Genomic DNA, 114,449 nt, shown 5'->3' with positions numbered 1-114,449 from the left:
CCCTCGCGGCAGGCGTCGCGCACGACCTGCAGGCCGAGGCGATCCCGGAGCTGACCACGATCGCGAACGAGCTCGGCATGACCTGCTTCCTCGGCGTGCTCGACGGAGACGACTGCATCACGCTCGCGAGCATCGAGCCTCGCCATGCGATCGCGAGCGTCGCTCAGCGGCCGGGGGCGAGGCACTCCGTGACCGTCGGCGCACCGGGCAAGGCGATCCTCACGCAGCTCCCGCTCTCCCAGTGGCCGGATGGCCCGCGAGCAAAACTGCGCGCAGACGTCGACGAGGCACGCACGCGCGGATATGCCACGAGCCACGACGAGGTCATCCCCACCGTGCAGTCGGTCGCAGTGCCGCTCGTTCTCCGCGGTCAACGCCCTGCGGCGATCGCCGTGGTGCACGTCGCGACCGATCTCGACGACGCCGAGATCGCCGACCGCCTCCGCCGCTCGGCATCCGCGATCCGCGACGCACTCGAGGGCTGAGCACCGGGAAGCGAGAACGCACGCCCGCGGGATGCGAGCGTGCGTTCTCCGTGTCTCCGCGCGATGCGCAGAAGGTCAGGCCCTGGCGACGCCGTAGATCGGACTCACGGACTGCTCCTCCTCGTGGTCCGGCCCCAGCGGGATTCCGGAGCGGTCGCGCAGCAGCAGTGTGGCGATCAGGCCGAGCACCGTCATGCCCGCGAGATACCAGGTGACCGCCTGGGTCGAACCGGTCGCCTGCACGATCGCGGTCGCGATGGTGGGCGCGAACGCACCGCCGGCGATCGCGCCGATCGCGTAAGAGATCGAGACGCCGGAGAAGCGGATGCTGGCGGGGAAGAGCTCGGTGTAAAGAGCAGCCTGCGGGCCGTAGGTGAAGCCGAGGCCGATCGTGAGGATCGCGAGACCCGCGAAGAGCAGGCCGATCTCACCCGTGTTGACCAGCGGGAACAGCGTGAAGACGCCGACGAGCTGCAGGATCCAGCCGATGACGTAGGTGGTGCGCCGCCCGATGCGGTCAGACAGCCAGCCGGCGATCAGCGTCGTGATGAGCCACGTCACCGCAGAACCGGCTACGGCCCACAGCACGGGTCCGCGTTCGAGGCCGATCGGGCCCTCGGGGTTGGTCGCGTATCCCTGGATGTACCCGCCCGTGGTCATGTAGCCGACGGCGTTGTTGCCCGCGAACACGAACGCCGCGATGATCACGAGCAGCAGGTGCTTGCGGAACAGCTGCACGATCGGCATCTTCGCCTTCTCCTTGCGCGCGGCGAGCTCGGTGAAGACGGGGCTCTCCTCGACCTTGCGGCGCACGTAGTAGCCGACGAGGATCAGGACGACGCTGAGCAGGAACGGAATGCGCCAGCCCCAGATCGCGAACTGGTCGCCGGGCGCGATCGCCGTCATGAGCGCCATGACACCCGACGCGAGCAGCAGACCGAGCGGCACGCCGATCTGCGGGGACGCACCGAAGATCCCTCGCTTGGTGCGCGGCGCGTGCTCGACGGCCATCAGCACCGCACCGCCCCATTCGCCACCGGCCGAGATGCCCTGGATGATACGCAGCAGCACCAGCAGGATCGGTGCGGTGATGCCGATCGCGTCGTACGTCGGCAGGATTCCGATGAGCGCGGTCGCCGCCCCCATCAGGATCAGCGTCCACATGAGCACGGTCTTGCGTCCGAGCTTGTCGCCGAAGTGTCCGGCGAGGAAGGCCCCGAGCGGGCGGAAGAGGAAGCTGACGCCGACCGTCGCGAAAGCGATGATGGCGCTGTTCGCACCCAACGGCTCGAAGAACAGCTGCCCGAAGACCAGGCCGACGGCCGTGGCGTAGATGAAGAAGTCGTACCACTCGACGGTGGTTCCGACGACCGTGGCGAAGACGACACGGCGCCTGTCTGCCGAGGTCGCGATGGTTCCGGTGGGAGTGAAACCCACTTGTGACTGCCCGCTCATAGGGGTGTCTCCTTTGATTGTGACTGCATTGTCACGGCTCGCTCGCGAGTGATTCGAGTTGCTTGCCGAGGGGTGACACGATGATATATGATTTCGAATACGACGCACAAGGCGTCGACGAAAGCGCGAGGAGGCGCACCGTGACGGCATCCATCACCCGCCCCGGAAAGATCATCGCGATCCACCTGAGCTACGCCTCACGTGCGGATCAGCGAGGGCGCAGGCCCGCAGCCCCCTCCTACTTCTTCAAGCCGTCGAGCTCCGTCGGCGTCTCCGGCGGCACCGTCGAACGCCCCGCCGGCACCGAGCTGCTCGCGTTCGAGGGCGAGATCGCCCTCGTGATCGGCACCGCAGCGCGGAACGTCTCCCTCGAAGACGCCTGGGCTCATGTCGGATGGGTCACCGCGTCGAACGACCTCGGGCTCTACGACCTGCGCGCCAACGACAAGGGCTCCAACGTCCGTTCCAAGGGCGGCGACGGGTACACCCCGCTCGGACCCGAGCTCATCGACGCGCACACCGTCGACCCCTCAGCTCTTCGCGTCCGCGCCTGGGTCAACGGCGAGCTGCGCCAGGACGACACGACCGACGGGCTGATCTTCCCGCTCGCGCAGCTCGTCGCCGACCTCTCGCAGCACTTCACGCTCGAGCCCGGCGATGTCATCCTGACCGGCACTCCCGCGGGATCATCGGTGATCGTCCCCGGTGACGTGGTCGAGATCGAGGTCGATGCGCCGGATGCCGAGGGCTCCCCCTCGTCCGGACGCCTGGTGACCACCGTCACCCAGGGCGAAGTTCCCTTCGATCGTGACCTCGGGTCGCTCCCCGCCGTCGACGACCTGCAGCGCACCGAAGCCTGGGGATCCCGCGAAGAGGCCGGCCTTCCGCCGGAGTCGACCGAGCCGGGACTCTCCCCCGAACTGCGCGCGAAGCTGATGGAGGCGCCGACTGCCGGCCTCTCGGCCCAGCTGCGAAAGAGGGGGCATCACTCGTGCTTCATCGACGGCGTTGCGGCGAACATCCCTGGCAGCAAGATCGTCGGCACCGCGAAGACGCTGCGATTCGTCCCGTTCCGTGAGGACCTCTTCAAGACCCACGGCGGAGGCTACAACGCGCAGAAGCGCGCCTTCGACTCGGTCGACGAGGGCGAGATCATCGTGATCGAGGCCAGGGGCGACGCGACGACCGGAACGCTCGGCGACATCCTCGCTCTGCGCGCTCGCGCCCGTGGCGCCGCCGGCGTCGTGACCGACGGCGGCGTGCGCGACTTCGACGCGGTCGCCGAGATCGGACTACCGGTCTTCTCGCAGGGTGCGCACCCCTCTGTCCTCGGACGCAAGCACGTGCCATGGGATTCCGACATCACCATCTCGTGCGGCGGCGCGACCGTGCAGCCTGGCGACATCATCGTGGGCGACGGTGACGGGGCTATCGTGATCCCGCCGGCTCTCGCCGCGCAGGTCGCCGACGACACGCTCGCGCAGGAGATCGAAGACGCCTGGATCGCCGAGCAGGTCGCCGCCGGTCACCCGGTCGACGGGCTCTTCCCGCTCAACTCCGCGTGGCGCGAGAAGTACGAGGCGGCGACCGGTTCGGCATCCGACGCGGGTTCGCGGTCATGAGCACGATCGCGAACGCCAGCAAATCCGAGCAGGCGTATACCTGGATCCGCTCGCGGATCTCAGGGCACACCTTCGGACCCGGCTATCGCCTCGTGCTCGGCTCGCTCGCAGAAGAGCTCGGCATGAGCGTCGTGCCGGTGCGCGAAGCCATCCGTCGGCTCGAAGCCGAAGGCCTCGTGACGTTCGAGCGCAACGTCGGTGCCAGGGTCACGCTCGTCGACGAGAGCGAATACGCGCACACCATGCAGACGCTGGGCCTGGTCGAAGGCGCGGCGACCGCACTGTCGGCTCCCCTGCTCGACGACAGGATGCTCGACGCCGCCGAAGCCGTCAACGAGCGGATGACGCAGATGCTCGGCCACCTCGACGCCCACGCCTTCACCGAGCTCAACCGGCAGTTCCACTCGCTGCTGTTCGAACCGTGCCCCAATCCGCACCTGCTCGATCTCGTCCACCGCGGGTGGGCGCGACTCTCGGGCATCCGGGATTCCACGTTCGCCTACGTCCCCGGCAGAGCTCAGCACTCCGTCGAGGAGCACACGCAGATCCTCGAGCTGATCCGCACGGGCGCAGACGCTCTCGAGATCGAGCTCGCCGCCCGCAACCACCGCCTTCGCACGAGGGATGCCTTCCTCGATGCGCTCCACGCACGTTCTCACCACAACTCAGGAGACGAGTCATGACCGATTCCCGCATCCCCGCCGACCTCCCCGACCACATCCAGCACTACATCGATGGCGCGTTCGTCGACTCGGTCGACGGCGACACCTTCGATGTGCTCGACCCGGTGACGAACAAGACCTACACGACTGCTGCGGCGGGCAAGAAGGCCGACATCGAGCTCGCCGTCGCCGCAGCGAAGCGCGCGTTCGACGAGGGCCCGTGGCCGCGGATGCTCCCCCGCGAGCGCTCGCGCGTGCTGCACAGGATCGCCGACATCGTCGAGTCGCGCGACGCCCGTCTCGCCGAGCTCGAGTCGTACGACTCCGGACTCCCGATCACGCAGGCCCTCGGCCAGGCACGCCGCGCCGCCGAGAACTTCCGCTTCTTCGCCGACCTGATCGTCGCCCAGTCCGACGACGCCTTCAAGGTTCCCGGCAAGCAGATGAACTACGTCAACCGCAAGCCGATCGGCGTCGCAGGCCTCATCACGCCGTGGAACACGCCGTTCATGCTCGAGTCGTGGAAGCTGGGCCCCGCGCTCGCGACCGGCAACACGGTCGTGCTGAAGCCCGCCGAGTTCACGCCGCTCTCGGCGTCGCTCTGGGCCGGGATCTTCGAAGAGGCGGGGGTGCCCGCGGGCGTCTTCAACCTCGTGAACGGCCTCGGCGAGGATGCCGGAGATGCCCTCGTGAAGCACCCCGACGTGCCTCTCATCTCGTTCACCGGCGAGAGCTCGACCGGACAGCTGATCTTCGGCAACGCCGCCCCGTTCCTCAAGGGCCTCTCGATGGAGCTCGGCGGCAAGTCGCCCGCGGTCGTCTTCGCCGACGCCGATCTCGAAGCGGCGGTCGACGCCACGATCTTCGGTGTGTTCTCGCTCAACGGCGAGCGCTGCACCGCAGGGTCCCGCATCCTCGTCGAGCGCGCGATCTACGAGGAGTTCGTCGAGCGCTACGCCGCGCAGGCGAAGCGCGTCAAGGTCGGCTACCCGCACGACCCGGCGACCGAGGTCGGCGCACTCGTGCACCCCGAGCACTACGACAAGGTGATGAGCTACGTCGAGATCGGCAAGACCGAGGGCCGCCTCGTCGCGGGCGGTGGACGCCCCGAGGGGTTCGATACGGGCAACTTCGTCGCCCCGACCGTGTTCGCCGACGTCTCCCCCGACGCCCGCATCTTCCAGGAGGAGATCTTCGGTCCGGTCGTCGCGATCACGCCGTTCGACTCCGACGAGGAGGCGCTCGCGCTCGCGAACAACACGAAGTACGGCCTCGCCGCCTACATCTGGACCAACGACCTGAAGCGCGCGCACAACTTCGCTCAGTCCGTCGAGGCCGGCATGGTGTGGCTCAACAGCAACAACGTGCGGGACCTCCGCACCCCGTTCGGCGGGGTCAAGGCCTCGGGCCTCGGTCATGAGGGCGGCTACCGCTCGATCGACTTCTACACCGACCAGCAGAGCGTGCACATCACGCTCGGCGGTGCCCACAACCCGACCTTCGGCAAGAACTGAGCAAGGACGCTGCCATGACCGACAAGACTGCGAAGACGCTGACCTCATCGGGCTACTACGTGAGCCAGGAGGCTCCGATCCAGACCGACAACCCCGTCCCGACCCCCGAGAGCACGCCGCCCGACGTACTGCGCTGCGCCTACATGGAACTGGTCGTCACCGACCTGGCCGCATCGCGGGTGTTCTACGTCGATGTGCTCGGGCTGTACGTGACGGAAGAGGACGACGAGGCGATCTACCTTCGCTCGACCGAGGAGTTCATCCACCACAACCTCGTGCTGCGCAAGGGACCGATCGCCGCCGTCGCCGCCTTCTCGTACCGCGTGCGCGACGCCTCGGACCTCGACCTCGCGGTGGCGTTCTACGCAGAACTCGGCTGCGATGTGCGCCGCAACCCGGAAGGCTTCGTCAAGGGGGTCGGCGACTCCGTGCGCGTGGTCGATCCGCTCGGATTCCCGATCGAGTTCTTCCACCAGTCCGACCACGTCGAGCGGATGTCGTGGCGCTACGACCTGCACATCCCCGGCGAGCTCGTGCGTCTCGACCACTTCAACCAGGTCACCCCGGATGTGCCTCGCGCCGTCAAGTTCATGCAGGACCTGGGCTTCCGCGTCACGGAGGACATCCAGGACGACGAGGGCACCGTGTACGCCGCCTGGATGCGCCGCAAGCCCACCGTGCATGACACTGCGATGACCGGCGGCGACGGGCCCCGCATGCACCACGTGTGCTTCGCGACGCATGAGAAGCACAACATCCTCGCGATCTGCGACAAGCTCGGCGCCCTGCGCCGCTCCGACGCGATCGAGCGCGGCCCCGGCCGTCACGGCGTCTCGAACGCGTTCTACCTGTACCTGCGCGACCCCGACGGCCACCGCGTAGAGGTCTACACGCAGGACTACTACACGGGCGACCCCGACAACCCGGTCATCACGTGGGACGTGCACGACAACCAGCGTCGGGACTGGTGGGGCAACCCGGTCGTACCCTCCTGGTACACCGAGGCCTCGCTCGTTCTCGACCTCGACGGCAACCCCCAGCCCGTCATCGCCCGCACCGACAACTCCGAGATGGCCGTCACGATCGGCGCCGACGGGTTCTCGTACACCCGCCCGGATGACGACGAGGGCATGCCCGAGTACAAGCAGGGCGAGTACAAGCTCGGCCACCAGCTCTGAATCACCCACACACACGTGTCGTCTCGCTTCGCTCGCTCAACGATCGACTGCCGGTCGTTGAGCGACGAGCGAAGCACCGAGATGAAACGCACGGACACGAAGGAGACACGGATGCTGCCCGCAGACACCGTCGCGCAGATCGCCGCGGAACTCGCCGAGGCCGACCGGAACCACTCCGTGATCCCGCGCATCACCGCGCGGTATCCGGAGGCCACGGTCGAGGACTCCTATTCGATCCAGGGGGTGTGGCGCGACTCGCAGATCGCCGCGGGGCGCCGACTGGTCGGCCGCAAGATCGGCCTGACATCCAAGGCGATGCAGCAGGCCACCGGCATCACCGAGCCCGATTACGGCGTGATGTTCGACGACACCGTGTACGAATCGGGCGCCGAGATCCCGGTCGACCACTTCTCGAACGTACGGATCGAGGTCGAGCTCGCCTTCGTGCTGAAGCATCCGCTCGAGGGTCCCGACTGCACGCTCGACGACGCCCTCGCGGCGATCGACTACGCGGTGCCGGCGCTCGAGGTTCTGAACTCGCACATCGAGCTCGAGGGACGCACGATCGTCGACACGATCAGCGACAACGCCGCGTACGGTGCGATGGTTCTCGGCACGGTGCACAAGCGCCCGGACGAGATCGACCTGCGCTGGGTGCCCGGCGTGCTCTCGCGCAACGGCGAGATCGAGGAGACGGGCGTCGCCGCCGGCGTTCTCGGACACCCCGCCGCCGGCGTCGCATGGCTGGCGAACAAGTTCCACCAGCACGGCGCGCGTCTGGAAGCCGGGGAGATCATCCTGGCAGGATCGTTCACGCGCCCGATGTGGGTATCGCGCGGCGATCAGGTGCTGTGCGACTACGGACCGATGGGAACGATCGAATGCCGCTTCATCTGAGCCCCTCCTTCCGCGAGCAGCTCGCCTCCGCCGACCGTTCGCTGATCGGCATGTGGGCCTGCTCCGGCAGCCCGCTCGTGACCGAGGTGGTCGCAGGATCCGGTCTCGACTGGCTGCTGATCGACATGGAGCACTCGGCGAACACGCTCGAGTCCACGCTGCTGCAGCTGCAGGTCGTCGCCGCGTACCCGATCACCCCGGTCGTGCGCGTGCCGTCCAACGACACGGTGGCGATCAAGCAGGTCCTCGATCTCGGTGCGCAGAATCTCATCGTGCCGATGGTGTCGTCGGCCGAGGAAGCACGCGCCGCGGTCGCCGCGACGCGCTACCCGCCGGAGGGCGTGCGGGGAGTCGGCAGTGCCCTTGCACGCAGCGCCCGCTGGAACAGGGTCGACCGGTACCTCCAGGACTCGGCTCGGCACACGTCACTGACCGTGCAGATCGAGACGGCCGCGGGGGTCGAGGCCGCCGCCGAGATCGCCGCCGTCGACGGCGTGGATGCGGTGTTCGTGGGGCCCTCCGACCTCTCGGCGTCGATGGGGCTGCTGGGTCAGCAGACCCACCCCGACGTCGTCAGCGCGGTCGAGCATGTCTTCGCAGCGGTGAAAGCCGCAGGAAAGCCCGTGGGCGTCAACGCCTTCGACCCGTCAGCGGCCGATGCCTACGTCGCCGCGGGCGCGGACTTCGTCGCCGTCGGCGCCGACGTGGCGATGCTCGCGCGGGCATCCGAGGCTCTCGCCGCCCGCTTCATCCCCGCCTCCGACGACGCGACCCGCGCCAGCTACTGACACCTCCGTTCGAATCGCGCGATTGACCCTATCCCGAGTGCTTTTCGGGTCATTCGCGCGATTCGAACGGTGGCAGGATTGACGGATGCAGAGAAGCGAGGCGCCGTCATGATCCGCGCCCTCGCCGCCATGCAGGACAAGGGATTCCGTTGGTTCTTCCTCGCCCGCGCGATCACGCTGATCGCCGGGTCGATGTCGTCGATCGCCCTGGCCTTCGCGGTGCTCGAGATCGACAACGACGCGCGTTCCCTGTCGCTCGTGCTCGCAGCATTCACGATCAGCAACATCGTCTTCCTGCTGTTCGGCGGAGTGATCGCCGACCGGCTGCCGCGCGCGCTCATCATCCAGTCCTGCTACGTGATCGACATCCTCACCGTCGGGGCGATGGCGGCGCTCCTGTTCAGCGGCACCGCCACGGTTCCCCTGCTCGCGCTGCTGTCGGTCGTGAACGGAGCCTCCACCGCGTTCGTGCTGCCGGCGATGCAGGGGATCATCCCGCAGCTCACCTCCGCCGAGCACCTGCAGCAGGCGAACGCGATGCTGTCGTTCGTGCGCTCCGCGACCACCATCGGCGGCCCTATCATCGCCGGCATCGTCGTCGCGGCAGCAGGTCCCGCCTGGGCCATGGTCGTGCAGGCGATCGGCTGGATCATCGCGATCCCCGTGCTGGCGATGGTCAGACTCCCCCCTCCTGATCACGCGGGCGGAACCACGATGTTCCATGACCTCCGCGTCGGATGGCAGGAGTTCTGGGGGCGCACCTGGCTGTGGGTGATCGTGCTTGCCTTCATGGTGATGAACGCGATCCACATCGGCGCCTGGGGCGTCGTCGGTCCGTACATCGCGAAGAACGATGAGCGGCTGGGCATCTCCGGATGGGGCTGGGTGGTCAGCGCCGAAGGCGTCGGCATCCTGCTGATGACGCTCATCCTGATGTGGTTCCCGCTGAAGCGCCCGCTGCGCTACGGGATGGTCGGCATGGCCGCGTTCGCGATCCCGCTGACCGTCCTCGGCGTGCACCCGGCCGTGATCCTCCTGGCCATCGCCGCGTTCATCGCCGGCGCGGGAGCCGAGGTGTTCAGTACCGGATGGAACCTCGCGATGATGGAGAACGTGCCCGGCGACAAGCTGTCGCGCGTCTCGAGCTACGACATGCTCGGCAGCTTCGTCGTGATGCCTATCGGCACCCTTGTGTACGGCTGGCTCATCACGCACAGCGACGTCGAGACGGTCCTGATCACCTCGGGCATCCTCTACGCATCAATCGCGGTGGTGACACTGCTGGTGCCGAGCGTCTGGCGCATGGGCCGCCCTGCGGATGCGGTGTCCGCACGCCAGGAGTTGGCGGATTCATAGCAATCCGGGCGAGACTGGGGGCATGACCTTCGCCGCGCTCCAGCCGCTCGCAGACCGTGCCGCACTGTTCTCCGCCCTCCGTCAGGATGCTCTGGCCACCGCGCTCGAGAGCCTCGGCGACAACCGCTGGGATGCGGACATGTCCGCCGGAACCCTCACGTTCACGTCGAATGACGACGCCTCGCGCCAGCTCGGGACCCGCGCGCACCTCGTCGCGACGATCGCGCCAGGACCCCGTTCGCTGCTCTGGGCGTGGGCGCACCCGCAGGGAGACTCCGCCGGCGTCGCCGCGCAACTGCGCGACTACGGCACCGAGCACGGCATCGCCGAGCTGAGCCAGACCGAGCTCCCCTTCCCGGAAGACGCATCTGGCGATGCCGAGTGGATGACGCGGGCGGCCCACACGGTCGGCGCCGTGGCCGTCGAGCTCACCGGTCGTGCGCCGTACTACCTCGCACCGGTCGGTGGCGGCACGTATGCGGTGTTCCTGCTCGACGCGCCGCTCGCCCCGCTCACCGTCGCATCCGCGGCGATCGTCCTGCCCCGCATCCTGGCGGGCCTCGCGATGTCCGACGCCCGGACCGCGGTCTGGGATGCCGCTCGTCTCGCAGGGTGGAACCTCACCTGGACCGACGAGTCGTTCTCGGGCGCCACTGTCGCCGATGCGACAGGCACTGCGACGTTCCGCTTCGACGAGCAGGCACGCATCACGAACATCGAGAGCAGCCTGCACCCGCAGCCCTGAGCCCTCGCAGAGGACAGCGCGTCATCGGCCCAGCCGCTGGCGCGCTGTCTTCGTTCCCGGCCCCACCGGGGCATGCGACGTGGCCGCCGCGAGCCCGAACACCGGCATGTCGACGTACACCGCTTCGAGGTCGGCCACCGGCACCTGGTAGGTCTCGTGCCAGACGCCCACGCTGCCGCTCCCCTGCAGCGTGCGCATGAAGTCGCGCCACGGCTGCAGGTGCGGCGCATCGCGGTCGGCGGCGAAGCGCTGCAGATGCTCCGGGCTCTCCCAGTACGACAGCAGGATCGTCGTGCGACCGAACCAGCTGTGGGCACCGAGCATCCCCGCGTCCTGATGCGTCGCGAGATGCCGCAGCATCGGCGGCATCCTGCTGGCCGTGCGCATCACTCGCCCCAGCTGCCACCACCGATTCGCCCGCATCCCGATCAGGAATACCGTGACGTCCGAGCGTTCCGACGATGCGGTGAATCGACCGGGGAAGATTTGCTGGGCCATGAGCACTCCTTGGAACGTTGTTATGTAACTGCGTTATGCAACAACGTTACGGTAAGCTCGACCCCATGGCAAGACCTCCTCTGTACGACGACGCGCTGCGCGGCCGCCTCCTCGATGCGACCGCCGAAATGGTCGACGACAAGGGCCCCGAGCGGATCAGCCTGCGCGACATCGCGCAGAACGCCGGTACGTCGACCTCAGCGGTCTACGCCCTCTTCGGCGGCAAGACCGAGCTGCTCGTCGCCGTCATCGAGCACGGTTTCGCGTCGTTCGGCGACGCACAGGCGGCAGCCGAACCACAGGGGCTGCGCTCCCTCGGACTCGCGTACCGGTCGTGGGCCATGACGAACCCGGCGCTCTATCGCCTCATGTTCGGAGGCGGGGTGGCCACCGCAGACTGCCGCCCCGACGACGCGACCATGAGCACGGCGATGGCGCCCCTGGTGCGCGCACTCGCGGCACGCGTCGACGAGCCCGACGTGATGGCCGCAGCCCTCACCGTCTGGGCGCAGGTGCATGGCGCCGTGAGCCTCGAGCTCGCCGGCGTCACTCCCCCGCTCGTCCCGTGGGACTCCGTCTACGACGCGGTGGTGGATGCGGTCGAGCGGGCTTTCCCTGCCCGCTGAGCACTCCCGACTCATCAGAGAGGTGCCACGGCATCCGTGAGTGTGGAATTCTGGTCGGATGAAGAACGGAATCGTCCGGTTCGCCGCCCTCTACGTGTTCAACGTCGCGGTGCTGCTGCTCATCGGCCTGCTGTCTGCGGGGGTCTCCGTCGGGTTCCACGCGCTCTGGGCCTCGGTCATCCTGACTCTCGCGGCGCTGTTCGTGAAGCCGCTGCTCACCGGCGCGTTCCGCAAGGCGGCCGCCAAGTCCGCAGCCGACCGCACCAAGACCGGCGAGAAAGTCGTGCAGTACGTCCTGGTCTACCTCGTCGAGCTCCTCATCTGGGTGGCCGTCGTGTGGCTGAGCGGCGTCCGCGCCTCCGGCTTCTGGAGCTACGCACTTCCTCCGCTGTTCCTGCTCTTCGGCTGGATGATCTACGACCAGGTCGACGACAAGCTGCGGGCGAAGGCAGGCGAGCTCTACGACGCGGTTCAGGGCAGGGTGTCAGGCAAGAAGTCCGCTCCTGCCTCCACGGCGCCCGCCTCTCCCGTCGCACCGGCCACCGCCGAGGCGCGCGAGGAGCTCCACGACGGCCTGACTCCCGAGCAGCGCCGGATGCTCGACGAACTCGGCTGAACGCAGACGGTCCCGACCTGCAGACCTCGCCCCGGTTCGCGGACGAACCAGCGGGAGAAGTCGGCAGATCGGGACCGGATGCGCAGATCGGCACCGATGAGGGTCAGACGAGGCGTTCCGCCGCCTCGACGACGTTGGTCATGAGCAGCGCGACGGTCATCGGACCCACGCCGCCGGGGTTGGGCGAGACCCATCCCGCGACCTCGGCGACGCCGGGGTGCACGTCTCCGAAGACCAGGTTCTTGCCGGTCTCGGGGTCGGTCTCGCGAGTCACGCCCACATCGAGCACGGCAGCACCGGGCTTGACGTCCTCGGCACGGATCAGGTGCTTGACGCCCGCGGCGGCGACGATGACATCGGCCTCACGCAGGTAGCGCGGCATGTCGACCGTGCCGGTGTGCGTCAGCGTGACCGTGGCGTTGAGATCGCGGCGGGTCAACAGCAGCCCGATCGAGCGACCGATGGTCACGCCTCGCCCGACGACCACGACGTGCTTGCCCGCGAAGTCGTAGCCGTTGCGCAGCAGCAGCTCGATCACACCGCGCGGCGTGCACGGCAGCGGAGTGTGGATCGGGTTGTTGACGTTGAGCACGAGCCGGCCGAGGTTGGTCGGGTGCAGGCCGTCGGCATCCTTCGCCGGGTCGATCCGCTCGAGGATCGCATCGGTGTCGATGTGCTTCGGCAGCGGCAGCTGCACAATGTAGCCGTGGCAGTCCGGATCGGCGTTGAGCTCGTCGATCAGCGCCTCGACGTCGGCCTGCGTGGCATCGGCCGCCAGCTCGCGCTGGATCGAGTTCATCCCGATCGCCTCGGACTGACGGTGCTTCATGCCGACGTAGAGCTGGGATGCCGGGTCGGCACCCACGAGCACGGTCGCGATGCCCGGGACGATGCCCTTCGCCTTCAGCGCGGCGACCCGCTCGGTCAGCTCGGCCTTGATCGCGGCCGATGCCGCCTTGCCGTCGAGGATCTGCGCGGTCACTGCTGCAGTTCCGGGTAGAGCGGGAAGCGTGCGGCGAGCGCGTCGACGCGAGCACGGAGGGCCTCGACGTCGGCTCCGGGGAGCAGCGCGAGCGCGATCACGTCGGCAACCTCGGTGAACTCGGCATCACCGAAACCGCGGGTCGCAAGTGCCGGGGTTCCGATGCGGAGGCCCGAGGTCACCATCGGCGGACGCGGGTCGTTCGGCACCGCATTGCGGTTGACGGTGATGTGGATGTCGTGCAGGAGGTCTTCCGCCTGCTTGCCGTCGATGTCGGCGTCGCGAAGGTCGACCAGCACGAGGTGCACGTCGGTGCCGCCCGAGCGCACTCCGATGCCCGCGTCCTTCACGTCCTGCTGCGAGAGGCGCTCGGCGAGGATCGATGCGCCGCGCAGGGTGCGCTCCTGGCGCTCCTTGAACTCGGGGGTGCCCGCGAGCTTGAACGCGGTCGCCTTGGCGGCGATCACGTGCATGAGGGGTCCGCCCTGCTGCCCCGGGAAGACGGCCGTGTTGATCTTCTTCGCGAGGTCGGCGTCGTTCGTCAGGATGAATCCCGAACGGGGGCCGCCGATGGTCTTGTGCACGGTCGACGAGACGACGTGTGCATGCGGCACCGGGTTCGGGTGCAGGCCCGCGGCGACGAGGCCGGCGAAGTGCGCCATGTCGACCCAGAGCAGCGCGCCGACCTCGTCGGCGATCGCGCGGAAAGCGGCGAAGTCGAGCGTGCGGGGGTACGCCGACCAGCCGGCGATGATGACCTTCGGCTTGTGCTCGATCGCGAGGCGACGCACCTCGTCCATGTCGATCGTCGAGGTCTCGGGGTCAACGCCGTAGGCGACGATGTCGTAGAGACGGCCCGAGAAGTTGATCTTCATTCCGTGGGTCAGGTGACCGCCCTGGTCGAGGGCGAGGCCGAGCAGCGTGTCGCCGGGGCGCGCGATCGCGTGCAGCACCGCGGCGTTGGCGGATGCTCCCGAGTGCGGCTGGACGTTGGCGAACTCCGAGCCGAACAGCTCCTTCGCGCGCTGGATCGCGAGCTCTTCCGCGACGTCGACCTCTTCGCAGCCACCGTAGTAACGGCGGCCTGGGTAGCCCTCGGCGTACTTGTTCGTGAGCACGGAGCCCTGCGCCTGCAGCACCGAGACGGGGACGAAGTTCTCGGATGCGATCATCTCGAGGAACGTCTGCTGGCGCTGGAGCTCACGATCGAGGACCTGAGCGATCTCGGGGTCGACCTCGGCGAGCGGGGCGTTGAAGTAACGGTCGGTCATGACATGCTCCTCTGACAACGGATTCGAAAGGGGTATACCTATCGGCCCAGGCGCGCGGTCGAATTCCGTGGTCAGTCGCTCCCCGGTGGTAGTCCACCCAGACGCCAGTCGCGACGGTTACGAGCATAGCCGATTTCCCTGTCCTCCCGGCGCGGCGCAGGGTAGGTTTTGTTCATGGTCCTTCCCCATTCCATGCCTCTGGTCCCCCTGCCCGTTTCCGCCATCGTCGGCGATGGTCGGATGCCCCTCTCCCAGACAGCTCGAGTCGTCGGCGACTCCCCTGTCGCCGCTCACCTGATCGACGCCGTCGCTCGGCGGAGCGGTATCCGCCTCACCCGTTCCTCCGACGCGACGGGAGAGATCATCCTCCGCATCGACGCAGAGGCAGCAGCCCCGGAGGGCTACACGCTCACGGTCGCCGACTCGGTCGAGATCGTCGGAGGCGACGAGGCCGGCCTGTTCTACGGCGTGCAGACGCTGCTGCAGCTGCTCCGCGAGGACGACGACGGCTGGACTTTCCTCTGCACGGAGATCACCGACGCACCTCGATTCGCACGCCGCGGCGTGATGCTCGACGTCACACGACACTTCTTCTCGGTCGACGAGGTCAAGAAGTTCATCGACAGCACGAGCGCCCTCAAGTTCAATCACCTGCACCTGCACCTCAGCGATGACCAGGGCTGGCGCATCCACATCGACTCGTGGCCGAAGCTCACCGAGCTCGCGTCGTCCACCGCATCGCTCGGCGCCCCCGGCGGCTTCTATACGAAGGATGACTACCGCGAGATCGTCGCCTACGCCGCAGAGCACCACATGATCGTGATCCCCGAGGTCGATCTGCCCGGGCACACGCACGCCATCGGCGTCGCCTACCCCGAGCTCGTCGAGGCCCCGGTCATGAACGACAGTCTGCTCGCGGAGTCGGAGCGCCTCGGGCAGCCGCTGCCCGTCGCCGGTGAGCCCTACCTCGGGTGGGGAGTCGGGCATTCGAGCGTCCGCATCCACGAGGAGCGCACCTACGAGTTCGTGAGGGATGTCGTGCGGGAGCTGGCGGAGCTGACCCCCGGCCCGTACATCCACATCGGCGGAGACGAGTCGCTCGGCACCCCGCAGGCGGACTTCGATCTGTTCGTCGAGCGCGCCACCGCGATCGTCGTCGATGAGGGCAAGATCCCCCTCGCCTGGCACGAGGTCGGCGCCGCGAAGGACATCGCCGAGGGCACGGTCGGGCAGTACTGGGGCAAGACCACCCCGGAAGGCACGCATGCCGCAGAGGCCGCGCACTTCGTCGAGCGCGGCGGCGCGCTCATCATGTCGGCCGCCGACGTCGCCTACCTCGACATGAAGTACACCGCCGACTACCCGCTCGGACTCACCTGGGCGGCGATCATCGACGTCCGCTCCGCATACGAGTGGGAGCCCACCGAGGTGCTGAATGTCCCCGACACCGCGATCCTCGGCATCGAGGCTCCGCTGTGGAGCGAGACCACGCGCACGATCGACGAGGTCGAACGACTGGTCTTCCCGCGCGCAGCCGCACAGGCCGAGGTCGCGTGGTCCCCGCGCACCGCCCCCGAGCGCGGATGGGAGTCGTTCCGGGTGCGTCTCGGGTCGATGGCGCCACTGTGGAAGGCTGAGGCCGTCGACTTCCACCCCGCAGCAGAGATCCCCTGGAGCACACGATGACACCCGATTCCTCCGCGACCGGCTCACTCGTCGTCCACTCGGCCCGACTGGTCGACGACGGTGCGATCGTCGACGACGCCTGGGTGCGGATCGAGCACGGTCGAGTCGCGGCCCGCGGCGTCGGCGACACCTGGACTCCGGCTGAACAGGTCATCGATGCGACGGCGGTCGCCGGGGCGGGTGCCGTACTCACCCCCGGATTCATCGACATCCACGGTCACGGAGGCGCCGGCGCGTCGTTCGACGACGGCGTCGAGGCGATCCGCACGGCTCGAGCCCTGCATCGCCGGCACGGCACCACGCGTGCGGTCGTGTCGCTCGTGACCGCACCGCTCGATGACCTCGCACTGCGGGTCGGCGAGATCGCCGACCTCATGCAGACGGATGCCGACATCCTCGGATCGCACCTCGAGGGCCCGTTCCTCGACCCCGCTCACCACGGCGCCCACGAGCCGACGCTGCTCCGGGATCCCCTCGCCGCCGATGTCTCCCGCCTGCTCGAGGCGGGCCGGGGCACGATCCGACAGGTGACGATCGCTCCGGAACTCCCCGGCGGCCTCGACGCCATCCGGCTGATCGTCGATGCGGGAGCTGCAGCCGCCGTCGGCCACACGAGTGCGGATGCCGCGATGGCGGTCGCCGCCTTCGAGGCAGGTGCCTCGGTACTCACCCACGCGTTCAACGCGATGCCCGGCATCCACCATCGCGCCCCTGGGCCGGTGCTCGCCGCAGCCGCCGACCACCGTGTGGTGCTCGAGGCGATCGCCGACGACGTGCACCTCGACCCGCACGTGATCAAGCTCGTGTTCGACTCTGCGCCGGGGCGGGTCGCGCTCATCACCGACGCGATGGCAGCGGCCGGGAGCGCTGACGGCCACTACGACCTGGGCGCGGTCAGCGTGACGGTGAAGGACGGCATCGCCCGCGCCGACGACACCGGCTCGATCGCGGGTTCGACCCTCACTCAGGACGTCGCGCTGCGCAGGGCGATCGCCGCGGGCGTCGCACTGCCCGAGGCAGTACAGGCACTGACCGCGACTCCTGCCCGCGCGATCGGATACGGCGACAGGCTCGGACGTCTCGTCGACGGCTTCGCGGGAGACGCGGTACTGCTGGATGCGCAGCTGCGCGTCGTGCGCGTGTGGGTGGGCGACCGACCGTAGGCGGACGCCGCGCGCGCATCGACGCGCAGCTCTGCGTTCTCCGGTCGCGCCCCTCGTGGGTGAGGAGCCGCCGTTCCCCAGAGCGGCGGCCCCGTCACATTCCCCCCACGTCGAGAGCTGGCGGGCCGAGCGCTCCTCCCCCGAGGTGCCCGACCCACCATGCCGGTGCACTTACCCCTTGCACCAGCGCCTGAGCTCCGCCCCCCGGTGGAGCTCCATGGCTGTCTCTATGTGATGAGACGAAGTCGACCCGGATTCATTACGCGACTTCTCAGATCTTTTTTGGAGATTCTCGTCCAAGCCGACCGGATCCTCTCCTGAGCTGGGGTTTCTCCGATGAGCCTCGATCCGATGAAGATTCCTTCAAGGGGTGGCGACCCTGGGAGATTGGAGAGAGAATGGAGAAGACGCGTGATGAAAATGGGGTTCACGCGTCTCTTCATGTGGAGGCGCACTCGCGCTCCACGACAGATGGATGACAGTGGACCAGGACAGCACTTCGCACGAGGAATCGATCGCAGACGCCGATCTCGTCCTGCGCACCCGTTCGGGTGACGCGGCGGCGTTCGGAGAGCTCTGGAGGCGGCACTACCCATCGGGGATGTCCGTCGCGCGGTCGATCACGTCGTCGATCGACCCGGACGACCTCGTGCAGGAGTCGTACACCCGCATCTATCAGGCGATCATCAAGGGCGGCGGCCCGAACGGCTCGTTCCGCGCCTACCTGTTCACGAGCATCCGCAACACCGCAGCCGCCTGGGGACGGTCTCGCCGCGAGTCGGCGATCGACGAGCTCGACACCGTCGCAGACCCCGACAGCACCGAGCAGGCCGCGAACGAGGCCCTCGACCGCAGCCTCACCGCCCAGGCGTTCCGCAGCCTCCCCTCCCGCTGGCAGGAAGTGCTCTGGTACACCGAGATCGAGCAGATGAAGCCGCAAGAGGCAGGCCCTCTTCTCGGGATGAAGGCCGGCGCCGTCTCGCAGCTCGCGTTCCGCGCCCGCGAAGGCCTCCGGGAGGCCTGGATCCAGGCGCACCTGCGCAGTGCAGCAGCCGGCTCGGACTGCCAGTGGACCATCGAGCACCTCGGCGCATATTCGCGCGGCAATCTCAGCACCCGCGACCACAAGCGACTCGAACTGCACCTCGACGAGTGCGCTCGCTGCATGATCGTCGCCGCTGAAGCGAAGGACGTCTCGAAGCGGCTGGCGCTCGTGCTGCTCCCGCTCGTGCTCGGTGTGGCCGGTTCTGCCGGATACCTCGCCACCCTCCAGGGCGGCGGCACCCCGATCGTCGCACTCGCTGCGATGCCGTCGGGCATCACTCAGGGCGCAGCAGTCGCGGCAGGCGGAGGAACCGCATCCGGTGGCGTCGCCGGTGGTGCAAGCGGCTCGGCAGGTGGCTCCGCCGGCGGAGGCGCTGGTAGCACCGGAGGCGCGACCAGCGGCGGCATCTTCAGCGGAGTCGGCGCGCTCGTGGGAGCCGGATCCGCCGCGCTCGTCGTGGCAGGCGTCGTCGCCGCGGCCACGATCATCCCGGGACTCGCCGGAGCGAACCCGGCCGCGTCTCTGCCGAGCGCCGGTGACAGCGATTCGTCGTCGATCAGCTCCGATGTCGGTCCTGACGACGCGATGGCCGAAGACAAGCCCGTGACCGTCGACGACACCGAGCCCGAGAAACAGCCCGAGCTGCCGCCGGTCGAGGCACCCGTGACTCCGGAACCCGCAGAGGACACCGCTCCCGCGCTCGTGGCTCCTGCCGCTCCTGTCGAGGCGATCAAACCCGCACCGCCCGTCGAACCGGGCGCACCGGAAGAGCCGACGGAGCCCACTGACCCGACGGATCCGACTGATCCGACTGATCCGACTGATCCCACGGATCCGGCCGTTCCGACCACACCCATCGAGACGCAGGGCGCGAGCATCTGCGTGGACGACGACGGCGACGGGGCCACGCACGTCTCAGTGCCGGTCCTCGGGCAGCCGGGCGCCGACATCGAGGCGTTCCTCGGTCGCGGTGGCGGCGGAGACCGCCTGTCATTGAGCGACGCAGGCACCGGCACGGTCGACCTTCGACCGAATCTCGGTCAGATCATCCTCGGCACGACGGTCGAGATCCACTATGTGACCGACGAAGGGCCGGTTCTGCCTCACAACACGACCCTCGCAGGGCTCGGCGTGACACTCGACTCGGTACTGCTCGCGCCGTCCTGCCACGGGCAGGTCGACGAGGCCCTCGACGAGGCACCGGCCGACGAGCCGGCGCCGGTCGACCAGACGCTCGTCGCACCCGTGCAGACCGAAGTCCCCGCACCGGCCGAGACCGCCCCCGTCGAGGCACAGGCTCCTGCGGAGGCGCCTGCTGAGTCACCGGTCCCTGTCGACTCCCCCGCAACGGCGCCCGCCCCCGCGCCAGTCGAGGCGGTTGCACCCGAAGACGAGGCCCGGGTCGACGAACTCGTCGCTGTCGTTGACGAGGCCGCACCCGCGCTCTGACACTGCGTCTGCGGCGAATAGCCCTGCGTCTGCGGCGAATAGACTGGATCCATGCCCCAGGATCCCGCCTCAGTACCCGGCGTCGAGCGCCCGAACTTCACCGCACTCGACATCGTCCGCTCGATCGTCCTGGTGGTCGCCGTCGGCACTCTCGCGCTGTGGGGCTTCGCCCTGTGGTCGTTCCCGTGGAACATCATCATCGGCATCGGCGCTCCCGTCGTCGTGATCCTGGTCTGGGCGCTCTTCCTGTCGCCTCGTCCAGTGCTCCGGCTGCACCCGTTCCTCCGAGCGGCCGTCGAGCTGCTGATCTACGTCGGAGTGACGATCGCGTGGTGGCTGATGGAGCAGCCGATCATCGGCATCGCCTTCGCCGTGGTCGCCGTCGGAGCCGGCGTGGTGAGCGGCCGGCGCCGCATCGCATGAGCGCGCTCGATCAGCTGACCGCTGCTCTCGGCGAGCTCGTCGACACGACCCCGGCCACGCTCGACGACGCTCGCGCCGACAGGTCCGGACACGCCACCCCCGGCCGCCCGTTGGCGGTCGTGCACGCCGAGACCGTAGAGCATGTCCAGGCAGTGATGCGCATCGCGACCGCGACTCGTACACCCGTCGTCGTGCGCGGAGCAGGAACAGGCCTCGCCGGGGCTGCGAACGGCGGCCAGGGCGAGATCGTCCTCTCCACCCGGCGCATGACCGCGATCCACGAGATCCGCGCCGACGACCTGCTCGCGGTGGTCGAGCCGGGCATCCTCAACGCCGACCTCAACGACCTGCTCGCCGAGCACGGCCTGTGGTGGGCACCCGACCCCGCGAGCCGTGCGATCTCGACAGTGGGCGGCAACATCGCCACCGGCGCGGGCGGTCTCCTGTGCGCGAAGTACGGAGTGGTCCGCGACGCGGTGCTCGGCCTCGACCTGGTGCTCGCAGACGGACGCCTGCTGCACCTCGGCCACCGCAGCGTCAAGGGCGTGACCGGACTCGATCTCACCTCCCTCGTGATCGGCTCGGAGGGCACGCTCGGCGTCGTCGTCGGCGCCACCCTGAAGCTCCGCCGGCTCGTCGAGGGCACGACCTGCACCGTCACCGCGACCTTCCCCGACGTCCGCTCCGCCGCAGCCGCCTCTGCCGCCGTGACCGCTTCGGGCGTTCAGCCCGCGATCATGGAGCTCATGGATGCCGCGAGCCTGGCCGCCGTGGCTGCGCTGCTCGTGCTGCCCTCCCCGGCTGCCGGTAGCGCCCAGCTGACCATCCAGACGGATGGGCCGGCGGCCGTCACCGAGGCAGAGACCATCGAGGCGATCCTCTCGGCACACCACGGTGTGACGCAGGTCTCCCACGACCGTGAAGAGGGCGAGCGCCTGCTGGCCATCCGCCGAGCCATGCATCCGGCCATGTCCGCTCTCGGCACGACCCTCATCGAAGACGTGTCAGTGCCCCGCAGCGCCATGCCGGCGATGTTCGACGAGATCGCACGCATCGAGAAGGCGTACTCGATGAGCATTCCGACGGTGGCGCACGCCGGCGACGGCAATCTGCACCCCAACTTCATCTTCGAGGGCGCGGAACCTCCCGCCGAGGTGTGGGCGGCCGCAGACGAGCTGTTCCGCGCCGCGATCGCGCTCGGTGGAACGCTGACCGGCGAGCATGGGATCGGGACGCTGAAGAGCCGCTGGCTGGCCGACGAGCTCGGCGACGACCAGTGGGAGCTGCAGCGGCAGATCACCCGCGTGTTCGACCCGCTCGGCATCCTGAATCCCGGCAAGGTCTTCGCGGTCGATGCCTGACATCCACGTCAGCGCGGCAGTGATCGTCGACGCCGCTGGCCGGGTGCTGGTGGTGCGCAAACAGGGCACCACACGCTTCATGCAACCGGGTGGCAAGCCCGAACCCGGCGAGACCCCGTCGCAGACGTTGATCCGCGAGCTGCACGAGGAGCTCGGGCTGAGACTCGACGAGGGCAACCTCGAGCCGTTGGGCACGTTCGTCTCCGAGGCCGCGAACGAACCGGGTCATCGCGTCGTCGCCGAGGCGTTCTCCGTCGCCATCGCGGCAGCGGAGGTCACGGTGCAGGCGGAGCTCGCCGAGCTCCGCTGGATCACCCCGGCCGACGCCGAGACGCTGCCGCTCGCCCCGCTCAGCGTGGAGCACCTGCTCCCCCTCGCGTGGCCCTCGTCGGGGCCCTGAGGCCGAAGCCTCAGATGCCCTGCCAGGCGGGCTTGTTCGCGTAGGTGTAGCGGTAGTAGTCGGCGAGCTTCAGACGCGATGCCGCAGCCTCGTCGACCACGACCGTCGCGTGCGGGTGCAGCTGAATCGCGGAGCCGGGGAGGATGGCCGAGAGCGGCCCCTCGACGGCGTCCGCGACGGCCTGCGCCTTGCCCTCGCCGAAGGCGAGCAGCACGAGGTGACGAGCGCGCAGGATCGTGCCCAGCCCCTGCGTGATGCAGTGCATCGGCACGTCGTCGATCGAATCGAAGAAGCGTGCGTTGTCCGCACGGGTCTGCTCGGTGAGGGTCTTCACTCGCGTGCGCGAGGCGAACGACGAGCCCGGCTCGTTGAAGCCGATGTGACCGTCGGTGCCGATGCCGAGGATCTGCAGGTCGACGCCCCCGGCCGCGTCGATGGCGGTCTCGTAGTCCTCGCCGGCGTGCTGGATGGTGGCCTGAGCGCCGTTCGGCACGTGGATGCGCCGGGGGTCGAGTCCGAGCGGCTCGACGACATCGCGGGTGATCACCGAACGGTAGCTCTCGGGGTGCGCCGGGTCGAGGCCGACGTACTCATCGAGCGCGAAGCCGCGGACCTGCGACACGTCGCGACCCGCGAGCCTGGCACGCAGCGCCTGGTACACCGGAAGCGGGGTCGAGCCCGTCGCGAGTCCGAGCACGGCATCCGGGCGACCGTCGATCAGCTCGACGATCTCGGCGGCGACAAGCGCGCCTGCCGCTTCGGCGTTCTCGACGATGACGACTTCAGCCATGGGAAACAGTCTCCTTGGTGGGGGTGGATGATCCGACGAGAGCGGAGCCGAGGGCGGCAGCGGGAGAACCCGCCGGGAGCAGCTCGATCCGCTCGTCGAGGTGCAGCGAACGCATGAACGCCGAGGCCTCGGCTCCTGCCTGGAGGGCACTGCGCACGCCCGCGTACAGGCGATCGCCGAGGGAGGTGAGGCCGCCGCCGATGATCACGCGTTCGACGTCGGCCGAGAGCACGAGTGCGCGCACCGCGGCCGCGGCGCCGTGGAAGAGATCGGCGCGAAGTTCCAGGGCACGCTCGTCTCCGGCCTCCGCTGCGTCCAGGATGTCGCGCACCGGCAGTGCGCCGGGACGATCCCAGGCGCGTGCCAGCGCACCTCCGCCGCAGAAGGTCTCGATGCACCCGCGCTGGCCGCAGCCGCACAGGCGTCCGCGCGGATCGACCGAGAGATGGCCGACCTCGCCGGCCGTCCCTCGTGCTCCGCGCCAGATGGTGCCGTCGACGACGATCCCCGCGGCGACTCCCGTGCCGAGATTGAGGTAGGCCATGGATCCGTCGATGCCGCGGAGCACGGCGGCGCCGAGTGCGGCCGCCTTCACGTCGTTCTCGACCCTGACCGGGATGCCGAGTCGGCGGCCGGCGAGCCCTGCGAGGTCGAGCGATTCGACGCCGAGGTTCACGGCGTGCAGCACGCGCCCCGTGTCGGCGTCGACGAGTCCCGGGATGCCGACGCCCACCGATTCGACGGCGGAGCGTGCGAAGCCGCCCTCGGCGGCCAGCGCGTCGACGGCGTCGACGATGCTGACGACGACCGCGTCCTCGCCCCATCCCGTCGGACGACGGAGGCGCGCGAGGATGTCGCCCTCGGGCGACACCGCCACCGCGTCGATCTTGGTTCCCCCGACGTCCAGGCCCACTCGAATCCGCCGACCGGAGAGGTCGACGGCGATCGCATCCGTCATCGGATGTCGCTCCTGCTCGTCTTCGAGTCGCCCACGCGCATCACGAGACGCCCAGCTGACTGGACAGCACCATCACGGCCGCACCTCGCAGAACGATGTCGTCCTGCTGCGTGCGGCGGATGAGAGCGTCTTCGAAGACACCCTCGAGCGTGCGTGCGTGGAGGGTCTCGACGGCGGCATCGATCAGCACGCCGTCGAGCAGGTCTCCGGGCCCCGAGAGCACGACCTCCGACAGGTCGAGAGCCGCGACGATCGGGGCGATCGCGATGCCCATACGGGTGCCGGCGTCGCGGAGGATCTCGTCGCGTGATCCGGGAGAGGCGTCGATGGCCGGGCGGAGTCGTGTCTCGCTGAGCCAGGCTTCGAGGCAGCCGTCCTTGCCGCAGGCGCAGCGAGGACCGCCATCGGTGCCGACCACCACGTGACCGATCTCACCCGCGGCGAACCGGCTGCCGAGAAGCGGCTGGCTGCCCGTGATGACACCGGCACCCACTCCTCGACCGATCTTGATGAGCATGAAGTCGGCCTTGGCCTCGCCGAACGTGTACTCGGCGAGAACGGCGGCATTGGCGTCGTTGCGCACGAGCACCGGGAGATCGAGGTCGATCCCGAGCTTGGCCTCGAGCGGGAGGTTACTCCACCCGAGGTTCGGAGAGCTGAGCACGACACCGTCGGGGCGGACGACACCCGGCGAGCCGATGCCGACGCCGAGGATCGGCTGGGTCGCGGTCGCGGCCAGGGCGCGCGCGAGCTCGAGCGTGGCGGCGTAGGCGGCATCCCCGTCTGCGCTCTCGGGACGCGGAACCTCTCGGCGTTCGAGCACATCGCCGTCGAGGCTGAGCAGCGCACCCACGAAGGCGTTCGGGCCCGACAGATCGAGGCCGATGATCTGGTGCCCCACGCGATCGATGTCGATGAGGATCGGAGGCTTGCCAGGGCCGACGGTCTCGCGAACACCCATCTCGATCACGATGCCGTCGGCGATGAACTCGGCGACGAGGTCGGAGATCGTGACTCTCGTCAGTCCCGTCTCCCGCGAGAGATCCGCTCGGCTCATGGCACCCGAGTGGTAGAGCGTCTGCAGGACGAGCGCGCGATTGTGGCCGCGCGCGTGCTCCGGGAGCACCTTGGAGCGCGAGCGCAGGTGGCGCCCGGGGCCGAAGGCGTGTGCGCTCGCAGCGACGTAGTCTGACGACGTCGATGGACGAGGATCATCCGATACGGACATGTTTGTTAGTAGACCTTACGAACAAAAATTGCGCAACCCCTGCCTCGTGTAGCACAGGGAGGGTTACGGAAACGTTACATTATGCCGAGAGTGACTCGTCGGCGCTTGTGGACGGGTCGATCAGACGAGCCACGAGACCCGCCACGATCTCCTCCCGCGCCTCCCGCGTAAGTGGCTTCCCCGGCACTCCGGGCTGCCGTTGCAAGGGCGCCGGCCCGTCGAGAGGACGATACCGCACCCCCGCCTCGGCGAGCCGCCGCAGGTGGGCGGGAAGCCGACGGCCGAAGCCCTCGAAAGGAGGAGGATCGCCACCGTCCCAGAGCCGCTCCGCGATCGCCGCGAGCCGGGGGAACATCGCGAAGTCGACTCGATCCCTGGTCGGCAGATGCTCGGTCCAGACGTTGGCCTGGCCACCGGACGCGCCGTCCTCGATGCGGAGCGTGTATGCACGCTCGATCGGAAGCGGCGGTCCGACGCGGATCGGCTCCTCCGCGGACTCGGACTGGGGGTAGTCGAGGTACACCTCGAGGTCGGGACACGCGATGACCGGGATGCCGCGCCGCAGCGCCGCGCGCATCGCGACCGGACCGCGCCAGGCGAGGATCTCGACGCCGTCGGGAACGTCGCCCTCCAGCACCTCGTCCCACGCCAGCGCCGTGCGGCCACGAGCTCGCACGTGTGCGACGAAGTGCGACGTGAACCACGGTTGGACGTCGTGCGGTGTCGCAAGATCCAGCTCGCGCATCCGCTCCCCCGCAGCCGCGCTCTGCGCCCACTCGGTCACCGGCACCTCGTCACCGCCGATCCCGATCCACGGCGAATCGAACAGGTCGCACAGCGCGTCGATAGCGGCTCGACCGAACGCGAGAGCCTCCTCCGTGGGCGCGAGGGTCCGAGGATTCACGCCGAACCGCTCCCACGGCGCCGAGACCGGTTCCCCCACGTCGGTGTTGCCGAGCTCGGGGTAGGCGGCCAAGCCCGCCTGGATGTGCCCCGGCAGCTCGACCTCCGGCACGATCGTGACGAAACGCTCGGCGGCATAGGCGATCAGCTCGCGCAGCTCGGCATCCGTGTAGTACCCCTCGTGCACGCCGGGTTCGACCGTGGCGAGCGGGCCGTGTCCCCGTTGCGTCGACTCTCGGCGAGCGCCGATCTCGGTCAGCCTCGGGAATCCGGGCACCTCGAAGCGCCAGCCCTGATCATCGGTCACATGCAGGTGGAGCACGGTGAGGTGGTGGTCGGCGAGCAGGTCCACGAGCCGGCGAACGTCGTCGATCGGGCGGAAGTGCCTGGCGACATCGAGCATGACGCCGCGCCAACCGTAGGCGGGCGCGCCCTGCCACGTGCCTGCGGGGATGCGGGACTGCTCCGCACCGGGATCGCGCAGCTGCCGCAGCACCGTGACACCCCGGAAGACGCCGACAGGACTCGCGCCGCTGACCTCGATCCCCGACGCCGAGACCTTCACCCGGAAGGCCTCCTCGACGATGCGTCCGCTCGCGAACGACTCCCCTGCCAGGGACTCATCGATCAGGAGCGTGATCGCGGGATCCGATCCCTCGTTCTCCTGAAGAGCGCTCAGGCGAGCGGCGGTCGAGGCGAGCGAGGCCGGCGCGACGACCGGGGTGCGCGCCGTCCAGTGGAACGGCGGTGCGGTCGCGTCGATATCGAACGGCGCGAGGGGAACCGTGGACCTGTGTGCGGGCGGCGGCATGCGCAGAGCACGACCCGGCGTCGCTCCCGTGACCGAATCTCCGGTGACCACCGGCACGCCGGCGACGAGCACTTCGGCTATCCCGAGCGGGCCGCCGTGCGGCGACTCGAAGGTCGCCCCGGCCGCGATGGTCTCCGGGTCGAACAGCACCAGATCGGCTGTCGCCCCTTCGCGGATGATCCCCCGCGGCGCATCGCCCCGGTCGAGGCCCAGACGCGAAGCCGGTGTGCCGGACAGGTGGCGGACCGCCTCTTCGAGGGTGAGCACTCCGAGCTCTCGCACGTAGTGCCCGAGGTAGCGGGGGAAGGTGCCTCGACCTCGAGGATGAGGCCGCGCGCCGATCAGGATCCCGTCGCTGCCGCCGCTGTGGCGGGGGTGACGCATGATGGCTCTGACGTTGTCCTCGTCGCCGATGTGCATCAGGATGCCGGTCGCCCCGGCATCCGCGAGGATCGTGTCGAGCACCACGTCCACGGCACGCCGTCCCGACGACGAAGCGATCTCGGAGACAGTGCGTCCCACCAGGTCCGAGAGCCGTGGATCGGCGGTCCCGGAGATCTGGATCGCATCCCAGTCGGCGCGCTCACCGTGGAATCCGTCGCATCCGATCTCTTCGAGCTCCACCCGCACGCTCTCTCGCCCTGCGTCGTCGAGTGCCGCGATCGCACCCAGCAGATCGCCGCTCTCCGCGAGCCTGCTGGGCAGCAGCGCCGCGAGGGTCGTGGCACCGGGCAGGTACGGGTACGTGTCGAGGGTGACGTCCACCCCGTCGTCGACGGCCTGGTCGACGAGGGCCAGCAGCTCTGCCGCGCGACCGCGGTTCGGGGCAAAGTTCATCGTGGCGTGAGTGAGGTGGATGGGGCATCCGGTCCGTCGGCCGATGTCCAGTGCCTCACGGTAGGCGTCGAGTGCCGCCCCTCCGTAGCTGCGAGTGTGGGGCGCCCAGTATCCGCCCCGCTCCGCGACGATCCGGCAGAGCGCTTCGAGTTCAGCGGTATCGGCGTACATCCCCGGCGTGTAGGTCAGCCCGCTCGACATCCCGAAGGCGCCGGCGTCCATCGCCGCGCCCAGGATCTCGGACATCTCGGCGATCTCGGCCGCGGTCGCCGCACGGTTCTCGTGTCCGATCACCATCATCCGGAGATTGCCCTGGGGCACGAGAACCGCGGCATTGGCGACGGAGACGGCGTCGATCGCGGCGAGCAGATCGTCCATCGACCGCCACGGCACGTCATCGGGAAGGCCGTTCCAGCCGGCGATCTGCGCGGGGATGATCGCCGCGGTGGCGTCGTCGAGGGGCGCGTAGCCCAGGCCGTCCTGCCCGAGGACCTCGGTCGTCACGCCCTGACGGATCTTCGCATCGTGGCTCGCTCCCCGGAGGACGGCCAGCTCGCTGTGCGCGTGCATGTCGATGAAACCGGGCGCGAGCACCAGCCCCGTCGCCAGGATCTCGACCGCATCGGCCGGGAGCTCGAGCTCTCGCTCGTCGCCCTCACGGAGCACCGCGACGACGCGCGCGCCCTCGACGGCGACGTCGGCGAAGAAACGGTCGGCTCCCGTCCCGTCGACCACCGTGGCGCTCCGGTACACCCTGACCGGCTTCTCGCCGCTCAGAAGCATGTCGCCACCGCCCCGATGACGCGCGGATCCGCGGCATCCGGGTCGTCGATGATCGCGACCACTCGCCACTTGTCGAAGGCGGTGCACGGGTGCGAGAGCCCGAGACGCACCACATCGCCCTGCGAGACGGATGCCCCGTGCGCAAGGCTCAGGAAGGCATGCTGGTCGTTGAGCGCCGTGATCTCACCCTCGACGCTCTGCGGCACCGGCAGGTCGAGATCGAACGGCACATCGCGGCGCCCGGCGTCGAGCAGGGCGAGTCCGTCTTCGGGCTGCGACACGACTCTCGACCAGGCGTGCATGGCCGAGCGGAGCGGATCCGTCGACGTCAGCGCGCCGAACGGAGACATCCGCGAGTAGAAGCCGTCGTCGTGGATCTGGAACGCCCCTGACCGCAGCACGATGTCGGCGTCGCCGCGGTGAGGTGCCAGGATCGCGGCTGCGCGATCGGGGAACGAGCTTCCGCCGGCGCTGAGCACGGGGCGGATGCCATTCGGGTAGGTGAGTCGCTCGTGCAGCTGCACGAGCGTCGACAGATACGTGTCGACGGATGCGACCGACGCGTCGCTGCGATCCGGACCGAACGGCCCCTCATAGCCCGTGACTCCGGCGAGTCGGAGGCCCGGCGAAGCGGTGATCGCCTGCGCTATGCGCTCCCCCTCCTCGAGGGTGCGCGCTCCCGTGCGACCTCCGGCCCCGCCGAGCTCGACGAGGACGTCGAGGGGCCGGGGTGCGTCGGCGAGCGCGCCGGCGAGGATCTCGACGGTCACCACGGAGTCCGCCCAGCAGAGGATGCGGAGGCCATCGTCGGCGGCGAGCAGGTCGCCGAGGTGGCACGCGGCCGCAGCATCGGTGACGGCGTTCGCGATCAGGACGGTTCTGACCCCGGCGTCTACGGCGACCTCGGCCTGCCACGGCGTCGCGACCGAGATGCCCCATGCGCCCGCATCGAGCAGTCGCTGCCAGAGCGCCGGGGCCATGGTGGTCTTGCCGTGCGGAGCCAGCAGCACGCCCTGCGCCGCCGCCCAGCCGAACACGGTCGACTCGTTGTGGGCGAGCGCCGCCTCATGCACGGTGAGCACGGGGGTCACGAGGTCCGAGAGGTGCAGATCCGCGCCCGGCACCTCCGAGAGACGCAGGCCCGAGGCGTGCGCGGGAAAACCTTTGGTCCAGGGGCCGAGAACAGGATCCGGGATTTGTAGAGGCATCTAACAAGGCTACTAGGCTGGTCCCATGACTGCGAAGATCCGCGTTTCGACCGACGCCGCCCCCGCTCCCGCCCACACATTCTCCCAGGGCATCCGCAAGGGTCCGATCGTGCAGGTCTCCGGCCAGGGGCCCGTCGACCCCCAGACCAACGAGTACCTCTTCCCCGGCGATGTCGCCGCGCAGACCACGCGCACCCTCGAGAACGTCAAGGCCATCGTCGAGGCCTCCGGCGCCACGTTCGACGACGTCGTGATGCTGCGCGTGTACCTCACCAAGCGCGAAGACTTCTCGATCATGAACGATGCGTACGGCGACTTCGTCACGGCCCACACCACCGGCGGCGTGCCGCTGCCGTCACGGACCACGGTCTTCACCGGGCTCCCCCGCGAAGAGATGCTCGTCGAGATCGACGGACTCGCCGTCGTCACGGACTGAGCGACGCGGGATTCGCACCGACCTCTGGACCGTTGCCTCCCCGTTACCTGCGATCGCGTAGCATATCGCTAAGGACACGTGAGAAACCGGGGGGTGAAGTTCGTGACCGATCTGATCTCAGCGCAGGATGCGAAGACCGAGAAGCTGACCGAGGCGACCGCCTCCGGCGACCGGCCAACCGTTGCAGCGCCCACGCACTCCGGCGACGATACGCCCACCGACTCGATGCCGCCGAACGGCGGTGACCCGGAGCTCGCCTGGGCACCCATCGAACCCGCTCCCAAGAAGAAGCGCCTCGGCCTGTGGATCGGCCTCGGGGTCGGCGTCCTGGCTCTCGGGGCAGGTGCCGCGTCGATGATCCTCATCGCACCGGGAACGACCGTCGCAGGAATCCCCGTGGGCTGGCTCACGCCTGGCGCCGCGGCGGACACCATCCAGGCACATGTCTCCCAGACCGAGATCACGCTCACCGGCGCAGGCGACGACGCCGTGCTCACCGGCGCAGACCTCGGCGCCACCATCGACGCGACCGCTCTCGCCGACCAGGCGTTCGCCGAACGACCGCTCTGGAACGTGAGCATGTGGATGGGCGACCCCGTCCCCGCCGAGATCACCCTCGACCCGGCCAAGGCGGACTCCGCACTCCGTGAGACCGTTCCGTCGAGCTTCGAAGACCCACTCAACGCTGGCGTCGTGTTCGACGCGGCGACAGGCGCCTACGTGATCACACCGTCCGCCGCCGGCACCGCCGTCGACGTCGACGCACTCGCCGCGGCCATGGTCGACACGATCGCCGACGGCGGCAGCAGCGTCGAGTTCCCCGGCGACCCCGCCGAGGCCGCACCGGCCGTCACCGATGAGGACGCCACGACCGTTGCAACGTCGCTGAACACGATGCTCGGCACGATCGGCTTCTACATCGGCGAAGAGCGCACCGTCCCGGTGGATGCCGCGACCGCTTCGACGTGGTTCTCGGTCGTCGACGAAGACGGCGAGCTTCGCATCATCGCCGACGAGACGGCGATCCAGGCCACGATCGCCGGGCTTCCCGCCGCGGTCGACCGCGCGCCTGTCAACGCGACGAACATCGTCGACTCAGCGGGAAAGATCCTCCGCACCGAGGCCGAGGGCGTCAACGGACGTGCACTCGGTGACACGTCGAACCTCGCCTCCGAGGTCGCGTCGAAGTTGGAGGCCGGAGACGGCGTCATCCCGATCACAGTCTCCGAGACGCCGTTCGAGTCCGTCAACCTGGTGCGCAAGATCGATGTCGATCTGGGCTCTCAGACGGCGACTCTCATCGAGAACGGCGCCGTCGTGCGATCGTGGAAGATCTCGTCGGGCAAGAGCGCGACACCCACAGACACCGGAAACTTCAAGGTCTACGCGCACGTGCGGATGCAGACGATGAAGAGCCGGGAACCGGACGGTTCGATCACCGAGACGCCGAACGTCCCGTGGGTCACGTACTTCAACGGCGACGAGGGCTTCCACGGCACGTATTGGCACAACGCCTTCGGATCTCCGCGCAGCCACGGTTGCGTGAACATGCCGATCGACGTCGCCAAGTTCGTGTACGAGTGGTCGCCGGTCGGCCTCGAGGTCTCGGTCCACAACTGATCGCCGAGCTCCGCTGAGCCGGGGCATCGGGTCGCTTCAGGTTCGATGCACGGTCGATGGTTCCTTGTCGGCGCGTCGCCGCGGCCCGTACAGGATTGTTCTGACGCGGGACCGAATCTCCTCCGATAGGTCGCGAAAAAAGGCCGGATGCTCTCGCATCCGGCCCTTTTTCCTGTCGTCAGCTCAGGGCGTCGACGATGCCGTTCAGCGTCGCGGACGGGCGCATGACGGCCGTCACGAGCGCGTCGTCGGGGCGGTAGTAGCCGCCGATCTCGACGGCCTTGCCCTGCACGGCGTTGAGCTCGGAGACGATCGTCTCCTCGTTCTCGGCGAGCGTCGCGGCGATCGGAGCGAACGCCGCTGCGAGGTCGGCGTCCTTCGTCTGCGTCGCCAGCTCCTGCGCCCAGTACAGGCCCAGGTAGAAGTGGCTGCCGCGGTTGTCGATCGTGCCGAGTGCACGGCCCGGTGAACGGTCCTCTTCGAGGAAGGTTCCCGTTGCGGCATCCAGCGTCTCCGCGAGGACACGCGCCTTCTCGTTGCCGGTGCGGTCTGCGAAGTGCTCGAGCGACGCGGCGAGAGCGAAGAACTCGCCCAGCGAGTCCCAGCGCAGGTAGTTCTCCTCGACGAGCTGCTGCACGTGCTTCGGAGCCGAGCCGCCGGCGCCGGTCTCGAACAGGCCGCCGCCCGCGAGCAGAGGAACGATCGAGAGCATCTTGGCGCTCGTGCCGACCTCGAGGATCGGGAACAGGTCGGTGAGGTAGTCACGCAGCACGTTTCCGGTCACCGAGATCGTGTCGAGGCCGTGACGCATGCGCGCGAGCGTGTAGCGAGTGGCCTCTTCGGGAGCGAGGATCGTGATCGTCAGGCCCTTGATGTCGAGCGTGGCGAGCCCCTGGTGCACCTTGGCGATGATCTGCGCGTCGTGCGAACGGTTGGCGTCGAGCCAGAACACGGCGGGGTCGCCGGTCGCACGAGCACGGGAGACGGCCAGCCTGACCCAGTCCATGACCGGGATGTGCTTCGTCTGGGTCGCGCGCCAGATGTCGCCGGCGCCGACCTCATGTTCGATCAGGACGGTGCCCTCGCTGTCGAGCACCTGGACGGTGCCTGCGGCGGCGATCTCGAACGTCTTGTCGTGGCTGCCGTACTCTTCTGCCGCCTGCGCCATGAGTCCCACGTTCGGGACCGTTCCGATGGTGGCGGGGTCGAGCGGGCCGTTCGCGATCACGTCGTCGATGACAGCCTGGTAGACGCTCGCGTACGAGGAGTCGGGGATGACCGCGAGCGTGTCCGCCTCGCCGCCGTCCTTGCCCCAGAGCTTGCCCCCGTTGCGCACCAGCGCGGGCATCGAGGCGTCGACGATCACGTCGCTCGGGACGTGCAGGTTCGTCGTGCCCTTGTCGGAGTTCACGTACGACAGACGTGGTCCCTCGGCGATGGCCTTGTCGAACGCGGCAGCGATCTCGTCGCCACCGGCGATGTCGCCGAGGCCCGCGAGGATCGAGCCGAGACCGTCGTTGGCGTTCAGACCCGCAGCGGCGAGCTTCTCGCCGTACTGCGCGAACACGTCCTTGAAGAAGGCGCGAACGACGTGGCCGAAGATGATCGGGTCGCTGACCTTCATCATCGTGGCCTTGAGGTGCACCGAATAGAGGACGTCGTCGTTCTTGGCCGTCTCCAGCGTCTCGGCAAGGAACGCGTCGAGGTGCGCGGCAGAGAGGAACGTCGCGTCGATGATCTCGCGCGGCAGGACCTTCAGCCCCTCCTTCAGAACCGTCACGGTGCCGTCAGCGGCGGTGTGGCGGAAGCTCAGCACGTCGTCGTGGGCGGCGACCCAGGAGCGCTCGTTGTGCTTGAAGTCGTCGTGACCGAGCGTGGCGACGCGCGTCTTCGAGCCCTCGGCGAAGGGCTTGTTGCGGTGCGGGTGCTTCTTGGCGTAGTTCTTCACTGCCAGAGGGGCGCGGCGGTCACTGTTGCCCTCACGGAGCACAGGGTTGACCGCGGATCCCTTGATGCGGTCGTAGCGCGCACGGACGTCCTTCTCCTCGAGCGAGGATGGCTCGTCCGGGAAGTCGGGGATGTCGTATCCCTGCGACTGCAGCTCGGCGATCGCGCCCTTGAGCTGCGGGATCGAGGCCGAGATGTTCGGAAGCTTGATGATGTTCGCCTCGGGCAGCGTGGCGAGGCCACCGAGTTCGGCGAGCGAATCGCCGACCTGCTGCTCGGGCGTGAGCTTCTGCGGGAACGCCGCGAGGATGCGGCCGCCGAGCGAGATGTCGCGGGTCTCGACCTCGATGCCCGCCTGACCCGTGTAGGCCTTGATGATCGGCAGGAAGGAAGCGGTGGCGAGTGCCGGTGCCTCGTCCGTGTAGGTGTAGATGATGGCGTCGTCGGTCACCAGGAGGTTCTCCGTTCGCGAGGGCATATTTGTCTCGATACCAAGATACCTGAGCACCCCCGGGCGCGTGGGCGCCCGGCGATGCTGAGGCGCGCAGCACTCCGTCATTCCGGGTCATACCCGACGAATACTCCCTGTTTCTGGGTGGGATGCCTCGGGAGGGGTTAGCCTGTGTTCATGTCCGAACTGCGCATGGTCGAACTCTCCGCTGCGACGATCGTCGCCGTGAACAACCTGTCGCTCAAGCCCGGACAGGAGCAGTTCCTCGCTCCGGTGTCCTACGGCATCGCGGCGACCGTCATCAATCCGCAGACCTCCTGGCAGCGGGTCGTGCTCGACGGCGACCACGTCGTCGGGTTCGTCAGCGCCAACTTCGATGCGGAGGCTCCCGAGGAGCACTTCCGCTCGGTCCTGTGGCGTATCAACGTCGATGCCGAGGGCCAGGGCAAGGGCGTCGGGCGCTTCGCGGTGGAGAGCCTCCTCGAAGAGGCCCGTGCCCGCGACTTCGATCACGTCAACGTCATCTATGAGGCCGGCGAAGACGGCCCGGAGGCGTTCTTCCTGCGCGTCGGGTTCACGCCGGTCGGCGAGACCGAGTACTCGGAAGTCATCGCCCAGATCCGCATCACTTCGTAGACCGGCGGCGGGGTCTCGAATCCCCTCCCCCATCGAGGCCCCGTCGCCCTGTCCGGTCTCTTCGTGGGAACGCTCCCGCGCTACCGATCCTCGATTTGTTGTGATCAACCACAAAAGTCTTGCTTTCGGCGGGCAGGAGTGCCTATCATCGCTCCAGAGGCGCAAGCGAAACGCTTCGACGATTCACACGACAAGCGACGATGGAGTCCTGATGACGACGATCCACCAGGTGGCCGAGGCCGCCGGCGTATCGATCAGCACGGTCTCCTATGCGCTGAGCGGCAAGCGCCCGGTGTCGGAGAAGACCCGACGCCGCATCGAAGACGCGGTGCAGACACTGGGCTACGAGCCGGATGCGGGAGCACGGATGCTCGCAGGACGCCGCACTCACATCTTCGGCCTGACCGAGCCGCTGCGCGCCGACACGCACGCACCGACGCACATGGCCTTCGTGCTCGCGACCGCCGTCGCTGCTCGTCGCCGCGGCTACGACATCCTCCTACTCACCGATGAGCAGGCGTCCGAGGGCATGAATCGCGTGGCCGCGAGCAACCTCGTCGACGCCATCCTCGTGCTCGACGTCGCCCCGGACGACGAGCGGGCCGACATCGCCCGCTCGGTGCACTCCCCCTCGGTCTTCATCGGGATCCCTGACGACGCGCAGGGCCTCACATGCGTCGACCTCGACTTCGAGGCTGCGGGACACCTCGCCGTGGATCGGCTCGCGGATGCCGGCCACACCGCAGTCACGCTGCTCGGGCAGACCGAGGTCTCCTATCGCAAGTCGAACTTCCCCCGTCGCCTCCTGCGCGGAGTGCAGAGCCGCACGCGGGATCGGGGGCTGTCCCTCGACTGGGCGACGACCGGAGTGACGACCACGGACGCGTCGGCCGTACGCGCCACTGTGGAGCAGGCGCTCGATCGAGGCGAGAGAGCCTTCATCGTCCACGCCGTCGGCGACGTGCACGAGGCGCTTCTCGAGACGCTCTCCGCCCGCGGACTGAGCGTCGGCGAGGACGTCTCGGTGATCTCGGCGGCGGCGTCCTTCGACACCTCGGGTCTTCCTGTGCCGATCGACACCATCCCGCTCGTGCCGCAGCAGTCGTGTGAGCTCGCCGTCGATCTCGCCGTCCAGCACCTCGAAGCGCCGGGCATGCCCGCGCAGATCCACCTCATCCCTCCCGAATATCACCCCGCCGGTTCCGTGGCTCGCTCACGCGAGTGACCGCAGACGGAACAGACTTCCGCATCGCCGTCATCGAAACGCTTCGACGATGGCTTCCTCACAACTGAAAACCCGACCCACCGATGTGTCCGGCCTCAGGGCCACCGAGAAAGGAGTGCCGACGATGGCACGCAATATCCGCAGGACGAAGACGTTGGCGGCTCTCGCCGCCCTCACCGTGTCCGGTATCGCGCTGAGCGGCTGCACCGCCGGATCGTCCGACGAGGGCGGCGACGGGCAGACCCTCAAGCTCTGGCACTACGAGGGCGCCGACAGCGCTATGGGCAAGGCATGGGCCGAAGCGATCACGATCTTCGAGAAGGAGACCGGCGCGACGGTCGAGTTCGAAGAGAAGTCGTTCGAGCAGATCCAGAAGACCGCCAGCCAGGTGCTCGACACCGACGCCGCACCCGACCTCATGGAGTTCAACAAGGGCAACGCGACAGCCGGCTTCCTCGCCTCCACAGGCCTGATCGCCGACATCTCGGATGCCGTCGACGAGTACGGCTGGGATGAGAAGCTCGCGCCGTCGCTGCAGACCACCGCGAAGTACTCGGAAGACGGCGTCATGGGCGGCGACACCTGGTTCGGCATCCCGAACTACGGCGAGTTCGTCGGCGTCTATTACAACCAGGATGCCTTCGCTGCGGCAGGGCTCGAGATCCCCACCACATACGAGGAGTTCGTCGATGTGCTCGACGCATTCGTCGCGCAGGGCGTCACACCTCTCGCCGAGGCGGGCGCCGAGTATCCCCTCGGCCAGCTCTGGTATCAGCTCGCGCTGCTCGAAGGCGACCGCGGCTTCGTCGATTCATACCAGCTCTACGACGGAGAGGTCGACTGGCAGGGCCCCGAGGTCACCTCGGCGACCGAGACTCTTCAGGAGTACATGGACAAGGGATACATCGCCTCGGACGTCTCGTCGGTGAAGGCCGAAGACGCCGGCGTCTCGTTCATCAACGGCACTTCACCGATCTTCGTGTCGGGTTCGTGGTGGTTCGGTCGCTTCGTCTCGGAGGCCACGGGCTTCGACTGGACGATGGAGGCCTTCCCCGGGGCGGATCTGTCGCTCGGCTCATCCGGCAACCTCTGGGTCGTCCCTGAGAACGCTGCGAACAAGGAACTCGCCTATGAGTTCATCGACATCACGATGCGCCCGGAGATCCAGGCGATCATCGGCAACAACGGCGGTCTGCCCGTCGCCGCAGAGACCGCGGACATCACCGACGAGAAGAGCGCAGCGCTGATCGAGACGTTCAACGGCGTGCTCGATGCCGATGGGCTCTCGTTCTACCCGGACTGGCCCGCCCCCGGCTTCTACGACGTGATCGTGCAGGAGCTGCAGGGTCTGATCACCGGGTCGCAGGACGCCGAGACCACGAACAAGAACCTCGGCGAGCAGTACGACGAGGGCACCTCGGAATTCCGTTGATCCACTCGCGGGGGCGGCGGCCGCACGGCTCCGCCCCCGCATCCTCCTGGAGGTGAACAATGTCACTCGTCACACGCCGCGAGGGCCGCGCGAAGCTGCCGCCCGAAGAGCCGTCCATCCCGCAGCGCAGCGGCGGGACCGGGGCCTACTGGATGTATCTGCTCCCCGGCTTCGTGCTGCTGCTCGTCGTCGTCATCGTCCCGCTCATCTGGAACGTGTACCTGACCTTCACGAAGTGGAAGGGCGTGCGCACGCCGGAGTTCATCGGTCTCGAGAACTGGCAGAAGATCCTCACCGACAGCGACTTCTGGACATCGTTCACGAACTCAGTGTGGATGATCATCGCGATGGTCGTCGTCCCGACCATCGTGGGCCTGATCGTCGCGGCGCTGCTCTTCGACGTGGTCGGGCGCAAGTTCGGCGGCAAGGTCGGCAGCTTCCTGCGTGCCACGTACTACCTCCCGCAGATCCTCCCCATCGCGGTCGCCGGCATCGTGATCGGCTGGATCGTGCGACCGGGCGGCGACGGAGCGCTGAACCAGATCCTCGCGTGGTTCGGCATCCCCGCCTACGACTGGCTCGGCCAGATGCCCTCAGCCCTCATCGTGCTGATGGTCGTCATGGTGTGGGTGCAGCTCGGCTACCCCGTCGTCGTCTTCATGGCGGCGCTGCAGCGGGTGGACCCCGAACTCTACGAGGCCGCAGAGCTCGACGGCGCGAACTGGTTCCAGCGGTTCTCGTCGATCACGATGAGCATCATCCGCCCCGAGATCTTCGTCGTGACACTGACCTGCACGATCGCCGCACTGAAGGTCTTCGGCCCCGTGTACATCATCACGCGCGGCGGCCCGGCCGGTGCGACGCTCGTCCCTGCCTATTACGCGTACCAGGAGTTCTTCACCAAGCGGAACGTGGGCTACGGCGCGACGATCGCGACGGTGCTGACCATCGTCGTGGTGATCGTGTCGATCATCTTCATCCGCGTCCAGAACTCCCTCGAGCGCAAGGAAAGGGCGGGTCTGTGATGCACGCCACCACCGCCATCGTCACCGGAAAGCCGTCCAAGACCCGTCCCCGCGGCGGGATGACCAAGAAGCGTCCGATCGACTGGCTGATGCTCGCCCTCGTCGTGATCGGCGCCCTCCTGGTCATCGCGCCCTTCTACCTCGTGCTCGTCAACTCGTTCAAGTCGCCCGTCGACTACGCGACGTCTGGCCCCCTCGCCTTCCCGGAGACCCTGGACTTCGGCGGGATCATCAAGTTCTGGGAGCGCGTGAACTTCCCCGAGAAGGTCTGGAACTCGCTCTTCATCGCCGGCATCGTCTCGGTGCTCGCCGTGGTGATCTCGATGCTGAACGCATTCGCGATCGGCATCGGCCGTGTGCGCGGACGCAGCTGGATCGTACTGCTGTTCCTGCTCGCGAACCTGCTCCCGCAGGAGGCGCTGCTCTACCCGCTGTACTACATGTTCAAATCCGTCGGCCTGTACGACAACGTGTGGTCGGTCATCATCGTCTTCACCGTGATCCAGGCGGCTTTCGGCACCTACCTGCTGTCGTCGGTCTACGGCACGTTCCCGAAGGAGATCCTCGAGGCGGCATCCCTCGATGGGGCGAGCCGCTGGCAGATCCTCTGGCGCGTGGTCTTCCCCATCAGCCGCCCCACGCTGTCGGTGCTGCTGATCTTCTTCTTCATCTGGACGTGGAACGAGTTCCTGATCCCGCTGACGTTCCTCGCCTCGAACGCGAACCAGACGGTCCCCGTCGCGATCAGCGTGCTGCAGGGCGACCGACTGATGGACGTCACCACGACGAGCGCCTCGGCGCTGCTCGGCATCATCCCCACGCTCATCTTCTTCCTCATCTTCCAGCGCACCCTCACACGCGGCATCACGGCAGGAGCAGTCAAGTAATGAAGTTCACCGACGGGTTCTGGCAACTGCGTCCAGGCGTCACCGCGCTCTACGCGCAGGAGGCCTACGACGTCACCCAGACCAGCGACACCCCCGACGGACCAGGCATCGTCATCACGGCGCCCACCATGGTGATCGCCAAGCGCGGCGACACCCTGAACCGCCCGGTGCTGACGACGACGCTCTCCTCCCCCGCGGAAGGCGTCATCCGCGTGCGGATCGCCCATCATGAGGGCGGCCGCTGGCACGGAGGCTTCGACCTTGCAGGTTCCGGTTCGGGGTCACCGACCGTGTCGATCGCGGAGTCCGGCGGCGTCCTCGACGCCGGATCGCTCGTCGCACGGATCGCCCCCGGCGCACCCTGGGATCTCGCGTTCGAGGTCGACGGGCGACGCGTCACCGGAAGCGGCCACAAGGCGCAAGGCTATGTGCGTCTGGCGTCCGGCGCGCAGGTGGACGCGGGGATCGTCGACAACGCGCGAGAGGGCGGAAGTGCGCTGAGCGGGTCGACGTTCGTGCACGAGCAGCTGGACCTCGGGGTCGGCGAGCTGATCTACGGCCTCGGCGAGCGCTTCGGCCCGCTGGTGAAGAACGGCCAGTCTGTCGACATCTGGAACGCCGACGGCGGCACCTCCAGCGAGCAGGCATACAAGAGCATCCCGTTCCACCTGTCGAATCGCGGCTACGGCGTGCTGGTGAACGACCCCGGTCATGTCTCTTACGAGATCGGCTCGGAGTCGGTCGAGCGCGTGCAGTTCTCGGTTTCGGGCGAAGTGCTCGAGTACTTCGTCATCGCGGGCCCCACCCCCAAAGAGGTGCTCGGGCGCTATACGGCCCTCACCGGACGACCGCCGGTGGTGCCCGCTTGGTCGTACGGCCTGTGGCTCTCGACGAGCTTCACGACCGACTACGACGAGCAGACCGTGAACTCGTTCATCGACGGGATGGCGGCGCGCGAGCTGCCGGTGTCGGTGTTCCATTTCGACTGCTTCTGGATGCGCGAGTTCCAATGGTGCGACTTCGAATGGGACCCGCGGGTGTTCCCCGACCCCGAGGGCATGCTCTCGCGGCTGCACGAGAAGGATCTGCGGGTCTGCGTGTGGATCAACCCGTACATCGCGCAGCGCTCGCCCCTGTTCCGCGAGGCCGCCGATCAGGGATTCCTGGTCAAGCGGCCCGATGGCACCGTATGGCAGTGGGACCTCTGGCAGGCGGGGATGGGACTCGTCGACTTCACGAATCCGGCTGCGACGGCCTGGTACCAGGGGCACCTTCGTCGGCTGCTCGACCAGGGCGTCGACTGCTTCAAAACCGACTTCGGTGAACGCATCCCCACAGAGGTCGTCTGGGCGGACGGCTCGGACCCCGAGCGGATGCACAATCTATACACCGACCTGTACAACCGGGCGGTGCACGACGTTCTCACCGGTGCACGCGGGGCGGACGATGCGGTGCTCTTCGCCCGTTCGGCGACGGCCGGCGGACAGAGCATGCCGGTGCACTGGGGCGGCGACTCGACCTCGACGTACACCTCGATGGCGGAGACGCTGCGAGGCGGACTCTCGCTGGCGCTCAGCGGCTTCGCCTTCTGGAGTCACGACATCGGCGGATTCGAGGGGACGCCGGATGCCGGTGTGTTCAAGCGCTGGACGGCCTTCGGCCTGCTGGGCTCGCATTCCCGGTTCCACGGCTCCAGCTCATACCGCGTTCCGTGGGCGTTCGATGAGGAGGCGGTCGACGTGACGAGACGCTTCACGCACCTCAAGATGCAGCTCATGCCGTACCTCTATCAGCAGGGCATCGATGCCTCACGCACAGGCATCCCCTTGATGCGACCGATGCAGTTGGAGTTCCCCGACGATCCGGCGGTCGGCTACCTCGATCGGCAGTACATGCTCGGGTCGAGTCTGCTCGTCGCTCCGGTGTTCTCGGAAGACGGGAGCGTCGAGTTCTATCTGCCTGAGGGCGAATGGACGTCGCTTCTCACGGGCGAGACCGTGACGGGCGGCGGATGGCGCCGTGAGACGCACGGCTTCGAATCGCTGCCGCTCTACGTGCGCCCCGGCACTGTGCTCCCGTGGGGTTCGCGCACGGACAAGCCCGATTACGACTATCACGACGGCCTGAAGCTGCGTGTCTTCCCCGGCGGCGAAGGCACCGCGACCGTGACCGTGACAGACCCTGATGGCGAGTCGAAGACGTACTCAGCAGACCTGTCGGAGGTGACCCGATGACGCTCTCCCCCGCCGACGACTACCGCGGCACCGGTCTTCTGCTCCCTGAGGGGTTCCTCTTGGGCTCGGCGACCGCGTCGTATCAGATCGAAGGAGCAGCAGGCGAGGACGGCCGGACGCCGTCGATCTGGGACACCTTCAGCAAGACACCCGGGAAGGTGTGGAACGGCGACACCGGTGATGTGGCATGCGACCACTACCACCGCGTCGATGAGGATCTCGACCTCATGGCGGACCTCGGCCTCGAGGCCTACCGCTTCTCCATCGCCTGGCCGCGGATCGTGCCGGCGGCCGACGGACGGGTCAACCAGGCAGGGATCGACTTCTACTCGCGTCTCGTCGACGGGCTGCTCGACCGCGGCATCCGCCCCGTGGCCACCCTGTATCACTGGGATCTCCCGCAGTACCTCGAGGACGCCGGCGGGTGGACCTCGCGAGCCACGACCGACGCCTTCGAGCAGTACGCCTCGATCATGGGGGCGGCGCTCGGCGACCGCGTGCAGACCTGGACGACGCTCAACGAGCCGTGGTGCTCGGCCTACCTGGGCTACGGTCAGGGCGGTCACGCGCCGGGGCGCCACGAACCGGCATCCGCTCTCGCCGCGGTCCATCACCTCAACCTCGCTCATGGGCGCGCGCTGCAGGCGCTGCGCGCCACGTCGACCGGCAACCCCGACTACTCGGTGACGCTCAACTTCCACGTGCTCCGAGGTCAGGGCGACGGGGCGGATGAGGCTGTGAGGCGCATCGACGCTCTGGCGAATCGGGCGTTCACCCACCCGATGCTCCGCGGCGAGTACCCGGCGGACCTCCTCGATGACACGGCGTCGGTCACGGACTGGTCGTTCGTGCAGGACGGCGACCTCGACACGGTCAACCAGCCGATCGACGTGCTCGGGGTGAACTACTACTCGACCGCGACCGTGCGCCTGTGGGACGGGGTCTCGCAGAAGCAGCAGAACGACGGGCACAAGGGCACGGCGGGCGGAACCGCGTGGCCGGGAAGCGACCAGCTCGTCGAGTTCGTCGAGCAGCCAGGGCCGTACACGGCGATGGGCTGGAACATCGCACCCGAAGGGCTCGAAGAGCTGCTCGTCTCGCTGTCGGAGCAGTTCCCCGGGCAGCCGCTGATGGTCACCGAGAACGGCGCCGCGTTCGATGACGCGGTCGCCGAAGACGGCTCGGTCCACGATCCCGAGCGCACCGACTACCTGCGGCGGCACTTCACCGCAGCGCACCGTGCACTCGAACGCGGTGTGGAGCTGCGCGGTTATTTCGTCTGGTCGCTGCTCGACAACTTCGAATGGGGATACGGCTACGCCAAGAGGTTCGGCATCGTGAGGGTGGACTTCGACACGCTCGAGCGCACGGTGAAGGACTCCGGCCGCTGGTACCGAGAGCTCATCACCTCACGCACGATCGGGGCCTGACCCCAGATCGGCAGAACGACCGCCGTCTCTCTCTCTCTCTCTCTCGGGGACGGCGGTCAGTGCTTGTCGGGGCGCTTGCGGGCGTTCCAGGCGGCGAGTGCGGATGCCGCGGCACCCGCTGCACGATCGATGGCGTCGGTGGAGCGGCTGATCATGTCCTGCGCGGCATCCTGCCAGGCCGATGACGGCTGCGGCGCCTCGCCCGCCTGGACCCTCGCCGAATGCTCCGCGGCTTCGAAGGCGCGCTCGAGGTCGGCCACCGCATCGCGATACGCGGCGTAGTCCGTGGGACTGACTCGACCGGTTGCCGCTCTCCGGGCCTCGACAGCGTTCCCGGCAGCGCGAAGGTACTCGGCCGTGGCCGGCTGCTTGACGTCGGTCATGGCCGGGTAGGCGATCTGGAGCCCCGCATCGGTCTCGTACCGCATCCAGCGCACGACGATCGCGTCATGCTGCGCCTGCAGCCGCTCGAGCGGACGCGGTGCGGATGCCGCAGGGATCGCCGCGCGAGCGGCGCTGAGACGAACCTGCTTGGCACGGACGTCGGCGTTCGCGGCCTTCGCGTCGTGCTCCTTGGCACGGAGCATCCTCTTGGCCCCGGCGACCTGTTCGGGTGTCGCGCGGCGCGCACTGCGTTCGGCAGAGATCCGAGCGACGTCGGCCCGAGCGAGTTTGACGGCCATCCGTCGTTCGACCACCGCCTGCTGCGCGGCCTTGAGATCGTGGCGCGCGGCGTCGTACTCGAGTCGGCGCCCGCTCTTCGTGCTGCGGCGACGGAATCCGACCGCGCCGGCGACAGCTCCACCCGCGGCGACGGGCGCGATCCACCACAACTCGACGGCGAGCAGCAGCGGGTCCATACTCCGATGCTACCCAGACCGGCGCATCACCGCTCCGGCGGCCCGACAGGACGGCCGTCGAAAAAATGACCGAGGCCGCGACCGATGGTCGGTCGCGGCCTCGGTATCAGGCGCGGGCTCGCAGGCTCGTCCCGTTCACACCAGCGTCTGCTGCCAGGCGGCGTGCAGCTGGGCGAACTTGCCCGTGCCGCTGATCAGCGTCTCGGGGGTGTCGTCCTCGATGATCTCGCCATGCTCCATCACCAGCACCCGGTCGGCGATCGCGACCGTCGAGAGACGGTGCGCGATGATGATCGCCGTGCGATCCTTCAGCAGCGTCTGCAGAGCATCCTGGATCAGGCGCTCCGACGGGATGTCGAGCGACGCCGTGGCCTCGTCGAGGATCAGCACCGCAGGGTCCGCGAGGAAGGCGCGGGCGAACGAGATCAGCTGACGCTGACCCGCCGAGACGCGACCACCGCGCTTGTTCACGTCAGTGCCGTAGCCGTCGGGCAGCGACGAGATGAACTCGTCGGCACCCACCGCGCGCGCCGCCGCCCTGATCTCGTCGAGCGAGGCGTCGGGCTTTCCGAGGGCGATGTTGTCGGCGACCGTGCCGCTGAACAGGTAGGCCTCCTGCGTCACCATGACGATGGCGCGGCGAAGATCCTTCGGATGCAGGTTGCGCAGGTCGACGCCGTCGAGCGTCACCTTTCCGATCGAGGGGTCGTAGAACCGCGAGATGAGCTTCGCCAGGGTCGACTTGCCCGCGCCAGTGGTGCCGACGAGGGCGATCGTCTGCCCCGCGGGGATGTCGAGCGAGAAGTTCGGCAGGATCGTCTTCTCGCCGTTGTACCCGAACGTCACCTCGTCGAACTCGATGTGCCCGCGAGACTCCCACAGGTCCACCGGCTTCTCGGGGTCCGGAACCGTCGGCACCTCCTCGAGCACGCCCGACACCTTCTCGAGCGCCGCGGTGGCCGACTGGTAGGAGTTCAGGAACATCGCGATCTCCTGCATCGGCGCGAAGAAGTTGCGCACGTACAGCACCGCCGACAGCAGCACACCGACCGTGAGAGCGCCCTCGGACACCCTGATGCCTCCCCACAGCACCACGATGCCGAGGACGAGGGCTGCGACACCCATCAGCCCGGGCTCGAACGTGCCGAACAGCAGCATCGAGCGTCGGTTGACGTCGCGGTACTCCCCCGCGATCTTCTGGAAGGCCGCGTCGTTGCGCGGCTCCTTGCGGAAGGCCTTCACCGCACGGATACCCGTCATGGTCTCGACGAACTGCACGATCACCTTCGCGCTGATGACGCGGGACTCGCGGTACACCAGCTGCGAACGCGAGTAGAACCAGCGCATCAGGAAGAACAGCGGAATGCCGCCGATCGCCAGGATGAGCCCGGACTGCCAGTCCCACACGCACAGGGCGATGAAGGTGAAGAGTCCGAAGAGAACGCCCGATACGAGCTCGTTGAGGCCGCCGTCGAGGAGCTCCTTGATCGAGTCGAGGTCACTCGTCTGACGCGAGATGATGCGACCGGACGTGTAGGACTCGTGGAACTCCAGGCTCAGGCGCTGGGTGTGCAGGAAGATCCTCTTGCGCAGGTCCAGCAGCACGGCCTGCGTGAGCTTGGCCGCGATGATCACGTACCAGGCGATCATCGCCGCGGCCACGGCACCCGCGAGCAGATAGACACCTCCGATCATGAAGGTCGGTATCCAGTCCGCGCGCTCGAGCACGGCGGGCAGCGCACGGTCGAGCCCGATACTGATCAGGATGGGCCCCGCCACCTGCAGTGCGGTCGAGATCACCAGCACGACCGCGGCGAGCGCGATCCTCGCCTTCAGGGGCTGGACGAGCGAGCCCAGCAGGTGCAGCGACCGGCGACGGATCGCCCGGCTCTCCTCTTTGGTGTAGCGGGAACGGTCTTCGTCCTGCGTTCCGGTGATGGCGGAGCTCATCGCTGCACCTCCTTCTCGGTGATGATGTCTTCGTCGGCGGATTCCTCGCGGATCCCGTCGCGGACTGCGGCCTCGACATCGTCGATCTCGTCGTCCTCCTCGCGGATGATCGGGATCGCGCCGGTACGCGCGGCCTCCTCCGCCTCGAGGCTCGAGATGACGTGGCGGTAGTGGCGGCTCGTCTTGAGCAGCTCGGTATGGGTGCCGACGGCGGTGACGCGGCCCGCTTCGAGCAGTGCCACGCGGTCGGCGAGGGCCACTGTCGACGGGCGGTGTGCCACGATCATGGCCGTGGTGTCGGCCAGCACATGACGCAGCGCCTCTTCGACGAGAGCCTCGGTGTCGACGTCGAGCGCTGACAGCGGGTCGTCGAGGACGAGCACCTTGGGGTTGGCCGCGACGGCACGCGCGAGCGCCAGGCGCTGACGCTGACCGCCGGAGAGGCTGAGACCCTCTTCACCGATGATCGTCTCGACGCCGTCGGGGAGCGAGTCCACGAAGGCCGCCTGGGCGACGTCGAGGGCTTCGCGCAGCACGCGCTCGGCCTCGTCGCTGTGCACATCGAGGTCGGCTCGTCCGAGCAGCACGTTCTCGCGCACCGTCGCCGAGAACAGCGTCGCGTCCTCGAAGGCCATGGCGATGTGCTGGCGCAGCTCGGCGAGCGGCAGATCGCGCACGTCGACGCCGTCGAGCGTGACACGGCCGCCGGTGACGTCGTACAGACGCGTGGGCAGGGTGGTCAGCGTGGTCTTGCCGCTGCCGGTGAGGCCGACGAGCGCCATGGTCTCACCGGGGCGCAGCACCAGGTCAATGCCGTCGAGCAGGTCGCGCTCGTGCGCTCCCGCATCCTGGTAGCGGAAGTGCGCTCCCTCGAACGCGAGCTCGCCACGGGGCTCTGTGATGTGCACGGGGTTCTCGGGGTCGGTGATCGAGTTCGTCTCCGAGTAGATGTCGAACACGCGGTCGGTCGCCGTGCGCGCGTCGAGCATGAACGAGAACAGGAATCCGATCGACTCGATCGGCCACCTCAGCACGACGGCCATCGCGAAGAACGCGAACAGCTGCGCCTGGTCGATCTCGCCCTGCGAGATCAGCCAGATGCCCGACATGAGACTCAGACCGAAGGCGATCTGCGGCATGAGGTCGAGCCAGAACCAGATCGACGCGATCGCGCCGGCCTTGCTCATCTCGGTCTCTCGCAGCGTCTCGGCCTGGCGGCTGAAGCGGCTGAGCGCGTGCTTGCCGCGACCGAACGCCTTGAGCACGCGGATGCCGTGCACGCTCTCCTCGACGCTGGTCGCGAGGTCGCCGGCCTGGTCCTGGCTGCGACGCGTGAGCGCGCCGTAGCGCTTCTCGAACAGGTAGCCGCGGATCCACAGCGGGATCGCGGTCACGATGAAGATGACGCCCAGCAGCCAGTGCCAGCGGAACAGCAGCACCGAGCCGATCACGATCGTGAGGATGTTGACCACGAGCAGCACGAGGCCGAACGCCAGCCACCGGCGGATGAGGCCGATGTCCTGCATCATGCGGCTCAGCAGCTGACCCGACTGCCAGCGGTCGTGGAAAGAGACCGGGAGCGTCTGCAGACGCGAGTACAGCTCGGTGCGCATCTTGTACTCGACCTGCGTTGCGGGGTTGAGCACGAACTGACGACGCAGCCACACCATCAGAGCCTCACCGAGGGCGAGGCCGAAGACGGCGAGCGCACCCCAGGCGATGCCTTCGAGCGCCCCCGCCTGAACGGGTCCGCGAATGATCTGCTCGAGCACGATCGGGATCATCAGGGCGATGATCGCGGCGACGAGAGCGCTCGCGGCACCGCCGGCGAGCCGCCAGATGACCGGCTTGACGAAGGGCTTCAGGCGCCACAGTGCGGCGGGAGTGGAGAGAGTGGAGGACGGTGAGGCGTTCTGCGATGAAGGCGAGGAAGACATGTCTCTCAGACGAGTTTCGTATGGGGAAGCGGTTGCTGAAGGGGACGGACGCGCGAACGGACTCTCGGAGTCCGGCATCCGGTGAGGTCGTGCGTGTCGGAAAGTGGCTCTAGCGGAGCGGGCGCACCGGGGTCGAGCCGAGAGCGGCGATCTGCACAGCGGCGATCGATGTCATGGTGTCCTCCTCAGGGGCTCGGCTATGTCGTCCGGTCGGTGCGACAGCCCACCAGCCTATTCCTGTGAACCAGCTGACCGCAAGAGAGATTCCCGATTCAGCGAACTCCTGCTTCTCGGGCCAGCAGACTCGCCTTCACATCGAGCCCCCAGGCGAACCCGCCGAGCGTGCCGTCGGTGCGCAGCACGCGATGGCACGGCACGAACAACGCCGGGGCGTTGCGCGCGCAGATCGACGCCGCGGCTCGCACCGCACGCGGATTTCCGAGGCGTGCGGCGAACGAGGTGTAGGTCAACGGCTCCCCCGGCTCGATCTCTCGCAGTGCCGACCATCCGGCCAGCTGCAGAGGCGTGCCGATCTGCTTCACTGCGACCCCGTCGCTCGCCGAGAGGTCTCCCCCATAGAAGGCACGCACCGCAGCTGCCGCCTCGGTCTCGCTCTCGCTGACCTCCGCCGGCTGCACGGCGACCGAGAGACGCGCGACAATCACCGCCTGGTCGCTGGTCCACCCGGAGGCGAGCACACGCTGCTGATCGTCGGCAAGGATCGTGAAGGGGCCGTCGGGGGTGTCGATGGTCTGGATGATGGCGCTCATGGCTTCTCCTTCGAAACTGCTGTCACGACGGCGGTCGCGATCTTGCTGGTGGATGCTCGTGTCGGTCGGGGCGGCGCTGCGCGCCAGAGGTGTGCACTGAGGTAGCTGCGCCACGGAGCAGCGCGCTCGGCCCAGGCCACCAGCGGCACAGGATCGCCGGGGAGGCCCGACGCCGCAGCCCCCGCGCGCAGCGCGACATCGCCGGGAAGCAGGATGTCGGGGTCGCCGAGCACGCGCATCCGCACGTAGTCGGCCGTCCAGGGGCCGATGCCCGGCATCGCGAGCAGGCCCGCACGCTGCTCGGCCCCGTCATCTCCGACCGTGAGCCTCAGGGTTCCGTCGGCGAGGGCGGATGCTGCCCCGACGATCGCGCGGATGCGCGCACCAGGGCCTCGGAGCACCTCGGCGCCGTGCTCGGCGATCGCCGACATCGTGGGGAACAGCAGCCCGTGCTCGGTCCGCTCCCCCAACGCGTCGGTGAGAGCCGTGAGCGCGGTCCGTGCGGCGACGACGGTGATCTGCTGGCCGATCATCGCGCGGATCAGCATTTCGTGCGGATCCGCGGCCCCGGGCACGCGGATGCCGGGTGTTCGGGCGACGAGAGGAGCGATCTCGGGATGCGCGCTCAGCGCCTCGTCGACAGCGAGCGGGTCGGCGTCGAGATCGAAGATCCGTCGTGCGGTGGAGACGAGCGGGGCGAGGTCGCCGAGCTGTGTCACGCGTGCGCGCAGATATAGGCGCGTGGAGGGCTCCTGCCGCACCTCGAACCAGGCGGGACCACCGGCCATCCGCAGGTGCCGAGAGAACGAAGTCGTCGTGGTCTCTTCGACACCCGACACCGCTCGCGCAGCCATCCACTGGAACACCCCGGATGCGTCGAGCGGCCCCCGGTACGGCAGGACGAGGTCGATCGACCCCGGGGCGGCGGATGCCGGCATCCGCCGCTTAGCCCTGAGCTCGCCCGGCGTCAGCCCGAAGACCTCGCGGATCGTGTCGTTGCACTGCCGGATGCTCGCGAATCCGGCCGAGAAGGCGACGTCGGAGACGGGCATCTCGGTGCCGACGAGCAGCATCCGCGCGGTGTGGGCGCGGTGCGCCCTGGCGAGGGCGAGAGGACCTGCGCCGAGCTCGGTCGACAGCAGCCGGGTGAGGTGGCGCGTGGAGTATCCGAGGCGCTGCGCGAGACCCGACACTCCCTCGCGCTCGACCACGCCAGAGGCGATCAGGCGCATCGCGCGGGCGGCGACGTCGCTGCGCAGATCCCACGCCGGCGACCCGGGAGCAGCCTCGGGGAGGCAGCGCTTGCAGGCGCGGAAACCGGCTTCGTGGGCCGCCGCGCTGGTCGGATAGAACGTGACGTTCTGCGGCTTGGGCGTGCGCGCGGGGCAGCTCGGACGGCAGTAGATGCCGGTGGAGCTGACGGCCGTCACGAACTGCCCGTCGAAGCGGGTGTCACGCGCGCTGATGGCACGATACCGCTCGTCGAAGTCGGTCACGGGGAAGCTCATGCCTCCACTCTGTCATGCACCTCCGACCTCGACTGGCGGAAATCGGACATCGCAGTGGAGCACTCGCTCCCCGCTCTCGGAGGGAACCGAATATCGAATGACGAGGCCCCCTCCCGCTGAGCACAGCAGAAGGGGGCCTCGTCGGTCATCGGGCTCAGGATGGAGCGCGACTCAGTGGAAGAAGTGACGCTCTCCGGTGAAGAACATCGTGACGCCGGCCTTGCGCGCAGCGTCCACGACCTCTTCATCGCGCACCGATCCGCCGGGCTGCACGATGGCCGTGACGCCCGCATCGATCAGCACCTGGGCGCCGTCGGCGAACGGGAAGAACGCGTCGGATGCCGCGACGGAGCCGGCCGCACGGTCACCGGCACGCTCGACCGCGAGGCGGCACGAGTCGACGCGGTTGACCTGGCCCATGCCGACGCCGACCGTGGCGTTGTCCTTCGCGAGGACGATCGCGTTCGACTTCACGGCACGGCAGGCCTTCCACGCGAAGATGAGGTTCTCCATCTCCTCGTCGGTCGGACGCTCGCCCGAGACGAGCTCCCAGTTCTTCGCGACCGAGACGATGTCGTCGGGGAACCGGTCGGCATCCTGCAGCAGCAGGCCGCCGGAGACCAGGCGCACGTCCATGCGCTCCTGCTGCCAGTCCTCGGGCAGCTGCAGCAGACGCAGGTTCTTCTTCGCCTTGAAGACCTCGAGGGCTGCCGGCTCGAACGACGGCGCGACGATCACCTCGGTGAAGATGTCCTTGAGGTTCTCGGCCATCTTGAGCGTCACGGTGCCGTTCGCGGCGATCACGCCGCCGTACGCCGACACGGGGTCGCACTCGTGCGCACGGATGTGGGCGCTCGCGATCGGGTCGAGGGCGTTGGGCGCGGTGGTGGCGATGCCGCAGGGGTTCGCGTGCTTGATGATCGCGACGGCGGGCTTGACCATGTCGTAGGCGGCGCGCAGCGCGGCATCCGCATCGACGTAGTTGTTGTACGACATCTCCTTGCCCTGCAGCTGCGTCGCCTGAGCGATGCCATGGCCGCCGACACGGGTGTAGATCGCGCCGCGCTGGTGCGAGTTCTCGCCGTAGCGCAGCGTGTTGAGAAGCTCGGCCTGGATCGTCAGGTGGGTGGGCAGGTCCTCCCCCTCACCGAGCGTGCCCTCCGCGAACCAGGAGGCCACCGCGGTGTCGTACGCGGCCGTGTGCGCGAACGCGCGCGCTGCGAGCTCGCGGCGCTGCGTCAGCGTGGTGCCGCCGTTCTCGATGGCGCTGATGATGCCGCCGTACGACTGCGGCGAGACGACGATCGCGACGTTCGCGTGGTTCTTCGCCGCGGCACGCACCATGGCAGGGCCGCCGATGTCGATCTGCTCGACGACGTCGTCACCCTCGGCACCCGAGGCGACCGTCTCGACGAACGGGTAGAGGTTCACGACGACGAGCTCGAACGGAGCGATGTCGAGGTCGGCGAGCTGGCGCTCGTGATCCTCGAGACGCAGGTCGGCGAGCAGACCGCCGTGGATCTTCGGGTGCAGCGTCTTCACCCGGCCGTCGAGCATCTCGGCGACGCCGGTGACGGCGGCGACGTCGGTCACCTCGAACCCGGCCTCGCGGATGGTCGACGCGGTCGAACCGGTCGAGACGATCTGCACGCCCGCCTCCGACAGGGACTTTGCGAGCACGAGCAGATCGGTCTTGTCGCTGACCGAGACGAGTGCGCGGCGCACCGGGACGGTGTCGCGATCGCGGTACAGCGAGTGGTCGTGGCGGGGGCCGGCCATGATGGGCTCCTTCGTGCGAGGGTGGCGTGCGTGGTTCGGTTCAGGGTGCGGACGACAGCGAGAGCTCGCCGGTCGCGATGCGACGCACCACGTCGATGAGCAGTCGGCGTTCGACGGGCTTGATGCGCTCGTGCAGGGTGTGCTCGGTGTCGCCGTCGAGCACCGGCACCCGCTCCTGCGCCAGGATCGGGCCGGTGTCGACGCCGTCGTCGACGACGATCACGCTCGCGCCCGTCTCGGAGACGCCTGCGGCGAGCGCGTCGCGCACGCCGTGAGCTCCGGGGAACTCCGGCAGGTACGCGGGATGCGTGTTGATCAGGCGCGGCGCGAGGCTCGCGACCAGTGATGCCGGCAGCAGTCGCATCAGACCGCTGAGCACGACGAGGTCGGCGTCCCAGACGGCGAGCTGACGTCCGAGCTCCTCGCCCCACGCGTCGCGCGACTCGTGCTCGTGCCACGGAACCGTGAAGCTCGGGATGCCGAACTCCTCAGCGTGAGCGAGTCCGTCGGCTTCGCGATCGGCACCGACGACCACCACCCGCGCAGGAAAATCGGGGTGACGAGCGGCCTCGAGGAGGGCGCGAAGGTTCGAGCCGGTGCCCGAGATGAGAACGGCGACCGTGAGCACGCGCCCAGTCTACCGGGGCCGAGGTGACGCCCCGACCCGTGTGTCAGCGCAGCGGATCGTCGGGGTCGCGCTTCGGCAGCCGGAAGCCGCCGTCGTCGCCGAGCGGTGCGGTGTCGAATGCGGAGGGAGCCCCCGGCCACGTCGTCGCGGCGGGCATACGCTCCGTCGAGTCGTCGATGGCGAGGTCGGATGCGGTCATCTCGGCGACCCATCGATCGGTGCGCTCTTCGGCGAGCTCGTCGCGGTGTCGCGGCGAGAGCAACAGGATCGCCGCACCGAGCAGCACCTCACCGCCCAGCGCGAGAGCGAACGGCAGCACGGCGGGTCCTGCTTCGGCGAGCCGCCCCGGTCCCATCGATCCACCCGCCAGCAGGGCCGCCAGCGCGGCGACCACGGCCGTCAGCACCCCGATGCCGCCGGCGATCGCCGCCCGCGGTCCGGTGCCGAGAGGGGTGCCCTCCCACACGAGGCGGGACCGCACGGCCCATCCGGCGAAGGCTCCGGCGCCGATCGGGAGGAGGATCACGATCAGCATCCACATCGAGGTGCTCTCGGGCAGCAGCCCGAGCACCGGGATGCCCGGCACGACCCCGAGCTGCGTGCCGGCGGGAGACACGGCGGTGCCGACACCCACCGCGAACCCCGGCCCGGCGAGCCAGGATGCCGCCCAGACGATGATCGTCGGCAGATACGCGAGGTGTCCGAGCGTGATGACTCCCGCTCCGAGGGCGTCGACACGCGCGGCCTGGAACAGCGCGACGACCTCGCCGCCGCGGGTGAGCGTCATGAGGGCCACCGCGAGAGCGGAGACGGCGGTCACTCCGACGAGGGCGAAGGCCGCTCCGCGCACCGCAGCGCTCGGCACAGGGCCCCAGTCGCCCCAGGAGTCGACCACGTCATGCACCCGGTCGAGGAACCCGCCGTCGCCGTCCTCCCACGCGATGCGCACGGCACCGCAGATCGCGCCCACGAGGTAGACGGCGGTCGGCAGGAGGATCGCCGGCACCAGGGCGGTCTGGGCCGCCGAGAGGGTCGAGGTCAGCGCCACGCCGGTCGCGATGATGCCGAAGGTCAGCGCACCCGAGAGTGCGCCGAGGAGCCACGCGCCCGCGCGCGCCGCACGCGCCCCTGACCGTGCCGCGAACAGCAGAGTGAATACCAGGAAGGCGAGCGGGGTGACCGAGAGCGTGAAAGCGGCGGCGTCCGGAGCGATGCCCGTCGCACGCAGAACGTCGGCTGTGACGTCGATGTCCAGGGGCACGCCGTGGCCGAACTGCCACAGCGTCCCGGTGAGCGGCCAGAGTGCGCCCCAATCGGCCGTGACGCCGAACGCGAGCGTCCAGAGCAGAGTGAGCGGCGCCAGCAGAACCACGAGACCGACCGCCGCGGCGATTGCGGCATCGAAGGCGGCGAGGAGCGCGACGAGGAGGCGTTGCATATCGAATCGAGACTACGACGAGAACCCTGTCGTCGCCTGGGGGCGCGCGCGACTCGGGCGACACGATATCGTCTCCAGCGGAGGTTTCCCGATGACAACTGCCCCATCCCCCACCCCGTCCAAGGCCGAACCCACGAACGCCCTGGACCGCTTCTTCGAGATCAGCAAGCGCGGATCCACGATCGGCACCGAGATCCGAGGGGGTCTGGTGACCTTCGTCACGATGGCCTACATCGTGATCCTCAACCCGATCATCCTGTCCGGTTCCGCCGATGTCGCAGGCAACACGCTCGACTTCAGCGCCGTCGGCGCCGCCACCGCGTTGACCGCCGGCATCATGACGATCCTGTTCGGCCTCATCACCCGCCTGCCGTTCGGCTTCGCCGCCGGCCTCGGCATCAACGCCTTCGTGGCGTTCTCGGTCGTCGGTCAGGTCACCTGGCCCGAGGCGATGGCGCTGGTGATGATCAACGGTCTCGTCATCGTGCTTCTCGCGGCGACGGGCCTGCGGAAGATGATCTTCGACGCCGTCCCGTTCCAGTTGAAGATCGCGATCACGGTCGGCATCGGCCTGTTCATCGCCTTCATCGGCTTCGTGAACTCCGGCTTCGTCACCGCGACCGGCAGCGCGTCCCCACCCGTGGGCCTCGGCGTCGGCGGATCGGTCGCGACCGTCCCCACTGTGCTGTTCATCGTCACGCTCATCGTCACCGGCGTCCTCGTCGCGCGCAAGGTCAAGGGCGGGCTGCTCATCGGCCTCGTCTCAGGCACGGTCCTCGCGGTGATCGTAGAGGCGATCTGGCATCTGGGCGCCGCAGCCGACGACAACGCAGGCGGCTGGGGCCTCACGGTTCCCACGCTCACCGGCTCGCCGTTCGGCCTGCCCGACCTGAGTCTGGTGGGCGCAGTCGACTTCAGCTTCGACTTCAGCAAGGTCAGCCTCGTCGCGATCGTGATGATCGTCTTCACCCTCGTCTTCTCGAACTTCTTCGACGCCATGGGCACGATGACCGGCCTCGCCAAGGAAGCCGATCTCGCCAACGAGAACGGCGACTTCCCGCGCATCAAGTCGGCGCTGGTCGTCGAAGGTCTCGGCGCGATCGTGGGTGGTGGCACGTCGTCGTCGTCGAGCACCGTGTTCATCGAGTCCGGAGCGGGCATCGGAGAGGGTGCGCGCACCGGTTTCGCCAACCTGATCACGGGTGGCATGTTCCTGCTCGCGATGTTCCTCACGCCACTCACCTCGATCGTCCCGACTGAGATCGCGGCCGCCGCGCTCGTGATCGTCGGCGCGATGATGATGGCGCAGATCAAGTACATCGATCTCACCGAGTTCGATGTACTGCTGCCCGTGTTCCTGACCGTGACCGTGATGCCGCTGACCTACTCGATCGCCAACGGAATCGGCGCCGGCTTCGTCAGCTGGGTGCTCATCCAGGCGCTCTCCGGCAAGGCCCGCAAGATCAGCCCGCTGCTGTGGATCGTCGCAGCCGGCTTCGTGATCTTCTTCGCCCGCGGGCCGATCGAAGCGCTGTTCGGCGTCGCCTGAGCGACGAGAGAACATCGGAGGGGCGGATGCGAACTGCATCCGCCCCTCCGTCATGTGCGGGAACAGTGGCGCCCTGTCGTGTGCAGGAACGCTCAGAGAATCAGCGTGGCGTGAGCGCAGATGCGAGCGGGACCTCGAGAAGCCGACGTCGCACGAGGACCACTACGACGACCGCCCCGATCGCGAATGCGATCGCAGGCAGGCCCATCGATGTGAGAAGGACTATGTTCCATCCCCACATGACGCCGAAGGCGACGAAGACGACCATGTAGATGAGCGCCAGCGCGGGCCAGACGATCATCATCGTCACCAGCATCCGCCGATAGGACCCCGCATCGAACACCCCGGACGGTCGAGCCATGTGATCCGTCCACCGGGCGCCGTCCCACCATCGAGAGAGCCCGGGAGAGCCCGTCGGATACCACCCTGCCGGTGCCGACGCGGTGCTCGGGTTCGGGTTCGGGTTCGAATCACTGGGCATCGGTGATGCGGACATCGCGCCTCCTGTGAAGTGTGTTGCCAGTCCGAGGATCATTCCTCAGTGCTCTGCCGTCGGTCAACCACCGACGGGCAGGAGTCCGAACGGTGGTGGGGCATCGGAGGCGAGAAGTCGTCGGTGCGACCGGAGTCGGTTCTCCAGGATCACCGCGGCGATGACGAACGGCACCGGCGCGAGCGCCCAGAGCAACCCCCGCCCCCCTCCAACGATTCCGAACACGGCGAGGGCGAGCCACAGACCCGCCATGACCCAGACGAAAGTCGCGACCATGCGCTCACGACTCAGCATCTTCGGTGCCGAAATACGTGTCCCCTGGGCGGCCTTCGACGCGCCGACGATGAGCTCGACGGTCCATACCCGGCCATCCCACCACCGCAGGATCGCCGGGTGCTGAGAGATCGTGTACCATCCGGCGTCGATCAGGGTCGTATCCCGCATCATGTCACCACGCGAATCTGGAGTTCGGCCATTCGGGGATGTGAGCATCGCGGAGCACGGCGATGAGCGTGTCGGCACGCCCTTGGGAAGCCGGATGCGTCAGCATCTGCCCGATCGCCGAGAGTATCCAACCGATGAGCGTGATCACGGCGCCGACGATCGCGCCGATGCCCGACACACCCGTCACGATCAAGGCGACGACGCCCGCAGTAGAGACGCCGAATCCGACGCCTGCCAGGAGATTCTCCTGGTACCAGGAGTCCTGGGATGCCGCGCTGTCGCGAAGCGTCCGCATCAGCGCATCGACCACCGGGATCATCTGCACTATCTGATCTCGCTGCTCCTGGAACGCCTGCGAATACATGTCGACGATGGGCGAGTCCCAAGCGGCGTCCTGCAGTGCCTCCATCGAGGCGAGATCGCTGTCGTCCGCGAGGCCGGCGAAGAGGGTGCGGACCTGGGTCTCCAGGCGGAAGGCCTCGCTCCGAAGCTGAGTGGGCATTCCCCACTTCGCGACTTCGTCTCGCAGGAAGTCCAAGGCCTCGCGAGCGACGGTCAGTTGGAGCATCACGGTGGCGAGAGCCGCCTCGTAGGCGGCGTCCTTCGCCCAGTCGGGGTAAGGAAGCCCGAGATACGTGAGACTGTCGGCGGCCGCCCTCAGAGCGGCCGGCGCGGTTCGGAAGAGAGTGTCGATCTCGCCCATGGCACCATCGATGGCTCGTAGGATCTCCCGGCCGATCAGTTCGGGATGCATCACGAACCTGCTCTCGCCACAGCCGCTTCACTGCGGTTCTCGGCCTCGCTGTACTCCCCGGCGATGTGTGAGAGCCGTTCGGAGATCGCGGTCAATGCCCGAGCGCCGGCCGCCAGTTCTTGTCGGAGGTGCCCCAACTTCGCGACGTAGGCGGCACGGACTTCTGCAAATCCCGGCTGGCTGGAGAACGCCCAGATATCGAGCTCTGATGTGAGCGCGTCGTCTCGCGAGTCCATCCGCGACGACCATTCGGACCACACGGCGGCATCGGCGTGCAGGGCCTCGACCCTCACCGCGAACCCATCACCCATTGCTGTCCTCCCAGTCGAATGCGGCGTTCACCCGTGTCACGACCGCGGTCTCGATGTCGCCGAGTGCAGCGGATCGGTACCAGGACTCGTCGAAGTGGATCGCGTCGAGACAGCCGAGCCGCATGCTCACCGAGACGTCCGAGCCCGCGTAGCTGCGGACCTCGTCGAGACGCTCCGCGAGGCGGAAGTCCTGGGCGATCTCGGCGAGGGATCGTCCGACGCGGAAGGCATCGACCATCGTCTCGGTGTCGTCTGGCGCCTTCATCCGAGGCACGCGAACGATGGCATCCTGAATCGCGCGTGTGAGCGCTGCGGCAAGCTCGTATCGGCCGGGAGCTGCGAGACCGGTTCCGATACGGATCGCGGCGATCCGCTTGTCGTCGGCTGAGGCGATCTCGACCTTCACCGTCGCCATCTGCGCGAGGCCCTTGATCACCTGGCTCTCGATGTCGGCCATGGTGCTGCGATACTCCGCGACGGATTCGCGGTAGCGCCGTTGCATCGCCGCGAGCCTCTCACTCGCAGTCGCCGTATCGTCTGCTCCGAAGTCGGTCATTCCACACCGCAGAGGTCTCGGAGCCGCTGCTCCGTGGATGTGTAGATCTCGAGGACGTCTCCCAGGGCGGCGATCATCCGTTCGAGCTCCTCTCGACGCACCTCGCCGTCTTCTGCCCACGACTGCTGAGCGATCCGGAACGCCTCGGCGGCGTCGCCCTCCCACAGCTGAAGCAGATACTGCGACTCGGTGTCGAAGGTCTGGAGCGAGAGATTCAGATCGGAGAGGTCTGTGATGAGGCCGTCGATCGCAAGCTGAATACCGTCGAAGTCGACCTCGATTGTCCCCGCCACGTGATCGACGGTAGCAGATCGTCCATCGTCTGGATCAAATCATTCCCGCCCGGGTACTAAAGAAGGCCCCGGAGTGGAGTCCAGGGCCTTCTCTTCAATCATAGCGCTTAGAGCGACTCGACGATCTCACGCATCAGAGCAGCGGTCTCGGACGGCGTCTTGCCGACCTTGACGCCGGCGGCCTCGAGGGCCTCCTTCTTCGCCTGAGCGGTACCGGCCGAGCCGGAGACGATCGCACCGGCGTGACCCATGGTCTTACCCTCGGGGGCCGTGAAGCCCGCGACGTAGCCAACGACCGGCTTGGTGACGTGCGCCTTGATGTAGTCGGCTGCGCGCTCTTCGGCGTCGCCGCCGATCTCACCGATCATCACGATCGCCTTGGTCTCGGGGTCGGCCTCGAACGCGGCGAGCGCGTCGATGTGCGTCGTGCCGATGACGGGGTCGCCGCCGATGCCGATGGCGGTCGAGAAGCCCAGGTCGCGCAGCTCGAACATCATCTGGTACGTCAGGGTGCCCGACTTCGACACGAGGCCGATCGGTCCCTTGCCGGTGATGTTCGCCGGCGTGATGCCGACGAGCGCCTCACCGGGGGTGATGATGCCGGGGCAGTTCGGTCCGATGATGCGGGTCGTGTTGCCCTTGCTCTGCGCGTAGGCCCACGCCTCGGCCGAGTCGCCCACGGGGACGCCCTCGGTGATGACGACGAGCAGCGGGATCTCGGCGTCGATGGCCTCGATCATCGCATCCTTCGTGAACGCACCAGGCACGAAGGCGATCGACACGTCTGCGCCGGTCTCCTTCATGGCCTCGGCGACCGAGGCGAAGACGGGGAGCTCGACGGCGTTGCCGTCCTTATCCGTGTGCGAGACCGTGGTGCCGGCCTTGCGGGCATTCACGCCACCGACGACCTGGGTGCCGGCCTTCAGCATGAGTGCCGTGTGCTTGGTGCCCTCGCCGCCGGTGATGCCCTGGACGATGACCTTGGAGTCCTTGTTGAGGTAGATCGACATTTCTCTAGTCCTTGTGTCTCAGGCGTTTGCGAGCTCGGCGGCCTTGTCGGCGCCCTCGTCCATGGTGCTGGCGAGTGTGACGAGCGGGTGCGCGTACTCGGCGAGGATCGCGCGGCCCTCGTCGACGCGGTTGCCGTCGAGGCGCACGACGAGCGGCTTGGAGGCCGCGCTGCCGAGGGTCTCGAGAGCGCCCTTGATTCCGTTGGCGACGGCGTCGCACGCCGTGATGCCGCCGAAGACGTTGACGAACACGCTCTTGACCTGCGGGTCGCCGAGGATGACGTCGAGGCCTGCGGCCATGACCTCAGCCGAAGCGCCGCCGCCGATGTCGAGGAAGTTGGCGGGCTTGACGCCGTTGTGGTTCTCACCGGCGTAGGCGACGACGTCGAGCGTCGACATGACGAGTCCTGCACCGTTGCCGATGATTCCGACCTCGCCGTCGAGCTTGACGTAGTTCAGGCCGCTCTTCTTGGCCTTGGCCTCGAGCGGGTCGGCTGCGTCCTTGTCTTCGAGCGCCTCGTGCTCGGGGTGACGGATCTCGGAGGCGTTGTCGTCGAGCGTGACCTTGCCGTCGAGGGCGATGATGTCGCCCTCTTCGGTGCGGACCAGCGGGTTGACCTCGACGAGAGTCGCGTCTTCGCCCTTGTAGACGTCGAAGAGCTTGACGAAGACGTCGGAGACCTTCTCGATCAGGTCTTCGGGGAAGTTCGCGGCGCGAGCGATCTCGACCGCCTTCTGCTTGTCGATGCCCGTCAGCGGGTTGACCTCGACGCGCGCGAGCGCCTCGGGACGCTCGACCGCGAGTTCTTCGATCTCCATGCCGCCCTCGACCGAGCAGAGGCTCAGGTACGAACGGTTGGCGCGATCGAGCAGCACGGAGAAGTAGAACTCCTCGGCGATGCGCGCACCCTGCGCGACCATGACGCGCTTGACGATGTGGCCCTTGATGTCGAGACCGAGGATCGCCTTCGCGGCCTCGTATGCCTCTTCGGGGGTCTTCGCGACCTTGACGCCGCCGGCCTTGCCGCGACCACCGGTCTTGACCTGGGCCTTGACGACGACGACGCCGCCGATCTTCTCAGCGGCTGCCTTCACCTCCTCAGGGGTGTCGGCGACGATGCCGGCGAGGACCGGCACTCCGTACTTCTCGAAAACGTCTCGTGCCTGGTACTCGTACAGATCCACTGTGGTTCCTTCACTGGGCTGCTGTCTGGTAATTCTCTCGATGTCGAGACATCGACCAGTCGCCCAGCCTACTACCTCGAACTGAACGCTCCCGGCGGCCCAAGGGCCGCCGGGAGCGCATATCGGTATGGAGACGGGGTCAGCGGAGCGTGTCGCGGCTGCCCGCCTGGGCGGATCGCGACCGGGGCCCGGCTTCCTCGTCGTCTTCGAGCTTGGGGGCGATCGGGCCACCGAGACCGGAGCGGTCGCGGCGCTTCTCGTCGTCTCCGGCTGCTCCGCCCATCATGCCCGGCGCCATCGAGCGGCCACCCGCACCTGCCGTTGTTCCGCCGGCTGCGCCGGTCGCCGAGCCGGATGCCGAGCCTGCTGCGCCGAGCCCGCCGGGTCCGGTCGCACCGCCCATGCCGAGCAGTCCGCGTCCGGCCGTCGCCGCACCTGCGCCGGCACCGCTTCCGCCACCGCCGAACAGACCTGCGCCGCCCGCGCCATTGAGCGACGCCGAGCGTGCCCCCATGAGCGCCGCGGCGCCTGCGCCGCCCACGACCGCCGCGCCGAGCGTGCCCGAACCGCCGGATCCGCCGGCGAGCAGACCTCCGCCGCCACCGCCGCCACCGATTCCGACGCCGGGGTATCCGGGCAGGGTGCCGCCGTTCGGCGAGTCGACGCTGGGGTCGGAGCCGCCGTTGCCGCCCGAACCACCGTTGTCACCGTTGTCCCAGCCGTTGTCCCCGATGGTGCCGGTGTTGCCGCCACCCGAGCCGCCGTTGCCACCGTTGACCCAGCCGCCGTCGCCGCCCCCACCGGGAACCCATGTGCCGACCTGTGGCGGAGCCACGCTGCCGACGCCGCTTCCGCCCGGCGACGTGCCGGGACCGCCGGAGGGTCCGTTGCTGCCGACGGGAGGGACGCGCGAGTCGATGCCCTCGACATCGATCACGGGGAGCGGGACGGATGTCGTGTCGGCGTTGACCAGGTTCGGATCGTTCTCGAACTGCGTGGTCGCCTGACCCGCGAGAGTCTGACGGATGTTCGCGAGCTCATTCATTGCCGCGGTCTCACGTTCGGCCGCCAGTCTCGCCTCCTCCTGAGCCACCATGTCACCGGTGTCGAGGACACCCCAGCCGTCGGTGATCCCCGACAGATTGCGACCGGCGTCGGCCAGGAAGCCCTCGGCGGATGCCGACGGCAGATTGCTGAGAGCGATGGACGCCGCGCCGGACACCGACTCCGATGCCCTGTTCAGGCGGAGACGCATGGCGTTGAGCTCACTCTTGATCAGTTTGGCGTTGCCTTCCATACGATCGAGGAGGCCCTTCGCGCTACCCACCGAATCACCGCTCCAACCCGGAATCTCGCGCACCGCCTTGATCGCGTTGAGGAGTTCGACGACCGCCGTCACTCGGTTGTCGAGTTCGGGGTCGGAGAACGCGCTCATGCTCTTCAGGGCGCGCAACTCGTCTTCGAACATCGTCGGTGTGCACACGTTGGGGTCATACATGTTCGTACCCTCCACTCTTCTTACGACTTCTCATGATGATCACGATCACGACGGCTGCGACGACGACCGTCGCGCCGCCGGCGAGGAACCAGGGCAGGGCCGCAGATACGTCGCCCCCCTCAGCGTCCGGAGCCGCGGTCGTCGGCGTCTCGTTCGACGCGTAAACCTCATCGAACGTCGGCGACTGTCCGTCGGTGAAGAGGGGATTCTCGTCGGGGTACTGGGACGGGTCCTCCTGCACCAACCGAGTCGCATTCGCGATCCCGTGGCCGAAGGTGCTGGTCCATTCGAGCTCATGCGGGGTCGATCCCGTGTTCCGGATCAACGACTGCAGGAGCTGGGAAGCGGTGGCGTCCGGCCACTTCTCCTTGGCGAGCGCCAGTAGTCCCGCGACGATGGGGGTGGCGGCAGAATTCCCCGACCACAGCGACATCCCCCAGGTCCCGTCCCACCCGAGTCCCGCCATATCGACCCCCGGAGCGACGATGTCGACATCATCGTTTGTCATAGGTGAGCCGTCACGTCGTGGGGCCGCCTGCGCCGCAGCGTCCACCGAAGCGACGTTCACGACGCCGTTGACCTTGCCGAGCTCGTTCTCCCACGCGGAGTCGGCGTTCGGCAAGCCGGCAACGACCAGCACTCCCGCTCGCAAGGCGTCGGCCACGGCGTCGGCGGACGGCTGGGAGAGTTCGTCCGCCAGGCGCGTGGATCCTCCGGACATCGAGACGATGTCAGCCCCCTGAGCGATCGCGTCGGCGACCGCAGCCGGGAAGGCGTTGCCGTCGCAGGAATCCTGGAGCGCCCCGTAGTAAAGGATCCGCGCATTGGGGGCGACTCCGACCGGGCCGGTGCCACTGTCGGACGTGCCGTTTCCGACGATCAGGGAAGTCACCGAGGTGCCGTGCTGCAGTGCCTCGAACGATGTCGCGGCCTCTTCGGTCGGATCGGGGCACTGATCGAGCTGTCGTATCTCGATGTCGGCGTCTCGCAGGTTCGCGACCTCGAGGTTCACTCCCGCATCGAAGACGGCGATTGTCACGCCGTCGCCGGTGATGTCTGCGTCATGGATCGCGGGGATCTTCATCGCATCGACGTACCAGAGAAGCCCCCCGGCCGGGAGACCCTGTGCTGCGGCTGCTCCGGGGGCGGCTGCGCTCGCGACGACGAAGGCCATCGCGATGGCGGCGGCACCCCACCGACGACCCGACATCAGTAGCTGACCGCGTCGCTGTCGCCGTCCTCGGTGGCGCTGGGAGAGGTGCCCGCGGACTCCAGCTGAGCCGTCGTGACGAGCGTCGGATCGTCCACCACCTGCGCGATCTGCGAGATCGTCGACGAGAGGCTCTCCTCGGACTCGCGCTTCTGATCGACGACCGCCTTGAGCGCGTCGCGGAAAGCGGCGGCATCGATGCTGAGATCGGTGATCAACTGCTCCAGACCCGCCGTATACGCTGAGGCAGAGTGGAGGTATGTCGACGTCGTGTTCGTCCGTAGCCCTTCGATCTCCGTACCGCGCGACCCCACTCCGGCCGCTTCGATGCTCTTGACGAGCGTGTGGATGTTCTCGAGCATCTGCTCGAAGTCAGCACCGATCTGCGCTGCCATGATCTTCCCCTCCGTCAGGGACGCCAGCGCGTCCCACCCTCCGACGACCCATGATAGACGACGTCATCGACGGTGCACAGAACTCGTTGGCGGCACCGAAGTGTTCTCCCGATTTTCTGCATCTGCAAGGCCTCCGCGTCTTCTGCGGATGACGAGGATGAGAGTCACCGCCACGACGACCACGACGGCCCCACCACCTGCGAGCACCCACGGCAGACCTCCTGGCCCGGCGCCGGCCTGCGCTTCCGGCGCCGCGGACGCAGACGGCTCCGGCGTCGAATAGACCTCGTCGAACGTCGGCGACTGGCCGTCTGTGAACAGCGGGTTCTCGTCCGCATACTGCGATGGATCCTCCTCCACCAGGCGAGTCGCGTTGACGATCCCGTGGCCGAACTTGTTCGACCACTCCAGTTCGTGCGGCTTCGATCCCGTGTTACGGATCAACGACTGAATGAGCTGCGATGCAGTGGCGTCGGGCCACTTCTGCTTACCGAGAGCGAGAAGCCCCGAGACGATCGGGGTCGCCGCGGAGTTGCCTGACCACACCGACATGCCCCATGTGCGGTCCCAGCCGACGCCTGCAACATCCACTCCGGGCGCAACGACATCGACATCGTCGTTCGTCATCTCGGATCCGTCCTGCCTCTTGGCTGCGTTCGCAGCGGAGTCCACCGAAGCCACGTTCACCACGCCGTTGATCTCGCCGAGTTCCCCCTCCCAAATCGAATCTGCATTGGGGAGTCCGGCCACGACCAGGACGCCCGCTCGCAGGGCGTCTGCCACACTGTCGGCGGCTCCCTGCGAGAGCTCGTCATCGAGACGTGCGGAGCCACCCGACATCGAGACGATGTCTGCTCCCTGTTCGACAGCATCGGCGATGGCCGCCGGGAACGCATCCCCATCGCAGCTCGCCTGCAGCGAGCCGTAATAGAGGATCCTTGCTCCCGGGGCGATACCTGCCGGCCCCGAACCGCTGTCAGATGTTCCGTTGCCCACTATCAAGGAGGTCACGGACGCACCGTGTTGTGTCGCGGCGAATGCCGTCGGATCCGCAGACGCCGGGTCAGGGCACTGCTCGATCTGGCGCACCTCGATGTCGGCACCCTCCAGATTGACTATCTCCGTGTTCACTCCGGCGTCGAACACCGCGATCGTCACGCCCTCCCCCGTGATCCCGGCGTCGTGGATCGCCTGGATCTTCATCGCATCCAGGTACCAGAGCGGCCCACCGCCCGAGAAGTCCTGCGCCGCCGCCGCACTCGGCACCAGCACGACTCCCAGCACACACGCCACGGCGGCAACCCGAGCCGTCCATCTACGCAGCGCCATAATCATTCATCCCCCCCCTGGATGCATACCCGCTCATCGTAGACGCAGCGGCTGTGGTGCTCGAAGCCGAGGTCTAGGCTCGTCCCATGCACGAATCCGCAGAACTGCGCACCGGCGTCGTGGCCGCTGCACTCGAGCTCTTCGCATCGCAGGGCTTCGACCAGACCTCCGTCGAGCAGATCGCGAAGGCCGCGGGAGTCTCGCGTTCGACGTTCTTCCGCCAGTTCGGCGGCAAGGAGGATGTCGTCTTCGCCGACCACGAGGTGCTGCTCGAACAGCTGCGGTCATTCCTCGCCGAGGGACATGACGACCCCTGGGGCGCGGTGTGCGCGGCATCCGAGTCGGTCTTCGCCCACTTCGCTCACGACCCCGAGCTCGCGCGTCGCCGCTATCAGATCGTCCGTCAGGTGCCGGTGCTCCGCGAGCGCGAGATCATCACGGTGTTCCGCTACGAGCGCCTGTTCGACGACTATCTGCGCAGCTCGCTTCCCGGCATCGATCCCCTGGACGCGGTCGGGTTCTCGGCCCTCGTCACCGCCGTGCACAACCACGTTCTGCGCCAGCTGCTGCGCGGCAAGAAGAAGGTGCCGCTCTCGACGCTGCAGACTGCTCTCGCCGACGTCCGCCGCCGATACGGCGTGCCCTCGGAAGCTGTCGCCGAGGCGCCGGATGACGTCGTCGTCGCGGTGTTCCCCCGTTCGATGCCGATCGCCGAGGTCACCCGGCGTCTGCGCACGCAACTCGACTGAGTCGCCACCGGACAGACTCGCAACCGGACTGAGGCGCAGCTCGTCCGACTCCGCACGGGTTTCGACGCGTCCGAACTCGTGGAACCGAGTATCGAGGAGTACGATACTTGGTGCCACGAAGGAGTCACCATGAGCACCGCAGCCTCCCCCTTCCCCGGCGAGCGCGTCTCGTCGTACGACATCACCGGACGACAGGACAGCGACTACTACGCCGTCTTCGCCGACATCCCCGACGCCGACCGCTCTGCCTGGGATCGCGCGAAGGAGTACATCGACGAGGTCGGGCCGCAGATGGCGGATGCCTGGGACCGCGCCGAGTACCCTCTCGACGCCGCCCGCCGCATGGGCGAGATGGATCTCGTCGTCGACGGCATCGAGCATCCGTCTCTCACCCGACTCTCGCCTCTCGCCGCCGGCCTCGTGAACATGGAGATCTCACGCGGCGACGGGTCCCTCGGCACCGTGCTCGCCGTGCAGGGCGGTCTGGCGCTGCGCACCCTCGCGCTCTTCGGCTCGGATGAGCAGCAGGAGAAGTGGCTGACCTCTCTCGCCGACGGATCGGTCTTCGGCTCGTTCGCCCTCACCGAGCCCGACCACGGGTCGGACTCCGTCTCGCTCGAGACGGTTGCCAGGCGCGACGGCGACGAATGGGTCATCCGCGGCGCGAAGAAGTGGATCGGCAACGGCGCCTCGGGCGGCATCACCTTCGTGTGGGCCCGCGTCGACGATGAGACCGCGGCAGAGCACGGCGCCGTGCGCTGCTTCCTCGTCGAGCAGGAGACACCCGGATACACGGGGACGCCGATCCGCGGCAAGGCGTCGCTGCGCGCCATCCACCAGGCTCACATCGTCTTCGATGACGTGCGCGTTCCGCTGGACGCCGTGCTGCCGGGGACGAAGAGCTTCAAGGACGCGTCGATCGTGCTCTACGCGACCCGCTCGGGCGTGGCCTGGTCAGCGCTCGGTCACGCGACCGCCTGCTACGAGGCCGCCCTCGCCTACTCGAAGGAGCGCATCCAGTTCGGCAAGCCGCTGGCGAAGTTCCAGATGGTGCAGGAGCGACTCACCCACATGCTCGAGGACCTCACCGCGATGCAGCTCTACTGCCGTCGCCTCGCCGACCTCGAGACCGCGGGCGAGCTCCGTCCGACACAGGCATCGCTGGCGAAGTTCCACAACACGCGTGCCGCGCGGCGCGTGGCATCCGTCGCCCGCGACCTGCTCGGCGGCAACGGCATCCTGCTCGAGAACGGCGTGATGCAGCACATGGCCGACATCGAGGCGATCCACACCTACGAGGGGACCGAGAGCGTGCAGGCCCTGCTGCTTGGCCGCGACATCACCGGCATGAGCGCCTTCGCCTGACGCCCCGAGGTCGGCACGCGGTGCGTGATCAGTCGCAGCCGCAGCCGCCGGCGGGCGTCTTGACCATGAAGCAGACGTCGCACACGCCGTAGTCGCGCTCGATGAGCTTGGGGGCGCGCTGGGCCTTCGGCGCCGCGGCGACGCGCGGAGTCGTCGACCGCTTGGCCTTGACCGGCGCGATCGGGCGGAACTCGCTCGGGTGCGTCACATAGAAGAACGGTGCGCGGCCTTCACTCGGCTGCAGACGCAGGGGCGTCGAGCCGATGACGACGACCTCATCTTCCGTGAAGCCGTTGGTGTACGTCTTGCCGATGTGCAGCGCAGCGCCCTCACCACGGCGGATCGCCTCGATATAGCGGCCACGGTCGATGAAGGAGGAGATGCCGACGGCATCCGTGATCGCCGCGATGAACTCGTGGTTCTCCTCGGCGATGCGGTGCGCGCGGAGTGCCTCCGCGAGGGTTCGGTACGGACGGGAGTTGCCTGTGGGGGTCGGGCCCTGAACTTCATTCATTTCTTCAAGGATCTCACGTCGGAGCATGAAAGACTGGCCGAATGCCTCGCGCGACGATCATCGGCTCCGGCCCGAACGGCCTCGCTGCCGCCGTGACGCTCGCTCGCGCCGGCTACGAGGTGCAGGTCCTCGAGGCCGCAGACACCATCGGCGGCGGTGTGCGCACCGCCGAATCCACGCTCTCGGGCTTCCGGCACGACGTCTGCGCCGCCGTGCATCCGGCTGCGCTGTCGTCGTCGTTCTTCCAGGCCTTCGGCCTCGCCGAGCGGATCGAGTGGATCACCCCCGACATCTCGTACGCGCATCCTCTCGACGACCGTCGCGCCGGCATCGCCTGGCGCGACATCGAGCGGACCGCCGCGGGCCTCGGAGTCGACGAGCGCGCGTGGCTCTCGCTGCTGCGCCCGCTGAGCACCCACGTCGACGGAGTCGTCGACTTCACGGGCAACCAGATGCTGCGGATCCCCCGCGAGCCGGTCACTGCGCTGCGCTTCGCACTGCGGATGCTCGACCAGGGCACACCGCTCGCCAGCCGCTCGTTCCGCACCGACGAGGCCGCGGGGCTGATGGCGGGGGTCCTCGCCCACGCCAACACACCACTCCCTTCCCTCGCGGGAGCGGCGGCAGGCCTGCTGCTGGCCGCACAGGCGCATGCCGGAGGCTGGATGTACCCGCGCGGCGGAGCCCAGCGCATCGCCGACAGCATGGTCGCCGACATCGAGTCGCACGGCGGGTCCGTCGAGTCAGGCGTGCACGTCACCGACCTGAGCGAGCTCGACTGGGGCGACCCCGCCCGAGGCGACCTGGTGCTGCTGAACACGTCGCCGCGTCTGACCCTCACGCACCCCGACATCCCCACCGGATACGCGCGAGCCATCCGCGGGTATCGCTACGGTCCGGCCGCCGCCAAGGTCGATTTCGCGCTCGACGGGCCCATCCCCTGGACGAACCCGGATGTCGCGCAGTCGCCGACCGTGCACATCGGTGGCACCGCTGCCGAGGTCTGGGAGAGCGAGAACGCGGTCGCGCGTGGCCGGATCAGCGATCGGCCGTATGCGCTCACCGTGCAGCCGTCGGTCTTCGACCCGACCAGGGCGCCGGAGGGCAAGGCCGTGCTGTGGGCCTACATCCACGTGCCGCAGAACTCCGACCTCGACGCCACCGAACTGATCACCCGTCAGGTCGAGCGCTTCGCCCCCGGATTCCGCGACCTGATCCTCGCGCACCACTCGGTGCCCGCATCGTCTCGCGAGGCGATCAACCCGTCGGAGATCGGCGGCGACATCCTGGGCGGCGCGTTCACCATCCCGCAGGCGCTGCGCAGGCCGGTGCTCGGCCCGGCACCGTGGCGCACGCCGATGCGCGGCGTGTACCTCGCCTCGGCCTCGACACCGCCCGGCCCCGGTGTGAACGGTATGGCCGGATGGCACGCCGCCCGCACCGCTCTGAAGGATGCAGGCACCCGCGTGACCCTCGACGACCTGTTCGGCTGATCGCGTTCACGAGCGACACCCCTTCTGCCGCAGCATCACCACCGCCAGGATGGACCCATGCGCTACGAGATCCCCTCCCCCATGCTGGCGAAGGCGGCAGCCTCCGTGCCCGACCCCGCGAAGACGACGGGCGGACTGCTGTTCGAGCCGAAATGGGACGGCTTCCGCGGGCTGATCTCGTGGGACGGAGACACCGTCGAGATCGGATCGCGCGGGGCGAAGCCCCTGACCCGTTATTTCCCCGAGCTCGTCGAGGCCATCCCCCGGGTGCTGCCCGGGCCGTGCCTGCTCGACGGCGAGATCGTCGTCGCCACCGGCCCCGACGGCGCACAGCGGCTCGACTGGGAGGCACTGAGCCAGCGCATCCACCCCGCGGCATCGCGCGTGGCCAAGCTCGCCGACGAGACCCCGGCGATGTTCGTAGCCTTCGACCTGCTCGCCCTCGGCGACGAGGATCTGCTGAGCACGCCGTTCGCCGAGCGACGCGAGCGCCTCGAGTCGCTGATGGCCGACGTCGAGCATCCGCTGCACATCACCCGCACGACCCGCGACCGCGACGCTGCCGTGCGCTGGCTCGCGGAGTTCGAAGGAGCAGGTCTCGACGGGGTCGTCGCGAAGCCCCTCGACCAGCCGTACGCCCCGGGCAAGCGCACACTCATCAAGATCAAGCACGCGCGCACCGCTGACGTCGTCGCTCTCGGCTACCGCATCCACAAGTCCGGCTCCGGCGTCGGATCGCTGCTCGTCGGCCTGTACGACTCCGACGGCACGCTGCGCCAGGTCGGCGGCGTCGCGGCGTGGAGCGACGTCCGGCGCAGGGAGCTCGTCGACGAGCTCGCGCCGCTCGTCGAACGCGACGACGCAGGCGACGCCGTGACCGGTGCGGGAGAACGCTCGCGCTTCAGCGGTTCGAAGGACGTGTCATTCGTGCGGCTGCGCCCCGAGCTCGTGCTCGAGGTGCGTTACGACCAGCTCGAAGGAGCGCGATTCCGCCACACCGTGCAGTTCGAGCGCTGGCGCCCCGACCGCGACGCGCGCTCATGCACCTACGACCAGCTCGACACCGTCGCCGGTTACGACCTCGCCGACGTCATCGGCTGACGGTCACTCGTCGACCGGGTCGCCGTTCTCGTCCCAGTTCGCGGCGACCTTCTTGCTGGGCTGCACGCGTGGGGGCTCGCCCGGCATCTTGGGGAACTCGGGCGGGAACGACAGCTCGCCGAGCCCCGCCCGCTTGTCGCGCTCCCACCATTCGAGCAGGGTGTCGATGCGGCCGGGCGTACTCTGCATTCCTGCCCACGGGTCGCCGACCTCCGCGAGGCGCTTCGGGATGCTGCGGACCGTGAACGCCTGGGGGTCGAGCCCGTCGAGTTCGTCCCAGTGCACGGGTGTCGACACCGTCGCCTCGGGGAGTGCTCGGGGACTGTAGGCACCGGCCATCGTGCGATCGCGATTCGCCTGGTTGAAGTCGATGAAGATGCGCTCTCCGCGCTCCTCCTTCCACCAGTTCATCGTGACCTGCTCGGGCATCCTCCTCTCCAGCTCGCGCCCGGCCGCGATCACCGCGTGGCGGACGTCGAGGAACTCGTGAGTGGGCTCGATCGGGGCGAAGACATGCAGTCCGCGGTTACCGCTCGTCTTCACGAACGCGTTCAGCCCCGCCTCCCGCAGCACCTCCCGCAGTGCGTGCGCAGCCGGGATCGCGTCGGCGAACCCGGTGCCAGGCTGAGGGTCGAGGTCGATCCGCAGCTCGACGGGGTTGTCGGGGTCGGAGGCGAGAGACGCCCACGGATGGAACACGATCGTGTTCATCTGCGCCGCCCAGACGATCGCGCTCGGCCGGTTCAGCACGATCTGCGGATGCCGCCGGCCGCTGTTGTACGTGACCGTCACCGCATCGACGTAGTCGGGCGTGCCCTTGGGCGGGTTCTTCGAGAAGAACCCCTCGCTGCCCATGCCGTCGCGGAACCTCTCGAGAGAGACCGGTCGGTTGCCGTTCGCCTCGAGGAAGGGTGCGCCGACGAGCTGGAAGTACTCCGCGAGCTCGGCCTTCGTGATGCCGACCTTCGGCCACACGACCTTGTTCGGACTCGAGAGCACGACCTCGCGCTCACCGTCCGGATCGACGACGGTCAGGGTCACGCGTTCTGAGGCCATGCTCCGACCCTAGGGCGCACGTGCGGCGCGCGGAAGACCGTCAGGCGTCGAGGTCGACGGCCAGGATGAGCACCGACGTCAGGGCGTCGCGCTCGACCACCATGGTGGGTCCGGCCGGGTCGACGACCACACCTGCCATGTCGATGTGACTCGACAGGAGCTTCGCGAGCTGCTCGGGCTCGAACGGCAGCGGGCGGTCGCCGCGGCCGAGAGCGAGCACCTCGAGCGGGTGCGAGAACAGCTGCAGGAACCGCTTGCCGTCGGGAGTCTGGGCCTCGGCGATGCCGACCTGCCCGTTGGGGTTGCCCTCGTTGACGGCGACCCACATGCGCTTCGTGGCGAGCGCCTCGCCGAGCTTGGCTGCGGTGTCCTGCTCGCGCGGAGCGGCGACGATCGACTTGACAGTCATGTCGACGTCGGCCTGCTCGAGCGCCTTCTGCAGCAGTTCGGTCGGGAACACCACGCGGTGCGGAGCCGAGGCGTTGTCGACGATCAGGCCGGCGAACTCGCCCGAGACGACCTGCTGCAGCACCGAGGTCGTCGGCTGGGCGACGGCTGACGTCGCGGTCGGGTCCTTCTCGAGCTGCACCGAGTCACGCACGGCGGCGGCCGAGCTGAACGCGAGCATGAACTGACGGTCGCCGTCACGGACCACGGCGACGGCCAGGGGCTTGCCCTCGCTGATCTGGGCACGTGCGTCGCCGTTCACCCGGATGTACAGATGCCCCTGCAGGGCCTGGCGCAGAACGCCGAGGAGCTGATCGTTCGTGGCCCCCTGCTCGACCTGCTTGAGTGATTCGCGGAGCAGGACGTTGTCCTTCATGCCCGCGACCGTCTCCGTCTGCTCGGGCGGCAGTGCCGGTGCCAGCGGAAGACGGCGTTCGGCTTCGGGAGCCGGAGTGGCGGCCGGTGCCGCCGGGGCCGGAGTGGTGGTGGCTGCCGGAGACGCGGGGGCCGCGTCGGGGTCGGGGAGCGCGACCTCGGGGCCCGCCTGGGCTCCCACGCCGCGGAATGCCTGCACGGAGATCCCGATGGTCGGGGCGGCCTCTGTCACCTCGGAGGCTGCTTCCGCCTCTTCGGGAGCGTCGACGGCAGACTCGTCGGTCTCTGTCTGGGTCTCGATCTGGTCGGCGACGACGTCGTCAGCGGACTTCTTGCGGCGGGAGAACAGGGCCATATCAGCCAGCCTAACCCGCGGAACCGCTCAGATCTTCTCGATCGGCGCGACCTTGATCAGGAGCTTCTTCTGTCCGGCCGAATCGAAGCGCACATGCGCGATGCGCTTCGCGCCCTCACCCGTGACCGCGTCGACCCGTCCCTCGCCGAAGTCGGAGTGACGGATGCGATCGCCCGCGGCCAACTCGAGGTCGCCGTTGTCGCGCATCTTCGCCGTCACCCGGTTGGGGAACTTGTCCATCGCGGTCGACAGCGGCTTGAGCGAGTCGCGACCCGGCAGCTGCTTGACCGCGAAACGGTCGCCCGAACCGGAGCCCGAGCCCGAACCGCCGAAGCCGCCGGCACGACGTGCGTTGAGCGCACGCGACTGCATTCCGCCGCGCGAGTTCACATCACCCGGCGACTGGCGCCAGTCGATGAGCCCCGCGGGGATCTCCTGCAGGAAGCGACTGGGCATCGCGACCGAGACCTCGCCGAACTGCGCGCGGGTCATCGCGAGAGAGAGATGCAGGCGCTTGCGCGCACGCGTGATGCCCACGTAGAAGAGTCGCCGCTCCTCCTGCGGCCCGCCGGGCTCCCCGGCCGAGATGCGGTGCGGGATGAGATCTTCTTCGACACCCGTGACGAAGACGGCGTCGTACTCGAGACCCTTCGCCGTGTGCATCGTCATCATCGAGACCGAACCCGACTCGTCGTCGAGGTCGTCGGCGTCCGAGACGAGGGCGACCTCGGTGAGGAAGTCGACGATCGTCCCGTCGGGGTTGTTGCGTGCGAAGTCGCGCGCGACGGCGACGAACTCGTCGAGGTTCTCGACTCTGGCCTCGTCCTGAGGGTCACGGCTCGCGCGCAGTGCGTCGAGGTATCCGCTCTTGGACAGCAGCACGCTCAGTCCGTCGGCGACCGTGGTCGGCGCGGGCACCTCGCCGGAGGCGGGGAGCATGATCTCGGTCGCCTCGGCGAGCACCTCGTCGAGCTGAGCGATCCCCGCCTGGATCTTCGGACCGAAGCCGAGCTGGTCTGGCACCGAGAGCGCCTGACGGAACGTGATGCCGTGCTCCTCGGCGAAGCGCGCGATCGTGGTCTCGGTGACGTCGCCGATACCGCGTTTCGGCTTGTTGAGGATGCGCCGCACAGCCATCTCGTCTGCGGGGTTAGCCACAGCGACGAGGTAGGCGAGCGCATCCTTGATCTCGGCGCGATCGTAGAACTTGGTGCCGCCCATGATCTTGTACGGCACGGCCGAGCGGATGAAGATCTCCTCCAGCGCGCGGGACTGCGAGTTGGTGCGATAGAAGACGGCCATCTCGGAGTACGGCATGCCCGAACGACGCAACGCCTCGACCTCGTCGGCGACGAACTGGGCCTCGTCGTGCTGCGAGTACCCGGTGAAGCCGACGATCATGTCGCCGGCGCCCTTGTCGCTCCAGAGCTTCTTGTCTTTGCGGTCGAAGTTGTTGCCGATCACCGAGTTCGCGGCCGACAGGATGTTCTGGGTCGAACGGTAGTTCTGCTCGAGGAGCACGACGCGGGCTCCGGGGAAGTCCCGCTCGAACTCGCTGATGTTGCGGATGTCGGCACCGCGGAAGGCGTAGATCGACTGATCGGAGTCGCCGACCACGGTGAGCGACGCGCCCGCGAGCTCGGGGGTCGTCTCGGGTTCGAAGATCATCATGCCGTTCGAGGCATACGGATCGGGGGCGTCGCCCGACACCGGCCTGGTCAGCTCGTGGATGAGCGCGTACTGGGCGTGGTTAGTGTCCTGGTATTCGTCGACAAGGATGTGGCGGAAGCGCCGGCGATACGTGTCGGCGACCTGCGGGAACGCACGGAAGAGATAGACCGTCTGCCCGATGAGGTCGTCGAAGTCGAACGCGTTGGCCTTCTGCAGCTGTCGCTGGTAGTCGGCGAACAGCTCGACGAAGATCCGCTCCGCGGGGTCGCTCATGTTCGCCTGGCGCGCATAGGCATCGGCATCCGACAGCTCGTTCTTGAGCTTCGAGATGCGGGACTGCACCGATGCGGGGGTGAGACCGTAGGCATCCGCCTCGTGCTCCTTGACGAGGCGCTTGAGGAGCGCGCGCGAGTCGCCGGAGTCGTAGATCGTGAACGACTTCGTGAACCCGAACTGCTGGGCCTCGCGCCGCAGGATGCGCACGCAGGCGGAGTGGAAGGTCGAGATCCACATGCCTCTGGCCGCGTCGCCGATGATCGCCTCGACGCGCTCGCGCATCTCGCCCGCAGCCTTGTTGGTGAAGGTGATGGCGAGGATCTGGCTCGGCCAGGCCTCTCGCGCCCGAAGCAGCGAGGCGATGCGGCGGGTGAGCACGCTCGTCTTGCCCGACCCGGCTCCCGCGACGATGAGCAGCGCGGGGCCGCGATAGGTCACAGCCTCGAGCTGCTGAGGGTTGAGGCCGGCGAGGAGGTCGTCCTGCTCCTGCTCCCCTGCGGGGCGAGGGCCGACGGATCCGGGGACGATGAGGGGGGCTTCGGTCATGGCCTTATGAGTCTAAGCCGCGCCACCGACACCGACCGCGGGTGAGGGGGGACCGCCCGGAGCGGGAGCTTGGCAACGCCGGGCGCCCGACCTATCGTGGAACCTGTCTGCTCGCCGCTCCGACGGGTGGACACGCAGATTTCGGGGGGGGGAGCTCGACCGATGGCGGAGATCGAAGTCCACAGCGATGCCTACGAGGCCGCACGCAGTGCACTGACGGAGGCTGCAGCACAGCTGGCGTCGTCGCGCGGCAGCATCACCTCAGCCGTTCCGGGCATGGCATTCGGCCCGATCGGGGCGTTCATCCCCCCGGTCCTCAACTCGATCGGCGCCGTCGTCGAGGGCGCGGCCGGATTCGTCGGAACCGTCTCGCAGCGCACCGCCGACGGCGTGCAGAAGGCCGTCGAGGGCTTCCGCACCGTCGATGACACCGGTCGCGCCGACCTCGACCGCATCGCCGCGGAGGGATGACATGAGCACTGCCGTCCTCCCCGAGGCGGACGCCGCCGCATCCTCGCTCGCCTCCGGAAGCTGGAGCAGCCAGCTCCCTCCGGCCGGAGGAGCCGGTGACGACTGCGGCGGCGGACTGAGCGGATTCGCGTCCGAGATCATGCAGTTCGTCCGCCCTCTGGAGCAATTGCTCGAACAGGTGGCAGGGGATCCGGCGGGGCTCTATCAGGCCTCCCATGCCTGGGAGACCTACGCCGGCGACGTGCAGTCGACCTCCGCGCTCTACCAGCAGGCGTTGACCCAGATCAGCGGCCATGTGCAGGGGATCACCGCGGTCGTCGTGGAGGGCTCGCTACGAGTCCTCCAGTCGGCGACGCACTCGATCGCCGACTGGTCGAAGGTCATGAGTCAGGCGCTTCAACTGTGCGTGCGCGCGGTCGAGATCATGCGTTCCCTGGTGTGCGCGGGCTTCGAGCTGCTGTCGACCGTCGGCGGCAGCATCAAGGACCTCCTGTTCGGCAGCTGGCCCTGGGAGCTCGACAAGAAGGCGCAGGTGATCCAGGATTTCGCCGACAACTGCGCACAGGTCATCGCCGAGGTCACCTCCAACATCGATCGGGCGCTGCAGGCGCTGCGTGAGATGGTTCGCCTGGCCACCGACCTCTACCGCGCGATCATCCCGTTCCACCAGCGTCTGGAAGACCTGCTCGGCGAACTTCTCGAGCAGTTCCCCCCTGGCAAGCTCCTCGGCCCGCTCGGCGGTCTGCCCGGAGCGATCCCGCCCGGCGGGATGGGCGACACCTACAACCCCGGCCCGACGCCGTACCCCGGCTCCGATCACGAGTTCGAAGGCGAGTACGACCTGGGCTATTCGCACCAGTTCGACCTCGGCGAGACCGACATGACCACCGAGCAGCTCAACCAGATGCTGCAGCAGGAGTTCGGCCACGTCTTCCTCCCCTCCCGCGAGGGCGACAACTCGCAGCTCAACATGCAGCTCACCGGAGAGGGGCAGACCATCCAGACCTCTCTGTTCGGCATGGGCATCCCCGGCGTCACCGCGGGAGACATCACTGTTCAGCAGATCACCGACGACGGCTTCGTGATCGCCGCCCAACCAGGGCATCCGGAGCACCCGGGCGAGGTCGCCTTCCGCCTGCGCAACGTCGACGGCCGCGGAGTCTTCGAGGTCACCGGGGCCTACAACGCGACGATCCTCGAGAGCATGGGATTCTCCGGCAACACCAACCCCGCGTACGCGGGCATCTCGGATGTCAGCATCTGGTCCGACATGCAGTACCGACTCGAGGACATGATGAACTATGGCCGCTAGGCGCTGGTCCGCACTCTCCGTCGTCACCGTGGGCGTGCTTGCGCTCACGGGATGCGCGTTCGGGGGCGGCGGCTCCGACAGTGAAATTCCGCACGACGCCGCTTCGGGCGGACAGACCCTGGCCGAGCTGCGCGAATCCTTCGAGTCGATCCCCGGCATCGTGGTCTCCGACATCGCCGGTGGCGGCAAGCCCAACGTGAAGGGCAACACCGGGTACGCGATCGGGCTCGAGGTCGAGCCCGGCTTCGCGATCGCCGACGGGGCCGCGCTGGTCGATTTCGTGGTGTCGTCGGTGTGGTCGGTGCGTGAGGGCTACATGCCGAATGCGCGCATCGACATCAGAGTGCGGACCTCGTCGAGCGGGGGCTTCGATGTGGGGGCTGCCGCGGCGCAGGCAGGGTGGGTGCGCGACTCCACATCGTCACCGAAGCCGTACAGCACGGCCGCCATCGATCTGATGGAGGACAAGGATCAGGGCGCCAGCAACCGCGAGCGGCTCGGGTCGTGGCCCGGAGACGTGCCCGAGGTCCCGACCGGCGTGACCGTGCAGGAATGAGGGAGAACGATATGGACGAGAGCACATCCGGCATCGACGAGGGATTCGCGGCCGCCCGCAAGCAGCTCGACGACATCAACCGGCAGGCGCAGCAGAACCAGGCACGCGCTCAGGCACTGGCGACCGATGTCGAGACGCTCGTCGAGTCGGCACGCAGCCCCCGAGGCGAGGTCACCGTTCGCGCCAAGGTCGGCGGAAAGCTCGCCGGTCTCGAGTTCGGCCCCGCCGCCGAAGCGCTCACTCTGCAGGCTCTGGCCCAGGTGACGCTGGAGACGATCGCGCAGGCGCAGCACAACGCGATGTCGACGCTCGCAGATCGCAGCGCCGAACTGTTCGGCGAGGAGTCCGACATCGCGACGAGCCTGAAGTCGGATGCGCGGCGCGGGTACCCGTCCCCCGGACTGGAGCGCTGACATGGATCTCAAGGTCGACCCCGACCGGCTCGCCGAAGCGGCCGCGAGCAGCGCCGCCTCCGCCGCCGCGATCGTCGAATCGCTCGACTCCCTCGCAGGCACCTCTCAGGACCTCCGCAGCCGCTGGGAGGGTGAGGCCCAGAACGCCTACACGCGGCGTTCTTCGGCGCTCGACTCGCAGTGGCGCCTGCACGCGGGCACCCTGCGTCTCTCCGCCGAGCGTGCCGCACGGCTCGCCGACGAATACCGCCAGGCGGACTCCGACGGCGCCCGCGCCGTGCTGGGGTTCTGACACCGCTTCGCGCACTGCCGCGGCAGCACACACGAAGGGGAGGATGCGCGGATTCTCGCGCATCCTCCCCTTCGTCGTGTCGGGATACGGGTGTCAGACTGTGCCGCGGCGCCGACGGACGATCAGCGCACCGGCGATGATCAGCATGAGCGCCAGTGCGATCACGGCGACAGGCACCTCGGCGCCCGTCGCGGCGAGTCCGCTCGGGTCGGTGATGCGGATGTCCGCCCATCCGATCAGCTCGCCCGCTGCCGAGTAGACCGCGATCCGATGGGCGCCGAGGGCGGCATCCGTCGGAATCGTCACCGTGAGTGCACCGGAGGCGGGTGCCGCGCCCGAGGCCAGCTGCACGGGGTCGGAGTACATCCACACTGAGATCCGGTCGCCGGCGGTGTCGCCGCCCGCCGTCACCGTCACCTGCGAGCCGCGTGCCGCGACCGCCGGGTTCACCGTGACGCCGTTGCGGTTGGCATCGGTGAGAGCTGTGCCGGGAAGCGGAGGGTTCTGCGCACCGGGGGTGCCGCCCGGGTTCCCACCCGGGTTCTCGTCCGTCGCGCCCGGAAGCGTCCCGACTCGCAGTGCCTCCGAGGCGAAGCCGTCGGCGAACCACCACACGGGGCGCTGGCCGTCGACCGACAGTGAGGCCGGCGCGGTGGCGAAGCCCTCGTTGTTGATGTCGGGCATGCCCGTGGGGCGCGCGAAGTGCGCGATCCCGGGCTGTGCGGTGCCGTTCAGCGTGATCTGCGCCGACTGCCCGTGGCAACCGTCGTCGCACACGGCCCACAGCACGTCGAGGACGCCGTCGTAGTCGAGCGCCATGACCCCTGCGAGACCCGGTGCGATCTCCGACACCAGCGTCGCCGTGCCGTCGGCGCCGAGCGCGAAGGCGTAGACGTGGCCGTTGTCCTCGACAGCGACGAAGAACAGGCCGTCGCCGTGACCGGCGTAGTCCGTCGAGTCGTAGGCAGCACCGGTGTTGATGTCGAAGAGCGCACCGTCGAGCGCGCTGTCGGGCACCCACTGCACCGCCTCCATGCCGAGATTCGCGCCCACGGCCGGCAGCAGCGTCGTGAGATCCCACTCCTGCTGGGCGATGAGGTCGCCGGGGGCGGCCTCGGGGTCGACCTTCAGCACGGTGTTCTGATTCACGCCCTTCGCGCTGTTGTCGCGCTCCGAGGCGACGTAGACCGAGCCCGCGCCGTCGACCGTGATGCCCTCGGTGTCAGGACCCGCAGCCCCCGGGTTCGCGGCATCCTTCTGGAATCGCACGCGCTTGCCCGATTCCCAGCCGTCGATCTGCGTGAACGAGCCGTCGGCGTGGGCCTCGAGCTTCCAGATGCGCCCCTCGCCGTTGTCGACGGCCCAGAGGAACGTGCCGTCAGCGGTCTCCTGCACGTCGAGACCCGAGCTGTCCTCGAGGAACGTCGGAACGGTGTCGAGCACGCGGACGTCGGCAGAACCCGGCCATGGCGAGACGGCGATCTCGCCGGCGCAGACGTTCGCCCCGCCCTTCGTGCTCTCGGCGGTCACGGCGAAGGCGCCGGTGACGTCCGGGCAGCGACCCCATGTGGTCGCCGCGTGCCCTGCACCCCAGGTGGTCGAGTCGATGAGGAGGTCACCGTCGAAGACGCGCACCGAGTCGCCGTCGCCGAGGCCGAAGCCGAGGTCAGCGCCCTCGATGACGAGGTCTCCGCCGGCGGCGATCGAGGTCCCTGCCGGGATGACGTACGAGTGCGTGTCGTCGTCGTCCTTCACGACGATGCCCGAGACGTCGAGTGCGGATGCCGTCGGGTTGACGAGTTCGATCCAGTCGCCCGGTGATCCGCCGTCTGACTCGACCTCGTTGATGCGCACCGGATTGCCGCATGCGTTGCGCAGCCCCTTGGTCGAGACTCCGATGTCGACGAAGTCACCGCTGCCGTCGGCGCAGCGGGCGAGCACGCCGGCCGCATGTGCCGCGTACACGTGCTCGTCGACGACGTTGAGGTTCGCATCGCGCAGCGTGACCGTATCGCCATTGCCCAGACCGAACACGAAATCGGTCGGCTGGTCGAACACGAGATACGAGCCGGGCGCGAGCACCGTGCCCGCGGGGAGCGGCGTGGTCTCTGCGGCATGACCCACGGGGTCGCCGTCCATCACGGTCCAGCCCGAGAGGTCGACCGGGGTGCTGCCCGTGTTGACGACCTCGACCCAGTCGGTCGTGTCACCGTTGGACTCGATCTCGTTGATCACGACGTCGGGCATGACGCACGCGTTCGCCGCCCCCGGAGTCGAATACGCGAGCACGAAGGCGCCCTGCCCGTCGGGGCAGCGCGCGAGAGTCGCGACGATGACGTCGCCGTCGATCGCGGCATGGCCGCTCCACGGGAGCGTGTCGTCGATCAGGAGGCCCGTGTCGTCGAAGAGGCGGATGCGGTCGGCGCTGCCGATGCCGATCGGATCGCGGAACGCGGTCTCGACGCCGTCGACGAGTCCGATCGAGCCTTCCTCGACGACCAGGAACTCGCCCGCCGCGATCTCCGTTCCCGGCAGGAACTGCCACCTGTGGTCGTCGGAGTTGTCGCGGATCTCGTATCCCGAGATATCGAGAGGGGCATCGCCCGCGTTGTGGAACTCGACCCAGTCGGCCGGCTGCGAGTCGACCTCGTTGATGACGATACTGCCGCCCAGAGGGGTGTCGGCCGCGAAGACGTTGACCGCCCCCTTCGTGGGCTCGGAGGTGTCCGCCCATTCCACGGTGCCCTCGACGTCGCGGGCACCCCAGGTCGCTGCGGCGTGAGCCGCCCACGATGTCTCGTCGACCAGCACGGCGCTCGGGTCGAACAGACGCACCTGGTCTTCCTTGCCGAGGCCGAAGGTGAAGTCGCCGACGCCCGCAGCCCCCTCGTCGATCACGACATAGGCGCCAGGCTCGACGAGCGTGCCGTCGGGGAACGTGTACGACTCGTCCTCGCCGTTGTCCTTGACGACGTAGCCGCTCAGATCGACGGCGACGGCTGACGTGTTGACGAACTCGATCCAGTCGCCGGGCGCTCCCCCGCTGGATTCGACTTCGTTGATGCGGACACCGGATTCGGCGCCGGTGGCGGCGAGCGGAACGGCGAGCAGAGCGGCGGCGCTGAGTGCGCAGACCGTCGTGACCGCAGCCGCGGAGTGCAGGCGGGACATGGGGCTCCTGAGGGAATCAGACGGGTATCACCCCACATCACCGACACCGCATGGCTGACCGAAGACCCGCAGGTGCACGGATGGTGAACGGCCGGTGGCCATTCTCCCGACAGTGGCGAACGGCGGATGCCCAGGCGCCGGTGCGAGGATCGTGTCGTGCGCACCATCCTCAACATCATCTGGCTGATCTTCGCCGGGCTCGCCCTCTTCCTCGGCTACATGCTCGCCGGCATCCTGCTGTGCATCCCCATCGTGACGATCCCCTGGGCGATCGCCTCATTCCGGATCGCCCGGTACGCGATCTGGCCGTTCGGACGCGAAATCGTCAGCAAGCCCACCTCGGGCGTCGGATCGTTCCTCGGCAACGTGCTCTGGGTGATCCTCGCGGGGTGGTGGCTCGCCATCGGGCACATCGTCTCGGGTCTCGCGCTGTGCATCACGATCATCGGCATCCCGATGGGCATCGCCGACTTCAAGATGGTGCCGGTGTCGCTGATGCCGCTCGGCAAGGAGATCGTGTCGCGCAAGGGCGCTTTCGACCGCACCCTCTGACGGATCAGCACAACCGACCTAGACTGACCGGGATGGATGCCGACCGCCTGATCGCCTGGGACGACGAGCTCCGCCGGGCGCACACCCGCCTCCGCTCGGCTCTGGAGGCGACGAGGGCCGCGCTCGACGCGGACGCCGACGCCCCGGACGCCGCCTCTGATCTCGCGCTGTTCTGCATCGGGTTCTGCTCGGCGCTCGACGGACATCATCTGAGCGAGGACCGTGCCCTGTTCCCCGCTCTGCGCGAGGAGCACCCCGAACTCGGCGATGTGATCGACAAGCTCATGCAGGATCACTCGATGCTCGCGCACCTGCTCGGCGCGCTGCGCACCGCGGTCGAGGGCGGCGAGAGCACCGAGGCGATCGAACGACACCTCGACGGCGTGGGGGCGATCATGGAGTCGCACTTCCGCTTCGAGGAGCGGGAGATCCTGACGCCGCTGCGCGCACTGCACCTGGATCGCGCCGTGCCGGACGTGCTCGGCCCACTCTGACCCGGACTCAGTCGCGGAAGAAGCCGACCCCGAGGTCCGGGTGATCGACGAAGACCCCGTCGACGCCCGTGCGGGCGATGACGCCCCACTCGGCCTCGTAGTCGCCGTACGCGCCCTTGCCTCCGGAGCCGCGGAACTCCGCGGAGAGGAAAGCGTTCTCAGGGCGGCACGTCCACGTGAACACCTTGAGCCCTCTGGCGTGTGCGTCAGGGACGATCGTATTGCCTGCCGCGAGCAGCATCCGCTTGTTGACGCTGATGCCGTCGACCTGCCCGACGAGACCGTCGAGCCCTGTCGGCGTGACGGTCGCCTTGTAGGTCAGCGCCTTCTTGCCCTGTGCGACGAGCAGGTCGTAAGGACGCCCCGACGCCTCGATCAGGTAGATGTACGAGGCTGCGATGCCTCGAGCCTTCAACTGCCCGAGGATCGTCGACTCGAAGCACTCGACGATCAGCGGCAGCTCGCCGTCGGCCCATCCGGCCGCGCGCAGATCCCGCTCGATCAGCGGCGCGAGATCGAGGCCGATGCTCGCGAAGTACGTCGCGTGCTTCACCTCGAGCACGACTCCGATCTCACGGCCGTGCTCGACCGAGCCCTCGCGCACGATGTCGAGCACGTCGGTGAGCCGCAGGATCGCCTGCGACCCGCTGAAGCTCGCACTCGATAGACGCACCTCGGGCAGCCGCTCGCGACTGCGCAGAGTCGTCAGCTCGTCCCACGTGAAGTCCTCGGTGAACCAGCCGGTCAGCGCTTGCCCGTCGACGCGCTTCGTCGTCTTGCGGTCGGCGAATTCCGGATGCTCTGCGACATCGGTCGTTCCCGAGATCTCGTTCTCGTGACGAACGATGAGCACACCGTCCTTCGTCGCGACGACGTCGGGTTCGACCGCATCGACCCCCATCGCGAGGGCGAGCTCGTAGGAGGAGCGACTGTGTTCCGGACGGTAACCGGGCGCACCGCGGTGCCCAATCACGAGAGGCGATTTCCTGGGCACGCTCTCAGCGTAGGACACCCTGATGGCCCGGCATTCCAGGTATCGTGGAGGAAAGCGACCCACAACCCACTTTGGAGTGAGGCCCACATGAGCAACTTCGCCTTCAACAACCCGGCGTTCCAGCAGCAGGATCCGCGCAACGTCGCGACCTACCCCGGTGCCCCGCAGGGTGCTCAGGGTGCGCAGGCCGCGTCGTTCCAGCACGGCACCATGGATGCCGCTGCGAACGCCCAGCTCGAGGGAATGTACGCCGCTCCCCCGGCCGGCGCGATCGAGACCGACCGCATGTCGGTCGAGGACACCGTCTGGAAGACCGCCGGACTCTTCGGCATCCTCCTCGTCACCGCTGCCATCGGCTGGTTCGTGACGCTCGGCGGCGTCGCCGCACCCGAGCAGAACCCCTACGACCAGTTCCAGCCGAACATGCTGCCGTGGATCGTCGGAGCGCTCGGCGGCTTCGTGCTCGCCATGGTGATCTCCTTCACCTCGCGCAAGAAGGTCCGCCCCGCGCTGATCTTCGCCTACGCCGCGTTCGAGGGTCTCTTCATCGGTGGCATCTCGGCGTTCTTCGAGGTGCTCTACCCCGGAATCGTCTTCCAGGCCACACTCGCCACGGTCTCCGTGGTCGGCGTGACGCTCGCCCTCTTCGCCAGCGGCAAGATCCGCGCGTCGAAGAAGGCCACCAAGATCTTCATGATCGCCATGATCGGCTACCTCGTCTTCTCGCTGCTCAACGTCGTCCTGACGTGGACCGGCGTCCTGGGCGAAGGCGCGGCCTTCGGTCTGCTCAGCAAGGTCGAGATCCTCGGCATCCCGCTGGGTCTCATCATCGGCGTCCTGGTCGTCATCATGGCCGCGTACTCGCTGGTGCTCGACTTCGACCAGATCCAGCAGGGCGTGCGCAACGGCGCTCCCCGCAAGTACGGCTGGCTCGGCGCCTTCGGCATCATGGTCACGGTCGTCTGGCTCTACGTCGAGATCCTGCGGATCATCGCGATCGCCCGCGGCAACAACTGACGCATCGTCGCTCGAAGAGGCCCGTCTCCATCCGGAGGCGGGCCTCTTTGCACACCCCGAGGCTCCGGCGCAAGGGGTTGGCTGATAATCAGCTGGGAGGGCACAGTGGTTCACACGAGCCCTGGCACCCCGGGGCTCACGATACATAGGAGCTGAACATGAGCTTTCTCGGATTCCTTCTTCTCGGTCTCATCGCCGGCGCAATCGCGAAGCTGATCCTTCCCGGCAAGCAGGGCGGTGGATGGTTCATCACCCTCCTCCTCGGCGTCGTCGGCGCATTCCTCGGCGGATGGCTCGGCAGCCTCATCCTGAACCGTCCTCTCACGGAGTTCTGGGACCTGGGCACGTGGCTCCTCGCCATCGGCGGCTCGATCATCGTGCTGCTGATCTACGGTCTGATCGTCGGTCGCGGCAGCAAGGCCCGCAGCTGACCACATCGCGCACCGCGCGATGAACAGAACCGCCCCCGCACGAAGCGCAGCTTCGGACGGGGGCGGTTCTTCGTATAAGGGTGTTCCGCATGCGGGCGAGCGTCATCGCTCCGCGGCCGGCGCGTCAGCGCTCCGCGGCTCTGGCCTCGAGCAGCGCCCGTTCCCTGTCGTTTCCCGCGAGCGCGGCTGCGACGGCGAACTCGCTCCGCGCTTCGTCGTCGCGGCCGAGGCGAAGGAGCATCTCTGCACGCGTCGCCGGCAGCAGGTGGTAGCCGGCCAGAGCGCCGGAGGCCGAGAGCCGGTCGATGATCTTCAGGGCGGATGCGGGACCTCTCGCCATCGCCACGGCGGCCGCACGGTTCAGTTCGACCACGGGCGACGGAGCGATACGGCCGAGAGCCTCGTACAGCACCACGATGCGGTCCCAGTCGGTCTCTTCGACGCTCGCCGCGAGCGCGTGGCACTCGGCGATCGCCGCCTGCAGACCGTACGGGCCGCGACCCGAGCCGAGCGCATCCGCGGCCGCCAGCGCGGCGCGACCGCGCGTGATACGCCCTCGGTCCCAGCGACGCCGGTCCTGGTCGGCCAGCAGCACGGGTTCGCCGTGCGCGTCGACCCTGGCCGGAAAGCGGGCGGCCGTCAGCTCCATGAGGGCGAGAAGGCTGTGCACATCGCGCTCCCGCGGCATCAGCGCCGCGAGCACGCGCGTCAGCCGGATCGCCTCGAGGCTCAACTCCGGTCGCATCCAGTCGGGGCCGCTGCTGGCCGCATGGCCCTCGTTGAAGATGAGGTACAGCACGCCGAGGATCGCACCCAGTCGAGCCGTGTGCTCGTCGCGGGGAGGCATCTCGAACGGCACGTGCGCTGCGGCGAGGGTCTTCTTCGCGCGGACGATTCGCTGCTGCACGGTCGCGGTGGGAACGAGGAACGCCCTCGCGATCTCCTCGCTCGACAGACCGCCCACCACCCGCAGCGTCAGAGCGACCTGTGCCTCGCGCGACAGCACGGGGTGGCACGAGATGAAGATCAACCGGAGCACGTCGTCGTCGACGGCATCCGGGTCCCACGGCGGCGCATCAGCGGCCTCCGCCTGCTCGCGCTCCAGGTCGTGGGCCAGCACCGCCATGCGGTCGTCCAGCCGCTCCCGGCGACGCCAGCCGTCGACGGCCTTGCGCTTCGCGACCGCCGTGAGCCACGCTCCACCGTTGCGAGGGACACCGTCGATCGGCCACTGCCGCAGAGCATCCACCAGCGCCTCCTGCGCGAGATCCTCCGCGAGACCGAAGTCACCGACGGCCCTCGTCAGCGTGCCTACGATCTTCGCGGACTCGATGCGCCACACGGCGGCGACGGCCCGCCGCACGCCCTCGTCGGGTGCGTGGCGGGCCGTCTCGCTGTCGTCGGTCATGTCACTGCTGGGCGCGACGCGCCTCTTCCTCTTCGCGCCAGCCCTTCTCCTTCTCGATCCACTCGTTGTCGGCGGGGAAGTCGGACTCGTCGGTCACCCGTCGCACCTCGAGGAAGGAGCCTGCGCCGAGAGGTGCACGGCTCGCCCACTCCGCCGCCTCCTCACGCGTCGACGCCTCGATGATCCAGAAGCCGTTGAAGAGCTCCTTCGTCTCCCCGTAGGGGCCGTCGGTGATGAGCGGCTTCTCGGCGCTGAAATCGACCACGAAGCCCTCCGCGGCGTCGCTGAGTCCTTCACCCGCGAGCAGAACGCCGGCCTTGATCATCGACTCGTTGTACTTGCCCATGGCCTCGATGACCTGCTCGAAGGGCATCTCCTTGTACGCCTCGACCGCTTCGTCGTTCGAGCGCATGATCAGCATGAACTTCATGATGTTCTCCTTGGTGGGTGGGGCCGTCTTTCGACCCTCTCATTGAAGACGTCGAACGGGAACGACTCGGATCGACACGCTCGACGAAGATTCTCGAGAATCTTTTTCCGAAGGGGTCAGCCGAGCTCGTCAATCGCCGCTCGGATCGCGTCGGCGGAAGCCTGCAGCAGGCTCAGCTCACGCTCGTTCATCGGCGTCTCAGCCAGCGGCACCGCACCCGCAGCACCCACCACCGACGGCACCGACAGCGCGACCCCGTGCAGCCCGTACTCGCCGTCGAGCACCGTCGCGACCGGAAGCACCGCCCGCTCGTCATGCAGCACCGCCTCGGCGATGCGGGCGCAGCTGACGCCGATCGCGAGGTTCGTGGCTCCCTTGCCTCGGATGACGGCGTACGCCGCGTCGCGCACCTCGATCGCGATCCGATCGAGCTCCTCGGCCGTGAACGGCTCATCGGCGGGCCAGTCGAGGATCGGGACGGACCCGATGGTCGCGTTCGACCACAGGGGGAACTCCGTGTCGCCATGCTCGCCGACGATGTCGGCGTGGACGCTCGTCGTGCTCACGTTCGCCCGATGCGCGAGACGCCAGCGCAGACGCGAGGTGTCGAGAACAGTGCCGGATCCGAACACCCGGTGCGGCGGGAGGCCCGAGACGCGCTGCGCGACGACCGTCATCACGTCGGCCGGGTTGGTGACGATGATGAACACGGCGTCAGGAGCGCGTTCGACGAGCTGCGGCATGAGCTTCTCGAGCAGACGAGCGTTGATGCCCGAGAGCTCCATGCGGGTCTGGCCCGGCTGCTGCTTCGCGCCGGCCGTGACGACGATCACGTCACTGCCGTCGACGACCGAGAGATCGGAGCCACCGCTCACCGCCGCAGAGGTGAACTGCGTGCCGTGCGCGAGGTCGAGCACCTCGGCATCCACCTTGTCGGTGGCGATGTCGTAGAGCGCGACCTCGGCCGCACTCCCCCGGATCAGCGCCGCATATGCGACGCTCACTCCCACGCTGCCCGCACCGATAACCGTGATCTTCGTCCGCGCCTTGGTCATAGGCTCATCCTGCCCGAAATACCGCGAACGGGCACGGACCCTGTGGTCCGTGCCCGTTCACCTGATCTGCGCGGGAGCGCTTACTCCCACTCGCCCGCTGGCGCGGTCGAGTGCCACCAGCGCCTATACGAGCGGGAGCTCCTGCGTCACTCCCACTCGATGGTTCCCGGCGGCTTCGACGTCACGTCGAGCACCACGCGGTTGACGTCGCGGACGCCGTTGGTGATGCGGTTGGAGATCTTCGAGAGCACGTCGTACGGCAGACGCGTCCAGTCGGCTGTCATCGCGTCTTCACTCGAGACGGGGCGCAGCACGATCGGATGCCCGTAGGTGCGGCCGTCGCCCTGGACGCCGACCGAGCGGACGTCGGCAAGCAGCACGACGGGGCACTGCCAGATGTCCTGGTCGAGGCCTGCCTTGGTGAGCTCTTCGCGAGCGATCGCGTCGGCCTCACGGAGGATCTCGAGGCGGTCCTGCGTGACCTCGCCGATGATGCGGATGCCGAGGCCGGGCCCGGGGAACGGCTGACGGCCGACGATCGCCTCGGGGATGCCGAGCTCGCGGCCGATCGCACGCACCTCGTCCTTGAAGAGGGCGCGGAGCGGCTCGATGAGCTCGAAGTCGAGGTCGTCGGGGAGCCCGCCCACGTTGTGGTGAGACTTGATGTTCGCGGTACCGGCGCCACCGCCGGACTCGACGACGTCGGGGTAGAGCGTGCCCTGCACGAGGAACTTGACCGGTGCGCCACCCGACGCCTTGGCCTCGGCGACGAGGTCGAGCTGCACCTTCTCGAAGGCGCGGATGAACTCGCGACCGATGATCTTGCGCTTCTCCTCGGGGTCGGTGACGCCCGCGAGGTGACCGAGGAAGACGTCTGCCGCGTCGACCGTGATCAGACGCACACCGGTGGACTCGACGTAGTCCTTCTCGACCTGCTCGCGCTCGCCCTTGCGGAGGAGCCCGTGGTCGACGAAGACCGCGGTGAGCTGGTCGCCGATCGCCTTGTGCACGAGAGCGGTCGAGACCGCCGAGTCGACGCCGCCGGAGAGCGCCGAGATGACGCGTGCGTCACCGACCTGCTCGCGGATGCGTTCGACCTGCTCGGCGATCACGTTGCCGCTGTTCCAGTCGGACGCGAGACCTGCGCCCTTGTGCAGGAAGTTCTCGATCACACGCTGTCCGTGGTCGGAGTGCTTGACCTCGGGGTGCCACTGCACGCCGTAGAAGCCGCGCTCCTCGTTCGCGAACGCGGCGACCTTGGTGGCGTCGGTCGTGGCGAGCACGTCGAAGCCCTCGGGGGCCTTGGCGACCTGGTCGCCGTGGCTCATCCAGACGTTCTGCTCGGCCGGCTGGCCGCCGAGCAGCGTGCCGCCGTCGCCGGAGATGACGGCATCCGTCGCGCCGTACTCGCGCAGGCCCGTGTTCGCGACCTCGCCGCCGAGGGTCTGCGCCATGTACTGGAAGCCGTAGCAGATGCCGAGGGTCGGCACCCCGAGCTCGAAGACCGCGGGGTCGAGGCGCGGAGCGCCCTCTTCGTAGACCGACGACGGACCACCCGAGAGGATGATCGCGACCGGGTTCTTCTCGGCGATCTCGGCGGCCGTCGCGGTGTGCGGCACGATCTCGCTGTAGACACCGGCCTCACGCACCCGACGGGCGATCAGCTGCGCGTACTGCGCGCCGAAGTCGACGACGAGCGTGGGGCGCTGCTGGGTCTCGGACTGTTCGGTCACCGGACACCTTCCGTGGCTGGGGCGGGGGCCGAGGCGGCCTCCCTCGAAGCGAGGTAGGCCTTGACGTCGCGGGCGACGATGGCCTCCATGAAGAACGACAGCAGCGGGATGACGCCGCCGAGCGCGAGCAGGATGAAGCGCAGGAACGGCCAGCGCATCAGGCTCCACATCCGGAAGCACGCGAAGAGGTACACGACGTAGAACCAGCCGTGCGCGACGAGGATCGAGAGCGAGATGTTGAGTCCGTCACCGGTCGACTCGAGGCCCTCGGGCCCCTCGACGACGGGAGCGAACCACAGCAGACCGCCGGACCCTCCCGCGAAGAGCTCGAGTCGGATCGGCGTGTACTTCAGCACCATCTCGGCGACCAGCAGGAGCAGCATGACTCCGGTGATGATCGACGCGACCTGGTAGAACTTCAGCGCACCACGGATCGCCGGAAAGCTGGCGACTTTCGGTTCGGGCATGACTCCAGTCTAGCCGGGCGCGTTACGCGTCGAATCCGGCGTCAGGGTGCGGGTGGACGCGCCACGAGCAGTTCACCCGTGCCTGTCGCCGCGAGCGCTCCGGCCGCGTGGGGCACGAGCAGGGTCGAGCCGCTGCGGAGTCGCTGCGCCCCGATCTCGACCTCGCCGTCGTTCACGATCACGATCGAGAAGCCCTGATCGACGGTCGCTGCTCCACGCACACGAACCCGCTCGAGTCTGAAGTACTCGTCAGCGGACTCGGGGAAGGCTGAACCGGACTCGGGGGCGGCGGAGATGAGTTCGGCGAGGTCGGCGGCCGATCGTGCGCGCGTGTTCACCGCGGCGAGCGCGAGGTCGAAGCCGAGACCGAGATGGCCGACCGCCGCCCCGTCGATCGCGAAGTCTCCCCACTCGAGAAGGATCGACAGGTCTTCCGGCTGCTGCAGCTCGAGCAGCAGCACGCCGGCGCCGATCGCGTGCAGCTCGCCCGGCGGCACCCAGACCACATCTCCCGCGGCGACCTCGATCTCATGCAGCAGACCGAGCAGCGTCGTCGCGTCCTGTCGCTCGACGAGAGCGGCCAGATCGGCTGCCTCGACGTCCTGCCGCAGGCCGACGTGCACAGTGCCGCCCTGCAGGATGTACCAGGCCTCCGCCTTGCCGTGCGCGCGGCCGAGATGCGTCGCCGCGAAGTCGTCGTGCGGGTGCGCGTGCACGGGCAGCCGCTGCCCGGCATCCAGAAGCTTCACCAGCAGGCGGGTGTCCGCACCCCACCGTGCGACGTGGTCGTCTCCCAGCCAGGCGGCAGGGTCCCGCTCGATCGCGTCACGCAGCACCCGTCCGTCCGCGAGCGTGGTGAGGCCGAGCTCGGGCTCGCCGTTGACCGTGGTCGTCGAGCCGATCCAGTCCTCGGGTTCCCGAGGAGCGACGCCGTCTTCGCCGCGGAAGGCGCTGATGCGTGCACCACCTCGGTAGAAGCGCTCGGCGGGCCGGTTCGACGGCAGCAGGATGGGATTCATACGGTCTCCTCCGATCGCACGGCCCCCGCGAGGAAGCCACCGACGAACGTGTCTCCGAGTCCGACGGTGGTCGGGGTGGGGACGTCGAGCGAGAATGCCGCGACGCCCACGGCGTCCGGCAGCGCCGCCTCGATGGCAGAGACGAGCGCCTCCCCTCCCCCGTGTCTGGGCATCGACGACGTGTGCTCGACGTCGTCCGACGTCACGCCGTCACCGACGCGATAGCGGGTGGCGGCGACGACGACGGCACTGTCGAGGGCAGCACGGTGCCGAGCGGCATCCGGTCCGACGCCGATGGCCCAGTAACGCGTGTGCACCACGAGCGCGCGAGCCGGGATGATCATGTGCGCCTCACGCAGGGCCAGGATGACGTCGGACTTGTCGAGCAGGTTCACGGACCGACCGAGATACTCCTGCAGCTCGTCCTCGTTCATGCCGTAGACGTCGATCTGCGGCAGCAACCGGGCTCGCACGGTCTCGGCGAAACCTCGCGTGTAGAAACCCGCGTCCTCGTAGTAGACGAGAGCGTCGCCAGGCAGGCTCGACATCGCCCGCTGCACCTCGATGAGCCGCTGCTCGAGCAGGTCGTGATCCTGCATCGTGTTGAAGCCCGAGACGAGGAAGACGCCGGCGTCGGTCAGGGTCGTCGGCAGATCCTCCGAGAGCAGCATGCGTCGGTTCGGCGGGTCGTTCGCGAAGATCAGCCGGTTGGGCGCGGGTGACAGCACCTCTCCGTCGGTGAGGCGCACGTGCGCGCCGACCGGGTACTGCACGATCAGGTGCGGGTCGAGGGTGTCCTCGGTCGCCGAGCAGATGTACGAGATCGACTCGGGCAGCAGCCGGCGCACGTTGTCGTCGATGCTCACCAGGTGCTGCACGCTCGGAATGCCGAGGGCGTCGAGCACGAGCCCCGCCCGCACACCGGTGCCGCCGAGCGTGATCGCGTACTCGAAGTGCGACACGAAGTCCTCGATCACCTCGGACGAGGCGACGAATCGCTCCGCCCCGGTGCCCGAGGCGACGAAAGCCAGCACCGCCACCAGCAGCGAGCGCTCGTCGGTGATCGGCGCCGTGGTCGTGAGCTCGTGGCGCCGCACGCCGTGCGCGAGCGCCAGCCTGTCGAACACCGATGAGTCCCACATGAGCTCGTAGTCGACGGTGCCGCCGAGTCCGAGTACGAGCGTTCTGTCCACGTCGCCGATCATCCTCCCGAGTCCGCAGTGTCAGTACAGCGATGCCTTGCCGTCTGCGCCGAACAGGTCGATCTTCTCAGCAGCCGTCACCTTCATGGCTTCGAGTGCCGCCGGCTGGATCGCGTTGGGCTCGCGCAGACGCTGATCGGTGCCGAGGATCTCGCGCATGCGGTTGTGGTATGAGACCTTGATGTCGCTCGAGATGTTGATCTTGTTGATGCCCAGGTCGACCGCGCGACGCAGCTCGGTGTCCGGGTTGGACGATCCGCCGTGCAGCACGAGCGGAATCCCGATCGCGGCCTTGATCTCCTCGAGCAGGTCGTGACGCAGCTCGGGGTTCTTGTCGCTCGGGTAGAGGCCGTGCGAGGTGCCGATCGCGATCGCGAGGCTGTCGACCCCGGTCTCCTCGACGAAGCGCACCGCGTCAGCGGGGTTCGTGTAGATGATCTCCGCCGCACCGGACTCGCCGTAGCTGTCGTTCGCACCGATCGTGCCCAGCTCGCCCTCGACCTGGATGCCCACCGCGTGAGCCGCGTCGACCACCTTGCGGGTCAGCGCGACGTTCTCGTCGAACGGCAGCAGCGAGGCATCGATCATGACCGAGGTGAAACCCGCTTTGATGGCCGTGATGATCTGCTCGTAGCTTCCGCCGTGGTCCCAGTGGATCGCGACGGGCACGCTCGAACGGTGTGCACGGGAGTGCATCGCCGCGATCAGGTCGGTCGTGATGTGAGACACCTCATCGGGGTGGATGGCGATGATGACCGGAGCGGCCTTCTCTTCACTGATGTCCATGATCCCGTTGAACATCGCCCAGTCGCTGATGTTGAAAGCCGGGATGGCGAAGTTGTTCTCATTGGCGACATCGAGGATGGATTTGCCGGTGTAGAGCACTTGATTCTCCTGTTTCGTGGTGGTCGGTGATCCGTCGGCACGACGTCAGCTCTTCACGGACCCCGCCGTGAGACCGCTGATGAAGTACCGCTGGAAGAAGAGGAAGAGGATGAGCACGGGGATGGATCCGAGCACGCTCATCGCCATGATCTGGTTCCACTCGTACGAGTGCTGGCCCATGAGCAGCTGGATGCCGATGGGCACCGTGCGCATGTCGATCGTGCGGGTGAGCGTCAGCGCGAAGAGGTATTCGTTCCACGCGATCATGAAGGTGTAGATGCCGACGGACACGATGCCGGGGATCGAGATCGGCACCAGGATGCGCCACAGGGCGGTCATCGATCCTGCACCGTCCACACGCACGGCCTCGTCGAGCTCTTTCGGCAGGGTGTTGAAGTAGCCGGTCATCATGATGATCGCGTAGGGCAGCGTGAACACCATGTAGGTGAGGATCAGCCCGAGGTACGAGTTGTACAGCCCGAGCGCCACCATCAGCCCGAAGTACGGGATCAGCAGGGTGATCGGCGGAACGGCCTGCACGCTGACGATCACGACGTTCAGGATGCGCTTGCCCCGGAAGTCGAAGCGGCTGAACGCGTATGCCGCCTGGATCGCGACGAGGAGCGTCAGGATCGTGACGGAGCCGGCGACGACGTAGCTGTTCAGGAAGAACCGCATCGTCTCGGGGTTCGTGAAGATCGCGATGTACGCGTCGAACGAGAACGTGTCGGTGAGAAGCCGAGGCGGCAGCTCGAAGATCTGGGTGTTCGACTTGAACGAGCTCGAGAGCATCCAGAGCACCGGCCCCGCGGCGAACACGGCACCGAGGATGAGTCCGATCATCACGCCGGTCTTGGCGACGCGACGCTGGTTCTGAACGGTGAGAGCCACGATCAGTCCCTCGCTTTCTGGTGACGGACGTAGAAGACGGCGAGCACCATCGACATGAGCAGGACCAGCACGGCGGAGGTCGCGGCGAGCGAGAAGTCGTACTTGGCGAAGGCGAGCTTGTAGGTGAAGGTGCTGAGGACCTCGGTCACGTCGATCGGTCCGCCGCCGGTGGTCATCCAGATGAGGGCGAACTGCTGAGAGGTCCAGATGAGATCGAGCAGGACGAGGCTGACGATGATCGGCCGCAGCTGCGGGACGGTGACGTTCCAGAACCGCTGCACCGCACCCGCGCCGTCGACGGTCGCGGCCTCGTTCAGCTCGTTCGGGATGCCCTGGAGACCCGCCAGCAGGCTCACCATGAAGAAGGGGTAACCGGCCCAGATGTTGATGAAGATGATCGTCCCGAGCGCGAGCTGCGGCGAGGCGAGCCATTCGATGTCGGTGTTGAGCAGGAAGTTCACGACGCCGTTCGGGGCGAGGAGCATGCGCCACAGCACGGCGATGACGGCGACCGTGAAGAGCCACGGCAGCACGTAGAGCGCGCGGAAGAAGGAACGCGAGAAGCGGCCGAGCAGCGGACTGTTCAGCATCATCGCGAAGGCGAGTCCGAGCACCAGGTGCGCGACCACGCTGGTCACCGTGAAGAGGATCGTGTTGCCGGTGGCCTTCCAGAAGCGCGGGTCCGACAGGATCTCGACGTAGTTGCCGATCCCGACGAACTCGGGCGATTTGTTCAGGATCACGTTGTCCTGGAACGAGTAGCCGATCACCATGACGATCGGCACGATCATGAGGACGAAGAGCAGGATGATCGTCGGCGAGAGGAAGGCGTACGACTCGGTGGTCTTGCGCAGCTGCCGCCGACGACGCGACATCGAGACCCCGGTGACGATCACCTCGGTGTCGTCGGATGTTCTCAGACTCATGGGAAGCATGGCTCCTTGGTTGGTCGGGTGCCGCATCGCATCGGTCGCGATACGGCACCCCGTTCATTCGGGAAGCGGGAGATCAGAACTCCGCTTTCCAGCTCTCCTGCGCCTTCTTGAGCGCGTCGTCGATCGACTGCTGACCATCGAAGGCCGACTGCAGCTGCTCACCGAGCTGACGCATCAGATCCTCCGCAACGGGGAGTCCGGTGAATTCGTTCGCCGGGTATCCCGCCTGGTAGATCTCGAACGCCTCGGCGAACAGCTCGTCGTCCTCGACGAATCCGGGAACCGACTTCGAGTTGCCGGGGAAGGCATTCGCCATCGTCGAGAGCTCGGAGTTGGTCTGCTCGCTCATCAGGAACTCGACCAGCTTGAACGCGGCGTCCTTGTGCTCCGAGTTCTCAGCAACGCCGATGCCCCAGGATGCGTAGGGGATGCCCCGCTCGCCGTCGTAGCCGTCCTCGGCAGGGAGCGCCGAGATCGAGAAGGTCAGGTCGGGGTTCGTCTCACGGATCAGGTTGATGTGCGCGAGCGAGTCGATCATCATGCCGACGCGACCGTTGGTGAACTCCTCGACCTTGTCCTGCTCCTTCATGGTGAAGGAACCGGAGGCGATCGAGCCGTCATCCCACATGCCGCCGATGAACTCGACCGCCGACGTGACGTCGCCGTTGGTCAGATCCGGCTGACCGTCTTTCAACATCGATCCGCCCGACGCCCACACCCATGACATGACGTCGTTCTGCACGCCGTTCGGCGCTTCGAGGGAGAGCGGGAGCACCCAGCCCGAGACGTCGCCGCCGAGGGCCGAGACCTTCGATGCGGCATCCGCGAACTCCGTGCGGGTGGTGGGCGGGGCTGAGACGCCCGCGTCGGCCAGCAGGGTGTCGTTCGTGAACATCGGGTAGACGAAGTTCACGACCGGGATCATGTAGGTGCTGCCGTCGACCTGGATCTGGCTCGCCAGTTCGCTGTCGTCGTAGTCGTTCTCCTTCATCAGGGCGGTCAGGTCTGCGATGACGCCCTGCGAGGCGAAGTCGTTGACCCACGCGCCGTCGAGTCCGACGACGTCCGGCATGGTGCCGGATGCCGCCCCTGCGAACAGCTGCTCCTTGGTCGATGCGTACGGCCCGCTCACGAGCTTGACCGTGATGCCCGGGTTGGCGTCTTCGAACTCGTCGATGAGCGCCCGGAACTCACCGTCGGGGAGCTCGGGCTCCCACCACTGTGCGAACTCGATGGTGACGTCTCCGCCGTCTCCTCCATCCGTTCCGCTGTCGCCTGCCGCGCACCCTGCCACTGCCAGGACCGTCACGGCTGCTGTCGCTGCGCCGGCGAGCTTCAGAATGCGTCGCCCTCGCCCCACTGTGATCATCACTTCTCCTCTTCGAGATCGTGCCGCACACGCGCTTCAATGCTTGTTCATGCGGTTTTGAGCAATATTATGCCGCCATTTGCAAGAACGTCAAGCACTTCTTTGCACTATTCGATGGATGTAATCACAGACCTCGCCGCCACATCTCTGCCACGGCGGGCACTGCACGGCACATCGCCGCCGCATTCGATCTGCAGTTTTCTGCTGGACTCTGCCGACTTTCTCGCTTCTCTGTGCTAGAGATGTGTGCATGGAAGCAACTGCACCGTCGCCCAAGCGCCGCCTCCCGGCGGGTCGGAAGGCGGATCTCGCCTCCTACGTCGAGCAGGTGGGAGAGGTGACTGTCGGCGGTCTCGCCGAGCACTTTCACGTCTCCATCGACACGATCCGCCGCGATCTCGACCAGCTCGATCGTGAAGGCGTCGTCATCCGCACGCACGGCGGAGCGGTCAGCGCCGAGGGGCAGCTCAAGGACCGCGCACTCGACGTCCGCCTTCGGCTGCAGACCGAGGAGAAGGAGAAGATCGCGCGCCTCGCGGCGGGCCTGATCGACGACGGGGCCGTCGTCATGCTCAACGCCGGGACCACGACCCTGGCTCTCGCCCGTGCCCTGCGGAACCACCGCGACCTCACGATCGCGACGAACAACCTGCGGATCCCTGCCGAGATCTCCCCCTCCGCCTTCCGCGATCTCTATGTGTTCGGTGGCGCGGTGCGGGCTATCACCCAGGCCACCACCGGGCCCGTCACGTTCACGATGACCCCGGGCGGACCCGAGGTCGACATCCGCTGCGATCTGGCGATGATCGCCGTCGGAGCGATCGACGAGGCCGGCTTCTCGACGTCGAACATGGGGGATGCGAACATGATGGCCGAGATGATCCAGCGCGCCGATCGCACCGCCATCCTCGCCGACTCCTCGAAGTTCGGCCGGCGACTGTTCGCCCAGGTGACCACGCTCGACCGGGCCGACTACCTGGTCACGGACACTCCCCCGGAATCCGCTTTCGGGGCCGCTCTCGCGCAGGCCGAGGTCGAGGTCATCACCGCCTGACCGGGTCGGACCGCTCGCACGCACGTCGAAGGCCGCCGGGAGAGTTCCCGACGGCCTTCGCCTCTGTCATGCCTGCGTCACACGCCCGAGGGCGTCAGAACCACCCATTCAGGAGGTCCCACAGCCAGTCGAGGATGCCACCGATGATGCCGCCGATCCCGCCTGCGCGGTTCACGGTGACGGTGGCCGTGGCCTCGTCTCCGTCGGCCTGAGCGACCGCGACCGTGTACTTGCCCGGCTGCGTGCTCTTCGGTACGGTGACCGCGGTCGAGAAGGTGCCGTCCGCCGTGACCTGAACAGTGCCGACCTCGGTGGCCGCACCCTTCTTGGATCGCAGCTCGACCGTCACGGTCTCGCCGGGCTCGTAGCCCTCACCGGTGATCGTCAGCTTCTTGCCTGCGGTCACCTTCGAGGACCCGAGGTCGATCGAACCCGCGAACTCCGCCGGCTCCTCACCCGCGATCGTGAACGGCACCTGCACCGTGGTGCCGGTACCTGCGACGGCGACGGTGAGCAGCTGCTCTCCGAAGACGCCCGTGGGAACGGTGAAGCTGAGCGACGCGCGCCCCGCCTCGTCGGTGGTGTCGACGATCGTCGGATCGACGGCCCCTGCGGCGAGCTGCGTGCCGCCGAGCGACAGAGTCACCTCACCGGGCGCCTGCTCCCCCGCACTGAACGCCAGCGACGAGAATGCGACCGTCACCTGGTCGCCGGCGCTGTAACCGTCGGCATCCGGCGCGCTGACCGAGACACCCACGGCACGCTGTGCGAGGTCGGGGGTCGCGGTCTTGTTGGCGTCGAACCAGTCGACCATGGACTGAAGATCGATCTTCCCGGTGTCGCGCTTGCCTGTCCCCTCCTTGAAGGTGAAGAAGTTGTCTCCACCCGCGGCGAGGAACGAGTTGGCTGCGACCGTGTAGTTCGCCGCCGGATCGATCGCGGTCCCGTTGAGAGTGATCGACGTGACCCGCGAGCCCTGCGCTGCGGCGGGGTCGTACGTGTAGACGAGCCCTTCCGAGACGCCGAGCTTGAGGAACGGACGAGCGGAGCCTGCCGGCTGCCACTGCTCCTCGAGAACGCCCTTCAGCTGCGCACCGGTGAGGGTCAGCGTCACCAGCGTGTTGGCGAAGGGCTGCACCGTCGCCGCCTCGCGGTAGGTGACGTTGCCGTTCGGGTCGGTCGCGTTCGACGAGGCGTACGTGAGGTTGGCGCGGATGCCGCCCGGGTTCATCAGCGCGATGTCCGCGTCGGTGGACCATTTCTGCACGTCGGCCACGAAGTTGCCGATGGTGGACTCGCCACCGCGGTTCTCCGACCCGTTCGTCTGGCGAGCGCGGTTGAAGTCGGCGGTGATGTCTCCGACCTTCACCGCACCGAGAACGTCTGCGTCGGCCTTCGCCTTCGCGACGATGTCAGCCACCTCCGGAACCGCCGGGTAGAGCGGCTGACCTGCGGCCGTGAGCGGCTTGATCTCGTTGGTGATCGAGATCAGATCCTTGGTCTTCGGATCGACCTGCAGGTTCATGAGACCCAGGTTCTCGCCGTACTGACCGGCCGAGATGACCGGACGCCCGTCGATGACGTGGTTGTACGCGAGGTGCGTGTGCGCCGACACGATCGCATCGACGTCCTCATCGACCCCGTAGACGATCTCGCCCAGGGGCGATTCCGGAGTGATGCTCGACAGTTCGGCGCTGGACGCACCCTCGTGGACGAGGAGGATGACGACATCCGCCTCGCCGTTGGATGCGTCACCGTCACGAAGATCGTCGGCGACGGCGTTCACCGAGTCGACGATGCTGCGCACCTCGAGGTCCGCGATGCCCTCAGGGGACACCAGCGAGTCGAGGTCCTCGGTCACCGCGCCGACGAAGCCGACGCGCACGCCGTCGAGTTCCTTGACCCAGGCCGGGGCCAGCGCGGGCTCGCCGGTCTCGGTCACGAACACGTTCGACGAGATGTACTCCCAGTCCGCGCGGTCCTGCACGCGGTCGCGCAGGTCCTCCCAGCCCTGATCGAACTCGTGGTTTCCTGCCGCGCTGACGTCGAGACCGGCAGCGTTGAGCGCGTCGATCGTGGGGTTGTCGTCGTTGATGAACGAGGTGAACGTCGACGCGCCGATCAGGTCGCCGACACCGGCGAAGATCGTGTTCGGGTTCTCAGAGCGGAACTGCTGCACTGCTCCGGCGACGACCGCCGCGCCTGCGGCAGCGCCGTCGGCCTCGATCCGGCCGTGGAAGTCGTTCATCGTGACGATGTCGATGCTCACCGGCGGAATCTCCGACGAGACGCCGACGATGATCGGGTCGTGGTCACTCGAGCGGAACGGCGTACCCGCCTCGGTGGCGCCGAACGCGTAGCCGCGGTCGCTCCACTCCGGAGAGTTGATGCTCCACACACCGGCACCCGTGATCGATGCGGCCAGCGACGGGGACGCCAGCACGTGGTCGAGCGAGCCGAGCTCGCCGTCGAACGTGTAGGTGTGCTGGTCGGGGGCCTTCTCGCGAGCGACATCGCTCCAGCCCGCCGTCGTGAAGACCTCGATCGGGTCTTCCTTGGCGTATGCGTTGAAGTCACCGATCAGCAGGATGTCGCTGCTGCCGGTCGTCTGCTCGATCTGCTCGGTGAAGCCCTTGAGCGAGTTCGCCTGTTTCACGCGATCGGCGTTGAAGAAGCCCTGGCCGTCGGCTGGCTCCGCGCCACCGCCCTCGGGCGCCGACTTCGACTTGAAGTGGTTCGCCACGACCGTGACGACGCGGCCGTCGATGTCGAACGCCTGGGCGATCGGCTCGCGGGCGTTGCCCCACACGGTCTCGTCGGTCACGGTCAGGCTGTCGCCCACCGTCTCGACGGCATCCTTCTTGTAGATGATCGCGCTGGTGATGAAGTCGGTCGTCGCCGAATCGTTCAGCTCGTCGGGGGTCCGGACGTAGTCCCACTCCTCGCTGCCCAGCGCGTCGTTGAGTCCGTCGACCAGATCGGCCAGCGCCTCGTCGAGCGAGCCGCCGAGCTTGATCGAGTTCTCGATCTCCATGAGGGAGACGATCTCGGCGTCGAGTCCGTTGATCGCCGCGACGATCTTGGACTTCTGGATCTCGAACTGAGCCGCGTTCGCCGCGCCCCGAGCGTTAGAGTTCTCACTCTTGAGCGTCGTGAAGTAGTTGAAGACGTTGAACGACGCGACCTGCACGTCGCCGTCCACTGTCGGTGCAGACTCGCTGCGCGGGTTCGTCGCCGCGAAGCCCACCTTCAGGTCGTCGGACGAGGTGCTGTCGATCGGCACGACCGGCTGCAGACGCCAGTCGTCGAAGCCGTACTGCAGCACGTATCCGTTTTCGCTGAAGTCGACGGTGTCGCCGTTACGGACGACGAGGTCCTTCGTGAAGTAGGGCTGATCGTTCGGGTGACCGCTGTTCGTGACCTGGATCGACCAGCCGTCGTCGAGGAGGATCCGGTTGGCGCGGTTCGCCGCGGCGATCGCCGTGGCCTCCGCTCCCGGACGCACGAGCTCGGTGCTCTTCACGTTCAGATCGGCTCCGGCGTTCAGCCACAGCGAACCGAAGTTGTAGAGCTGGTGGCTCGATGCGACGCGGTACGTGCCGGCGGGTGCGACGTACATGTTCTCGTACTGCTCGCGGTCCGCTCCCTCGACCGAGTCGGGAAGCGGCGTGAGCGCGGGAACCCCTGCGCCCGCCTGCACCACGGAGATGCCGGACAGAGCCGCGGGGTTGATCTGCGTCTGTCCGAAGTACTCGCTGACCGAGCCCGTGACCGAGACGAGGTCGCCGATCTCGAGAGTCGGAGCCAGCGCGTTGAGGAAGACGAAGACGCCGTCGGACGCACCGGGCGTCGCGTCGGTCTCGCCGCCGGATCCCTGGGTCTGGATGACGATGCCCTTGTAGCCGCCGGTGCGGTGGTCGGCCGTGACCACGCCTTCGACCGTGACGGTCTGACCGTTCAGCGGCGAGACGTCGGTCGTGCCCTGCACCTCGGCGATGGAGACCGCGGTCGGGTCGGGCTCGGGCTCCGGGTCGGGGTCGGGTACCGTGCCGGTGTTCTGAGGAGTGATCGTCGCCGAGAGGCTGAAGTCCGCCTTGTTGTCGTCGGTGTCCTTGCCGTCGGTGCGGTTGAGCGACTTGACGTCGGTGTTGCCGGTGGGCGGCGTTGCCGCCGCGGTCTCGAACGTGTTCGAGGTGCCGTAGCCGAGTACGTCGATGACCCCGCCGACACCCGTGACCGAGCCGGGGGTCAGCGTGACCGCCGCGGTGCCGTTCACGAGGGCGAGCGTGCCGTTGGTGCCGCTCGGGTTGAGGGTGCTCACCGCGTCGGCCGTCGGCAGAGCGGCGCCGTTGGCCCCGTTGCTGCCGGCCTGCACGAGGTAATGGCCGCCTGCCGGGATGACTCCGGTCAGCGGCGCGACGCCGTTGGAGGCGCCCGTACCCGTCGCCGATCGGTACTGCAGCGAGAGTCCGTCGAGAGTGACGGGTGCCGCGGTCGGGTTGTAGAGCTCGACGAATTTGTTCGTGAACGCCGCGCCTGCGCTGCCTCCGGAGAGGTACGCCTCGTTGATGACCACCCCCGTCCCTGCGACATCGGCGGATGCGGGCGCTGCGATCAGGGCGCTGGCGCCGAGAGCTGCGACGCAGGTGGCGGCGAGGACGCCGAGACGCCCCCGACTTCTGCGATCTGACCCCGGAACCTCGCGGTTCACGGCGTCGGGAGCGGACATCATCTGTGTTGTCTCCTCGGGTATCGTCTGGCGACGGCTCTCGTGAAACCGTGGCTGCGCGCTCTCAGCTGACGCACATGTGAGCGAGCATACGGAGGCCCTCGGACAACCTCAACGGAGTTTTCCGATTGGTAACCAAGCCCTCACCGAACGTCGGAAACGACCCCTGACGAAGGTGGAATATTGCGTGCGTGCGCGCTCGGATGCGCATGTGGCCGCGCGCAGACGCGCGTCGGGATCAGACCGACTCGCCCGCCACGGCGTCTTCGAACTCCTCGACCTCGCGCTCCCAAGCATCCTTCGCGAGTCGGTACCAGAGGTAGAACGCGAAGCCCGCGAAGATCGCCCACTCGACCGCGTAGAAGACGTTGAGCCAGTTCACCGGCGACATCTCCTCGGGCGCAGGCGAGGAGATGTCCGACAGGCCGGCCGCAGCCGTCTGCGAAGCGAGGTACGGCCGATAGACGTCGAGCTGATCGATGTCGTGCCAGTGGCTCAGCAGCGCGGCGGTGGACATCTTGTCCATGCGCTGCGGGTCGTCCTTGGGCGGCACCGCTGGGCCTTCATCCGAGATGAGGCGTCCGGTGATCGAGGCTTCCGCCTCGCCCGCGTTCAGCTTCTCGACAGCGTCGTCGGCGATGCCACGGTCGGCCGTCCAGCCGATCGCCACGGCGATCGAGGTGCGATCGGCGACCCGCAGCTGACCGGTGACCCAGAAGCCCTCGACATCGTCGTTGAAACGGCTCGACACCACGAGGAAGTCATCCGGAACCCAGGTGCCCGACGTCTCGACCTTCTGACCGACGAGCGGCTCGGGCAGGTAGACGCCCGGCTCGACCACATCGGTCAGCGGACGCACCTCCTCGGTCGCTCCGGCGGGCGGAGGGTCGGTCTCGATCGCGCGCTCCAGCTGCCACTGACCGAGCCAGGCGAAAACGCCGGCGATGACCAGGCACAGCACGAGCATCCCGATCCAGCGTCCCCGGAGCATGACCTCACGAAGGGTCGGCGGGAACAGTGCGGGTGAAGTCACGGTGACGAGCGGAGCCTCAGGCCTCGTAGGGTGCGAGGACGACCTCGACCCGCTGGAACTCCTTGAGGTCGGAGTATCCGGTGGTGGCCATCGACTTGCGGAGCGCACCGATCAGGTTCGCCGTGCCGTCGGCGACGGGTGCGGGACCGTAGAGGATCTCCTCCAGGGTGCCGATGCCGCCGACCTCGACGCGGCGACCGCGCGGGAGCTTCGGGTGGTGCGCCTCGGGGCCCCAGTGGAATCCGCGGCCGGGTGCGTCGGTGGCGCGAGCGAGCGCGACACCGAGCATGACGGCATCCGCTCCCATCGCGAGCGCCTTGACGATGTCGCCGGACGTGCCGACCCCGCCGTCGGCGATCACGTGCACGTAGCGTCCGCCCGACTCGTCGAGGTAGTCGCGACGAGCGGCCGCGACGTCGGAGACGGCCGTGGCCATCGGCGCGTGGATGCCGAGGGTGGCGCGGGTGGTCGATGCCGCTCCCCCGCCGAAGCCGACGAGCACGCCGGCAGCGCCCGTGCGCATCAGGTGCAGTGCGGCCGTGTAGGTGGCTGCGCCGCCGACGATCACAGGCACGTCGAGGTCGTAGATGAACTTCTTCAGGTTCAGCGGCTCGTCGACGCTCGACACGTGCTCGGCCGAGACCGTCGTGCCGCGGATGACGAACAGATCGACGCCTGCAGCGGCGACGGTGTCGTAGAACTCCTGCGTGCGCTGCGGGGTCAGGGAGCCGGCGACGGTCACACCGGCCTCGCGGATCTCGGCGAGGCGCTGCGTGATGAGGGCTGGCTTGATCGGCTCGGCGTAGAGCTCCTGCATCCGCACCGTCGCCTGGCCCTCGTCGAGGCCGGCGATCTCGGCGAGCAGCGGCTCGGGGTTCTCGTACCGGGTCCAGAGACCCTCGAGGTCGAGCACACCCAGGCCGCCGAGCTGCCCCAGCATGATCGCCGTCTGCGGACTCACGACGGAGTCCATCGGGGCGCCCAGCACCGGGATGCCGAAGCCGAAGGCGTCGATCGTCCAGGCGGTCGACACATCCTCAGGGTTGCGCGTGCGCCTCGACGGCACCACCGCGATGTCGTCGAACGTGTACGCGCGTCGCGCGCGCTTGCCTCGGCCGAGCTCGATCTCCATGGTCACCACGTAAGCCTACCGGGCGCACGCGGAGGTGCCGACGGCTGGGACACTGGGAGGGAGGCCAGGAGGCAGTATGTCGGTGGATGCCGCGGAGATCGCCGTCGTCGGAGGCGGCGTGATGGGACTCGCCACCGCGTGGGAGCTGACCAGACGCGGTCATCGACCGGTGGTGTTCGAGCGCTTCGCGCGCGGGCATCGCGAAGGAGCCTCGCACGGGGCGACGCGCAACTTCAACAACGCCTACGACGAGGAGCACTACCTCGATCTACTCGTCCGCGCGCGGAACGGCTGGGACGCCCTCGGCCTGGTCGACGGCGAGCCTCTGTTACGCCTGCACGGTCTGGTCACGCACGGCGATCTCGATGTGTCCTCGGTCGAGCACCGCCTCCATGAGCGGGGCATCCACGCCGAGATCCTGTCCCCCTCCGAGGCGTCGGCTCGCTGGCAGGGCATGCGATTCGCCGATCCGGTGCTGTTCTCCCGAGACGCGGGGGTGGCCCGAGCATCCGCCGCCCTGCGGGAACTCGAGCGACGCATCGTCGACGCGGGAGGCGAGGTGCGCTGGGAGACCCCGGTCGCGCGGATCGACGAGACGGATGCCGGTGTCGAACTCGTGCTCGCCGACGAGCGGATCCAGGCCGAGATCGCCGTCGTCACGGTGGGCGCGTGGACCGAGAGGATGCTCCCCGGCATCCGACTTCCCCGACTCGAGGTCACCGAGGAGACGCCCGCCCACTTCCGACCCGTCGACGGATCGGCCTGGCCGTCGTTCAACCACTACGTCGACCCCGACCGCTATCCGGCGACGGTGTACGGGATGCCGACTCCGGGCGAGGGCGTCAAGGTCGGGTTCCACCGGGTCGGCGATGTCGTCGACCCCGATGCGCGCCCGCACGTGACGACCCACGCCGATGCGCTGGCCGACTACGTGCGCGAGTGGATGCCCGGCCTCGACCCGGCATCCGCCGTCCCGATCAGCTGCACATACACCTCGACGGACGACAGCGCCTTCGTGCTCGATCGACGCGGACGGCTCGTGGTGGGCGCGGGCTTCTCGGGGCACGGGTTCAAGTTCGCACCGGGAGTCGGGGCTACCCTCGCCGACCTCGCGCTCGACCCGACCGCACTTGCGGCCGAGCCCTTCCGCCTGCCCTGAGCTGTCGGGCTCAGCGGGAACGCGCGACGCGGCGCTCGTCCCACACGGGGGCGCCTGCCTCGTACACCTCCCCGTCCGAGCCGAACACGAGGAACCGTTCGAACGACCGTGCGAACCAGCGGTCGTGCGTGACCGCGAGCACGGTGCCCTCGAAGCGCGCCAGCGCGTCTTCCAGCGCCTCCGCCGACTCGATGTCGAGGTTGTCGGTCGGCTCGTCGAGCAGAAGCAGAGTCGCGCCGGACAGCTCGAGAAGCAGCACCTGGAACCGCGCCTGCTGCCCTCCCGACAGCGATTCGAAGGTCTGCTGCGCCTGACGCACGAGCCCATAGCGGTCGAGCGCCGAGCTCGCGGCATCCCGCGGCATCCCCGCTCGTCGTTCGTCACCTCGGTGCAGGATCTCGAGCAGCGTGCGCCCCACGAACTCCGGGTGCGCGTGCGTCTGCGCGAAGAGACCGGGAACCACCCGCGCACCGAGGACCGCTCGGCCGGAGTGCGCCACCTCGGAGAGCTGCTCCCCCGTCGAGGTCACGTGGCCGAGGGTCGAGTCCGGGTCGCTTCCTCCTCGCGCCAGCAGGCGGAGGAAGTGCGACTTGCCCGAGCCGTTGGAGCCCAGCACGGCGACGCGATCGCCGTACCAGACCTCGGCGTCGAAGGGCCGCATCAGCCCGGTGAGCTCTAACTGCTCCGCGACGACCGCGCGCTTGCCGGTGCGCGAACCGCGCAGGCGCATGTCGAACTCCTGGGCGGGTGGTCGCTCCTCCGGCGGCCCCGCCTCTTCGAACTTGCGGAGACGGGTCTGGGCCGCCTGGTATCTCGAGGCGAAACCGTCGTTCGCCGAGGCCTTCACCTTGAGGTTCGCGACCAGGATGCGCAGTTTCTCGTGCTGCTCGTCCCACCGCCGACGCAGCTCGTCGAGACGGTCCATCCGGTCGCTGCGCGCCTGGTGATACGTCGCGAAGCCACCGCCGTGCACCCACGCAGACGCCCCGGCGCCTCCCGGTTCGAGAGTCACGAGCCGGTCGACCGCGCGTGCGAGGAGCTCGCGGTCGTGCGACACGAGAAGCACGGTCTTCGGGGTCTGCCGCAGTTGCTCCTCGAGCCAGCGCTTGGTCGGCACGTCGAGGTAGTTGTCGGGCTCGTCGAGAAGCAGCACCTCGTCGGGGCCGCGCAGCAGCGCCTCGAGCGCGAGCCTCTTCTGCTCACCTCCCGAGAGCGTGATCAGCTCACGGAAGCGCGCTCGGTCGTAGGGCACTCCGAGAGCTGCCACCGTGCACTGGTCCCAGATCGTCTCGTGCTCGTATCCGCCGGCGTCTGCATACTCCGCGATCGCCGTCGCATACGCCATCTGGGTGTCGTGCTCATCTCGCTCGATCAGCGCGTTCTCGGCTGCTTCGAGCGCTTCCGCCGCCTGCCGGATCCGTCGAGGCGCGACGCGCACGAGCAACTCCTGAACGGTCTGGCCTGCTTCGCCGTGTCCGACGAACTGATCCATGACTCCGAGGCCGCCGTCGATCGTGACGACACCGGAGTCCGCCGCCTGATCGCCGCGGATGATCCGGAGCAACGTCGTCTTGCCCGCACCGTTCGGTCCGATCAGAGCGCTCGTCGAACCGGAACCGACGCGGAACGTCGCTTCGTCCAACAGCGGCCTGCCGTCGGGGAGGGTCAGCGAGACCCCAGCTACATCGATATATCCCACCGTGCGTGGCCGTCCTTCCGCCCGCATGGCGAGCCGACCAGGCTATCAGGAAGCGGGCCGGTGATCGATCGCACCTACCGGACGACCTGGATGGCCTCCGTGCGAGGGGCGGCGGGAAGGAGCATCCGGAACTCGGTGCCGACGCCCTCCTTGCTCGTCACGTCCATGGATCCGCCGTGGGCGAGCATGATCGCCCGGGTGATCGTGAGCCCGAGCCCCACCCCGGGGACCGCGTTCTGCGTCGCCGTCGATGCGCGGAAGAAACGTGTGAACAGCATTCCCTGCTCGTCTTCGGGGATCCCGACGCCGGTGTCCCTGACCGCGAGCTCGACCGCTCCGTCGAGCATCCGCACGCTCGCCGTGACCCGCCCGCCGGAGCCCGTGAACTTGATCGCGTTCGAGAGGAGGTTGTCGAGCGCCTGACCGATCCGCCCCGCGTCGATCGACAGACGCACAGGAGCGGTCGGCACCTCGGCGACGATCTCGATCCCTTCGCGCTGTGCGTGGGGTCCGGCGGACTCCACGGCATTGCGCACGAGCTCGACGACGTCGGCCTCTCGGCGCTCGAGCGGGAACCTGCCGGACTCGACCTGAGCGGTGAAGAGCAGGTCGCCCACGAGATTGAGCAGTCTCTGCGCGTTGCGCTCGATGATCCCGACGAACTCCTGCTGATCGGTCGTGAGCGGCTGGGCAGGGTCGTTCTGCAGCAGATCGAGGAATCCGATGATCGCGCTCAGCGGTGTGCGGAGCTCATGCGAGATCATGCCGACGAACTCGTCCTTCATGCGCGCGACCTCGACTGCCCTGGTCTCGTCGGTGATCACGAGCAGGTAGCCGTGTCTGGAGCCGTCCGAGTCCTGGTACGGCGACACCGTCATACGCGCGGGCACGGAGGATCCGCCGACCGTCGTGACGTCGATGTGGGAGTCGACCGACAGCCCCGAGTCGGCCTCGTCGAACAGCGCCCGCAGTCCGGGGTGCAGTCCGTCCTCGGTGCGCTCCGCACCCTGCGGGGCGAACTGCGCGAGCACCGTCGGCTCGAAGAACCTGTCGACTCGCACCTCGGCGAGTGCCTCGCGAACGGGCATGCCCAGCAGACGCACAGCGCCGGGGTTCCAGGCGCTGATCGTGCCGCAATTGTCGGTGGCGATGACCGCCTGCCCGGTGATCGAGTTCCACAGGCTCGTGAACGACTCCGACAGGCCGCGGTACTGCTGCTCACTGGCGCTGAGTTTCTCGAGCATCGCCTGGTTCGCGACGAGTGCGGCGGTCCGCTCGGCGACGAGAGCCTCGGCCTGCGACGTGCGCAATCGCTGCAGTCTGGACAGCTCGTTGACGATCGCGCCCACCGTCGCGAACACGAGCGGGCCGATGATGCCGCGCAGCCAGGCGGCAGAATCCTCGGGCGGATCGATGATGTTCGGCATCAACAGCGCGATCGAGGTGAAGATCCCGACGATGAAGACCTGCCTGCGACCGGGAGCTGCCGCGATCCAGATCACGGGCAGGAGGACGAGCGAGGAGAACAGCGACGTCGCTCCGCCGGTGCCTGCACGCAGCGCGCCGATTCCCAGGATGCTGACGATGGGGATCAGCATCACGACCCAGCCGTCGTACACCCCGCGAGCGGAGAGGACGCCGGCCAGCGCCGTGACAGCGGCGACCGCGAGGATGCCGGTGATCGCGACGATCGCGTCGGTGACGGGCACCCCCGGAATCGCCCACATCAGGAGCGCGGCTACGCCGACGGCTATCGCTGTCGGCCCCTGTTTCATCAACGGCGTCGGATTGTCGAAGTAGCGGCGCCACCCGCGTTCCATCGACGCCTGCATCACCGTGCTCGTCGTCATCGCGGCACCCCGCGGAGGAGTCTGCGCAGGTCTGCTCCGACGATCGGCTTGGGCAGTGCCCCGTCAGCCTCAGGGTAGTCGGCCACGTCGAGCACCGAACTCACGATCAGGAAACAGTCGGGAAACCTGTCACGCACCTGGCGGGCGCACTCCTCGCCGGTGATGCCCGGCAGCAGGAGGTCGATCACCGCGACAACCGGGTTCATCCCCGCGAAGGCGGCGATCGCGGTCTCCGCGTCCATCGCCGCGAACACATCGAATCCCTCACGGTCGAGATACCGCTGCAGGAGATCCATCTGATCAGCGCTGTCCTCGACGACGAGGGCCAGCGGCCGCGCGCTCATCGCAGGAACAGCTCTCGCACGATGACGATCACGACGACGATGCCGAGGGCGAGGAGCGCCTGCGGGATGAGGCGCTTCTCGCGACGGGCATCCGTCGCGATCTCCTCCTCCTCGGCGCTGCGCGAAGGTGCTTCGGTCATGAGTCGACCCGTCCGATCTTCTCGGTCTTGATCCATGCGGCGTCGGCGTGACGCCATTCCTTGATGTACGAATCGACGGTGATGGCGCAGAGCAGCGAGCCGTATCCGCACACGTACAGGAGCAGCCCGGCGAAGAACCGTCCGCCGGGGAGCGGCTCGACGGTGCGCGCGAGCCAGATGCCGAGCATCGAGATCGGGCCCCAGAGGTAGAAGATAACCGCCCACGTGAATCGGGTCTGGTCTGTGACCGCGAGTCCGAGTTCGCTCAGCCCCGCGTCGAACAGCCAGGGGAAGAGGGCTATGGCCATCAGGATCAATGCACCGAGCCCCGGGAACATCAGCGCTTCACGCCACGACTGACGCCCGATCCGCGGATCCAGCTGCACCGCGTAGAGCATCGAGAAGAGGTAGATGCAGGCGGCCGCGATCCACATGAAGCGGAACACGAACTCGGCGATGTCGCTGTGCAGGACCAGCAGCACGAGGAGGGCGGATGCCGCGAGGATCATGAAGGCCGGGAGGAGCAGGATCGTGAACCACGCGAGCCCGAACGAGAAGCTCCCCAGATTGTGCACCCGGCTGGGGCGGAACCACAGCGTGCGATAGATCGACGTCAGTTGCACGTTGCCTCGCGCCCACCGCAGTCGCTGCTTCCAGAGGCTGTCGATCGTACGGGGCTCCTCGGCGAGAACGACCGCGTGCGGCTCGAAGACCATGCGCCGGCCGGCGAGCTGCCCTTCGAACGTCGTCATGGTGTCCTCGGCGAGCGTGCCGGTCGGGATTCGACCGCCGATCGCCTCGAGGTTCGCGCGCGAGTGCAGCTGCGCACCGCCGGCGAGGCAGGCGATCGCGCCGCCCACGTTCTGGGTCCGGCGCGCCGAGAGCTGGCCGATCACGTACTCGATCGCGATGAAGCGCGTCAGATAGTTGCGGTCTCGGCTGCCCTCGGCGATGTACGCGGTGACCGCCCCGACCTTCTCGTCGGCGAGGTGCCTGCTCATTTTGCGCAGCGAGTCGCGCGCGAAGATGACGTCGGCGTCCATGATCAGCACGGCCTCGGTCCACTCATCCGCGAGGACGATCTCGAGACCGTGGTTCAGCGTGTGCGCCTTGCCCTGGCCGCCCTGGTCGCGGCGCAGATGCACGACGCGACCGGGGTACGCCTGGGCCTTTGCCGCCACGACCGCGGGGGTGTCGTCGGTCGACGCGTCATCGATCACGAAGATCCGGAGTCGATCCGCCGGATACTCCAGTTGCGTCAGTCGGTCGATCGCCTGGCCGAGCACCAGGCCCTCGTTCCAGGCGGGAATCAGCACGGCGATGCGAGGGTGATACGGAGCGGCCTTGCCGTAGTGATTGCGGAACGCGTGCAGGGGCAGCACGAGGAACTGCAGGCCCGTGTTGACGACGGGAAGCGTGCCGACGAACACGCAGATCAGCAGGATGACGACCACGACGGTCTCGACCCAGGTGAGCTCCGGCATCAGCGCTGCGCCTCCCGCTCGCCCAGGAGCTCGGCGACGCGTGAATAGCGCCCCACCTCGGACGCCACGTGGCTGTCGGTGGAGGCGACGAGCTCGGCTCCCGCATCACGCAGGGCATCGAGCAGGGGGATGCCTGGACACCCCCACTTCTCGTTCACCTCGACCATCGTGTCGGTCTCTGCGGCGGCCTTCGCCCAGGCGGCGATCCGTTCCGCGCCGAGGTCGCCTTCGGCCAGCCCGATCTTCGGGAGGAGGGAGAAGCAGTGCGCCAGCTGGTTGCCCGGGTGGCGGCGCATGGCGGCGATCAGCGCCGACACCAGCTGGTCGAGCGCATCCTCCGAGCCCCAGCCGGCGGCGATCCGCTCGCGCACGGCACTCGGGCTGAGCGGCCCCTCGACGCCCGGGAACTGGTGGTCGGCGATCAGGATGCGATCGATCCCCGCGGGCAGCACGGGGATGTCGAGCGCGCCCGAGGCATCCAGGATCTTCGCCTCCACGCCGGTCAGGACCGTGAGCCCCTCGGGAACGCGCAGGTCGCGCGCCGCGCTGAGGTACTCGGGCACCCATGTGGTGGTGCTGCGGACGTGATCGACGAGGCGGAGCGTCTCAAGACCCGCGACGGATGCGGCCGTGACGTTCTCGGCGAGCGTCGAGACGGCATCGTCCGAGAACGTCGAGTGGACGTGGTGATCGCCTCGCAGCAGGGCGTGGGTCACAGCTCCTCCTGATGCCCGGCGTGCGCGGACACGAGCACCTCGTCGACCTCGACGGTGATGTCTTCGAGGAAGCGCACGGAGGCGACCTCGCGGAACAGGATGTTCGTGGGGATGTCGCGCCCGAGGAACAGGTCCGCGACGAGCGAGGGGATGTCCACCCCCGCCGCGATGGTGAGTGGAAGCGCTCCGGGAAACCGCGGGTTGACCTCGAGCAGCACGGCCCGCCCCTCGCGGTCACGGCGGAGCTGCACGTTGGCGACGCCGACGAGACCGATGGCCCGCGCGATGGCAGCGGCGGTCTCTTCGAGCTCAGGGTCGTGCACGGTACGGCCGGCGATCGCCACACCCGAGTCGACTCTGGCGCGGGTGCGGGGTACGGCGGCGACTACGGTTCCAGCGGCATCCGCGATCACGTCGACCGAGTATTCCTCGCCCGGAAGGTAGTCCTGGACGATGAGTCCTTCATCCAGCGGCAGCGATTCGAGCGCCGCGCGATCGGGCACCATGCGGACGCCCCGGCTGCCCGCGCCCTGACGGGGCTTGGCGAAGACCGGGAACTCCCAGTCGACGGCGGCCGCGTCAGCCCCGGCGAGCACCGTGCGCGGAGTGCGACCGGTGGACTCGCAGCGTTCGGCGAGCAGCAGCTTGTCGAGCGCCACCGAGAGCGTGTCCTGGGACGGCGCTGCGAGCACGGCGGGCGCGAGCTCGTCGCGGCGTCCGGCCAGCGCGATCAGCTCGACGTCGACGGTCGAGATCACGAGGTCGAGCCGGTCCTCGGCCACCATCCGCGAGATCGCCGGCACGAAGTCCTCGTCTCGACCGGGCGGCACGAGACGACGATGCGTCGGGGGCACCAAGTAGATGCCGCTCGCCCAGCCGTCCATGTCGGCGGCGAAGACCTCGAGGTCGGAGCGACGCAGGAGGGAGCGGATCACGGCGACTCCGGCGGGACCTCCCGCGCCGGTCACCAGTACGCGTGCAGACATCAGCTCTCCCGCCGTGCGAGTTCGTGGGCGCCGATGAACTCGGCAGTCTCGCGCACGACCTCGAGCGGCTCCACGGCCGCTCCCCCGCCGAAACGCGACCAGTATCGGGCGGTGGCGGTCACGAAGTCGGGCTCGAGGTAGTCCCGCATCGCGGTCTGCGAGGCGAAGCACTCGAGCAGCCGGAGTTTCTGAGGGAGGTCCTGGTCGATGCGGACGAAGCGCGTCGGCCGGAAGTCGATCGTCGACGAAGGACTCTGATAGCAGGCAACGGTGCCCACCCGCCTGGTGGCGGCGATCGTCGCCTCGCTCACAGCCCGGTGGTCCTGGTGGCGGTCATGACTGGAGTGCGTGTAGACGATCGTCGGTCGCACCTCCTGCACGACTTCCTCGATCAGACGCACCGTCGCGCCGCCGCCGGAGATCTCCGTGTCGACGAGGTCCTTCAGGAAGAGCCGGGCGCCCAGCATGTCGGCGGATGCCAGCGACTCGTGCTGACGACTCTCGGCGTCTCCTCCGCGTGAGCCGCGAGAGAGAGTCAGCACCGTGATCGAGTCGCCTGCGCGTGCGTGAGCGGCGAGGATGCCGCCGACGCCGATCTCGACGTCGTCGGGGTGAGCACCGATCGCGAGAACCACCTCCCGCGAGCGGTTCGCCTCGCGTCGGGCGCGCCCCTCGGCCGCGAGCCGTGCGACGGCCTCGACCAGTCGCGCGTTGTCGAGCGGCTTGGTCAGGAACTCGTCCGCCTGCGCTCGCAAGGCCGAGACGGCGTATTCGACCGAGACGTGCGCGGTCATCACGATGACCGGCACGAGCGGATCCTTCCGGCGGAGTTCCGCGAGGAGCTCGAGTCCGTCGAGACCGGGCATCTCGATGTCGGTGACGACGACGTCCGGAGTGAAGAGTGCGAGGCGTTCGACCGCTGCGAGGCCGTCCTCGGCGACCACGACTTCGCAGCCGGCCCGCCTCTCGAGCACGGTCTTGACGAGCAGGGCGACGTCAGGGTCGTCGTCGACGACCAGGACGCGGGGTGCATCCTGAGGCATATCTGCAGCTCTCAATGGGGAGGTTCCCTGCCGGTCATGCTCCGGCAAGCGGCTCGCGACGCCCTTCGCGTCAGGAGCCCGAGGAAAATCGAGCGGGTATCCCTAAATACTGGCATACCGAGTCGTCACCGGATGCGACTCGATCCCCCGGGCATCCGGTCGCGTCACGATGCGGTGCGCGCAGCCCGCTTCTCCTCCTGGAACACACGGATCGCCTCGTACCGCTCCGCCGATCGCGCACGGCGTTTGGTCGCCTCATCCTCACGATTCTTGCGCGGCGCAGTAGTCGTCAGGTCATCGAGGAGCGCTCTGGTGGCGCGCGCGATCTCTTCGACGGCACGATCGAAAACAACCTGGTTCACCCGGGACGGTGTGGTGGTCCCGGCGATCTTGCGCACGAACTGCAACGCGGCATCACGACACTCGTGGTCTGTGGCGGCGGGCTCGAGGTTGTTCAGAGGGACGATGTTGCGGCACATACCGGCACGGTACGCCGCGGCGCGGACATGCGGAAGGCCTCGGTCGAGGGATGGCGCACGCGGCGCGTCCCTCAGTACGCTCGGCTACGAACGCGGAGACCCCAGCGACCGCCCACGCAGATCGGAGCGACCATGACGAACCCTCCACCGCCCGGAGACTCGCAGTACACCCCGCCGGCATGGGACGGCGCGGCCCCGGCTGCGGACCCTCCCACGAACCCGGCCGCATACCCGGTCGCCGGCCCCGGCTATACGACCCCGCCGCCCGCGCCTGCAGGGAACGGACTCGCGATCGCCGGACTCGTCCTCGCTTTCGTGGTCGCCCCGCTCGGTCTCATCCTCAGCATCGTCGCCGCCGTCAAGCTCGGCAAGGCCGGGGCTTCGAAGGGGCTCGCGATCGCGGGCATCATCGTCGGTGCGGTGATCACGATCCTGTGGATCATCGGCATCGTGCTGCTCGTGACGGTGTTCGCGAACCTGTTCTCGATGTGCGCCGAACTCGGCCCGGGCGTCTGGCAGGTCGATGGCGTCACCTACACCTGCAGCTGAGCGCACGCAGAAGAGGGGGGGGGGGGGGGGGGGGGGGGGGGGGGGGG

General features: G+C 68.0%; 102 protein-coding genes and 1 riboswitch (1 of these 103 running past the window's edge). Of the genes, 43 read left to right on the top strand and 59 right to left on the bottom strand.

All coding sequences use genetic code 11. The features are described 5' to 3' along the window. On the top strand, positions 1-485 hold the 3' portion of the coding sequence (locus RQG77_RS00510; RefSeq protein ID WP_311242947.1) for an IclR family transcriptional regulator. The gene continues 217 nt to the left of window position 1, outside the view; 485 of the gene's 702 nt are visible here — the last part of the coding sequence; the start codon falls outside the window, past its left edge; the stop codon is at positions 483-485. Positions 486-560: 75 nt separating this feature from the next. On the opposite strand, the gene RQG77_RS00505 is transcribed toward RQG77_RS00510, so the two are convergent. Beyond that, entirely contained in the window at positions 561-1,940 is a 1,380-nt protein-coding gene (locus RQG77_RS00505; RefSeq protein WP_311242946.1) for an MFS transporter, read from the bottom strand. A 140-nt stretch (positions 1,941-2,080) separates the two neighbouring features. On the opposite strand from RQG77_RS00505, the gene RQG77_RS00500 reads away from it, so the two are divergent. From RQG77_RS00500 to RQG77_RS00465, 8 genes are all read left to right on the top strand, one after another. Continuing rightward, positions 2,081-3,562: a fumarylacetoacetate hydrolase family protein gene (locus RQG77_RS00500; RefSeq protein ID WP_311242945.1), complete on the top strand. Its 1,482-nt coding sequence runs from the start codon at positions 2,081-2,083 to the stop codon at positions 3,560-3,562. Then, positions 3,559-4,245, top strand: coding sequence for a GntR family transcriptional regulator (locus RQG77_RS00495; protein ID WP_311242944.1), 687 nt, complete (start codon positions 3,559-3,561; stop codon positions 4,243-4,245). Before RQG77_RS00500 ends, RQG77_RS00495 begins: the two co-directional genes overlap by 4 nt. Beyond that, positions 4,242-5,738 carry a 5-carboxymethyl-2-hydroxymuconate semialdehyde dehydrogenase gene (gene hpaE / locus RQG77_RS00490; RefSeq protein WP_311242943.1) on the top strand — a complete coding sequence of 499 codons (1,497 nt, stop codon included), beginning with the start codon at positions 4,242-4,244 and terminating at the stop codon, positions 5,736-5,738. Before RQG77_RS00495 ends, hpaE begins: the two co-directional genes overlap by 4 nt. A gap of 14 nt (positions 5,739-5,752) precedes the next feature. Then, positions 5,753-6,916, top strand: a complete 1,164-nt coding sequence (hpaD, locus tag RQG77_RS00485; RefSeq protein ID WP_311242942.1) for a 3,4-dihydroxyphenylacetate 2,3-dioxygenase — start codon at positions 5,753-5,755, stop codon at positions 6,914-6,916. A gap of 111 nt (positions 6,917-7,027) precedes the next feature. Continuing rightward, positions 7,028-7,813, top strand: coding sequence for a fumarylacetoacetate hydrolase family protein (locus tag RQG77_RS00480; RefSeq protein WP_311242941.1), 786 nt, complete (start codon positions 7,028-7,030; stop codon positions 7,811-7,813). Continuing rightward, positions 7,798-8,601 (top strand): HpcH/HpaI aldolase/citrate lyase family protein, encoded by an 804-nt coding sequence (locus RQG77_RS00475; protein WP_311242940.1) that lies wholly within the window; start codon positions 7,798-7,800, stop codon positions 8,599-8,601. Before RQG77_RS00480 ends, RQG77_RS00475 begins: the two co-directional genes overlap by 16 nt. Before the next feature lie 108 nt (positions 8,602-8,709). Then, entirely contained in the window at positions 8,710-9,957 is a 1,248-nt protein-coding gene (locus RQG77_RS00470; RefSeq protein WP_311242939.1) for an MFS transporter, read from the top strand. Between the two features lie 22 nt (positions 9,958-9,979). Further along, positions 9,980-10,702, top strand: a complete 723-nt coding sequence (locus tag RQG77_RS00465) for a DUF6882 domain-containing protein (protein WP_311242938.1) — start codon at positions 9,980-9,982, stop codon at positions 10,700-10,702. 21 nt (positions 10,703-10,723) lie between these two features. On the opposite strand, the gene RQG77_RS00460 is transcribed toward RQG77_RS00465, so the two are convergent. Further along, on the bottom strand, positions 10,724-11,200 hold the full coding sequence (locus tag RQG77_RS00460) for a DUF4188 domain-containing protein (protein ID WP_311242937.1): 477 nt from the start codon (positions 11,198-11,200) through the stop codon (positions 10,724-10,726). A 65-nt stretch (positions 11,201-11,265) separates the two neighbouring features. Between RQG77_RS00460 and RQG77_RS00455 the strand changes: the two genes are divergently transcribed. Both RQG77_RS00455 and RQG77_RS00450 read left to right on the top strand, forming a co-directional pair. Then, positions 11,266-11,826: a TetR/AcrR family transcriptional regulator gene (locus RQG77_RS00455; RefSeq protein WP_311242936.1), complete on the top strand. Its 561-nt coding sequence runs from the start codon at positions 11,266-11,268 to the stop codon at positions 11,824-11,826. Positions 11,827-11,884: 58 nt separating this feature from the next. Next, the gene (locus RQG77_RS00450; RefSeq protein WP_311242935.1) at positions 11,885-12,442 is read left to right on the top strand and encodes a hypothetical protein; all 558 of its coding nucleotides are present in this window, start codon (positions 11,885-11,887) and stop codon (positions 12,440-12,442) included. 103 nt (positions 12,443-12,545) lie between these two features. On the opposite strand, the gene RQG77_RS00445 is transcribed toward RQG77_RS00450, so the two are convergent. Then, a complete protein-coding gene (locus RQG77_RS00445) occupies positions 12,546-13,424 on the bottom strand; it encodes a bifunctional methylenetetrahydrofolate dehydrogenase/methenyltetrahydrofolate cyclohydrolase (protein WP_311242934.1) in 879 nt (292 codons plus the stop codon). Next, on the bottom strand, positions 13,421-14,695 hold the full coding sequence (gene glyA / locus RQG77_RS00440) for a serine hydroxymethyltransferase (RefSeq protein WP_311242933.1): 1,275 nt from the start codon (positions 14,693-14,695) through the stop codon (positions 13,421-13,423). Before glyA ends, RQG77_RS00445 begins: the two co-directional genes overlap by 4 nt. A gap of 37 nt (positions 14,696-14,732) precedes the next feature. After that, positions 14,733-14,817, bottom strand: a riboswitch (ZMP/ZTP riboswitch). Between the two features lie 52 nt (positions 14,818-14,869). Here glyA and RQG77_RS00435 point away from each other — a divergent pair. The 6 genes from RQG77_RS00435 to RQG77_RS00410 all read left to right on the top strand — a co-directional run bounded on the left by RQG77_RS00435 (position 14,870) and on the right by RQG77_RS00410 (position 22,222). After that, a complete protein-coding gene (locus tag RQG77_RS00435) occupies positions 14,870-16,381 on the top strand; it encodes a beta-N-acetylhexosaminidase (protein WP_311242932.1) in 1,512 nt (503 codons plus the stop codon). After that, positions 16,378-17,544, top strand: a complete 1,167-nt coding sequence (nagA, locus tag RQG77_RS00430; RefSeq protein ID WP_311242931.1) for an N-acetylglucosamine-6-phosphate deacetylase — start codon at positions 16,378-16,380, stop codon at positions 17,542-17,544. Before RQG77_RS00435 ends, nagA begins: the two co-directional genes overlap by 4 nt. 475 nt (positions 17,545-18,019) lie before the next feature. Then, positions 18,020-20,038: a sigma-70 family RNA polymerase sigma factor gene (locus RQG77_RS00425; RefSeq protein ID WP_311242930.1), complete on the top strand. Its 2,019-nt coding sequence runs from the start codon at positions 18,020-18,022 to the stop codon at positions 20,036-20,038. Positions 20,039-20,089: 51 nt separating this feature from the next. Beyond that, complete coding sequence (locus tag RQG77_RS00420; protein WP_311242929.1) at positions 20,090-20,461, top strand: YrdB family protein; 372 nt, start codon at positions 20,090-20,092, stop codon at positions 20,459-20,461. Beyond that, the gene (locus RQG77_RS00415; RefSeq protein WP_311242928.1) at positions 20,458-21,822 is read left to right on the top strand and encodes an FAD-linked oxidase C-terminal domain-containing protein; all 1,365 of its coding nucleotides are present in this window, start codon (positions 20,458-20,460) and stop codon (positions 21,820-21,822) included. The genes RQG77_RS00420 and RQG77_RS00415 overlap by 4 nt, the downstream gene beginning before the upstream one ends. Next, positions 21,815-22,222, top strand: coding sequence for an NUDIX domain-containing protein (locus RQG77_RS00410; RefSeq protein WP_311242927.1), 408 nt, complete (start codon positions 21,815-21,817; stop codon positions 22,220-22,222). Before RQG77_RS00415 ends, RQG77_RS00410 begins: the two co-directional genes overlap by 8 nt. Before the next feature lie 10 nt (positions 22,223-22,232). Here the strand turns inward: RQG77_RS00410 and nagB are convergent, their stop codons facing one another. From nagB to RQG77_RS00385, 5 genes are all read right to left on the bottom strand, one after another. Then, positions 22,233-23,012, bottom strand: coding sequence for a glucosamine-6-phosphate deaminase (gene nagB, locus RQG77_RS00405; protein WP_311242926.1), 780 nt, complete (start codon positions 23,010-23,012; stop codon positions 22,233-22,235). Continuing rightward, entirely contained in the window at positions 23,005-23,970 is a 966-nt protein-coding gene (locus RQG77_RS00400) for an ROK family protein (protein ID WP_311242925.1), read from the bottom strand. Before RQG77_RS00400 ends, nagB begins: the two co-directional genes overlap by 8 nt. Positions 23,971-24,010: 40 nt before the next feature. Continuing rightward, the gene (locus tag RQG77_RS00395; RefSeq protein WP_311242924.1) at positions 24,011-25,198 is read right to left on the bottom strand and encodes an ROK family transcriptional regulator; all 1,188 of its coding nucleotides are present in this window, start codon (positions 25,196-25,198) and stop codon (positions 24,011-24,013) included. A gap of 79 nt (positions 25,199-25,277) precedes the next feature. Then, positions 25,278-28,532 carry a family 20 glycosylhydrolase gene (locus RQG77_RS00390; RefSeq protein ID WP_311242923.1) on the bottom strand — a complete coding sequence of 1,085 codons (3,255 nt, stop codon included), beginning with the start codon at positions 28,530-28,532 and terminating at the stop codon, positions 25,278-25,280. After that, on the bottom strand, positions 28,523-29,740 hold the full coding sequence (locus tag RQG77_RS00385; RefSeq protein WP_311242922.1) for an alanine racemase: 1,218 nt from the start codon (positions 29,738-29,740) through the stop codon (positions 28,523-28,525). The genes RQG77_RS00390 and RQG77_RS00385 overlap by 10 nt, the downstream gene beginning before the upstream one ends. Positions 29,741-29,765: 25 nt before the next feature. On the opposite strand from RQG77_RS00385, the gene RQG77_RS00380 reads away from it, so the two are divergent. Both RQG77_RS00380 and RQG77_RS00375 read left to right on the top strand, forming a co-directional pair. After that, positions 29,766-30,176, top strand: coding sequence for a RidA family protein (locus RQG77_RS00380; RefSeq protein WP_056508469.1), 411 nt, complete (start codon positions 29,766-29,768; stop codon positions 30,174-30,176). A gap of 93 nt (positions 30,177-30,269) precedes the next feature. Further along, complete coding sequence (locus RQG77_RS00375; protein ID WP_311242921.1) at positions 30,270-31,796, top strand: L,D-transpeptidase; 1,527 nt, start codon at positions 30,270-30,272, stop codon at positions 31,794-31,796. Positions 31,797-31,974: 178 nt separating this feature from the next. Here the strand turns inward: RQG77_RS00375 and RQG77_RS00370 are convergent, their stop codons facing one another. After that, complete coding sequence (locus RQG77_RS00370; protein ID WP_311243450.1) at positions 31,975-34,194, bottom strand: NADP-dependent isocitrate dehydrogenase; 2,220 nt, start codon at positions 34,192-34,194, stop codon at positions 31,975-31,977. A 177-nt stretch (positions 34,195-34,371) separates the two neighbouring features. Here RQG77_RS00370 and RQG77_RS00365 point away from each other — a divergent pair, with 177 nt between their 5' ends. The 7 genes from RQG77_RS00365 (at position 34,372) to RQG77_RS00335 (ending at position 43,063) form a co-directional block, all read left to right on the top strand. Beyond that, positions 34,372-34,830, top strand: a complete 459-nt coding sequence (locus RQG77_RS00365; RefSeq protein WP_056309050.1) for a GNAT family N-acetyltransferase — start codon at positions 34,372-34,374, stop codon at positions 34,828-34,830. 211 nt (positions 34,831-35,041) lie between these two features. Beyond that, positions 35,042-36,055 (top strand): LacI family DNA-binding transcriptional regulator, encoded by a 1,014-nt coding sequence (locus RQG77_RS00360; RefSeq protein ID WP_311242920.1) that lies wholly within the window; start codon positions 35,042-35,044, stop codon positions 36,053-36,055. A 124-nt stretch (positions 36,056-36,179) separates the two neighbouring features. Continuing rightward, a complete protein-coding gene (locus RQG77_RS00355; RefSeq protein WP_311242919.1) occupies positions 36,180-37,487 on the top strand; it encodes an extracellular solute-binding protein in 1,308 nt (435 codons plus the stop codon). A gap of 59 nt (positions 37,488-37,546) precedes the next feature. Then, positions 37,547-38,512, top strand: a complete 966-nt coding sequence (locus RQG77_RS00350) for a carbohydrate ABC transporter permease (RefSeq protein WP_056508459.1) — start codon at positions 37,547-37,549, stop codon at positions 38,510-38,512. After that, a complete protein-coding gene (locus tag RQG77_RS00345; RefSeq protein WP_311242918.1) occupies positions 38,512-39,399 on the top strand; it encodes a carbohydrate ABC transporter permease in 888 nt (295 codons plus the stop codon). Before RQG77_RS00350 ends, RQG77_RS00345 begins: the two co-directional genes overlap by 1 nt. After that, entirely contained in the window at positions 39,399-41,633 is a 2,235-nt protein-coding gene (gene yicI, locus RQG77_RS00340) for an alpha-xylosidase (RefSeq protein ID WP_311242917.1), read from the top strand. The genes RQG77_RS00345 and yicI overlap by 1 nt, the downstream gene beginning before the upstream one ends. Then, the gene (locus tag RQG77_RS00335; protein ID WP_311242916.1) at positions 41,630-43,063 is read left to right on the top strand and encodes a GH1 family beta-glucosidase; all 1,434 of its coding nucleotides are present in this window, start codon (positions 41,630-41,632) and stop codon (positions 43,061-43,063) included. The genes yicI and RQG77_RS00335 overlap by 4 nt, the downstream gene beginning before the upstream one ends. 56 nt (positions 43,064-43,119) lie before the next feature. Here the strand turns inward: RQG77_RS00335 and RQG77_RS00330 are convergent, their stop codons facing one another. The 8 genes from RQG77_RS00330 to RQG77_RS00295 form a co-directional block, all read right to left on the bottom strand. Further along, positions 43,120-43,923: a hypothetical protein gene (locus RQG77_RS00330; RefSeq protein WP_311242915.1), complete on the bottom strand. Its 804-nt coding sequence runs from the start codon at positions 43,921-43,923 to the stop codon at positions 43,120-43,122. Between the two features lie 135 nt (positions 43,924-44,058). Next, positions 44,059-45,873: an ABC transporter ATP-binding protein gene (locus tag RQG77_RS00325; RefSeq protein WP_311242914.1), complete on the bottom strand. Its 1,815-nt coding sequence runs from the start codon at positions 45,871-45,873 to the stop codon at positions 44,059-44,061. After that, positions 45,870-47,810 (bottom strand): ABC transporter ATP-binding protein, encoded by a 1,941-nt coding sequence (locus tag RQG77_RS00320; protein ID WP_311242913.1) that lies wholly within the window; start codon positions 47,808-47,810, stop codon positions 45,870-45,872. The genes RQG77_RS00325 and RQG77_RS00320 overlap by 4 nt, the downstream gene beginning before the upstream one ends. A gap of 272 nt (positions 47,811-48,082) precedes the next feature. After that, positions 48,083-48,580, bottom strand: a complete 498-nt coding sequence (locus tag RQG77_RS00315) for a methylated-DNA--[protein]-cysteine S-methyltransferase (RefSeq protein ID WP_311242912.1) — start codon at positions 48,578-48,580, stop codon at positions 48,083-48,085. Then, positions 48,577-50,088: an AlkA N-terminal domain-containing protein gene (locus RQG77_RS00310; protein WP_311242911.1), complete on the bottom strand. Its 1,512-nt coding sequence runs from the start codon at positions 50,086-50,088 to the stop codon at positions 48,577-48,579. Before RQG77_RS00310 ends, RQG77_RS00315 begins: the two co-directional genes overlap by 4 nt. 171 nt (positions 50,089-50,259) lie before the next feature. Beyond that, the gene (purH, locus tag RQG77_RS00305; protein WP_311242910.1) at positions 50,260-51,867 is read right to left on the bottom strand and encodes a bifunctional phosphoribosylaminoimidazolecarboxamide formyltransferase/IMP cyclohydrolase; all 1,608 of its coding nucleotides are present in this window, start codon (positions 51,865-51,867) and stop codon (positions 50,260-50,262) included. 40 nt (positions 51,868-51,907) lie between these two features. Then, positions 51,908-52,495 carry a phosphoribosylglycinamide formyltransferase gene (gene purN, locus RQG77_RS00300; RefSeq protein ID WP_311242909.1) on the bottom strand — a complete coding sequence of 196 codons (588 nt, stop codon included), beginning with the start codon at positions 52,493-52,495 and terminating at the stop codon, positions 51,908-51,910. Positions 52,496-52,538: 43 nt separating this feature from the next. Next, entirely contained in the window at positions 52,539-53,933 is a 1,395-nt protein-coding gene (locus tag RQG77_RS00295; RefSeq protein WP_311242908.1) for a DUF6350 family protein, read from the bottom strand. 91 nt (positions 53,934-54,024) lie between these two features. Between RQG77_RS00295 and RQG77_RS00290 the strand changes: the two genes are divergently transcribed. Next, a complete protein-coding gene (locus RQG77_RS00290) occupies positions 54,025-55,482 on the top strand; it encodes an NCS2 family permease (protein ID WP_311242907.1) in 1,458 nt (485 codons plus the stop codon). Positions 55,483-55,582: 100 nt separating this feature from the next. On the opposite strand, the gene RQG77_RS00285 is transcribed toward RQG77_RS00290, so the two are convergent. The 12 genes from RQG77_RS00285 to RQG77_RS00230 form a co-directional block, all read right to left on the bottom strand. After that, complete coding sequence (locus tag RQG77_RS00285; RefSeq protein WP_311242906.1) at positions 55,583-55,978, bottom strand: DUF2510 domain-containing protein; 396 nt, start codon at positions 55,976-55,978, stop codon at positions 55,583-55,585. A gap of 60 nt (positions 55,979-56,038) precedes the next feature. Next, positions 56,039-56,422 carry a DUF2510 domain-containing protein gene (locus RQG77_RS00280; protein WP_311242905.1) on the bottom strand — a complete coding sequence of 128 codons (384 nt, stop codon included), beginning with the start codon at positions 56,420-56,422 and terminating at the stop codon, positions 56,039-56,041. A gap of 1 nt (position 56,423) precedes the next feature. Next, positions 56,424-57,173, bottom strand: a complete 750-nt coding sequence (locus RQG77_RS00275) for a hypothetical protein (RefSeq protein ID WP_311242904.1) — start codon at positions 57,171-57,173, stop codon at positions 56,424-56,426. Next, entirely contained in the window at positions 57,173-57,484 is a 312-nt protein-coding gene (locus RQG77_RS00270; protein WP_311242903.1) for a hypothetical protein, read from the bottom strand. The genes RQG77_RS00275 and RQG77_RS00270 overlap by 1 nt, the downstream gene beginning before the upstream one ends. Continuing rightward, on the bottom strand, positions 57,477-57,986 hold the full coding sequence (locus RQG77_RS00265; RefSeq protein ID WP_311242902.1) for a hypothetical protein: 510 nt from the start codon (positions 57,984-57,986) through the stop codon (positions 57,477-57,479). The genes RQG77_RS00270 and RQG77_RS00265 overlap by 8 nt, the downstream gene beginning before the upstream one ends. Positions 57,987-58,036: 50 nt before the next feature. Beyond that, positions 58,037-58,333 carry a WXG100 family type VII secretion target gene (locus tag RQG77_RS00260; protein WP_311242901.1) on the bottom strand — a complete coding sequence of 99 codons (297 nt, stop codon included), beginning with the start codon at positions 58,331-58,333 and terminating at the stop codon, positions 58,037-58,039. A gap of 107 nt (positions 58,334-58,440) precedes the next feature. Then, a complete protein-coding gene (sucD, locus tag RQG77_RS00255) occupies positions 58,441-59,343 on the bottom strand; it encodes a succinate--CoA ligase subunit alpha (RefSeq protein WP_056309120.1) in 903 nt (300 codons plus the stop codon). Between the two features lie 18 nt (positions 59,344-59,361). Further along, a complete protein-coding gene (gene sucC, locus RQG77_RS00250; protein ID WP_056309122.1) occupies positions 59,362-60,528 on the bottom strand; it encodes an ADP-forming succinate--CoA ligase subunit beta in 1,167 nt (388 codons plus the stop codon). A 139-nt stretch (positions 60,529-60,667) separates the two neighbouring features. After that, entirely contained in the window at positions 60,668-62,026 is a 1,359-nt protein-coding gene (locus RQG77_RS00245; RefSeq protein ID WP_311242900.1) for a hypothetical protein, read from the bottom strand. Next, on the bottom strand, positions 62,019-63,236 hold the full coding sequence (locus tag RQG77_RS00240; RefSeq protein WP_311242899.1) for a S8/S53 family peptidase: 1,218 nt from the start codon (positions 63,234-63,236) through the stop codon (positions 62,019-62,021). Before RQG77_RS00240 ends, RQG77_RS00245 begins: the two co-directional genes overlap by 8 nt. Beyond that, positions 63,236-63,631 (bottom strand): hypothetical protein, encoded by a 396-nt coding sequence (locus tag RQG77_RS00235; RefSeq protein WP_311242898.1) that lies wholly within the window; start codon positions 63,629-63,631, stop codon positions 63,236-63,238. The genes RQG77_RS00240 and RQG77_RS00235 overlap by 1 nt, the downstream gene beginning before the upstream one ends. 63 nt (positions 63,632-63,694) lie before the next feature. Further along, positions 63,695-64,960, bottom strand: a complete 1,266-nt coding sequence (locus RQG77_RS00230; protein ID WP_311242897.1) for a S8/S53 family peptidase — start codon at positions 64,958-64,960, stop codon at positions 63,695-63,697. Between the two features lie 86 nt (positions 64,961-65,046). Between RQG77_RS00230 and RQG77_RS00225 the strand changes: the two genes are divergently transcribed. Both RQG77_RS00225 and RQG77_RS00220 read left to right on the top strand, forming a co-directional pair. Beyond that, the gene (locus RQG77_RS00225; RefSeq protein WP_056508423.1) at positions 65,047-65,709 is read left to right on the top strand and encodes a TetR/AcrR family transcriptional regulator; all 663 of its coding nucleotides are present in this window, start codon (positions 65,047-65,049) and stop codon (positions 65,707-65,709) included. A gap of 129 nt (positions 65,710-65,838) precedes the next feature. Continuing rightward, positions 65,839-67,074, top strand: a complete 1,236-nt coding sequence (locus RQG77_RS00220) for an acyl-CoA dehydrogenase family protein (protein ID WP_311242896.1) — start codon at positions 65,839-65,841, stop codon at positions 67,072-67,074. A gap of 28 nt (positions 67,075-67,102) precedes the next feature. Here the strand turns inward: RQG77_RS00220 and RQG77_RS00215 are convergent, their stop codons facing one another. Continuing rightward, a complete protein-coding gene (locus tag RQG77_RS00215) occupies positions 67,103-67,588 on the bottom strand; it encodes a hypothetical protein (protein ID WP_311242895.1) in 486 nt (161 codons plus the stop codon). Positions 67,589-67,629: 41 nt separating this feature from the next. On the opposite strand from RQG77_RS00215, the gene RQG77_RS00210 reads away from it, so the two are divergent. Both RQG77_RS00210 and RQG77_RS00205 read left to right on the top strand, forming a co-directional pair. Then, positions 67,630-69,081: an NAD(P)/FAD-dependent oxidoreductase gene (locus tag RQG77_RS00210; RefSeq protein ID WP_311242894.1), complete on the top strand. Its 1,452-nt coding sequence runs from the start codon at positions 67,630-67,632 to the stop codon at positions 69,079-69,081. Positions 69,082-69,138: 57 nt separating this feature from the next. Further along, positions 69,139-70,182: an ATP-dependent DNA ligase gene (locus RQG77_RS00205; protein ID WP_311242893.1), complete on the top strand. Its 1,044-nt coding sequence runs from the start codon at positions 69,139-69,141 to the stop codon at positions 70,180-70,182. Between the two features lie 3 nt (positions 70,183-70,185). Here RQG77_RS00205 and ligD read toward each other — a convergent pair whose 3' ends face one another. Genes ligD through RQG77_RS00190 form a run of 3 tightly spaced genes read right to left on the bottom strand, consistent with a single transcriptional unit; the run spans position 70,186 to position 74,908 of the window. Further along, positions 70,186-71,238 carry a non-homologous end-joining DNA ligase gene (ligD, locus tag RQG77_RS00200; RefSeq protein WP_311242892.1) on the bottom strand — a complete coding sequence of 351 codons (1,053 nt, stop codon included), beginning with the start codon at positions 71,236-71,238 and terminating at the stop codon, positions 70,186-70,188. Between the two features lie 40 nt (positions 71,239-71,278). Further along, positions 71,279-72,415 (bottom strand): SseB family protein, encoded by a 1,137-nt coding sequence (locus RQG77_RS00195; protein ID WP_311242891.1) that lies wholly within the window; start codon positions 72,413-72,415, stop codon positions 71,279-71,281. Positions 72,416-72,442: 27 nt separating this feature from the next. Further along, a complete protein-coding gene (locus tag RQG77_RS00190) occupies positions 72,443-74,908 on the bottom strand; it encodes a UvrD-helicase domain-containing protein (protein WP_311242890.1) in 2,466 nt (821 codons plus the stop codon). 162 nt (positions 74,909-75,070) lie between these two features. Between RQG77_RS00190 and RQG77_RS00185 the strand changes: the two genes are divergently transcribed. The 5 genes from RQG77_RS00185 to RQG77_RS00165 are packed head-to-tail and all read left to right on the top strand — an operon-like array spanning position 75,071 to position 77,952. Next, positions 75,071-75,379 carry a hypothetical protein gene (locus RQG77_RS00185; RefSeq protein WP_311242889.1) on the top strand — a complete coding sequence of 103 codons (309 nt, stop codon included), beginning with the start codon at positions 75,071-75,073 and terminating at the stop codon, positions 75,377-75,379. Position 75,380: 1 nt separating this feature from the next. Next, entirely contained in the window at positions 75,381-76,691 is a 1,311-nt protein-coding gene (locus tag RQG77_RS00180; protein WP_311242888.1) for a hypothetical protein, read from the top strand. Beyond that, entirely contained in the window at positions 76,681-77,247 is a 567-nt protein-coding gene (locus RQG77_RS00175; protein ID WP_311242887.1) for a hypothetical protein, read from the top strand. Before RQG77_RS00180 ends, RQG77_RS00175 begins: the two co-directional genes overlap by 11 nt. Positions 77,248-77,258: 11 nt before the next feature. After that, positions 77,259-77,660, top strand: a complete 402-nt coding sequence (locus RQG77_RS00170; RefSeq protein ID WP_311242886.1) for a YbaB/EbfC family nucleoid-associated protein — start codon at positions 77,259-77,261, stop codon at positions 77,658-77,660. Between the two features lies 1 nt (position 77,661). Further along, complete coding sequence (locus tag RQG77_RS00165; RefSeq protein ID WP_311242885.1) at positions 77,662-77,952, top strand: WXG100 family type VII secretion target; 291 nt, start codon at positions 77,662-77,664, stop codon at positions 77,950-77,952. Positions 77,953-78,045: 93 nt separating this feature from the next. On the opposite strand, the gene RQG77_RS00160 is transcribed toward RQG77_RS00165, so the two are convergent. After that, positions 78,046-81,123, bottom strand: a complete 3,078-nt coding sequence (locus RQG77_RS00160; protein WP_311242884.1) for a lamin tail domain-containing protein — start codon at positions 81,121-81,123, stop codon at positions 78,046-78,048. 156 nt (positions 81,124-81,279) lie between these two features. Between RQG77_RS00160 and RQG77_RS00155 the strand changes: the two genes are divergently transcribed. Both RQG77_RS00155 and RQG77_RS00150 read left to right on the top strand, forming a co-directional pair. Further along, positions 81,280-81,675 (top strand): YccF domain-containing protein, encoded by a 396-nt coding sequence (locus tag RQG77_RS00155; protein WP_056311882.1) that lies wholly within the window; start codon positions 81,280-81,282, stop codon positions 81,673-81,675. A gap of 32 nt (positions 81,676-81,707) precedes the next feature. Next, complete coding sequence (locus RQG77_RS00150) at positions 81,708-82,169, top strand: hemerythrin domain-containing protein (protein ID WP_311242883.1); 462 nt, start codon at positions 81,708-81,710, stop codon at positions 82,167-82,169. A 7-nt stretch (positions 82,170-82,176) separates the two neighbouring features. Here the strand turns inward: RQG77_RS00150 and RQG77_RS00145 are convergent, their stop codons facing one another. After that, the gene (locus RQG77_RS00145; protein ID WP_311242882.1) at positions 82,177-83,163 is read right to left on the bottom strand and encodes a glycerophosphodiester phosphodiesterase family protein; all 987 of its coding nucleotides are present in this window, start codon (positions 83,161-83,163) and stop codon (positions 82,177-82,179) included. A gap of 87 nt (positions 83,164-83,250) precedes the next feature. Between RQG77_RS00145 and RQG77_RS00140 the strand changes: the two genes are divergently transcribed. Further along, entirely contained in the window at positions 83,251-84,180 is a 930-nt protein-coding gene (locus RQG77_RS00140; RefSeq protein WP_056309164.1) for a Bax inhibitor-1/YccA family protein, read from the top strand. 158 nt (positions 84,181-84,338) lie between these two features. Then, complete coding sequence (locus RQG77_RS00135) at positions 84,339-84,611, top strand: GlsB/YeaQ/YmgE family stress response membrane protein (protein WP_056508391.1); 273 nt, start codon at positions 84,339-84,341, stop codon at positions 84,609-84,611. A gap of 124 nt (positions 84,612-84,735) precedes the next feature. On the opposite strand, the gene RQG77_RS00130 is transcribed toward RQG77_RS00135, so the two are convergent. The 11 genes from RQG77_RS00130 to RQG77_RS00080 form a co-directional block, all read right to left on the bottom strand. Then, complete coding sequence (locus tag RQG77_RS00130) at positions 84,736-86,019, bottom strand: RNA polymerase sigma factor (protein WP_311242881.1); 1,284 nt, start codon at positions 86,017-86,019, stop codon at positions 84,736-84,738. A gap of 1 nt (position 86,020) precedes the next feature. After that, the gene (locus RQG77_RS00125; protein ID WP_056508386.1) at positions 86,021-86,449 is read right to left on the bottom strand and encodes a YciI family protein; all 429 of its coding nucleotides are present in this window, start codon (positions 86,447-86,449) and stop codon (positions 86,021-86,023) included. A gap of 116 nt (positions 86,450-86,565) precedes the next feature. Beyond that, the gene (locus RQG77_RS00120; RefSeq protein WP_311242880.1) at positions 86,566-87,504 is read right to left on the bottom strand and encodes an L-lactate dehydrogenase; all 939 of its coding nucleotides are present in this window, start codon (positions 87,502-87,504) and stop codon (positions 86,566-86,568) included. A gap of 146 nt (positions 87,505-87,650) precedes the next feature. Continuing rightward, positions 87,651-89,237, bottom strand: a complete 1,587-nt coding sequence (gene guaA, locus RQG77_RS00115; protein ID WP_056508382.1) for a glutamine-hydrolyzing GMP synthase — start codon at positions 89,235-89,237, stop codon at positions 87,651-87,653. After that, entirely contained in the window at positions 89,234-89,704 is a 471-nt protein-coding gene (locus RQG77_RS00110; protein WP_311242879.1) for a DUF3817 domain-containing protein, read from the bottom strand. The genes guaA and RQG77_RS00110 overlap by 4 nt, the downstream gene beginning before the upstream one ends. A 41-nt stretch (positions 89,705-89,745) precedes the next feature. Then, positions 89,746-90,723: a carbohydrate kinase gene (locus RQG77_RS00105; RefSeq protein ID WP_311242878.1), complete on the bottom strand. Its 978-nt coding sequence runs from the start codon at positions 90,721-90,723 to the stop codon at positions 89,746-89,748. Further along, positions 90,720-91,916 carry an ADP-dependent glucokinase/phosphofructokinase gene (locus RQG77_RS00100; protein WP_311242877.1) on the bottom strand — a complete coding sequence of 399 codons (1,197 nt, stop codon included), beginning with the start codon at positions 91,914-91,916 and terminating at the stop codon, positions 90,720-90,722. Before RQG77_RS00100 ends, RQG77_RS00105 begins: the two co-directional genes overlap by 4 nt. Positions 91,917-91,946: 30 nt before the next feature. After that, entirely contained in the window at positions 91,947-92,810 is an 864-nt protein-coding gene (locus RQG77_RS00095; RefSeq protein ID WP_311242876.1) for a ketose-bisphosphate aldolase, read from the bottom strand. 45 nt (positions 92,811-92,855) lie between these two features. Continuing rightward, a complete protein-coding gene (locus RQG77_RS00090) occupies positions 92,856-93,701 on the bottom strand; it encodes a carbohydrate ABC transporter permease (protein WP_311242875.1) in 846 nt (281 codons plus the stop codon). A 2-nt stretch (positions 93,702-93,703) separates the two neighbouring features. Beyond that, complete coding sequence (locus RQG77_RS00085) at positions 93,704-94,627, bottom strand: carbohydrate ABC transporter permease (RefSeq protein WP_056510066.1); 924 nt, start codon at positions 94,625-94,627, stop codon at positions 93,704-93,706. 82 nt (positions 94,628-94,709) lie between these two features. Then, positions 94,710-96,005, bottom strand: coding sequence for a sugar ABC transporter substrate-binding protein (locus tag RQG77_RS00080; protein ID WP_311242874.1), 1,296 nt, complete (start codon positions 96,003-96,005; stop codon positions 94,710-94,712). A gap of 250 nt (positions 96,006-96,255) precedes the next feature. On the opposite strand from RQG77_RS00080, the gene RQG77_RS00075 reads away from it, so the two are divergent. After that, on the top strand, positions 96,256-97,059 hold the full coding sequence (locus tag RQG77_RS00075; protein WP_056508369.1) for a DeoR/GlpR family DNA-binding transcription regulator: 804 nt from the start codon (positions 96,256-96,258) through the stop codon (positions 97,057-97,059). 94 nt (positions 97,060-97,153) lie between these two features. Here RQG77_RS00075 and RQG77_RS00070 read toward each other — a convergent pair whose 3' ends face one another. The 3 genes from RQG77_RS00070 to RQG77_RS00060 all read right to left on the bottom strand — a co-directional run bounded on the left by RQG77_RS00070 (position 97,154) and on the right by RQG77_RS00060 (position 103,953). Further along, the gene (locus tag RQG77_RS00070) at positions 97,154-101,791 is read right to left on the bottom strand and encodes an ExeM/NucH family extracellular endonuclease (protein WP_311242873.1); all 4,638 of its coding nucleotides are present in this window, start codon (positions 101,789-101,791) and stop codon (positions 97,154-97,156) included. A 235-nt stretch (positions 101,792-102,026) separates the two neighbouring features. Then, positions 102,027-102,779: an SURF1 family cytochrome oxidase biogenesis protein gene (locus RQG77_RS00065; RefSeq protein ID WP_311243449.1), complete on the bottom strand. Its 753-nt coding sequence runs from the start codon at positions 102,777-102,779 to the stop codon at positions 102,027-102,029. Between the two features lie 58 nt (positions 102,780-102,837). Beyond that, positions 102,838-103,953, bottom strand: coding sequence for a GuaB3 family IMP dehydrogenase-related protein (locus tag RQG77_RS00060; RefSeq protein WP_056309199.1), 1,116 nt, complete (start codon positions 103,951-103,953; stop codon positions 102,838-102,840). Positions 103,954-104,029: 76 nt separating this feature from the next. Here RQG77_RS00060 and RQG77_RS00055 point away from each other — a divergent pair, with 76 nt between their 5' ends. Beyond that, a complete protein-coding gene (locus tag RQG77_RS00055) occupies positions 104,030-105,112 on the top strand; it encodes an FAD-dependent oxidoreductase (RefSeq protein WP_311242872.1) in 1,083 nt (360 codons plus the stop codon). 10 nt (positions 105,113-105,122) lie between these two features. On the opposite strand, the gene RQG77_RS00050 is transcribed toward RQG77_RS00055, so the two are convergent. From RQG77_RS00050 to RQG77_RS00010, 9 genes are all read right to left on the bottom strand, one after another. Next, complete coding sequence (locus RQG77_RS00050) at positions 105,123-106,811, bottom strand: ATP-binding cassette domain-containing protein (RefSeq protein ID WP_311242871.1); 1,689 nt, start codon at positions 106,809-106,811, stop codon at positions 105,123-105,125. A 74-nt stretch (positions 106,812-106,885) separates the two neighbouring features. Further along, complete coding sequence (locus tag RQG77_RS00045; RefSeq protein ID WP_311242870.1) at positions 106,886-108,661, bottom strand: ATP-binding protein; 1,776 nt, start codon at positions 108,659-108,661, stop codon at positions 106,886-106,888. Then, the gene (locus RQG77_RS00040) at positions 108,658-109,005 is read right to left on the bottom strand and encodes a response regulator (RefSeq protein WP_311242869.1); all 348 of its coding nucleotides are present in this window, start codon (positions 109,003-109,005) and stop codon (positions 108,658-108,660) included. The genes RQG77_RS00045 and RQG77_RS00040 overlap by 4 nt, the downstream gene beginning before the upstream one ends. Further along, positions 109,002-109,145, bottom strand: a complete 144-nt coding sequence (locus RQG77_RS00035) for a hypothetical protein (RefSeq protein WP_164481739.1) — start codon at positions 109,143-109,145, stop codon at positions 109,002-109,004. Before RQG77_RS00035 ends, RQG77_RS00040 begins: the two co-directional genes overlap by 4 nt. Next, the gene (locus RQG77_RS00030; protein ID WP_311242868.1) at positions 109,142-110,629 is read right to left on the bottom strand and encodes a glycosyltransferase; all 1,488 of its coding nucleotides are present in this window, start codon (positions 110,627-110,629) and stop codon (positions 109,142-109,144) included. The genes RQG77_RS00035 and RQG77_RS00030 overlap by 4 nt, the downstream gene beginning before the upstream one ends. Continuing rightward, entirely contained in the window at positions 110,629-111,345 is a 717-nt protein-coding gene (locus tag RQG77_RS00025; protein ID WP_311242867.1) for a PHP domain-containing protein, read from the bottom strand. Before RQG77_RS00025 ends, RQG77_RS00030 begins: the two co-directional genes overlap by 1 nt. Then, the gene (locus tag RQG77_RS00020) at positions 111,342-112,331 is read right to left on the bottom strand and encodes an ATP-grasp domain-containing protein (protein WP_311242866.1); all 990 of its coding nucleotides are present in this window, start codon (positions 112,329-112,331) and stop codon (positions 111,342-111,344) included. Before RQG77_RS00020 ends, RQG77_RS00025 begins: the two co-directional genes overlap by 4 nt. Further along, positions 112,331-113,374 (bottom strand): response regulator, encoded by a 1,044-nt coding sequence (locus RQG77_RS00015; RefSeq protein ID WP_311242865.1) that lies wholly within the window; start codon positions 113,372-113,374, stop codon positions 112,331-112,333. The genes RQG77_RS00020 and RQG77_RS00015 overlap by 1 nt, the downstream gene beginning before the upstream one ends. A 164-nt stretch (positions 113,375-113,538) precedes the next feature. Further along, positions 113,539-113,853, bottom strand: coding sequence for a DUF2277 domain-containing protein (locus RQG77_RS00010; RefSeq protein ID WP_311242864.1), 315 nt, complete (start codon positions 113,851-113,853; stop codon positions 113,539-113,541). A gap of 132 nt (positions 113,854-113,985) precedes the next feature. On the opposite strand from RQG77_RS00010, the gene RQG77_RS00005 reads away from it, so the two are divergent. Next, positions 113,986-114,402 carry a DUF4190 domain-containing protein gene (locus RQG77_RS00005; protein WP_311242863.1) on the top strand — a complete coding sequence of 139 codons (417 nt, stop codon included), beginning with the start codon at positions 113,986-113,988 and terminating at the stop codon, positions 114,400-114,402. The last annotated feature ends 47 nt before the right edge of the window (positions 114,403-114,449 follow it).

The sequence above is a fragment of the Microbacterium sp. WCS2018Hpa-23 genome, assembly GCF_031843845.1.
Lineage (GTDB): Bacteria > Actinomycetota > Actinomycetes > Actinomycetales > Microbacteriaceae > Microbacterium.
This window is presented reverse-complemented; position numbering and strand designations above follow the sequence as displayed.

Excerpts from the sequence above, each read along its gene's own strand:
- RQG77_RS00505 (WP_311242946.1), bottom strand. The coding sequence starts at position 1,940 with ATGAGCGGGCAGTCACAAGTGGGTTTCACTCCCACCGGAACCATCGCG.
- RQG77_RS00495 (WP_311242944.1), top strand. The coding sequence starts at position 3,559 with ATGAGCACGATCGCGAACGCCAGCAAATCCGAGCAGGCGTATACCTGG.
- hpaE (WP_311242943.1), top strand. The coding sequence starts at position 4,242 with ATGACCGATTCCCGCATCCCCGCCGACCTCCCCGACCACATCCAGCAC.
- hpaD (WP_311242942.1), top strand. The coding sequence starts at position 5,753 with ATGACCGACAAGACTGCGAAGACGCTGACCTCATCGGGCTACTACGTG.
- RQG77_RS00480 (WP_311242941.1), top strand. The coding sequence starts at position 7,028 with ATGCTGCCCGCAGACACCGTCGCGCAGATCGCCGCGGAACTCGCCGAG.
- RQG77_RS00475 (WP_311242940.1), top strand. The coding sequence starts at position 7,798 with ATGCCGCTTCATCTGAGCCCCTCCTTCCGCGAGCAGCTCGCCTCCGCC.
- RQG77_RS00470 (WP_311242939.1), top strand. The coding sequence starts at position 8,710 with ATGATCCGCGCCCTCGCCGCCATGCAGGACAAGGGATTCCGTTGGTTC.
- RQG77_RS00465 (WP_311242938.1), top strand. The coding sequence starts at position 9,980 with ATGACCTTCGCCGCGCTCCAGCCGCTCGCAGACCGTGCCGCACTGTTC.
- RQG77_RS00460 (WP_311242937.1), bottom strand. The coding sequence starts at position 11,200 with ATGGCCCAGCAAATCTTCCCCGGTCGATTCACCGCATCGTCGGAACGC.
- RQG77_RS00455 (WP_311242936.1), top strand. The coding sequence starts at position 11,266 with ATGGCAAGACCTCCTCTGTACGACGACGCGCTGCGCGGCCGCCTCCTC.
- RQG77_RS00450 (WP_311242935.1), top strand. The coding sequence starts at position 11,885 with ATGAAGAACGGAATCGTCCGGTTCGCCGCCCTCTACGTGTTCAACGTC.
- glyA (WP_311242933.1), bottom strand. The coding sequence starts at position 14,695 with ATGACCGACCGTTACTTCAACGCCCCGCTCGCCGAGGTCGACCCCGAG.
- RQG77_RS00435 (WP_311242932.1), top strand. The coding sequence starts at position 14,870 with ATGGTCCTTCCCCATTCCATGCCTCTGGTCCCCCTGCCCGTTTCCGCC.
- nagA (WP_311242931.1), top strand. The coding sequence starts at position 16,378 with ATGACACCCGATTCCTCCGCGACCGGCTCACTCGTCGTCCACTCGGCC.
- RQG77_RS00425 (WP_311242930.1), top strand. The coding sequence starts at position 18,020 with ATGACAGTGGACCAGGACAGCACTTCGCACGAGGAATCGATCGCAGAC.
- RQG77_RS00420 (WP_311242929.1), top strand. The coding sequence starts at position 20,090 with ATGCCCCAGGATCCCGCCTCAGTACCCGGCGTCGAGCGCCCGAACTTC.
- RQG77_RS00415 (WP_311242928.1), top strand. The coding sequence starts at position 20,458 with ATGAGCGCGCTCGATCAGCTGACCGCTGCTCTCGGCGAGCTCGTCGAC.
- RQG77_RS00410 (WP_311242927.1), top strand. The coding sequence starts at position 21,815 with ATGCCTGACATCCACGTCAGCGCGGCAGTGATCGTCGACGCCGCTGGC.
- nagB (WP_311242926.1), bottom strand. The coding sequence starts at position 23,012 with ATGGCTGAAGTCGTCATCGTCGAGAACGCCGAAGCGGCAGGCGCGCTT.
- RQG77_RS00400 (WP_311242925.1), bottom strand. The coding sequence starts at position 23,970 with ATGACGGATGCGATCGCCGTCGACCTCTCCGGTCGGCGGATTCGAGTG.
- RQG77_RS00395 (WP_311242924.1), bottom strand. The coding sequence starts at position 25,198 with ATGTCCGTATCGGATGATCCTCGTCCATCGACGTCGTCAGACTACGTC.
- RQG77_RS00390 (WP_311242923.1), bottom strand. The coding sequence starts at position 28,532 with ATGCTTCTGAGCGGCGAGAAGCCGGTCAGGGTGTACCGGAGCGCCACG.
- RQG77_RS00385 (WP_311242922.1), bottom strand. The coding sequence starts at position 29,740 with ATGCCTCTACAAATCCCGGATCCTGTTCTCGGCCCCTGGACCAAAGGT.
- RQG77_RS00380 (WP_056508469.1), top strand. The coding sequence starts at position 29,766 with ATGACTGCGAAGATCCGCGTTTCGACCGACGCCGCCCCCGCTCCCGCC.
- RQG77_RS00365 (WP_056309050.1), top strand. The coding sequence starts at position 34,372 with ATGTCCGAACTGCGCATGGTCGAACTCTCCGCTGCGACGATCGTCGCC.
- RQG77_RS00360 (WP_311242920.1), top strand. The coding sequence starts at position 35,042 with ATGACGACGATCCACCAGGTGGCCGAGGCCGCCGGCGTATCGATCAGC.
- RQG77_RS00355 (WP_311242919.1), top strand. The coding sequence starts at position 36,180 with ATGGCACGCAATATCCGCAGGACGAAGACGTTGGCGGCTCTCGCCGCC.
- RQG77_RS00350 (WP_056508459.1), top strand. The coding sequence starts at position 37,547 with ATGTCACTCGTCACACGCCGCGAGGGCCGCGCGAAGCTGCCGCCCGAA.
- RQG77_RS00345 (WP_311242918.1), top strand. The coding sequence starts at position 38,512 with ATGCACGCCACCACCGCCATCGTCACCGGAAAGCCGTCCAAGACCCGT.
- yicI (WP_311242917.1), top strand. The coding sequence starts at position 39,399 with ATGAAGTTCACCGACGGGTTCTGGCAACTGCGTCCAGGCGTCACCGCG.
- RQG77_RS00335 (WP_311242916.1), top strand. The coding sequence starts at position 41,630 with ATGACGCTCTCCCCCGCCGACGACTACCGCGGCACCGGTCTTCTGCTC.
- RQG77_RS00330 (WP_311242915.1), bottom strand. The coding sequence starts at position 43,923 with ATGGACCCGCTGCTGCTCGCCGTCGAGTTGTGGTGGATCGCGCCCGTC.
- RQG77_RS00325 (WP_311242914.1), bottom strand. The coding sequence starts at position 45,873 with ATGAGCTCCGCCATCACCGGAACGCAGGACGAAGACCGTTCCCGCTAC.
- RQG77_RS00320 (WP_311242913.1), bottom strand. The coding sequence starts at position 47,810 with ATGTCTTCCTCGCCTTCATCGCAGAACGCCTCACCGTCCTCCACTCTC.
- RQG77_RS00315 (WP_311242912.1), bottom strand. The coding sequence starts at position 48,580 with ATGAGCGCCATCATCCAGACCATCGACACCCCCGACGGCCCCTTCACG.
- RQG77_RS00310 (WP_311242911.1), bottom strand. The coding sequence starts at position 50,088 with ATGAGCTTCCCCGTGACCGACTTCGACGAGCGGTATCGTGCCATCAGC.
- purH (WP_311242910.1), bottom strand. The coding sequence starts at position 51,867 with ATGGCCGGCCCCCGCCACGACCACTCGCTGTACCGCGATCGCGACACC.
- RQG77_RS00295 (WP_311242908.1), bottom strand. The coding sequence starts at position 53,933 with ATGCAACGCCTCCTCGTCGCGCTCCTCGCCGCCTTCGATGCCGCAATC.
- RQG77_RS00290 (WP_311242907.1), top strand. The coding sequence starts at position 54,025 with ATGACAACTGCCCCATCCCCCACCCCGTCCAAGGCCGAACCCACGAAC.
- RQG77_RS00285 (WP_311242906.1), bottom strand. The coding sequence starts at position 55,978 with ATGTCCGCATCACCGATGCCCAGTGATTCGAACCCGAACCCGAACCCG.
- RQG77_RS00280 (WP_311242905.1), bottom strand. The coding sequence starts at position 56,422 with ATGATGCGGGATACGACCCTGATCGACGCCGGATGGTACACGATCTCT.
- RQG77_RS00275 (WP_311242904.1), bottom strand. The coding sequence starts at position 57,173 with ATGCATCCCGAACTGATCGGCCGGGAGATCCTACGAGCCATCGATGGT.
- RQG77_RS00270 (WP_311242903.1), bottom strand. The coding sequence starts at position 57,484 with ATGGGTGATGGGTTCGCGGTGAGGGTCGAGGCCCTGCACGCCGATGCC.
- RQG77_RS00265 (WP_311242902.1), bottom strand. The coding sequence starts at position 57,986 with ATGCAACGGCGCTACCGCGAATCCGTCGCGGAGTATCGCAGCACCATG.
- sucD (WP_056309120.1), bottom strand. The coding sequence starts at position 59,343 with ATGTCGATCTACCTCAACAAGGACTCCAAGGTCATCGTCCAGGGCATC.
- RQG77_RS00245 (WP_311242900.1), bottom strand. The coding sequence starts at position 62,026 with ATGTATGACCCCAACGTGTGCACACCGACGATGTTCGAAGACGAGTTG.
- RQG77_RS00240 (WP_311242899.1), bottom strand. The coding sequence starts at position 63,236 with ATGTCGGGTCGTCGGTGGGGTGCCGCCGCCATCGCGATGGCCTTCGTC.
- RQG77_RS00235 (WP_311242898.1), bottom strand. The coding sequence starts at position 63,631 with ATGGCAGCGCAGATCGGTGCTGACTTCGAGCAGATGCTCGAGAACATC.
- RQG77_RS00230 (WP_311242897.1), bottom strand. The coding sequence starts at position 64,960 with ATGGCGCTGCGTAGATGGACGGCTCGGGTTGCCGCCGTGGCGTGTGTG.
- RQG77_RS00225 (WP_056508423.1), top strand. The coding sequence starts at position 65,047 with ATGCACGAATCCGCAGAACTGCGCACCGGCGTCGTGGCCGCTGCACTC.
- RQG77_RS00220 (WP_311242896.1), top strand. The coding sequence starts at position 65,839 with ATGAGCACCGCAGCCTCCCCCTTCCCCGGCGAGCGCGTCTCGTCGTAC.
- RQG77_RS00215 (WP_311242895.1), bottom strand. The coding sequence starts at position 67,588 with ATGAATGAAGTTCAGGGCCCGACCCCCACAGGCAACTCCCGTCCGTAC.
- RQG77_RS00210 (WP_311242894.1), top strand. The coding sequence starts at position 67,630 with ATGCCTCGCGCGACGATCATCGGCTCCGGCCCGAACGGCCTCGCTGCC.
- RQG77_RS00205 (WP_311242893.1), top strand. The coding sequence starts at position 69,139 with ATGCGCTACGAGATCCCCTCCCCCATGCTGGCGAAGGCGGCAGCCTCC.
- ligD (WP_311242892.1), bottom strand. The coding sequence starts at position 71,238 with ATGGCCTCAGAACGCGTGACCCTGACCGTCGTCGATCCGGACGGTGAG.
- RQG77_RS00195 (WP_311242891.1), bottom strand. The coding sequence starts at position 72,415 with ATGGCCCTGTTCTCCCGCCGCAAGAAGTCCGCTGACGACGTCGTCGCC.
- RQG77_RS00190 (WP_311242890.1), bottom strand. The coding sequence starts at position 74,908 with ATGACCGAAGCCCCCCTCATCGTCCCCGGATCCGTCGGCCCTCGCCCC.
- RQG77_RS00185 (WP_311242889.1), top strand. The coding sequence starts at position 75,071 with ATGGCGGAGATCGAAGTCCACAGCGATGCCTACGAGGCCGCACGCAGT.
- RQG77_RS00180 (WP_311242888.1), top strand. The coding sequence starts at position 75,381 with ATGAGCACTGCCGTCCTCCCCGAGGCGGACGCCGCCGCATCCTCGCTC.
- RQG77_RS00175 (WP_311242887.1), top strand. The coding sequence starts at position 76,681 with ATGGCCGCTAGGCGCTGGTCCGCACTCTCCGTCGTCACCGTGGGCGTG.
- RQG77_RS00170 (WP_311242886.1), top strand. The coding sequence starts at position 77,259 with ATGGACGAGAGCACATCCGGCATCGACGAGGGATTCGCGGCCGCCCGC.
- RQG77_RS00165 (WP_311242885.1), top strand. The coding sequence starts at position 77,662 with ATGGATCTCAAGGTCGACCCCGACCGGCTCGCCGAAGCGGCCGCGAGC.
- RQG77_RS00160 (WP_311242884.1), bottom strand. The coding sequence starts at position 81,123 with ATGTCCCGCCTGCACTCCGCGGCTGCGGTCACGACGGTCTGCGCACTC.
- RQG77_RS00150 (WP_311242883.1), top strand. The coding sequence starts at position 81,708 with ATGGATGCCGACCGCCTGATCGCCTGGGACGACGAGCTCCGCCGGGCG.
- RQG77_RS00140 (WP_056309164.1), top strand. The coding sequence starts at position 83,251 with ATGAGCAACTTCGCCTTCAACAACCCGGCGTTCCAGCAGCAGGATCCG.
- RQG77_RS00135 (WP_056508391.1), top strand. The coding sequence starts at position 84,339 with ATGAGCTTTCTCGGATTCCTTCTTCTCGGTCTCATCGCCGGCGCAATC.
- RQG77_RS00130 (WP_311242881.1), bottom strand. The coding sequence starts at position 86,019 with ATGACCGACGACAGCGAGACGGCCCGCCACGCACCCGACGAGGGCGTG.
- RQG77_RS00125 (WP_056508386.1), bottom strand. The coding sequence starts at position 86,449 with ATGAAGTTCATGCTGATCATGCGCTCGAACGACGAAGCGGTCGAGGCG.
- RQG77_RS00120 (WP_311242880.1), bottom strand. The coding sequence starts at position 87,504 with ATGACCAAGGCGCGGACGAAGATCACGGTTATCGGTGCGGGCAGCGTG.
- RQG77_RS00110 (WP_311242879.1), bottom strand. The coding sequence starts at position 89,704 with ATGCCCGAACCGAAAGTCGCCAGCTTTCCGGCGATCCGTGGTGCGCTG.
- RQG77_RS00105 (WP_311242878.1), bottom strand. The coding sequence starts at position 90,723 with ATGAATCCCATCCTGCTGCCGTCGAACCGGCCCGCCGAGCGCTTCTAC.
- RQG77_RS00085 (WP_056510066.1), bottom strand. The coding sequence starts at position 94,627 with ATGAGTCTGAGAACATCCGACGACACCGAGGTGATCGTCACCGGGGTC.
- RQG77_RS00080 (WP_311242874.1), bottom strand. The coding sequence starts at position 96,005 with ATGATCACAGTGGGGCGAGGGCGACGCATTCTGAAGCTCGCCGGCGCA.
- RQG77_RS00075 (WP_056508369.1), top strand. The coding sequence starts at position 96,256 with ATGGAAGCAACTGCACCGTCGCCCAAGCGCCGCCTCCCGGCGGGTCGG.
- RQG77_RS00070 (WP_311242873.1), bottom strand. The coding sequence starts at position 101,791 with ATGATGTCCGCTCCCGACGCCGTGAACCGCGAGGTTCCGGGGTCAGAT.
- RQG77_RS00065 (WP_311243449.1), bottom strand. The coding sequence starts at position 102,779 with ATGCTCCGGGGACGCTGGATCGGGATGCTCGTGCTGTGCCTGGTCATC.
- RQG77_RS00060 (WP_056309199.1), bottom strand. The coding sequence starts at position 103,953 with ATGGAGATCGAGCTCGGCCGAGGCAAGCGCGCGCGACGCGCGTACACG.
- RQG77_RS00055 (WP_311242872.1), top strand. The coding sequence starts at position 104,030 with ATGTCGGTGGATGCCGCGGAGATCGCCGTCGTCGGAGGCGGCGTGATG.
- RQG77_RS00045 (WP_311242870.1), bottom strand. The coding sequence starts at position 108,661 with ATGACGACGAGCACGGTGATGCAGGCGTCGATGGAACGCGGGTGGCGC.
- RQG77_RS00040 (WP_311242869.1), bottom strand. The coding sequence starts at position 109,005 with ATGAGCGCGCGGCCGCTGGCCCTCGTCGTCGAGGACAGCGCTGATCAG.
- RQG77_RS00035 (WP_164481739.1), bottom strand. The coding sequence starts at position 109,145 with ATGACCGAAGCACCTTCGCGCAGCGCCGAGGAGGAGGAGATCGCGACG.
- RQG77_RS00030 (WP_311242868.1), bottom strand. The coding sequence starts at position 110,629 with ATGCCGGAGCTCACCTGGGTCGAGACCGTCGTGGTCGTCATCCTGCTG.
- RQG77_RS00020 (WP_311242866.1), bottom strand. The coding sequence starts at position 112,331 with ATGTCTGCACGCGTACTGGTGACCGGCGCGGGAGGTCCCGCCGGAGTC.
- RQG77_RS00015 (WP_311242865.1), bottom strand. The coding sequence starts at position 113,374 with ATGCCTCAGGATGCACCCCGCGTCCTGGTCGTCGACGACGACCCTGAC.
- RQG77_RS00010 (WP_311242864.1), bottom strand. The coding sequence starts at position 113,853 with ATGTGCCGCAACATCGTCCCTCTGAACAACCTCGAGCCCGCCGCCACA.
- RQG77_RS00005 (WP_311242863.1), top strand. The coding sequence starts at position 113,986 with ATGACGAACCCTCCACCGCCCGGAGACTCGCAGTACACCCCGCCGGCA.